The 110,166-nt window shown below is 60.7% G+C and carries 101 protein-coding genes, 1 tRNA gene and 1 pseudogene (1 of these 103 running past the window's edge); 50 read left to right on the plus strand and 53 right to left on the minus strand.

Annotated elements, in window-relative coordinates:
• The 9 genes from BM300_RS04980 to BM300_RS05020 all read left to right on the plus strand — a co-directional run.
• Nucleotides 1-401, plus strand: partial view of a glycosyltransferase family 2 protein gene (locus tag BM300_RS04980; protein WP_092348297.1) — the 3' end only. The gene continues 622 nt to the left of window position 1, outside the view; only the last 401 of its 1,023 coding nucleotides appear in the window; the start codon falls outside the window, past its left edge; its stop codon occupies nucleotides 399-401.
• Between the two features lie 92 nt (nucleotides 402-493).
• Nucleotides 494-1,180: a class I SAM-dependent methyltransferase gene (locus BM300_RS04985; protein WP_256575796.1), complete on the plus strand. Its 687-nt coding sequence runs from the start codon at nucleotides 494-496 to the stop codon at nucleotides 1,178-1,180.
• Entirely contained in the window at nucleotides 1,177-1,584 is a 408-nt protein-coding gene (locus tag BM300_RS04990) for a GtrA family protein (RefSeq protein WP_063320414.1), read from the plus strand. Before BM300_RS04985 ends, BM300_RS04990 begins: the two co-directional genes overlap by 4 nt.
• A 2-nt stretch (nucleotides 1,585-1,586) precedes the next feature.
• On the plus strand, nucleotides 1,587-2,867 hold the full coding sequence (locus BM300_RS04995) for an NAD-dependent epimerase/dehydratase family protein (RefSeq protein ID WP_092462198.1): 1,281 nt from the start codon (nucleotides 1,587-1,589) through the stop codon (nucleotides 2,865-2,867).
• Entirely contained in the window at nucleotides 2,857-4,443 is a 1,587-nt protein-coding gene (locus tag BM300_RS05000) for an FAD-dependent oxidoreductase (protein ID WP_092462200.1), read from the plus strand. The genes BM300_RS04995 and BM300_RS05000 overlap by 11 nt, the downstream gene beginning before the upstream one ends.
• Nucleotides 4,440-5,549: a non-hydrolyzing UDP-N-acetylglucosamine 2-epimerase gene (wecB, locus tag BM300_RS05005; RefSeq protein WP_092462202.1), complete on the plus strand. Its 1,110-nt coding sequence runs from the start codon at nucleotides 4,440-4,442 to the stop codon at nucleotides 5,547-5,549. The genes BM300_RS05000 and wecB overlap by 4 nt, the downstream gene beginning before the upstream one ends.
• Nucleotides 5,540-6,646: a glycosyltransferase family protein gene (locus BM300_RS05010; RefSeq protein WP_092462204.1), complete on the plus strand. Its 1,107-nt coding sequence runs from the start codon at nucleotides 5,540-5,542 to the stop codon at nucleotides 6,644-6,646. The genes wecB and BM300_RS05010 overlap by 10 nt, the downstream gene beginning before the upstream one ends.
• 60 nt (nucleotides 6,647-6,706) lie before the next feature.
• On the plus strand, nucleotides 6,707-6,970 hold the full coding sequence (locus tag BM300_RS05015; protein ID WP_003203536.1) for a hypothetical protein: 264 nt from the start codon (nucleotides 6,707-6,709) through the stop codon (nucleotides 6,968-6,970).
• A gap of 228 nt (nucleotides 6,971-7,198) precedes the next feature.
• Nucleotides 7,199-9,220 carry a DKNYY domain-containing protein gene (locus tag BM300_RS05020; RefSeq protein WP_092462206.1) on the plus strand — a complete coding sequence of 674 codons (2,022 nt, stop codon included), beginning with the start codon at nucleotides 7,199-7,201 and terminating at the stop codon, nucleotides 9,218-9,220.
• Here BM300_RS05020 and BM300_RS05025 read toward each other — a convergent pair.
• Nucleotides 9,217-10,257, minus strand: a complete 1,041-nt coding sequence (locus BM300_RS05025; protein WP_092462208.1) for a zinc-dependent alcohol dehydrogenase family protein — start codon at nucleotides 10,255-10,257, stop codon at nucleotides 9,217-9,219. The genes BM300_RS05020 and BM300_RS05025 overlap by 4 nt on opposite strands.
• Before the next feature lie 413 nt (nucleotides 10,258-10,670).
• On the opposite strand from BM300_RS05025, the gene BM300_RS05030 reads away from it, so the two are divergent.
• Nucleotides 10,671-12,110, plus strand: coding sequence for a lactate dehydrogenase (locus tag BM300_RS05030; RefSeq protein ID WP_092462210.1), 1,440 nt, complete (start codon nucleotides 10,671-10,673; stop codon nucleotides 12,108-12,110).
• A gap of 217 nt (nucleotides 12,111-12,327) precedes the next feature.
• Here the strand turns inward: BM300_RS05030 and BM300_RS05035 are convergent, their stop codons facing one another.
• The 9 genes from BM300_RS05035 to urtA form a co-directional block, all read right to left on the minus strand.
• On the minus strand, nucleotides 12,328-13,371 hold the full coding sequence (locus BM300_RS05035; RefSeq protein ID WP_092462212.1) for an AAA family ATPase: 1,044 nt from the start codon (nucleotides 13,369-13,371) through the stop codon (nucleotides 12,328-12,330).
• A gap of 3 nt (nucleotides 13,372-13,374) precedes the next feature.
• A complete protein-coding gene (locus BM300_RS05040; RefSeq protein ID WP_092144409.1) occupies nucleotides 13,375-14,418 on the minus strand; it encodes an aliphatic amidase in 1,044 nt (347 codons plus the stop codon).
• A gap of 14 nt (nucleotides 14,419-14,432) precedes the next feature.
• Entirely contained in the window at nucleotides 14,433-14,780 is a 348-nt protein-coding gene (locus tag BM300_RS05045; RefSeq protein ID WP_082534334.1) for an FmdB family zinc ribbon protein, read from the minus strand.
• Nucleotides 14,781-14,816: 36 nt separating this feature from the next.
• Nucleotides 14,817-16,046 carry a formamidase gene (gene fmdA / locus BM300_RS05050; RefSeq protein WP_003203578.1) on the minus strand — a complete coding sequence of 410 codons (1,230 nt, stop codon included), beginning with the start codon at nucleotides 16,044-16,046 and terminating at the stop codon, nucleotides 14,817-14,819.
• Nucleotides 16,047-16,178: 132 nt separating this feature from the next.
• Nucleotides 16,179-16,868: an urea ABC transporter ATP-binding subunit UrtE gene (urtE, locus tag BM300_RS05055; protein ID WP_063320404.1), complete on the minus strand. Its 690-nt coding sequence runs from the start codon at nucleotides 16,866-16,868 to the stop codon at nucleotides 16,179-16,181.
• 10 nt (nucleotides 16,869-16,878) lie between these two features.
• Nucleotides 16,879-17,637 (minus strand): urea ABC transporter ATP-binding protein UrtD, encoded by a 759-nt coding sequence (urtD, locus tag BM300_RS05060; protein ID WP_092462214.1) that lies wholly within the window; start codon nucleotides 17,635-17,637, stop codon nucleotides 16,879-16,881.
• Nucleotides 17,634-18,821, minus strand: coding sequence for an urea ABC transporter permease subunit UrtC (gene urtC, locus BM300_RS05065; RefSeq protein ID WP_092462216.1), 1,188 nt, complete (start codon nucleotides 18,819-18,821; stop codon nucleotides 17,634-17,636). The genes urtD and urtC overlap by 4 nt, the downstream gene beginning before the upstream one ends.
• Before the next feature lie 10 nt (nucleotides 18,822-18,831).
• Complete coding sequence (gene urtB, locus BM300_RS05070; protein WP_170862014.1) at nucleotides 18,832-19,749, minus strand: urea ABC transporter permease subunit UrtB; 918 nt, start codon at nucleotides 19,747-19,749, stop codon at nucleotides 18,832-18,834.
• 110 nt (nucleotides 19,750-19,859) lie between these two features.
• Nucleotides 19,860-21,104, minus strand: coding sequence for an urea ABC transporter substrate-binding protein (gene urtA, locus BM300_RS05075; RefSeq protein ID WP_058542510.1), 1,245 nt, complete (start codon nucleotides 21,102-21,104; stop codon nucleotides 19,860-19,862).
• 320 nt (nucleotides 21,105-21,424) lie between these two features.
• Between urtA and BM300_RS05080 the strand changes: the two genes are divergently transcribed.
• The 4 genes from BM300_RS05080 to BM300_RS05095 all read left to right on the plus strand — a co-directional run bounded on the left by BM300_RS05080 (nucleotide 21,425) and on the right by BM300_RS05095 (nucleotide 28,727).
• Complete coding sequence (locus BM300_RS05080) at nucleotides 21,425-24,817, plus strand: ATP-binding protein (RefSeq protein ID WP_092462218.1); 3,393 nt, start codon at nucleotides 21,425-21,427, stop codon at nucleotides 24,815-24,817.
• Entirely contained in the window at nucleotides 24,792-25,484 is a 693-nt protein-coding gene (locus BM300_RS05085) for a response regulator (protein WP_092144399.1), read from the plus strand. The genes BM300_RS05080 and BM300_RS05085 overlap by 26 nt, the downstream gene beginning before the upstream one ends.
• Before the next feature lie 760 nt (nucleotides 25,485-26,244).
• Entirely contained in the window at nucleotides 26,245-27,915 is a 1,671-nt protein-coding gene (locus BM300_RS05090; protein ID WP_092462220.1) for a hypothetical protein, read from the plus strand.
• A gap of 158 nt (nucleotides 27,916-28,073) precedes the next feature.
• Complete coding sequence (locus BM300_RS05095) at nucleotides 28,074-28,727, plus strand: GIY-YIG nuclease family protein (protein ID WP_024076463.1); 654 nt, start codon at nucleotides 28,074-28,076, stop codon at nucleotides 28,725-28,727.
• 241 nt (nucleotides 28,728-28,968) lie between these two features.
• On the opposite strand, the gene BM300_RS05100 is transcribed toward BM300_RS05095, so the two are convergent.
• Nucleotides 28,969-29,973, minus strand: a complete 1,005-nt coding sequence (locus tag BM300_RS05100; protein ID WP_092462222.1) for a hypothetical protein — start codon at nucleotides 29,971-29,973, stop codon at nucleotides 28,969-28,971.
• Between the two features lie 216 nt (nucleotides 29,974-30,189).
• Here BM300_RS05100 and BM300_RS05105 point away from each other — a divergent pair, with 216 nt between their 5' ends.
• Complete coding sequence (locus BM300_RS05105; protein ID WP_256575799.1) at nucleotides 30,190-30,390, plus strand: hypothetical protein; 201 nt, start codon at nucleotides 30,190-30,192, stop codon at nucleotides 30,388-30,390.
• Between the two features lie 77 nt (nucleotides 30,391-30,467).
• Nucleotides 30,468-30,809, plus strand: coding sequence for a hypothetical protein (locus BM300_RS05110; protein WP_092462224.1), 342 nt, complete (start codon nucleotides 30,468-30,470; stop codon nucleotides 30,807-30,809).
• Here BM300_RS05110 and BM300_RS29945 read toward each other — a convergent pair.
• The 3 genes from BM300_RS29945 to BM300_RS05115 all read right to left on the minus strand — a co-directional run bounded on the left by BM300_RS29945 (nucleotide 30,777) and on the right by BM300_RS05115 (nucleotide 32,339).
• A complete protein-coding gene (locus BM300_RS29945; RefSeq protein ID WP_139232333.1) occupies nucleotides 30,777-31,559 on the minus strand; it encodes a hypothetical protein in 783 nt (260 codons plus the stop codon). The two genes, BM300_RS05110 and BM300_RS29945, sit on opposite strands and share 33 nt — an antisense overlap.
• Nucleotides 31,560-31,645: 86 nt before the next feature.
• A complete protein-coding gene (locus BM300_RS29950; RefSeq protein WP_139232334.1) occupies nucleotides 31,646-31,861 on the minus strand; it encodes a hypothetical protein in 216 nt (71 codons plus the stop codon).
• A gap of 112 nt (nucleotides 31,862-31,973) precedes the next feature.
• Complete coding sequence (locus BM300_RS05115) at nucleotides 31,974-32,339, minus strand: hypothetical protein (RefSeq protein WP_092462226.1); 366 nt, start codon at nucleotides 32,337-32,339, stop codon at nucleotides 31,974-31,976.
• Nucleotides 32,340-32,464: 125 nt separating this feature from the next.
• Here BM300_RS05115 and BM300_RS05120 point away from each other — a divergent pair.
• Nucleotides 32,465-33,334: pseudogene (locus BM300_RS05120) on the plus strand (DNA cytosine methyltransferase); the annotation flags it as partial.
• 126 nt (nucleotides 33,335-33,460) lie between these two features.
• Here BM300_RS05120 and BM300_RS05125 read toward each other — a convergent pair.
• From BM300_RS05125 to thrS, 9 genes are all read right to left on the minus strand, one after another.
• A tRNA-Pro gene (locus tag BM300_RS05125) sits at nucleotides 33,461-33,537 on the minus strand.
• Between the two features lie 90 nt (nucleotides 33,538-33,627).
• Nucleotides 33,628-33,984: a MerR family transcriptional regulator gene (locus tag BM300_RS05130; protein ID WP_003179985.1), complete on the minus strand. Its 357-nt coding sequence runs from the start codon at nucleotides 33,982-33,984 to the stop codon at nucleotides 33,628-33,630.
• Nucleotides 33,965-34,267, minus strand: coding sequence for an integration host factor subunit alpha (gene ihfA, locus BM300_RS05135; protein ID WP_002553164.1), 303 nt, complete (start codon nucleotides 34,265-34,267; stop codon nucleotides 33,965-33,967). Before ihfA ends, BM300_RS05130 begins: the two co-directional genes overlap by 20 nt.
• A gap of 3 nt (nucleotides 34,268-34,270) precedes the next feature.
• Nucleotides 34,271-36,649: a phenylalanine--tRNA ligase subunit beta gene (pheT, locus tag BM300_RS05140; protein WP_092462228.1), complete on the minus strand. Its 2,379-nt coding sequence runs from the start codon at nucleotides 36,647-36,649 to the stop codon at nucleotides 34,271-34,273.
• A gap of 35 nt (nucleotides 36,650-36,684) precedes the next feature.
• Nucleotides 36,685-37,701: a phenylalanine--tRNA ligase subunit alpha gene (gene pheS / locus BM300_RS05145; RefSeq protein WP_063320398.1), complete on the minus strand. Its 1,017-nt coding sequence runs from the start codon at nucleotides 37,699-37,701 to the stop codon at nucleotides 36,685-36,687.
• A gap of 109 nt (nucleotides 37,702-37,810) precedes the next feature.
• Complete coding sequence (rplT, locus tag BM300_RS05150) at nucleotides 37,811-38,167, minus strand: 50S ribosomal protein L20 (RefSeq protein WP_002553161.1); 357 nt, start codon at nucleotides 38,165-38,167, stop codon at nucleotides 37,811-37,813.
• Nucleotides 38,168-38,197: 30 nt separating this feature from the next.
• Entirely contained in the window at nucleotides 38,198-38,392 is a 195-nt protein-coding gene (gene rpmI, locus BM300_RS05155; RefSeq protein ID WP_002553160.1) for a 50S ribosomal protein L35, read from the minus strand.
• Between the two features lie 60 nt (nucleotides 38,393-38,452).
• A complete protein-coding gene (infC, locus tag BM300_RS05160) occupies nucleotides 38,453-39,004 on the minus strand; it encodes a translation initiation factor IF-3 (RefSeq protein WP_169432615.1) in 552 nt (183 codons plus the stop codon).
• The gene (gene thrS, locus BM300_RS05165; protein WP_003203626.1) at nucleotides 39,004-40,926 is read right to left on the minus strand and encodes a threonine--tRNA ligase; all 1,923 of its coding nucleotides are present in this window, start codon (nucleotides 40,924-40,926) and stop codon (nucleotides 39,004-39,006) included. Before thrS ends, infC begins: the two co-directional genes overlap by 1 nt.
• Before the next feature lie 371 nt (nucleotides 40,927-41,297).
• Here thrS and BM300_RS05170 point away from each other — a divergent pair, with 371 nt between their 5' ends.
• Together BM300_RS05170 and BM300_RS05175 are read left to right on the plus strand one after the other, a co-directional pair.
• Nucleotides 41,298-41,600, plus strand: a complete 303-nt coding sequence (locus BM300_RS05170) for a hypothetical protein (RefSeq protein WP_063320397.1) — start codon at nucleotides 41,298-41,300, stop codon at nucleotides 41,598-41,600.
• A 289-nt stretch (nucleotides 41,601-41,889) separates the two neighbouring features.
• Nucleotides 41,890-42,102 carry a cold-shock protein gene (locus BM300_RS05175; RefSeq protein WP_003179963.1) on the plus strand — a complete coding sequence of 71 codons (213 nt, stop codon included), beginning with the start codon at nucleotides 41,890-41,892 and terminating at the stop codon, nucleotides 42,100-42,102.
• Nucleotides 42,103-42,169: 67 nt separating this feature from the next.
• On the opposite strand, the gene BM300_RS05180 is transcribed toward BM300_RS05175, so the two are convergent.
• Both BM300_RS05180 and BM300_RS05185 read right to left on the minus strand, forming a co-directional pair.
• Nucleotides 42,170-42,484 (minus strand): I78 family peptidase inhibitor, encoded by a 315-nt coding sequence (locus BM300_RS05180; RefSeq protein WP_014337548.1) that lies wholly within the window; start codon nucleotides 42,482-42,484, stop codon nucleotides 42,170-42,172.
• 162 nt (nucleotides 42,485-42,646) lie between these two features.
• A complete protein-coding gene (locus BM300_RS05185) occupies nucleotides 42,647-42,952 on the minus strand; it encodes a hypothetical protein (RefSeq protein ID WP_003203632.1) in 306 nt (101 codons plus the stop codon).
• Between the two features lie 128 nt (nucleotides 42,953-43,080).
• Here BM300_RS05185 and BM300_RS05190 point away from each other — a divergent pair, with 128 nt between their 5' ends.
• Complete coding sequence (locus BM300_RS05190) at nucleotides 43,081-43,278, plus strand: hypothetical protein (RefSeq protein ID WP_003203634.1); 198 nt, start codon at nucleotides 43,081-43,083, stop codon at nucleotides 43,276-43,278.
• A 48-nt stretch (nucleotides 43,279-43,326) separates the two neighbouring features.
• Here BM300_RS05190 and BM300_RS05195 read toward each other — a convergent pair whose 3' ends face one another.
• The 8 genes from BM300_RS05195 to BM300_RS05230 form a co-directional block, all read right to left on the minus strand.
• The gene (locus tag BM300_RS05195; protein ID WP_003203636.1) at nucleotides 43,327-44,355 is read right to left on the minus strand and encodes a nucleoside hydrolase; all 1,029 of its coding nucleotides are present in this window, start codon (nucleotides 44,353-44,355) and stop codon (nucleotides 43,327-43,329) included.
• A 30-nt stretch (nucleotides 44,356-44,385) separates the two neighbouring features.
• Entirely contained in the window at nucleotides 44,386-44,790 is a 405-nt protein-coding gene (gene rbsD / locus BM300_RS05200) for a D-ribose pyranase (RefSeq protein WP_092348268.1), read from the minus strand.
• Entirely contained in the window at nucleotides 44,787-45,701 is a 915-nt protein-coding gene (rbsK, locus tag BM300_RS05205; RefSeq protein ID WP_092462230.1) for a ribokinase, read from the minus strand. Before rbsK ends, rbsD begins: the two co-directional genes overlap by 4 nt.
• Nucleotides 45,702-45,724: 23 nt before the next feature.
• Nucleotides 45,725-46,744 (minus strand): LacI family DNA-binding transcriptional regulator, encoded by a 1,020-nt coding sequence (locus BM300_RS05210; RefSeq protein ID WP_092144384.1) that lies wholly within the window; start codon nucleotides 46,742-46,744, stop codon nucleotides 45,725-45,727.
• A gap of 3 nt (nucleotides 46,745-46,747) precedes the next feature.
• Entirely contained in the window at nucleotides 46,748-47,725 is a 978-nt protein-coding gene (locus BM300_RS05215; RefSeq protein WP_092144381.1) for an ABC transporter permease, read from the minus strand.
• Nucleotides 47,722-49,275 carry a sugar ABC transporter ATP-binding protein gene (locus BM300_RS05220; RefSeq protein ID WP_092462231.1) on the minus strand — a complete coding sequence of 518 codons (1,554 nt, stop codon included), beginning with the start codon at nucleotides 49,273-49,275 and terminating at the stop codon, nucleotides 47,722-47,724. The genes BM300_RS05215 and BM300_RS05220 overlap by 4 nt, the downstream gene beginning before the upstream one ends.
• Nucleotides 49,276-49,333: 58 nt before the next feature.
• Nucleotides 49,334-50,290, minus strand: a complete 957-nt coding sequence (locus BM300_RS05225) for a sugar ABC transporter substrate-binding protein (protein WP_092462233.1) — start codon at nucleotides 50,288-50,290, stop codon at nucleotides 49,334-49,336.
• Between the two features lie 133 nt (nucleotides 50,291-50,423).
• Nucleotides 50,424-50,870, minus strand: a complete 447-nt coding sequence (locus BM300_RS05230) for a hypothetical protein (protein ID WP_092144375.1) — start codon at nucleotides 50,868-50,870, stop codon at nucleotides 50,424-50,426.
• Between the two features lie 197 nt (nucleotides 50,871-51,067).
• Here BM300_RS05230 and BM300_RS05235 point away from each other — a divergent pair, with 197 nt between their 5' ends.
• Both BM300_RS05235 and BM300_RS05240 read left to right on the plus strand, forming a co-directional pair.
• Entirely contained in the window at nucleotides 51,068-51,367 is a 300-nt protein-coding gene (locus BM300_RS05235) for a DUF1654 domain-containing protein (protein ID WP_170862015.1), read from the plus strand.
• 5 nt (nucleotides 51,368-51,372) lie between these two features.
• Nucleotides 51,373-52,062: an endonuclease gene (locus BM300_RS05240; RefSeq protein ID WP_043042288.1), complete on the plus strand. Its 690-nt coding sequence runs from the start codon at nucleotides 51,373-51,375 to the stop codon at nucleotides 52,060-52,062.
• Between the two features lie 151 nt (nucleotides 52,063-52,213).
• Here the strand turns inward: BM300_RS05240 and BM300_RS05245 are convergent, their stop codons facing one another.
• A complete protein-coding gene (locus tag BM300_RS05245; RefSeq protein WP_092462235.1) occupies nucleotides 52,214-52,579 on the minus strand; it encodes a penicillin-binding protein activator LpoB in 366 nt (121 codons plus the stop codon).
• A 247-nt stretch (nucleotides 52,580-52,826) separates the two neighbouring features.
• On the opposite strand from BM300_RS05245, the gene csrA reads away from it, so the two are divergent.
• Nucleotides 52,827-53,021: a carbon storage regulator CsrA gene (gene csrA / locus BM300_RS05250; RefSeq protein WP_003179932.1), complete on the plus strand. Its 195-nt coding sequence runs from the start codon at nucleotides 52,827-52,829 to the stop codon at nucleotides 53,019-53,021.
• A 192-nt stretch (nucleotides 53,022-53,213) separates the two neighbouring features.
• On the opposite strand, the gene BM300_RS05255 is transcribed toward csrA, so the two are convergent.
• The 3 genes from BM300_RS05255 to BM300_RS05265 all read right to left on the minus strand — a co-directional run bounded on the left by BM300_RS05255 (nucleotide 53,214) and on the right by BM300_RS05265 (nucleotide 56,970).
• Nucleotides 53,214-53,669, minus strand: coding sequence for a DUF2214 family protein (locus tag BM300_RS05255; protein WP_092222641.1), 456 nt, complete (start codon nucleotides 53,667-53,669; stop codon nucleotides 53,214-53,216).
• A gap of 197 nt (nucleotides 53,670-53,866) precedes the next feature.
• Entirely contained in the window at nucleotides 53,867-55,249 is a 1,383-nt protein-coding gene (gene cysS, locus BM300_RS05260) for a cysteine--tRNA ligase (RefSeq protein ID WP_092144367.1), read from the minus strand.
• A gap of 20 nt (nucleotides 55,250-55,269) precedes the next feature.
• Nucleotides 55,270-56,970 (minus strand): glutamine--tRNA ligase/YqeY domain fusion protein, encoded by a 1,701-nt coding sequence (locus tag BM300_RS05265; protein ID WP_092144365.1) that lies wholly within the window; start codon nucleotides 56,968-56,970, stop codon nucleotides 55,270-55,272.
• Between the two features lie 249 nt (nucleotides 56,971-57,219).
• Here BM300_RS05265 and BM300_RS05270 point away from each other — a divergent pair, with 249 nt between their 5' ends.
• Both BM300_RS05270 and BM300_RS05275 read left to right on the plus strand, forming a co-directional pair.
• Nucleotides 57,220-57,723, plus strand: coding sequence for a peptidylprolyl isomerase (locus tag BM300_RS05270; protein WP_092222638.1), 504 nt, complete (start codon nucleotides 57,220-57,222; stop codon nucleotides 57,721-57,723).
• On the plus strand, nucleotides 57,720-58,475 hold the full coding sequence (locus tag BM300_RS05275; RefSeq protein ID WP_092144361.1) for a UDP-2,3-diacylglucosamine diphosphatase: 756 nt from the start codon (nucleotides 57,720-57,722) through the stop codon (nucleotides 58,473-58,475). The genes BM300_RS05270 and BM300_RS05275 overlap by 4 nt, the downstream gene beginning before the upstream one ends.
• A 156-nt stretch (nucleotides 58,476-58,631) precedes the next feature.
• Here the strand turns inward: BM300_RS05275 and BM300_RS05280 are convergent, their stop codons facing one another.
• From BM300_RS05280 to BM300_RS05310, 7 genes are all read right to left on the minus strand, one after another.
• The gene (locus BM300_RS05280) at nucleotides 58,632-60,161 is read right to left on the minus strand and encodes a DHA2 family efflux MFS transporter permease subunit (protein WP_092462237.1); all 1,530 of its coding nucleotides are present in this window, start codon (nucleotides 60,159-60,161) and stop codon (nucleotides 58,632-58,634) included.
• Between the two features lie 274 nt (nucleotides 60,162-60,435).
• Nucleotides 60,436-61,632 carry an HlyD/EmrA/EmrK family protein gene (locus tag BM300_RS05285; RefSeq protein WP_072339768.1) on the minus strand — a complete coding sequence of 399 codons (1,197 nt, stop codon included), beginning with the start codon at nucleotides 61,630-61,632 and terminating at the stop codon, nucleotides 60,436-60,438.
• 15 nt (nucleotides 61,633-61,647) lie between these two features.
• Nucleotides 61,648-63,117, minus strand: a complete 1,470-nt coding sequence (locus BM300_RS05290) for an efflux transporter outer membrane subunit (RefSeq protein WP_092462239.1) — start codon at nucleotides 63,115-63,117, stop codon at nucleotides 61,648-61,650.
• Nucleotides 63,114-63,587 carry a MarR family winged helix-turn-helix transcriptional regulator gene (locus tag BM300_RS05295; protein WP_058546840.1) on the minus strand — a complete coding sequence of 158 codons (474 nt, stop codon included), beginning with the start codon at nucleotides 63,585-63,587 and terminating at the stop codon, nucleotides 63,114-63,116. The genes BM300_RS05290 and BM300_RS05295 overlap by 4 nt, the downstream gene beginning before the upstream one ends.
• A 236-nt stretch (nucleotides 63,588-63,823) precedes the next feature.
• Nucleotides 63,824-67,510, minus strand: coding sequence for a translocation/assembly module TamB domain-containing protein (locus BM300_RS05300; RefSeq protein WP_092462241.1), 3,687 nt, complete (start codon nucleotides 67,508-67,510; stop codon nucleotides 63,824-63,826).
• Nucleotides 67,507-69,234, minus strand: coding sequence for an autotransporter assembly complex protein TamA (locus BM300_RS05305; RefSeq protein WP_092462243.1), 1,728 nt, complete (start codon nucleotides 69,232-69,234; stop codon nucleotides 67,507-67,509). The genes BM300_RS05300 and BM300_RS05305 overlap by 4 nt, the downstream gene beginning before the upstream one ends.
• 65 nt (nucleotides 69,235-69,299) lie before the next feature.
• Nucleotides 69,300-69,950 carry a GNAT family N-acetyltransferase gene (locus BM300_RS05310; protein ID WP_003203682.1) on the minus strand — a complete coding sequence of 217 codons (651 nt, stop codon included), beginning with the start codon at nucleotides 69,948-69,950 and terminating at the stop codon, nucleotides 69,300-69,302.
• Nucleotides 69,951-70,127: 177 nt separating this feature from the next.
• Between BM300_RS05310 and xthA the strand changes: the two genes are divergently transcribed.
• The gene (gene xthA / locus BM300_RS05315) at nucleotides 70,128-70,940 is read left to right on the plus strand and encodes an exodeoxyribonuclease III (protein WP_003203684.1); all 813 of its coding nucleotides are present in this window, start codon (nucleotides 70,128-70,130) and stop codon (nucleotides 70,938-70,940) included.
• 187 nt (nucleotides 70,941-71,127) lie between these two features.
• Nucleotides 71,128-72,462 (plus strand): substrate-binding domain-containing protein, encoded by a 1,335-nt coding sequence (locus BM300_RS05320; RefSeq protein ID WP_092144353.1) that lies wholly within the window; start codon nucleotides 71,128-71,130, stop codon nucleotides 72,460-72,462.
• A gap of 342 nt (nucleotides 72,463-72,804) precedes the next feature.
• Here BM300_RS05320 and BM300_RS05325 read toward each other — a convergent pair whose 3' ends face one another.
• Nucleotides 72,805-74,043: a M20/M25/M40 family metallo-hydrolase gene (locus tag BM300_RS05325; RefSeq protein WP_092144351.1), complete on the minus strand. Its 1,239-nt coding sequence runs from the start codon at nucleotides 74,041-74,043 to the stop codon at nucleotides 72,805-72,807.
• 85 nt (nucleotides 74,044-74,128) lie between these two features.
• The gene (locus BM300_RS05330) at nucleotides 74,129-75,214 is read right to left on the minus strand and encodes a diguanylate cyclase (protein WP_092222626.1); all 1,086 of its coding nucleotides are present in this window, start codon (nucleotides 75,212-75,214) and stop codon (nucleotides 74,129-74,131) included.
• Between the two features lie 301 nt (nucleotides 75,215-75,515).
• Here BM300_RS05330 and BM300_RS05335 point away from each other — a divergent pair, with 301 nt between their 5' ends.
• From BM300_RS05335 to BM300_RS05360, 6 genes are all read left to right on the plus strand, one after another.
• Nucleotides 75,516-76,445, plus strand: a complete 930-nt coding sequence (locus BM300_RS05335) for an alpha/beta fold hydrolase (protein WP_072339780.1) — start codon at nucleotides 75,516-75,518, stop codon at nucleotides 76,443-76,445.
• 148 nt (nucleotides 76,446-76,593) lie between these two features.
• Nucleotides 76,594-78,093, plus strand: a complete 1,500-nt coding sequence (gene glcD / locus BM300_RS05340) for a glycolate oxidase subunit GlcD (RefSeq protein WP_092462245.1) — start codon at nucleotides 76,594-76,596, stop codon at nucleotides 78,091-78,093.
• Nucleotides 78,093-79,151, plus strand: a complete 1,059-nt coding sequence (glcE, locus tag BM300_RS05345; protein WP_092144350.1) for a glycolate oxidase subunit GlcE — start codon at nucleotides 78,093-78,095, stop codon at nucleotides 79,149-79,151. Before glcD ends, glcE begins: the two co-directional genes overlap by 1 nt.
• Before the next feature lie 162 nt (nucleotides 79,152-79,313).
• Complete coding sequence (glcF, locus tag BM300_RS05350; RefSeq protein WP_092462246.1) at nucleotides 79,314-80,534, plus strand: glycolate oxidase subunit GlcF; 1,221 nt, start codon at nucleotides 79,314-79,316, stop codon at nucleotides 80,532-80,534.
• An 88-nt stretch (nucleotides 80,535-80,622) separates the two neighbouring features.
• Nucleotides 80,623-81,999, plus strand: a complete 1,377-nt coding sequence (locus tag BM300_RS05355; protein ID WP_092462248.1) for a 2-oxoadipate dioxygenase/decarboxylase HglS — start codon at nucleotides 80,623-80,625, stop codon at nucleotides 81,997-81,999.
• Between the two features lie 297 nt (nucleotides 82,000-82,296).
• Nucleotides 82,297-82,815, plus strand: a complete 519-nt coding sequence (locus BM300_RS05360) for an Hcp family type VI secretion system effector (protein WP_063320369.1) — start codon at nucleotides 82,297-82,299, stop codon at nucleotides 82,813-82,815.
• A 219-nt stretch (nucleotides 82,816-83,034) separates the two neighbouring features.
• Here the strand turns inward: BM300_RS05360 and BM300_RS30985 are convergent, their stop codons facing one another.
• The 6 genes from BM300_RS30985 to BM300_RS05390 form a co-directional block, all read right to left on the minus strand.
• On the minus strand, nucleotides 83,035-83,208 hold the full coding sequence (locus BM300_RS30985; RefSeq protein WP_170862016.1) for a hypothetical protein: 174 nt from the start codon (nucleotides 83,206-83,208) through the stop codon (nucleotides 83,035-83,037).
• Nucleotides 83,209-83,239: 31 nt separating this feature from the next.
• Nucleotides 83,240-83,482: a hypothetical protein gene (locus BM300_RS05365; protein WP_072339792.1), complete on the minus strand. Its 243-nt coding sequence runs from the start codon at nucleotides 83,480-83,482 to the stop codon at nucleotides 83,240-83,242.
• A gap of 65 nt (nucleotides 83,483-83,547) precedes the next feature.
• Nucleotides 83,548-84,621, minus strand: coding sequence for a lipocalin-like domain-containing protein (locus BM300_RS05370; RefSeq protein WP_092462249.1), 1,074 nt, complete (start codon nucleotides 84,619-84,621; stop codon nucleotides 83,548-83,550).
• Nucleotides 84,611-87,079, minus strand: coding sequence for an ABC transporter permease (locus BM300_RS05375; RefSeq protein ID WP_092348211.1), 2,469 nt, complete (start codon nucleotides 87,077-87,079; stop codon nucleotides 84,611-84,613). Before BM300_RS05375 ends, BM300_RS05370 begins: the two co-directional genes overlap by 11 nt.
• Nucleotides 87,079-87,747, minus strand: a complete 669-nt coding sequence (locus BM300_RS05380) for an ABC transporter ATP-binding protein (protein ID WP_092462251.1) — start codon at nucleotides 87,745-87,747, stop codon at nucleotides 87,079-87,081. Before BM300_RS05380 ends, BM300_RS05375 begins: the two co-directional genes overlap by 1 nt.
• A gap of 885 nt (nucleotides 87,748-88,632) precedes the next feature.
• A complete protein-coding gene (locus tag BM300_RS05390; protein ID WP_092144338.1) occupies nucleotides 88,633-90,330 on the minus strand; it encodes a sulfatase-like hydrolase/transferase in 1,698 nt (565 codons plus the stop codon).
• A 376-nt stretch (nucleotides 90,331-90,706) separates the two neighbouring features.
• Here BM300_RS05390 and BM300_RS05395 point away from each other — a divergent pair, with 376 nt between their 5' ends.
• From BM300_RS05395 to BM300_RS05475, 17 genes are all read left to right on the plus strand, one after another.
• Nucleotides 90,707-92,071 (plus strand): UDP-glucose dehydrogenase family protein, encoded by a 1,365-nt coding sequence (locus BM300_RS05395; RefSeq protein ID WP_063320363.1) that lies wholly within the window; start codon nucleotides 90,707-90,709, stop codon nucleotides 92,069-92,071.
• Nucleotides 92,068-93,147 (plus strand): NAD-dependent epimerase, encoded by a 1,080-nt coding sequence (locus BM300_RS05400; protein ID WP_092462252.1) that lies wholly within the window; start codon nucleotides 92,068-92,070, stop codon nucleotides 93,145-93,147. Before BM300_RS05395 ends, BM300_RS05400 begins: the two co-directional genes overlap by 4 nt.
• Nucleotides 93,134-93,880, plus strand: coding sequence for a sugar transferase (locus tag BM300_RS05405; RefSeq protein WP_092144334.1), 747 nt, complete (start codon nucleotides 93,134-93,136; stop codon nucleotides 93,878-93,880). The genes BM300_RS05400 and BM300_RS05405 overlap by 14 nt, the downstream gene beginning before the upstream one ends.
• A complete protein-coding gene (locus BM300_RS05410; protein ID WP_063320360.1) occupies nucleotides 93,881-94,525 on the plus strand; it encodes a CpsD/CapB family tyrosine-protein kinase in 645 nt (214 codons plus the stop codon).
• Nucleotides 94,526-94,545: 20 nt separating this feature from the next.
• Nucleotides 94,546-95,568: a polysaccharide biosynthesis/export family protein gene (locus BM300_RS05415; RefSeq protein WP_046063509.1), complete on the plus strand. Its 1,023-nt coding sequence runs from the start codon at nucleotides 94,546-94,548 to the stop codon at nucleotides 95,566-95,568.
• A 17-nt stretch (nucleotides 95,569-95,585) separates the two neighbouring features.
• Complete coding sequence (locus BM300_RS05420; RefSeq protein WP_092462253.1) at nucleotides 95,586-97,178, plus strand: GumC family protein; 1,593 nt, start codon at nucleotides 95,586-95,588, stop codon at nucleotides 97,176-97,178.
• Complete coding sequence (locus BM300_RS05425) at nucleotides 97,175-98,278, plus strand: glycosyltransferase family 4 protein (protein ID WP_092144330.1); 1,104 nt, start codon at nucleotides 97,175-97,177, stop codon at nucleotides 98,276-98,278. Before BM300_RS05420 ends, BM300_RS05425 begins: the two co-directional genes overlap by 4 nt.
• Nucleotides 98,275-99,645 carry an O-antigen ligase family protein gene (locus tag BM300_RS05430; RefSeq protein WP_092222614.1) on the plus strand — a complete coding sequence of 457 codons (1,371 nt, stop codon included), beginning with the start codon at nucleotides 98,275-98,277 and terminating at the stop codon, nucleotides 99,643-99,645. Before BM300_RS05425 ends, BM300_RS05430 begins: the two co-directional genes overlap by 4 nt.
• Nucleotides 99,642-100,601 (plus strand): glycosyltransferase, encoded by a 960-nt coding sequence (locus BM300_RS05435; protein WP_092222611.1) that lies wholly within the window; start codon nucleotides 99,642-99,644, stop codon nucleotides 100,599-100,601. The genes BM300_RS05430 and BM300_RS05435 overlap by 4 nt, the downstream gene beginning before the upstream one ends.
• On the plus strand, nucleotides 100,594-101,730 hold the full coding sequence (locus BM300_RS05440) for a glycosyltransferase family 2 protein (protein ID WP_092462255.1): 1,137 nt from the start codon (nucleotides 100,594-100,596) through the stop codon (nucleotides 101,728-101,730). Before BM300_RS05435 ends, BM300_RS05440 begins: the two co-directional genes overlap by 8 nt.
• Before the next feature lie 12 nt (nucleotides 101,731-101,742).
• Nucleotides 101,743-102,747, plus strand: a complete 1,005-nt coding sequence (locus BM300_RS05445) for a polysaccharide deacetylase family protein (protein WP_063320354.1) — start codon at nucleotides 101,743-101,745, stop codon at nucleotides 102,745-102,747.
• On the plus strand, nucleotides 102,744-104,048 hold the full coding sequence (locus tag BM300_RS05450; RefSeq protein ID WP_092144323.1) for a lipopolysaccharide biosynthesis protein: 1,305 nt from the start codon (nucleotides 102,744-102,746) through the stop codon (nucleotides 104,046-104,048). The genes BM300_RS05445 and BM300_RS05450 overlap by 4 nt, the downstream gene beginning before the upstream one ends.
• 122 nt (nucleotides 104,049-104,170) lie before the next feature.
• Nucleotides 104,171-106,066 carry a hypothetical protein gene (locus BM300_RS05455; RefSeq protein WP_170862019.1) on the plus strand — a complete coding sequence of 632 codons (1,896 nt, stop codon included), beginning with the start codon at nucleotides 104,171-104,173 and terminating at the stop codon, nucleotides 106,064-106,066.
• Nucleotides 106,063-106,752, plus strand: a complete 690-nt coding sequence (locus BM300_RS05460; protein ID WP_092462258.1) for a GNAT family N-acetyltransferase — start codon at nucleotides 106,063-106,065, stop codon at nucleotides 106,750-106,752. The genes BM300_RS05455 and BM300_RS05460 overlap by 4 nt, the downstream gene beginning before the upstream one ends.
• Nucleotides 106,753-106,757: 5 nt before the next feature.
• Complete coding sequence (locus BM300_RS05465; RefSeq protein ID WP_092462260.1) at nucleotides 106,758-107,933, plus strand: GNAT family N-acetyltransferase; 1,176 nt, start codon at nucleotides 106,758-106,760, stop codon at nucleotides 107,931-107,933.
• The gene (locus tag BM300_RS05470; protein WP_063320350.1) at nucleotides 107,905-108,699 is read left to right on the plus strand and encodes a ChbG/HpnK family deacetylase; all 795 of its coding nucleotides are present in this window, start codon (nucleotides 107,905-107,907) and stop codon (nucleotides 108,697-108,699) included. Before BM300_RS05465 ends, BM300_RS05470 begins: the two co-directional genes overlap by 29 nt.
• 125 nt (nucleotides 108,700-108,824) lie before the next feature.
• Nucleotides 108,825-109,763, plus strand: coding sequence for an alpha/beta hydrolase (locus tag BM300_RS05475; protein WP_170862017.1), 939 nt, complete (start codon nucleotides 108,825-108,827; stop codon nucleotides 109,761-109,763).
• 148 nt (nucleotides 109,764-109,911) lie between these two features.
• Here BM300_RS05475 and BM300_RS31305 read toward each other — a convergent pair.
• Nucleotides 109,912-110,166, minus strand: a 255-nt coding sequence (locus tag BM300_RS31305; protein ID WP_305883299.1) for a group II intron maturase-specific domain-containing protein, incomplete at its 5' end; no start/stop codon positions are given.

Below are 110,166 nucleotides of genomic sequence, written 5' to 3' on the forward strand. Positions count from 1 at the left end.
ATATTCCGATGGAAGCCCGATACGGTGATGAGGTCAGTCACCTCAATATCTCGAAAATCGTCGGTGAATTCCTGTTCAAACACCTGCGCAATTTCACCAAGCGTGTGCTCTACAACTATTATCTTCGCGACATGTCCCTGGCCTCGATCGAGCTGCCGATCGGGATTGTCATGTTCTTGTTCGGCGTATTCTTCGGCAGTTATCACTGGTATGAATCGGCGCAGAATGGCATCGCGACTCCCGCCGGCACGGTGATGCTCAGTGCACTGCCCATGCTCATGGGGTTGCAGCTGATCATGGCGTTCCTCGGTTACGACATCGCCTCGGTGCCCAGCCGGCCACGGCAATCCAGGCGTGTTAAAGCAACGTCATTGCGGGAAGAAAACTCATTAAAGCGCTGAGAGATTTTTTATCGGACCCGTCGCTCAAGGCATTGGATGTCGATGGCAGCGAACGCCTGGAACTTCACGGCAAAGTGCTTGAGCGCAAGCCGATGCTTCGGGAAGTCTTCGTGGAGTTCCACCACGCGTTTCATCGCCTGGCGGACCACTATTTCAAGGTCGAAGGTCTTGAGGTGGAGTTGGGGGCAGGCATCGCCCCCATGCGTCACTCATACCCTGAAGTATTGGCCACGGACATTATCGCCACCGAGCAACTGGACATGGCGCTCAATGCCGAGGCAATGAGCCTGGACGATCACTCGGTCAGGGCCTTTTACGCTCAGAACTGTTTTCACCACTTCCCTCATCCCGATCGCTTCTTCACGGAGCTGGAAAGAACCCTCAAGATCGGCGGCGGCGCCATTTTGATCGAACCCTTCCACGGCCCCTTTGCCGCTTTTCTCTATAAGCGCCTGTTCAAATCCGAAGGCTTCGACATGCACTTCCCATCTTGGGAAACCCCGTCGACCGGGCCCATGAACGGTGCCAACCAAGCCCTCAGCTACATCGTCTTCATTCGCGACAGGCAGGCGTTCGAGCGCAAGCACCCGGGCCTGGAAATCGTCCACCAGGAAATCTGCGGCAACTATCTGCGCTACCTGATTTCCGGCGGCTTGAACTTTCGCCAGTTGCTGCCCGACGCGCTGATCTCTGTGCTCAAGGTCGTTGAAAAACTGTTGTATCCGTTGAGACGGGTATTGGCGCTGCACCACATCGTGGTCATCCGGAGGAAGTCTTGACCTTTATCAGGTACGGCATCATCCAACTCGTGGCCTATGCGCTGGACATGGGGACTTTCTTGCTATTGATGGCCTTGTTCAACGATCAACCCGTCCTGGCCAACATCGCCGGTAAAGGCGTCGCCGGTGTGTTCGCGTTCTTTTTGCATCGGCACTTCACGTTCCAGTCGACCGGCGGCAGCAGCAAGGTTCAAGCGGTGCGCTATTTCTCGTTGCTTGCCATCAATATTCCGCTCGCTTCGGCGCTGTTCAGCGTGGGGCTGTACTTCGTCAACAGCCCTGCCCTGGTGAAATTTGTCTCCGATGTGGCCTGCGTGGTGCTGACTTACTGGATCAGCAAACTGTTCGTGTTCCATTGCGCTGCGCACCCGCCGGTTCCCACTGACCGCGCCGAAGGCGCATGACGATGAAGCTACTGATTACCGGCGCAACAGGCTACATCGGACAACGCTTGTCAGCCCTCGCGGCGGCCAGCGGACACGAGGTCATTTGCGCCACGCGCCAGCCATGTCCCGCCACCTATACCTGGCTCCCTTATGACCTGCAGGGCCCGGCGCCCGAGTGCCCGGCGGGCACTCAGGTGTTGATCCATTTGGCGGCCGACACATCGACATCCCCCACCAACACGGACGACGAAGTCAAGGCGGCCGAGGCACTGATCCGTTGTGCCCAACAAGGCTCGGCCAGGTTCATCTTCATCTCCAGTCAAACCGCCATGGCCACGGCCCCTGGCGCTTATGGCCGGACAAAGTGGCGTATCGAGCAGCACGTATTGGCCGCCGGGGGCACCGTGATCCGTCCTGGCCAAGTGTATGGTGGCCCCGAACGCGGGCTCTTTGGCTTGTTGTCAGGGTTGGTGCGCCGCAGCCCGTTCGTTCCGATCCTGATGCCGGCGCCTGGCGTGCAACCTATTCATGTCGACGACTTGGCAGCCTCGATCTTAGCGGTCGTCGAGCGGGATGACCTTGACGCCGTGATCCTCAATCTGGGCGCCGTGCAGCCGATTGCCTTTGGCAGCTTCCTGATGTCGATTGCCGCGCACCGGGTGCGTGCCGCTCGCCTGCCAGTCCCTCTGCCGGTGGCATTGCTCAGGCTATTGCGCCTGTCACTCGGACGCTCCTTGAGCGCGAAATGGGGCCTGGCGCGGATTTTTTCCCTCATCCACCTGCCGCCCATGGACAGCGCGCAGTCCCTGCAAAAACTCGGCATCCAGTTGCGCCCCCTTGCCCACGGCATGCATCGCTCCGGCCATGGGCAACGTCGCGGACTTCTGCAAGAAGCCGCAATCCTCCTGCACTACCTGCTCAAACGCCCGCCGCAAAAAAGCCTGGTCAGTCGTTACGCCAGGGCATTGCAACGTGCGGGTAAAACCCGACCCATCATTCATTCACCCTTGCTGATGCGCTGGCCGATACTCCTGGCGCTTCTGGACAATCCCGGTGTCCTGCACAAGCCCGGCGGCCAGGAACTGTCCTGGCGCCTGCAGGTTGCACTCGGTATAGCCGAAGCCTGCCCCCAGGGCGCGCAAGTGTTTCTCGGCGCCCAACAGCCCCGCAGCCTGGTCGCCACGCTGGTTGCGCTGGGACTCACCTCGGTCAAAGCGCTGGCGTGGAAGATAGCGGCGCTGTTAGGCCGCCCCTTTGCCCGCCAGCTGTTGCATGGAAGTGAAGCCCACCGTGAAGCCTGAATTTGATGTGATCATTGTCGGCAGCGGTCCGGCCGGGACTTCGGCAGCCTATCCGCTGGTCAAGGCGGGCCTGAAAGTCCTGATGGTCGATGCCCAGGCCGATACAGGCTCAGTGACAGCGCCGACGCGTCCATTTCTCAGCGCCAGGGCAAACGACGAGCATCAGTGGAAATGGATGATCGGCGAAAACTTCCACGCCTTGAGCCAACTGGACGCGGTATCGCCCAAGCTGAAGACGCCGACCCACGCCCATGTTTTCGAAGGGTTCAGCGCCCGCAATCGCATCGAGACCGACAACTTTATCGGCATCGGTTCACTGGCCACCGGAGGCCTGTCCAATGCCTGGGGCTGCGGCGTGGCAACGCTCGGGGCCAGCGACTTTGCCGGGCTGCCCATCGATTACTCCGAGATGCAGGCGTCCTATGAAACGGTAACTCGCCGGATCGGTATCAGTGGCCGGATCGACGATGATCTCTCAAGCTACTTCGGTCTCGATGAGTGGTCGCAACCGCCCCTGCCATTGGACACACTGCACCAGCGCCTGCTCGATCAATACACCCGGCGCCGATCGGCGTTTCCCGAACAGGGGTTTCGCCTTGGCCGCTCCAGGGTCGCCGTCTTGAGCCAGCCGCTGGACGAGCGCAGGGCCTGCGACCTGTCTGGAAACTGCTTGTGGGGCTGTCAGAACCAGGCCTTGTATAACGCCTCGCAAGAGCTGCAAAAACTCAAGCAATACCCTGGGTTCCAGCACGTCCAGGACTTTCTCGTGGAGGATCTGCAGAAACTGGACGGTGCATGGGCGATCACCGATCATCGCTGCGCCCGGCGCTTCTGCGGTACGCGCCTGCTGCTGGCAACGGGCACCCTGGCCACGACCCGGCTCGCCCTCAAGGGCCTGAACCATTCGTCCCCGATCCCGCTGCTGTCATCGCCGACGGCCGCCTTCCTGCTGTGGCTGCCAAAAATGCTCGGAACCCCAAGGGTGTCGACATTTGGCCTGGGCCAGCTATCGTTCGTCCTGGCGCTGACGGCCAGTACCACTGCTTTCGGTTCGACGTTCAGCACCACAGGCTTGCCGATGACCGAGTTTGTCAGCCGGATCCCCATGAGCAAACGCTACAGCATCGAACTGCTGAAAAACCTGCTCAGCGCCTGCGTCGTCGGGAATATCTTCCTGCCCGGGCACTTGTCTCACAACACGGCGGTCTTGCGCCCTGACGGTTCGTTGAGCATCAACGGCCACGAGCATCCGGAGCTTCCCGGCCTCATGAAGACCGCCGAGGCAAAGCTGCGGCGGATCTATTGGAAAATGGGCGCGCTATTGATGCCCATGAGCTTCACGGTCGGCAGGCCGGGGGCGGATATCCATTATGCGGGCACCCTGCCCATGCACTCGGCGCCCAGGATCGGGCAGACCGATCGCCTCGGCGAAATCGTGGGCCTTGGCGGCGTGCATATTGTCGACGGCGCCTGCCTGCCCAGCCTGACCGAGAAATCCCACACGCTGACTCTCATGGCCAACGCGGACCGGATAGCCCGTTCACTCGTAACAACGATAGGAAATCACAAGGCATGACACGCAAGGTACTCTGCATCGTCGGTACGCGTCCGGAGGCCATCAAAATGGCCCCTGTGATCAAGGCGCTCCAGGCCCAAGACAATATCGTTTGTCGGGTGCTCGCCACCGCCCAGCACCGAGGCTTGCTGGACCAGGTGCTTGAGGGCTTCGCAATCACCGCCGATCTGGACCTGGACCTCATGCGCCCCAACCAGTCATTGACGGCGCTGACCTCACGCTTGCTGCTTGAACTCGACGGGGTACTGCAAGCCGAGAAACCGGACGGCGTACTGGCTCAAGGCGACACGACCACGGTCATGTGCGCCGCACTGGCGTGTTTCCACCTGCGGATTCCCTTTGGCCATGTTGAAGCCGGCCTGCGTACCGGGGACCTAGGCAATCCGTTCCCCGAAGAAGCCAACCGGGTGATCGCCGGCAAACTGGCTCGCTGGCATTTCGCGCCGACCCAGCAGGCCGTGGACAACTTGCTGCGCGAGGGTGTCGCCGCCAGGGATATCACCCTGACTGGCAATACCGTGATCGATGCCTTGTTGATGACAGCCGCACAAGGCTCCGCCTTGACTATCCCACTGGACGCCAGCAAACGCCTGGTGCTGGTGACCGCCCATCGGCGGGAAAACTTCGGCGAACCGTTCCAGAATATCTGCCAGGCCCTCAAGGTCCTGGCCGAGCGCAACCCAGGCATCCAGATCCTCTACCCCGTCCATCCCAACCCGAACGTCAAGGATGTCGCCCACCGATTGCTCGGCCAGACGCCGAACATTCTCCTCTGCGCACCGCTGGATTACGCACCGTTTATCGCGGCAATGAAGCGTTCTTACCTGATCATCAGTGACTCCGGAGGCGTGCAGGAAGAAGCCCCGGCCCTGGGCAAACCCGTGCTGGTATTGCGGGAGGAAACCGAACGCCCGGAGGCCGTCGAGCTCGGCGTGGTCAAGCTGGTGGGCGCCAACCGGGACACCATCGTCGAACAGGCACAGCGCCTGCTCGATGACCCACAGGCTTACCAGCGCATGGCACGTGGGGTTTCCCCCTATGGTGACGGCAAGGCCGCCGCGCGCATCGTCGACGCTCTCAGGCAGTACTTCCAGTCATGCGCATGATCTACCTGTCCCCGGTGCCATGGGCCAGCTTCAGCCAGCGCGCCCATCACTTTGTCAACGGGTATCACCAGCAGACCGGGGCGCCGGTCTTCTGGATCGATCCGTACCCGACACGCTTACCGACGCTGACCGACCTCACGCGCAAGCTGCCTGTTGCCGATCAGCAAAGCGTCAGCGTTCCACCCTGGTTGCAGATCTGCAAACCCCGGAGCCTACCCATCGAGCCCATTCCGGGCTCAGCGTTGCTCCTCAAGCGACTGTGGCGCAACCTGTTCAAAGAGGCTGCGGCATTTTCCGCAAAAGGGCCCTGCATGATCTGTGTCGGAAAACCTTCCGAACTGGCCCTGCAACTGCTCGCCCTCATCCCTGGCAGCCGTGCCGTCTACGATGCCATGGATGATTTCCCGGCCTTTTATCAGGGCCTGTCACGCAGGTCCATGGAACGTCGCCAGGCGCAGCTCATTCGACAGGTGGGCACAGTACTGGCGTCCTCCAGCCCGCTTCGCGACAGACTCCTGGGCATGACCGACCAGGTAGAACTGGCCCTCAATGCCTGTGACATGCATGCACTGGCGCCGGTCGAAAGCCTGGACTTCGGTGTCAAACAGCAGGTACTCGGCTACGTTGGCACGCTGGGGCGTTGGTTCGATTGGGAGCTGGTCATCGCGCTGGCGCAGGCCAATCCTGGAAACCAGATCCGGCTGATCGGCCCCCTCTTCACACCACCGCCTTGCGTATTGCCCGCCAACATTGAGCTGCTCCCGGAGTGCTCCCATGCCGGTGCAATCGCAGCCATGACAACGTTTTCGGTGGGTTTGATCCCGTTCAAGCTCAACCGCCTGACCGCCTCGGTCGACCCGATCAAATACTACGAATACCGTGCCCTGGGCCTGCCCGTCATCTCCACTCGCTTCGGTGAAATGGCCCTGCGCGACCGAGAACCGGGGGTCTGGATCGTGGATGAAGGCACCGATCTGGGTAAAACCGCCACGGAAGCACTCGCCAGCCCAAGCGACCGCTCGACTGTTCATCAATTTCGTCAGGCGCACCGTTGGGCTCAGCGTTTTTCTGCGATCAATCTCAAAAACGGCCAATAACGGCCGATACCCAGGATAAGACCCCGCAACTGGGGCGCAGGACAGAACGGTAGGTCAGTCATGACAGAGATTTATTTGCTGATAGCGCACGGCACGGACCAGGGCGAAGCTTACGTTCTGGGCTGGTTCGATGACCGGAGCAAAGCCCGGGAAGTGGCCGAGCAGAAGGAATGGGAAGCGTACCGCGCCAGCCTGAAGGAGAAACACCCATGGTCCAGCCACAAGCCGCTGGCGCCGGACCAGACGGACTATCGCCGCTACTGGATCAAGACCATTTCCAAATTCGAGCATGTGCCGGTGCCAAGGTCCTTTGCGGTTCATTGATCACCACGCATGAATATTCAACGAAACGAGCGTTATCGGTGGCGGTCTAGACGAATAAGCCCATCCGATGAGAGCGTTCTTATGTTGAAATTCCTTGGCGGTACCGTAGGTATCATTTTCCTGATTGGCCTGATCGTGGTGATTGCGCTGTTCAAGTTCATTTTTTGAGCGTGGCGGCGGCGATCTTTGACTTGGTGTCCCACCTACCTGGAGAGCAGATCGCAATAAATGACAATCACAGGGACGGATAAGGCTGACTGGGAACCGCTGAACCTTGAATGGCATCAAGGCTTCGCTTTCATGGACGGTGTGCTGCTGGGCGACGGGCAAGTGCCTGATGTGTACATCATGCTCAACCCTCAAGGCGCACGACCCGGCGAGTTGGCACAATGGGCCAGCGCTGGGCACTATCCGCCCTCACCCTTGCTGGCCGGTCAGCCGGTTTGGCGGCATCGACGCAACCCTTGGGTCTTGCGCGGCGCCCTGCGTGATTACTACCTGCTTCCGGCCTACCGGGAGCGCCACGGCTACCACGCGCTGCAGCCCTTGCCGTTTCGGTTCGACAAGGGCCTGGAAAGCCTCGGCCACCAGTACTGGCGTGACGCAACCGGCGCCTATTGGTTCGGCGAGTACGCGATCACCCAAATCCACGAGGCGCGACCCGACAGGCTGGCCCTGCTGGCCTCGTCCCCAGCCACGGTGACTTCAGCGTCCGCCCTGTTCTGCGACGGTGCGCATCTCTTTTTGCAGGGGCACATTATCGCCAGCGCCACGGCGCGGGTGCGGTATTGCAACCACTCATCCTATCGAGTGATCGACGATCAAGTCTATAGGGGCTTCAAGCCACTGCACCAGAAGGACGGCACGCCGCTGCCGGTCGCCAACCCGGACAACTTCCAGATGCTCGCCCAACGCTGGGGCACCGATGGGCAGTCGATCATCGTGCAAGCGCAGCAAGGTTCGAGCATTTCCTATGAGTACTTCTACCGCATCGACAATGCCGACCTGGCGACCTTCACCGTGCTTAACGAACGCTACGCCAAGGACAAGCAACGCGCCTATTACCTGACCGGAAAAACCATTCGCTACGTGGGCGACTTCCACCTGCTCCAGTGCTGGCAGCCAGCGTTCGATGACGGCGGTCGCGTGGTCAGCGCCAGCGAATACGAGGATGAGTATTTTGCCGTGGACGACCAGTTCGTCTACGCCGCCGGGACCCGCCTGCGCGATGCCCATGGCCCGAGCTTTCGTCACTTGGGGTTCGATTATTACCGTGATCACCAACACGTCTACAGGCGCCAGCAACGCCTCGATGTCGACGTGGATAGCTTCGTCGTGACCCAGCTCTGTCGTAATGACCAGGATTACTCGCCCGTGCTGGTCGGTGACAAGCACGGCCCGCTGGGCTCTGGCGGCATCATCGATGCGGCCATGCAAGCGGCGTGGGCGCCTTACTTCGAAGCCCATCCGCAGTTGGAAGGTTATTGGTGGCACCGCTTGCAGGCACGGCCTGAAGCCGCACAAACGCACACGGAAACGCTGGCGCTACAGGCCATCGGTCTCGGTTTTGAGCTAGGCGACCAGGTGTATTTCCATGGACGCGTGATCAACGGGCTGGACGCAGCGAGTTTCAAATTGCTGGACACGCATCTGTGCGGCGATGCCAACGGCTTGTATCTGATCCCATTCCATAACGCCGACACGGAAGTACCCGAACGTTTTTCCCCGGAAGCAGCGGAACATTTTCGCTCACTCGGCCCACCCTACCTGACCGACGGCAAGACCGTGTTCTGCCACCGGATTTTTTACCATCCCCCGGAACCGATTCGTAAGGCACAAGCGGCCTCTTTCGAGTCCTGTGGGCATGGCTGGGCCAAGGATCAGGACACGGTGTATTACTACGGCGAGGCGAAAAAGCGGCTACATCCCTCGGACACCCGCATTCTCGGCACCTATGCCATCAGCCCTACCCTGATTCTCTCGGAAGGCAAGCCGCTGGATGTGGCATTCGACCCCAATGAAGTCCGCGTGCCACATCCCGACTTCCTGCAACTGGGCACGCGTAAGTTGTTCTGCCACCGACGCCCGCTGAGCGCCAAGCGGATCGACCTGGCCACCCTCGAATTTCTGAATGACCGCTACGCCCGTGACAGGCATCGGTTCTACCATTACGACGGTTATGCGACGCTGAGCGAGGTCGATGAAACGCAGTATCGGGAATCGCTCGGCCAGCCGGCGGCAAGCGTTTAGAACTGCGTCACAACCGTAACGCCTGCGGTGTCAAACCGGTCCATGTTCATGAGCGCATCAATCGATTGCTCAAGGCTGATGGTCTTGCCCACCAGTTTTTCAGGCGCCAGCTTGCCGGACGTAATCATGTCCATCATCGCGCCGTAACGGTGAGCCTGCATGCCATGGCTGCCACAGATCTCCAGCTCGTAGGCAATGACCTTGCTCATTGGGATCGAGGGGGTGCTGTGGTCCGCCAGCATCAAACCGACCTGGACATGCCTGCCGCGCCGTCTCAGATTATTGATGGAGTTGAAGCAGGTCGTTGGATGACCCAGGGCATCCAGCGAAACGTGAGCGCCGCCCTTCGTAATCTCGAGTACCGCCTCGGTGACATCCGCCACCCGGCTTGCGTTGACCGTCGCGACGGCACCAAGCGACTGGGCAAGCTTGAGCTTATCGTCGCAGATATCGATGGCGATGACGTTCGCCCCGATAGCGTGGGCGATCATCACCGCGGACAGCCCCACGCCACCACAGCCATGAACCGCCACCCACTGCCCCGCCGAGACCCTGCCTTGATCGACAACCGCGCGGAACGAGGTGACGAAACGACAGCCCAGGCTCGCCGCCGTGGCGAAGTCCATGTTTTCCGGCAACGCAACCAGGTTCAAATCCGCCTTGTGAATCCCCACATACTCGGCGAAAGAGCCCCAATGGGTGAAACCCGGCTGAAACTGGCTGTGGCACACCTGCTGGTTGCCGCTATTGCATTCCGGACACGCGCCGCAGCCGCCGACAAAAGGCACGGTGATGCGATCGCCCACCTTCCATCTTGTGACATCTTTACCGACCTCAGTCACGATCCCTGCCAATTCGTGACCGGGCACATGGGGCAGTCGAATGTCAGGGTCGTGACCTTTCCAACCATGCCAGTCGCTTCGGCAGACGCCCGTGCCAAGGACCTGAACCACCACACCGTGACGCTCGGGGGTCGGGTCTTCGACGGTCATCAAACGCGGAGGTTGGGAAAAGGCTTCGTAAACTACGGCTTTCATGAGGATCCCTCTACTTTAGAAAAGCGCTATACCTGAAACCGACAAACGGCCTGGGCTCAATTTACTATCAGATGGCTTGATCACGCAGCATTGAACCGTCCCTGCCTGACGCTCCCATGAAAAACCCAATCCGTTCAGATTGAGCTGTGTCGTTCCGGCATTCGCCGACGGATCATAGCTCTCTGCCACCTATTTCAACGTCCACGCTTTCAATCGGGTGGTGTATTCACTACATTGAGCGTAACTCTGCCCACTCGACACGGACTGTCATGACTACCCTATCCCCGATCAGCCCTGCCATTCCCATCCAGATCCCGACTCGCTCTGCCGTCGCGGCATCGCCTACAACAGTGATAGAGAGCGCTGATGTCTCGGCGGCTCGACCAGCGGCAATCGTCAGCCTGGGCAACCCCGTGGCCGATGTCGAATCACAGACCTATTCCCGACTCGGGCAATTGCCCGGCCAGGAGATTGTTCGTGTCTGGGAAAAGACCAGTCAGGATGCCGTCACTCGCGTCATGGGAACCAACCCCAGATCGCTGTCGATAGCCAACCGTTTCCACGGCCTGGGCGCAGCCTTGGTGGAGCAGTTCGCCAAGAGTGGTTCGAGCATTTCCCAGTCAGTGCTCCATACCACCACGGACGGGGCTCACAACGCCGCCGAGATAAAATCCGAACAGGCGCTGCTGCACAATAAAGCCGACAACCTGATCACCCTCAGCATCAAGACCGCCAGTGGCAAGACGGTTACCTTCAGCCTGACCAGCCAGGACGATGGACTTGGCGTTCAGGCTACGGTGGACGGCGACCCGCTGAGCGAGGACGAACTCAAGGCGATTGGCGTTCTGGGCAGCGCCTTTCAAGCGGCTGTCGACGGGCTGACCGCCGAGCCGCCCAAGCTCGACCTGAGCAAGCTGACGCAGTTCGACTCCAGCGTATTGGCATCCATTGACCTGAACGCCAAGCTCAAGGGCGTGGACGGTGAGGACCTGATCCTTGCCTACCGCGCCGACAGCCAGAGCCGCACCACGCAAATGAGTGGTCCAGATGGCGAATTGAACCTGAGCGTGGATCTGAAAAACAGCACAATCCTGGGTGATGCCAAGCAACAGGCCAGCGCCCTGAACAGCTACCTCGCCCAGTTTGACCGGGTGCAGAAGCGCGGCAGCGCCAAGGCCGCCCTGATGGAGATGTTCAAGGACGCCTTCAGCGCCATGAACAGCCACTATCCACAGGGCGTTACCCCGTCACAGCCACTGACCCGTAACGCGACGGACAAAGGCCTGCTGACTGGGCTGGCAGACTTCGAGGCGTCCATCAAACAAACCAACAACGCGTCCAACCCGATGCGCCCGTCCGAAGTCGATAGCTTTGCTTATACCCTGTCGCAAAAAACTGTCGTTGCAGGTTCCATAATGAGCAATCGCAGCGTTGATCAAGTCCAGCAATCGAGTTTATCGGCCAGTTACCACAAGAGTCTGAAGGGCGGGAAAGCCCCCGTGCTAGGCACAACGACCGATTCGCAGAACTATCTCTACGTACAAGTGCACGACGAGGCCCGCAGCTCGGCCAGCCTCGCCTACAAGGATGGCCGACTGAGCAAAGCCACCGTCACGCAAAGCGCCAGCCAGGACACACGGACACAGAAGTACGTCATCGGCAAAATGGTTGAAGAGACAGTGGTGCCGAAGGAACTTTCAACCAGCCGCAGCCACTTGGCATTGCTGGAATACGCCGCCAAGGAAAGCAACAAATCCAAGGACGCGCAGGAACAATCCTTATTGAAGGAAGCGCTCGCCACCCTCCACAGTTCGGTGATGTTGCAGGAAAATCCTTCGGCGCTGGCGCGTTGACACGCTGGGGAATGCGCATCATCACCCAGCGTAGTGCGACAGCGATTCCCTAGGCCATAGCGTCAGCTTGATGCGTTGTAGAACTACCAGAAGAAAACGGCCAAAAGTTTGCACCGGCTGAATCCTCGACTGCTGAACTCGGCAACGAGACACTGAATGCTGGTCAGGATCGCCGGTAAGCGGGGTATCACGGCGGACCTCAATCCGGTGTCGTCTCTTACGCCAATGGAACAACCGTGAGCCTGTTTGATTCGACCGTCGCAGCCATCTGCATTGCCTGCGGATAAGCCAGCAAACACTCAGCGATGGCAGGCTCCAGCTCAACCCGCACTCGCCTTGTCAGGGCCCGAGCACCGAAGCGTGGGTCATGCTTTTGGCACAGCCAGTCGCTTGCCGCAACGTCCAGGACCAGCGTACGGCGATGCTGACCGAGACGTTGGTTGAGTTTGTTCAGTTCGATCTGCAACAACGCTTCCAGCCATTGGGTTTCGATGCGTTGGAAAACCAGGATGCGATCAATACGGTTTAGAAACTCCGGTTCGAACCACGCGTGCAACGCCAGCTCCAACATAGCCTGCTCACCTTGTGGGGCGATGCCGAGCCAGCGCCGCCAACCGCGTGAAAAACGTTCCCTGTAGGTGGTCGCTTGCCGGGCTCCAATGTTGCTGGTCATGAAGATCAGGCTATTGCGAAAATCCAGTGTTCGGCTACCGCCCGCCAAGGTCAGTTGGCCGTTCTCAAGAATGCCCAGCAAACTGCGCACCACTTCCTTGCTGGCCTTTTCCAGCTCATCGAACAGCACGATGCCTGGGCGACTGTAGGTGCCTTGAATCAATTCGCTATTGAACAGACTGACGCCCTCTTTACTCCCCACATAACCAGGTGGCGCTCCGGTGAGCGCCGCCGAGTAATGCTCCTGGGCCAAGGTGTGCATGTCGATGCGACAAAAAGCATCGGCGCGACCGTGTATGGCCAGTGCCAGCAGACGTACGATTTCGGTCTTGCCGACACCGGTCGGCCCCATGAACAGGTTCACCGTCAACGGTCGCTCACGTTCACCAATATCGACCTTAACCACGTTTAGCAACGCCTCGACCGCGCGCATGACGTGTTCTTGGCCGACAATTCGACTGCGCAACAACGCCATGACTTGGGCGGGATTGAAGGCGAAGCGTGAGGTCAACAACTCTGCTGCCGGTGATGCGCTGGTCAGGCCAGGCTGGGGGTGGTTTGGGTCGATGCGATCATTCACCAAAGGCATGGTTTAGCCTGCGTGTTTTTCTTTACCGTCGTGGGGAAGCTCTCCCACCGGGCAATGAGCCACGCCGACGGTGCTACGGGTCAGTTTTTCGACGTTTTCCCGGGCTTTCTGCGCGTCCAGTACCCAGGTGCGGTAAAAGTCGAACGGGCAGTCAGCCACCCCCTTGTCGCCGTCCCCGGAGTGATAGACCCCGGTGTAACCGCGATGCAGCAGCTTGAACAAATGATTCTGTGATTGGTCGTTCGCTCGCGCATCGCGGATTTGCGAAACGGATAATTGTGCGTACTGAATGCCCATTTCCTCTTCACCGCATTCGCCCAGGGTGCGACCGTCGAAGCCAATAATCGCCGAGTGACCAAAGTAGGAATAAACCCCATCGAAGCCGGCCGCATTGGCCACTGCCACATAGCAATTATTGGCCCAGGCCATGCTTTTGGACATCATCACCTGCTGCTCTTTGGCCGGGTACATATAGCCCTGGCAACGGACGATCAACTCCGCTCCTTTCATTGCACAGTCGCGCCAGATCTCCGGGTAGTTGCCGTCATCACAAATGATCAAGCTGATTTGCAGGCCCTTGGGACCCTCGCAGACATAGGTCCGATCACCCGGATACCACCCTTCTATGGGGCACCAGGGAATGCACTTGCGGTACTTCTGGACGATTTCGCCCTGGTTATTGATCAACACCAACGTGTTGTACGGGGCTTTGTGGGGATGTTCCTCATGCCGCTCACCGGTCAGTGAAAACACCCCCCACGTGTCAGCCGCACGGCACGCGGCGGAAAAGATCGCAGTCTCTTCGCCTGGAATACTGGCGGCAGTCGCCATCATCTCATCGTGGTCGTACATGATGCCCATGGTGCTGTATTCAGGAAACACCACCAGGTCCATGCCGGGGAGACCGCTTTTCATCCCCGTGATGATGTCGGCAATCTTGCGGGCGTTTTCAATGACCTCGGCTTTTGTATGCAGCCGCGGCATTTTGTAATTGACGACCGCGACACCCACGGTGTCCGGGCTGCTGGAAATATCACCATGACGCATGAGATTTACCTCTGTTAATGACTGATCATCCAAGGTCTGGAGCCGGTTTTACGCTTGAGCCCCTGTGGATTTTCTTTGGTCGGGGCCAGCGGTTTGCTCGGTGCACAACAACTGCACCCACTGGGATGACGACGGTTCTGCTGGTACTCGCCAAGCGTCTGCGGCGCGTGGGCACTTCGCTCGTTGGTCGCCATGGCCTGGCGTTGACTGCTCGACAACGTCGTCAGTGCCGGCGCAGACAACAGCAACCGCCCTCCCGGGCCCGCGCAAGACGGGCACTGGCACGACTCGTGCCGTTGGGCCATGGGCCGCAACATTGTGAAAGAACCACAGGTTTGGCATTCGTACTCATAGGTCGGCATGGCGCTCTCCAGACATTGATCGAGCTCGGGCGTGTCTCACAGGTCCGGGGCAATCGGCAGATCGATACTGCCGTCGAGGTGTTTGATGGGACCGTTGGCGTTGGGGTTGATGTCGAACTCGAAGATTTCGGTGGGTAACCAGAGGGTCGCGCAGGCGTTGGGGATATCGACCACGCCGCTGATATGCCCTTGCACCGGCGCAGAACCCAACAGGGCATAGCCTTGGGCGGGGGAATAACCAAACTTGGTCAGGTAGTTGATCGCATTCAGGCAGGCCTGGCGATAGGCGATATTCACGTCCAGGTAGTGCTGTTTGCCGGCTTCATCCACCGAGATACCTTCGAAGATCAGGTAGTTCTGGTAGGTCGGGATGATCGGGCTGGGCTTGAACACTGGGTTCTTGATCCCGTACTTGGCCATGCCGCCCTTGATCAGCTCGACTTTCATATGAACCCAGCCGGCCATCTCGATAGCACCGCAAAAGGTGATCTCGCCGTCGCCCTGACTGAAGTGCAGATCCCCCACTGACAACCCGGCGCCTTTGACGTAGACCGGGAAGAAAATCTTCGAGCCCCGGGACAAGTCCTTGATATCGCAGTTACCACCATGTTCACGCGGTGGCACGGTGCGCGCGCCCGTGGCCGCGGCATCATCCCGGGCCTGGCCCTTGAGCTTGCCCATGTGTGCGGTGGCGGCCAGCGGCGCGTTGGCCAGGGGCGGCACGCGGGTCGGGTGGGTGTCGATCAGTTCCTGCTCACGGCGGTTCCAGTCGCCGAGCATTACCGGGTCGGGCAGGCAACCGATCAATCCGGGGTGGATCAGGCCGGCGAAGTTGACCCCGGGAATGTGCCGCGAACTGGTAAACATGCCTTTGAAATCCCAGATGGCTTTCTGTGCGCTGGGAAAGTGATCCGTGAGGAATCCGCCACCGTTCTGCCGCGAGAAGAAGCCGTTGAAGCCCCACATCGATTCGGCCTTGGCGCCGATGTCCAGCAGGTCGACCACCAGCAGATCTCCCGGCTCGGCGCCATGCACGCCCACTGGACCGGACAGGTAGTGCACGGTGGACAAGTCGACGTCACGCACATCCGAGGCGTCGTCGTTGTTCTTGATCGCGCCAGCGGTCCAGTCGTAGGTCTCAAGAATAAAGTCATCCCCCGGCTTGACCCAGCAGGCCATGGGAATGTCCGGATGCCAGCGGTTGTGGATCTGTTCGTTCTCGGTGGCGGGCTGGTTGAGGTCGACTTTGATCAAGGTATCGGTCATGGCGAAGCTCCTGAACATTAGGGATGTACCGCGTTGGAACCAGTCTCGAATGGCGGCACGAATCGGCCAATACGTTGGATGACGTACCCCTTTGAGCTGGCTTGCCAGCTGCTACAAGGGCGCCTATCGCGCCTACACGCAGAGGTAGCGACTGATGGTGGATTCGTCGACCTTGTCCCGGGTCTCCTCGATCACGAAGCGACCCTTCTCGATCACCAGGAAGCGGTCGGCGATTTCCAGGGTGAATGACAGCACCTGCTCGGAGACCACAATGGTCAGGTCGCGCAGGTGACGGATCTCTTTCAAAGTGCGGGCGATGTCCTTGATGATCGATGGCTGGATGCCCTCGGTGGGTTCATCGAGCAACAACACCTTGGGATTGGTCGCCAGTGCCCGGGCAATCGCCAGTTGTTGCTGCTGCCCGCCCGAAAGGTTGCCACCCTTGCGCGAGCGCATGTCGTGGAGCACCGGAAACAACGCATAGAGGTCTTCGGGCACCTGGCCCCGGGCCGATGCCGGCAGGCCGGTCTGTATGTTTTCCAACACCGTCATGCTAGGGAAAATCATCCGCCCCTGAGGCACATAGGCGATGCCGTGCTCCACCCGCTCGTGGGTTTCCAGGTTCGAGACTTCCTGACCATCGACGCTGACCTGCCCCCGCCACTGCGGAAGGATGCCCATCAAGCTCTTGAACAGCGTGGTCTTGCCCATGCCGTTGCGTCCCATCACGGCGACGATTTCGCGTTTGGCCACGGCCAGGTCGAGGTCGTGAAGGATCTGACTCTGGCCGTAACCACAGGACAGCTTGTCTACGTTGAACATGCCTGCTTCCTCAATGGCCTAAATAGACTTCGATGACTTTCGGGTTGCTCTGCACCGACTCCATGCTGCCCTCGGCCAGGACCTTGCCCTGATGCAGCACCGTGACCTTATGGGCGATGCTCTTGACGAATTCCATGTCGTGTTCGATCACCAGCACCGAGCGGCCCTGGCTGATGCGCTTGAGCAGTTCCGCAGTCTGTACGCGCTCGTTGACGCTCATCCCTGCGACCGGTTCATCGAGCATCAACAGGTCAGGGTCCTGCATCAGCAGCATGCCGATCTCCAGCCACTGCTTCTGGCCGTGGGACAGCAGGTCGGCCTGTTGCTGCAACAGCTCGCCGAGAAAGATCTCCCGCGCCACCTCTTCAACCCGGGCAATCACTGCGGCACTGCGTTTGAAGAACAACGCGCCAAACACCTTGCGCCCTGCCGGGTAGGACATCTCCAGGTTCTCGAACACCGTGAGGTTTTCGTAGATCGACGGGTTCTGGAATTTGCGCCCGACACCGGCACGGACGATGTTGTACTCGCGCATCTTGGTCAGTTCCTTTCCATCGAACTGGATGCTGCCGCTGGTGGCGCGGGTCTTGCCGCAGATCAGGTCGAGCACCGTGGTCTTGCCTGCGCCGTTGGGCCCGATCACCACCCGCACTTCATTGCGGTCGATGTACAGGTTGAGGTTGTCCACGGCCTTGAAACCGTCGAAGGACACCGTCAGCCCCTCGATAACCAGCACCGGCTTGTTCATCTGAAAACCTACGGCGGTCATGGTTGCGTCTCCAGCGAAGGGCGTTCAGAAGCAGGGGTCGGCGGTGCAGTGCGCGACGTCTCCGGCAGGGGCGCGGCAACGGCAGCTTGCTGCGGGGTACGCCGCAATAAACGGCCAAGGGTCTGGCGGCCATGGCTGTCCCAAAGTCCGGCCAAACCATTGGGGAAGTACATGACCACGGCAATGAACAGCCCGCCCATCAGGTACAGCCACAATTCGGGGAAGGACTCGGAGAAATAGGTCTTGCCGTAGTTCACCAGCAAGGCCCCATACACCGCGCCGAGCAGCGACATGCGCCCGCCGACAGCGGCAAAGATCACCATCTCGATGGATGGCACGATGCCGACGAACGAAGGCGACATGAAGCCCACCTGCAAGGCGAACATGGCGCCGCCTATGGCCGAGAAGGCAGCGGCGATGCAGAACACGAAAATCTTGAAACTGGCCACGTCATAACCGGAGAAGCGCACCCGCTCCTCTTTATCGCGCATCGCCATCAGCAGCCGCCCGAGCTTCGACGCAAGGACAAAACGGCCGATGAAAATGCAGCCGAACAACAAGGCCGCGCTGATGAAGTACAGCAGCAGCTTGGCGCTGTCACTGCGCAGGTCCCAGCCGAGCAGCGTCTTGAGATCGGTGATGCCGTTGACTCCGCCGGTCAGGCCCTGCTGGCCGACGATCAACACCGTGAGAATCAGCGCGATGGCCTGGCTGACGATAGAGAAATAAACATCCCCCACCCGCCGCTTGAACAGCGCCATGCCAATGATGAAGGCCAGCCCTACCGGCACCAGGATCACCGCCAACAGGGTGAAGCTGAAACTGTGGAACGGTACCCAGAGCCACGGCAGTTCGGTGATCTGGTTCCAGTCCATGAAATCCGGAATGCCCGGCGTCGACTGGATTTTGGTGCTCTGCGGGTCGGAGGCTTCGAGCTTGAGAAACATCGCCATGCAGTAGCCGCCGACGCCGAAGAACACCCCTTGCCCGAGGCTGAGAATGCCGCCATAGCCCCAACACAGCACCAGGCCGACAGCGACGAAGGCATAGGTCAGGTACTTGCCCACCATGTTCAGGCGAAAGGCATCCAGGGTCAGCGGGAAGACCACGAGAATCAGCAGCGCCAACAGGGCCACGCCCAACAGGTTCTGCTTGCCCGCCAGCATCTTGTCTAAAAGCTTCATTGGCTCGCCTCTACTTGCGCACTTTGATGGAGAACAACCCTTGAGGGCGCAACATCAGGATCAGAATCACCCCGGACAGGGTCAGCACCTTGGCCATCGAACCACTGAGGAAGAACTCCGAGATCGATTGGGTCTGGGCAATGACGAACGCCGACGCAATAGTGCCGAACAGGCTTTGTGCGCCGCCGAAGACCACCACCAGGAAGGTGTCGACTATGTACTGCGAGCCCGCGGTGGGCCCGGTGGAGCCAATGGTGGTAAAGGCCGCGCCGGCCACCCCCGCGACACCACAACCGAGGGCAAAGGTCATGCGGTCGACCTTGCGCGTGTTGATGCCCACGGCACGGCTCATCAGCCGGTTTTGCACCGTGGCCCGCACTTGCAGGCCCCAGCGTGAGCGGTAGAGCAAGAGAAAAATGGCCGCGGTGAGCAGCAGGGTCAGGGCCATCATGAACAGACCGTTGCGCGGGATCTCGATGGACTCGGTGAAGTTGAACGAGCCCATCAGCCACTCCGGCGGCGTGGCGCTGACTTCACGGGCGCCGAACATCGAACGGAAGGTCTGCTGCATCACTAGGGACAGCCCCCAGGTCGCCAGCAATGTGTCCAACGGACGCTTGTAGAGCCGACTGATCATCGCCCACTCCACCAGCCAGCCGATGGCCCCGGCCACCAGAAACGACAGGGCGATGGCGAGGAAAAAATAATAGGGTTGAAACCACGGAGCGAAATGACTGGTCAGGCTCGAACAAACATAGGTGGTGTAGGCGCCGATCGTGAGGAACTCGCCGTGGGCCATGTTGATGACCCCCATCTGGCCGAAAATGATCGCCAGCCCCAATGCCATCAACAGCAGCACACAGAACACGGACAAGCCGTTGAACCCCTGCATCGCCGCGATGGCACCAAATTCCGATAGCCATTCCATGATGATGGACTCCTGCTTGGAGGGAGGATGTGGAAAAACGTTGGAGCTCCATCGCCGGCAAGCCAGCTCCTACGGAGTGTTGGAGTCGGCTTGCCGTGATGGCCCAGACCTTACTGATAGCCTTTAGGGAACGGATTCGGCTCGATCAGATCGGACTCGTACACCACTTTGAACTGGCCATCGGGCTGCACTTCACCGATGCGGGTCTTGCTCCACAGGTGATGGTTTTCATGCACTTTGACGTAGCCTTCAGGCGCGGTTTTCAACTCGATGCCCGGCGAAGCTGCAACCACTTTGTCGACATCGAAGCTGCCGGCTTTTTCCACCGCGGCCTTCCACAACCATGGGCCCAGGTACGCGGCCTGGGTCACGTCGCCGATCACCGAATCCTTGCCGTACTTGGCCTTGAAAGCGTCGACGAAGGCTTTGTTGTTGGGGTTGTCCAGGCTCTGGAAGTACTTCATCGAGGCATAGAAACCGGCCATGTTCTCACCGCCGATGCCCAGCAACTCATCTTCGGTGACCGAGAGCGTGAGCAAGGTCTGCTTGGCCGAATTGACACCCGCCGCATTGAGTTGCTTGTAGAAGGCCACGTTGGAGCCACCCACCACTGCCGCGAACACCACGTCGGGCTTCTTCAACTTGACTTTGTTGATCAGCGAACCGAACTGGGTGTTGCCGAGCGGGTAATAGTCTTCGCCGACCACGGTGCCGTGCAGCACGTTTTCAATGTGCTTGCGGGCAATCTTCATCGAGGTGCGTGGCCAGATATAGTCCGATCCCACCAGATAGAAGGTTTTGGCGCCTTTGGTCTTGGCGATCCAGTCGAGGCTGGCGAGGATTTGCTGGGTGGCTTCCTGGCCCGTGTAGATCACGTTCTTCGACTGCTCCAGCCCCTCGTAGAAAGTCGGGTAGTAAAGCAGGCCGTTTTCTTTCTCGAAGATCGGCAGCACAGCCTTGCGCGACGCCGAGGTCCAGCAGCCGAACACCGTGGCCACCTTGTCGTTGACCAGAAGCTTCTTGGCCTTCTCGGCGAAGGTCGGCCAGTCGGAGGCGCCGTCTTCTTGGATCACCTTGATCTGCCGACCGAGGATGCCGCCTGAAGCGTTGATCTGCTCGATGGCCAGGCGTTCGGCCTGGATCGAACCGGTCTCCGAAATCGCCATGGTGCCGGTGGCCGAGTGCAACTGGCCCACCGTGACTTCAGTGGCGGTCACCGCCAGGCCGGTGCTATTGGCCTCGTCGGCCCATACACCCTGGCTGAACACACTGGCAGCCAATAGCGACAGGGCCGCCGCCCCCAGCGCCAGGCGGCGCGGCAACAGGCCTTTGGTCCGGATCAATCGTGGTTCCATGCTGCTACTCCTCTGCGGTGACGCTGACAGCTCGCCTTGGGGCGGCCGGCAACGGTGGTGGCATCAGCATGGCTGCGCGGATCGGCGACGGGTATACGCAGCCTGACGTAAGCGCATACGTCATTTGACGTAGGGAAAAATGCACCAAGGCGGCGCAGGCTATCGCTCCAGGCCCCGCCTGAACGGCACTGCGCGGACGCGCGCGCAGGCAACAGTTGGCGCGGCAAGACGGCGCGGTGCAGGGCATGAAAATTGCTCGGCTATCCGCCACGGGCACACCCGCCAGGCACGGAGCGCCTTGACCCCAGGAGTCTTTCGTCGTGCTTCCACCTGGCACCCAGCGCATCGCCAAGATCCGTCGCGACTACAACAGCTGGGTCGCCGACGAAACCATGGAAGACTACGCCCTGCGTTACACACCAAAGTCCTTTCGCAGGTGGTCGGAACTGCGCATCGCCAACACCGCCCTGGGCGCGGTGTCGTTCCTGGCTCTGGAGGCGATTGGCGGGGTGCTGGCCCTGAGCTACGGCTTCACCAACACCTTCTGGGCGATCCTCGCCGTGAGCCTGATCATCTTCCTCACCGGCCTGCCCGTCAGCTACTACGCCGCCCGCTACGGCGTCGATATGGACCTGTTGACCCGCGGTGCCGGCTTCGGCTACATCGGCTCGACCATCACCTCACTGATCTACGCCAGCTTCACCTTTCTGTTCTTCGCCCTGGAAGCAGCGATCATGGCCCTGGCCTTGGAGCTGTACTTCCATATCCCATTGGCCTTTGCCTATGTGATCTGCTCTGTGCTGGTGATCCCCCTGGTGGCCTATGGGGTGACCCTGATCAGCCGCCTGCAACTCTGGACCCAGCCGTTGTGGCTGGTGCTGCTGGTGCTGCCCTATCTGTTTGTGCTGCTGAAAAACCCCGAGGCCTTCAGCGACTGGACCAGTTTCCAGGGCCGTGATGCCAGCGGCGACTTCAATCTGCTGGCGTTTTGCGCGGCCTGTACCGTGGCCCTGTCCCTGGTGACGCAGATCGGCGAACAGGTCGACTACCTGCGCTTCCTGCCGGAAAAAACCGCGTCCAACCGCAAGCGCTGGTGGGCCGCCCTGCTCTGCGCCGGCCCCGGCTGGATCCTGCCCGGCGCCTTGAAAATGTTCGCTGGCGCCTTCCTGGCGTTTCTCGCCCTGCAACACGAGATCCCCATCGAGCGCGCTACAGAGCCGACCCAGATGTACCTGGTGGCCTTCAGTTATGTGTTCGCCTCGCCGGAATGGGCCCTGGCGGCCATGGTGCTGTTCGTCTTCGTCTCGCAGATGAAGATCAACCTGACCAACGCCTACGCCGGCTCCCTGGCCTGGTCGAACTTTTTCGCCCGGGTCACCCACAGTCACCCCGGCCGCGTAGTTTGGCTGGTGTTCAATGTGGCGATTGCCCTGATGCTGATGGAGCTGGGGGTATTCGACGTCATCGACCAGGTGCTCGGTCTCTACGCCAACATCGCCATCGCCTGGATCGGCTCGGTGGTCGCCGACCTGGTGATCAACAAACCCTTGGGGTTGTCACCGAAATACATCGAGTTCAAGCGCGCTCACCTCTACGACATCAACCCGGTGGGCGTCGGCTCCATGCTGATTGCCTCGCTGCTGTCGGTCCTCGCCCACTTCGGTCTATTTGGGGCGCTGGCCCAGGCCGCCCCGCCCTTCGTCGCCCTCGGCACCTCGCTGGTCATGACCCCGCTGCTGGCCTGGGCCACACGCAGCCGCTATTACATTGCCCGCACCCGCGATCCGCTACTGCTGCAACCGGTGGCACCGAGCACGCTGATCACCTGCGGCCTGTGCAGCAACCCGTTCGAAACCGCCGACATGGCTTTCTGTCCGGCCTACAGCACGCCCATCTGCTCACTTTGCTGTTCGCTGGACGCGCGTTGCGGCGATCGCTGCAAACCTCACGGGCGTCTGTCGGCGCAGTTCGAAGCGCTGTTGCATTGGTTGCTGCCCAATGCAACGGTGCCACGCCTGCACACCCGGCTAGTGCATTACCTGGGCCTGCTGCTCGCGCTGATCCTGATGCTCAGCGGCGCTCTGGCGCTGATCTATGGCCAGGCCTCCCAGGGACTGCCCCACTCGCCGCAAGCCCAGGCGACGCTGTACCAGGCATTTTTCCAGGCCTTCCTGACGCTCTCGGTACTGGCGGCCATCCTCGCCTGGTGGGTCGTTCTGACGCGGGAAAGCCGCCGCGTGGCCCAGGAAGAATCGGACCGCCAGACCCTGCTGCTGATGCAGGAAATCGAAGCCCACCGCTTGACCGACCAGGCCCTGCAAGATGCCAAGGAGGCTTCCGAGGCGGCCAACGCGGCCAAGAGTCGCTACGTCACCGGACTGTCCCACGAACTGCGTACACCGTTGAACAGCATCCTCGGTTTTACCCAGATCCTGCAGCGCGATGCGGCCATGCCGGAGCAGCATCAGGATGCCCTGGCGACCATCCTGCGCAGCGGCTCGCACCTGCTGTCGCTGATCGACGGCCTGCTCGATGTGGCCAAGATCGAGGCTGGCAAATTGCGCCTGGAACCGACGGAAATCCCCTTTCCGGAACTGATCCACGATCTGGAGCTGATGTTCACCCCACAAGCACGGGACAAAGGGTTGCGCTTTCGCCTGGAGCTGATCGGCAAGATGCCGGCGGTGGTGCGAGGCGACGAAAAGCGCGTCCGGCAGATCCTCATCAACCTGTTGGGCAATGCGGTCAATTTCACCGACAGCGGCGAAGTCTGCCTGCGGGTCAGTTACATGCGCGAGACGGCAACCTTCGACATCATCGACACAGGTATCGGCATCGACCCCGAGCACATCGAGCGAATCTTCCAGCCTTTCGAGCGCGGTGATCTGATGCGCCAGGACAAGGGCGTTGGCCTGGGCCTGACCATTACCCGCATGCTCACCTCGCTGATGGGCGGCGAGTTGCAGGTCAAGAGTCAGCAGGACAAGGGCACCTGTTTCCAGGTGCGCCTGTTTCTCTCGCAAGTACGGGTGCCGCAAGCGGTGATCCATGTCGAACACGACATCATCGGCTACCAGGGGCCGCGGCGTCTGGTGCTGGTAGTGGACGACCATGTGGACCATCGCAAGGTCCTCAGCGGCATGCTTACGCCCCTGGGCTTTGAAGTGGTCCAGGCCAGCAACGGCCAGGAAGCGATTCGCCAGGTCGCCCTGCTGGGGCCGGACCTGATTCTCATGGACCTGTCGATGCCGACGATGGATGGCTGGGAAACCAGCCGGCTGATCCGCCGCAATGCGTTGTCCACGGCACCGATCATCGTGATATCGGCCAATGCCTTTAACGACGAGCGCGAGCGCAGCCTGGCCAGTGTCTGCAACGACTACCTTGCCAAGCCGGTACACACCCCGGAGCTGCTCGAGCGGATCCAGAAACAACTCGACCTGCACTGGCTGCGCCGCGAAAAACCAGCCCCTGCGACATTCCCCGAACCGGGGATATTGCCCTCACAGCCTGACCTCATCGCCCTCGGCGAACTCAGCGCCATCGGCTACGTACGCGGTCTGCACGAAAAACTCGACGCCATCCAGGCCGAGACGCCAGCCACCGCCCCTTTCATCAGTTCGCTACGCAAGCTGCTGAAAAATTTTCGCCTGGACGAAATCAACCGCGCCCTCAAGGAGGCAGAAGATGAATGCACTGACCACAGTCGCTGAACCCGGTGTCGTGTTGATTGTGGACGACACCCCGGACAACCTCGCCATGCTCTCCGACGCCCTCAATGATGCCGGCTACATGGTGCTGGTGGCCCTCGACGGGCTCAGCGCCCTGAACCGCATCGAACGCCGGCGTCCAGACCTGATCCTGCTGGATGCGATGATGCCGGGCCTGGACGGCTTCGAGACCTGCCGGCGGATCAAGGAGCAACCGGCCAACGCCGATATTCCAGTGCTGTTCATGACCGCGCTGACGGAAAGCAGGCATGTGGTCCAGGGCTTTGAAGTGGGTGGCAGCGACTACGTGACCAAGCCGATCCAGACCGACGAAGTGCTGGCCCGGGTCGCCGCGCACTTGCGCACCTCGCGCATCCTGCTGTCGGCCCGAGCGGCGTCACAACCAGCCCCGCCGAGCCTGGACGACGAACCGGCGCACAGGGTGCTGTCGGCACGCTTTCAGCTCACCGGTCGGGAAGTCGAGGTTCTGCGCTGGGTGGCCTGCGGCAAGACCAACCGCGACATCGGCACCATTCTTGATCTGAGCCCACGCACCGTGAACAAACATCTGGAACATGTGTATGTGAAGTTAGGTGTAGAAACACGCACAGCAGCGACCTCCGTGGCCTTGTCGGCCATGACCGATTCTCGCAACAGTGCTTCAAGGTGAGCCACGATAACCGGACGTATTGTTGGATGAGCACTGGGGCCGTTTTCGTCCATGACAGAACCTGGAGGATGAAGCAGGAACGTTAGAAACGGCTCTGGATTTTCAGCCCAGCCACCCAGGCAATGCGGGGGTATTTTTTAGGCATGAAAAAGCCCAACCTTTTCAGATTGGGCTAAGTCATTGAAAAATATGGTCGGGACGGAGTGATTCGAACACTCTACCCCTAGCACCCCATCTCCTTTTTCATACTTCTTGAAAGCTTCCAAAGTTTTACTCTGGATTTTTCCAAGCGAGTATTTACTTGAGCTTCAGCGGTGTTCTGCTCTACGAAAGTCCAGTAACGTCCATCAAGAGCCGAGGTTTTTGTGAGGGGAAAAGTAGGGGGAGCACCAGCTCAAGCTATGATCCAACCGAGAATAACTGGCGGAGTGAATAGGGTTACCGATCGGTTATCCTTTCAAACACCCTGCCAAAAATCGAACCGCCAATACTGAATTTCATACAACTGGAATGCTTCTGATCGAAGGAAATGCACTTGTGGCAGGGTCTGCCTTGCGATTCAATTACGTTTCGCGATAAGCTCAGTCACCAGCGCCGCTCATGGTCGGCGCGCTGCCCACCCCAGGGGGCCCTAGAGGCCGCAGCTAAGTGGATATTCAACCATGTAATCTATAGAAGCCTCTGGCCGCTCCTGTTTCGGGCACCGGGGAATGTGGGTGGGCGTCTCCGGTGTAGCTCTTCGAGAGCAACGGAAATCACCATGGCATTGCTGAAAACCTCCTATCTTCGTGAAAACATCGTTCGTCAATCCAAACGTCTTAGCGAGAAACTTGCCGTCCCGCTAACTACCGCCAAAGAGATACTCGCTTCAGGGCCTTACGGTTGCGCGAGCTGGGCGGATTTAAACGCCCGACTGAAGTCACCTTCCCCACACGACGAATCATTGATCCTTGCGGCTTTACCGCACGTGGACGCGGCACAAGCTTATTTTGCCAACAACATACGTGAGCTGGCGAAGGCGCTCAGCCGCCGCATTTTGATAAACACCAATTTGGCCGGTTTGTACGAAATACTCAGGTACGTCTTTGTTATATCCCAAGTACCAGTATCGCTCAGTGATATTGCTACGAAGATAGAGGCCAGTGCCTGGCAGCCAAGTCACATCGGCCCCGATCCTGCCGCTGTTATTCATGCATATACGAGAATCAATGACACTTATATCAAACTCATTGCGACTCGCGTCTACCTTCCAGAATATTACGATCTCGGAGAGCACTACCAACCTCTCGCAAAAATAGCCGAGCCTTACAACGAGAACATCAAAATCATTTGGTCCGACCCGATGGGTTGGTACAAGGCAACCTGCGACTATCTGGAGGCCTTTGACCGTACAGCGGATGACGATGAATATGACGTCGAGCTGATATTGCCTGAGGAACATTTGGATGAGGCCATGCGCATTCACCAACGATGGTTCGACAATGCCTTGAACGTATGGCGTGACGAAAGCCGTTATGGTGAGAGTGACCAATATTTTGTGCCCTATGCTCTTCCACTAGGGTGTTACCTAGTGCTCGGCGTACCCTGTACCGCTCCTGCCAATCTCCCTGTGCTCAACAGTACTTCAGTCGCGTTTGACTCAGAGTGGGACAACGACACCACTCTGGTGACGCTCGGCAAGCAGCCTGTGTGTATTGAATGGATCACCATCAACAACCAGACACGGCAGCATGATGGTGAACACCATGAGCATTTCAAAAGTCTAATGGATGGCGTCTTTTCTCACTTGGATTGCGAACTTGATCAATTTCAATCCGAAGGCCGTTACCACAAGTTGTTCTACATCACGCCTGCCTCGAATTTTGCGATCGATAGTTATTTGAAGGTCGAACTCGAACCGTCTGGTGACGAAGAGTTCTTTGTGCTTCAAACCGACAATCCCTTCCTTGCATCGAAAATCGTGGATTACGCATCAACGCGACAACTCATGGGGTATCAATCGAAACTTGGGACCTCCAATTTCCTTATGAAAATTGAGGCTAAAGAGTCGCTCCTTGAAAAGGCTAACTTAGCCTTGATCGCGTATCGGGCGGGTAACAAAAAAAGCTATAACTTGATCACTCAATCCCTGCTAACCAGAAGGGCTGAAAACTCCACGGTGGTCGTGAATATCCAGGCCGCCCTGCTGTCACTTTGCGACCTGATTGACAAGCGGGTGCTCAAGGACGCTATTCATCATGGGATCGTGGTGTACTGCGATCCGGGGTTTCTCGATGATCTCGATGTACCGTCAAAGCGCAGTAAAGGCTTACAGGTCGCACCACAATCACTGATTGAAACGCTTGAGCAACCGTTCCAGGAAAAAGACTTTTCTCTCCACGATTTATTCTCAAACCTAACGCTGGCCCACTACACCCGACGAAATCACTAGCGCCAACATAACGAGAAATGCCCCTTGAGTTTTGCTCCGGGTCATTTTTATTTCACGTAGGCGTTGAGGTGGGTTGAGCACTCTGCCGTTCAAAAAAGCACACGCAGAGCGCGCCCATACAACGATTGATTCATTACGTAGCTCAAGGAACCCCAACAATGAGCGCAGGCTTTGTTTACTTGATCATCAATCCCAGCATGCCCGGACTGGTTAAAATCGGCCAGTCAACACGCTCATCCAAACAACGGGCGAGGGAGGGAAAAGGAACTTGGGTACCTGATAATTTTGAGGTCGTCTACGATGAACTTGTCACCGACTGCCGGCAGGTAGAAATCCTGATGAAGCAACGTTACCTGGACTACCAGTACAAACCCAACCGAGAGTTCTTCCAACTCCCCATTCGCGAGGCCATTCGAGGACTGATGGAGGAGGCACTGAACTTCCGCGTGCCTCAGGTGGGCTCTAACAGCGGCGTGGAAATTCTTCCGGACTTGAAGCGCAAGTACCCGACTTATCTGGATCCTGCTTTTCACTCGATCAAAATCGTCCACCGCGATAATATTGTTTATCTAGAGTCTGTAAGATTTCGCCACACCACTAGCCGGGACGAGATCGTCGAGCGCACCGATTTGGCGTTTATTTCCGATGGGGAAATAGATATGTTTATAGCCAATCGCAGCCCTGAGGATAACGCCCGACTTTTCGTGCATGAACTGGACGAGTATTCGATGATTCACTGCACTGATCTTTTCACTCAGCAAGCGTGCTCATACATCGCGGAAACACATGAGAAAAGTCGCTGCCTTTCTTAAACGCTTGTGCCAACCGGATCAAAGATGGCACCGCGCTCTTGACCAAAATAACTCAGCACTCCCCGCTCGCTACTTTGCTGGTAGCAGGCGGGACACTGCTGTGCGGTCACCGACCGTGGGTATGCGTTCCACGAAGTACACCTACCGCCAGGAGCGTTTCGTGTTTACCGTGACATCTCTGGTGCGCAGTTCCACGGCAACAACTCTTCATAGTCGGCCACCGACTGCGCATGCGATTCAGTTACACGGTTACGGCGAAACGCTGAGCATCAAGGGCGGCAACGGCCGAGAATCCAGCGCCCTTCTTGAAGCTCATGTTATGGACGAAATTCTTCATCGCATCAGACGGGTCGATGGTTTCGAGGTTAAGTCCGTCAACAGTTGGCCTAGAGAACGCAGCACTCAGAATTGGCTGCTCCTCCATATGACCTGTCGAGCTGTTGAGCACATTGTCCAGAGCGGTGACGATGACTAGGTCATCCGGCAGGATTGCCAACAACTCTCGACCTACTCGCAGAGCGCAGCTGCACACGTAGTCCTGGTGAAGCTCGTTGAACCGCCCAGCAGGCATAGCTTTAGTCGACAGCTTGCCGCTTTTGAGTAGAGATTTGATTTCAGTCGGAATCACGTCGGAGCCATGGATAGCGAGTCTGGCTTCTAGGACACCACCTTCATGAACAATCATCTGAATGGTTGAGCCGAGGTGCGAGATTTCTGCAAACGACTCGAAAGCTTCGATGGCATCGAGCTTGGCTTGACGGTCACCATCAAGGATACGGATCGCAATGTCCCGCTCCTCTGCCCACTCGGTATTGGCAGTCTTCCATTCATCAAGCTGAGCCTGATACTGCCTTTCATCTTCCGCCTGTGCGGTGCCAATCTTGCCGAGCAGGACTGCGCGTTGACGAGCCTCTAGCTTGAAGAGCCGAGCCCAGAAATTGGGGTGATATGTAGCGGCCGCATGCGTAGCTTCTTGCTCAAGAGTTCCGCTTTTGAGTGGCTGTCTAGGTTCGGGATTGGAGAGAAACCGCTTCCATTTCACAGGCTCGGCGCACTCCTTGTGCATCGAAAGGAGGATATCTATATGATTTTCGTACACCTCGACTTCATACGCTGCTTGCTCCAGCGCTTCCATTTTTGCGTACTCTTTCTGTCGCTTTTCAAGCTCACGCTGCCGGCGATGAGCGTTGCGCTCTGATCGCCGCGCAGATGCTTGCAGCGAACGTATAGTCCCTTTCCAGCCCATCACGATTCTCCATACCGTTCACGCGATGGCACATTGACATAGCTCGTAGCTTTGTCTGAATCACCTAAGAACCTGGAAACTGAAAATACCAGGTAAACCAGATGGAGCGCATTTGTACTCCACGCGTCCGCCAGCGCTCTCCCCCGCGCCCAACGGCAAATAGCCGGCAGCCAGAGTGCTGACGAATAAACGCAACCCCACACCGAGGGATAAGCCATGCACCCAGCAATGCAAGCCCGCGTCGAAGGCAATATCGCGCTTCAAATCCGGGCCACGGCGGCAACCGCCGAGTTCTACGCGATGATCGGCCGGCCCGTGCCAGTCAGCAAGATTCGCTACCAGGTCGTCACCAAGGGCAACACCTATCACATCGTTGAGCGCTCCACTGGCTTGACCAAGGGCTTCCGCTGGACCTAGACGGCTGCCATCAACTTCGCCCAGGTGCTGGAGGCTCGCGCCGATGGCATCAAAGTCTCGCTCTCGGGTGGCACGCAATGATCGGCGAATCCATGCCTAACCCGCGGGACGCAATCGTCCAGGACCTGAACCAGAAGCTCGATCAGTTCTTCGGCAGCGGGAAGACAATCCAGCAGATCGAAAGCGGTGTGAGCGCAGAGGCGCCCTTCTTCGGCACCACCGCTCACCACGCCAAGCTGCGGGCCCAGCAGGACAAGTTGGCGCCAGCAGTACGAGAGCAGGCCGAGGCCGGCAAGACAGTCAGCGAAGCGGCCAGAGCCTTGAAGATGCACATCAAGCGCGTTCAGCTCATCGCCAGCGAAAACGGATTCAAGTTCGTAGAGATGTCAGGTGGCGAACCCGGAACTGGAATTGTCTGATTCGGGAGAGAATAAATTCACCGCGATATCGTAGCCGTATGCTGTGTTACCTTGGTGGTGAACGCGCAAACCACCAGCATCATGTACCTGCAAAAACTCTTCGTTTCCTAAGAGGAAGTAACCCCCTATCTCCATTTCTATTTTCTGAACAGTTATGGACTCAGGGGGATCAATCTTAATCTGAAGCGCTATGTCATTTGGCGCACGGAATATAGTTATAGTGCGCCCGACAACCTCTACGTCCCAATTTTCATCACCGGCAGTCCATACATTATCTTCAATTTTTAAAGTTGTAGCTCCGGTGATATCAGAAAATAGACCGCTCAGAAGCATTGGTTGACCTGGCTCATCTGGCTTCCGAATGGACAAAACATCAATCCCAGCGATTCGAAGAACGACTCGACAATTAAAATATTTCGACCCAGCAAAATAAACTGTAATTCCGCCGGGACCAAAATCAAACAACTCGGAAGCAAAACCGTCTTGTTTGCATTTTGGGTTTTTGTTTGCCCGAGCAACGGTTTCAGCAGATAAAGTTTTTCTAGCACGCTTTTGGTTACACTGCATGCACAATAGCGTTATCCCATTCGGGTCATGCCTTAAAGCATCTTTGAAGTCCGGATCAAAATGCTCAAAATCATAATAAGCTAATCCGCATCTCACACAGCCAAAACCACATCGTTGACGAACCTCACGTTGAATTTCTTTAGGTACGTAGCGCGGTAAGCCGTGCCGATTCCGCTCTCCCATGTAATCGCCTCGATTCGTTATGTACCGGTTACCCGTAATATCCCAACCCAAACCAAATTGCCACCACCGGTCTCGGAGGGCGGCACCTACCTGGAAGAGCTTTCGAAGCTACCAGGTAAAAAAGGTGATCCGCCGCGACCCTTCTTTTTCTTGCGCTTTTTCACCGTCTTCGAACCTAGAGCTCTTTTCATCGCAGCCTTCACAGCTTCTTCCGGCGTCAGCTCTATGCCATCTGCCGCGGCTTGTGACTTCGCCGTATCGAGACCATTGATGAACCGTTGGGTTCGTTTATCGAATGCCATTTTCACCCCTAATCCGGCCCCATGCCGGGCCATAAACCAATAGCCCACAAACTCGAATCACGCCAACCGGCGAGGGGCTGATATTCTTTCTCTTGACTATCTGCACACAAGCCTATGCAAACCCATTCGTGGTATTTCCGTCGTCCTGCATTTCCTTTATGTGTATGTTTATTTGCTCCCAGTCATTACTAAGTTCGAAATCAAAAACATCTTTACTCGATAGCTTTCGAACCTCATCAAACTGAACATTCGCCGACAACAAACCGACACCAGCGTTGGTAAAAGTTGCAGAATTAGCAATATTTGACGCAACTATAAATCCGACAGATATGACCTCCACCCATAGAAAAGGAGCCTTGTAATATGGCTGTTCCCCGAAAGTCCTATTCGCAACCAAAGAGTCCATGAAATCATTGATATCAGCGCGCTTGGATTTTTTATTTTTTAATTTTACAAAATATATATGATAATGCGCCATTTTCGCACTCCTCCTTCCTTGCAATAAGCTCCATCGCGCCTCTGCAAAACCCTGGCTCAGAGAGGCACGTCGCGCATCACAAATACCCCACTTCTACGAATCACGCCAGCCGGCGAGGATCCCTCATGGAAATTACTTACGGTTCGGTGTGCTCCGGCATCGAGGCCTCGACCCAGGCTTGGCATCCGCTAGGCATGCGTGCCACCTGGTTCGCCGAGATCGAAGCCTTCCCCAGCGCCGTCCTGGCCCACCATTACCCGAACGTGCCGAACCTGGGTGACATGACCAAGCTCGGGGCCCTGGTGCTGGCCGGCAAGATCGCCGCGCCCGACGTGCTGGTCGGCGGAACACCATGCCAGGCCTTCAGCGTGGCGGGGATGCGCGAAGGCCTCACCGATTCCCGCGGCGCCCTCACCATCAAATACGTGGAGCTTGCAGATGCAGTTGACTATGTTCGCGCCGGCCAGCGAAAGCCCGCCAGCGTCATCGTCTGGGAGAACGTCCCCGGCGTCCTCAGTGACAAAGGGAACGCCTTCGGATGCTTTCTTGGCGCGCTTGCTGGGGAAGACTGCGAACTGCAGCCTTCAGGGAAGAAATGGCCGGACGCTGGTTGTGTGTATGGACCCAAAAGAACAATCACGTGGCGGGTCCTGGACGCCCAATATTTCGGCCTGGCCCAACGACGCCGCCGTGTGTTCGTTGTCGCAAGTGCTCGAGACGGATTCGATCCCGCCGAGGTACTTTTTGAGCGCGAAGGCGTGCGCCGGGCCGAGGCCAGGGGCAAGACGTTACCGGAACAGCTCCTTTCGGCCCTGCGCTCCAGTGCGGATGTGGCTACGTCTTCCCGAATCCCTAGGGCAATACGGCTGCCCGAACTGCGAGAGTGACGAAGAGCCGCGGTGGGCATTTTTGGCGGTATCCCGGCCTTCGGCGGCCGCAGCCCGGCCGGGTCGATTGAGCGAGCAGCAACACTCACAACCAAGGAAAGTCGGCTATCAGCAACCGACTCTAGGGGACCGGTACTGACAATCTTGAAGAGGACAACAGGATGAAGTCCCGGAAAACTCCCCACCAATGAAAAAGCCCAACTGGCTAGAGTTGGGCTAAGTCATTGAAAAATATGGTCGGGACGGAGTGATTCGAACACTCGACCCCTAGCACCCCATGCTAGTGCGCTACCGGACTGCGCTACGCCCCGACTAGGCGTGAATCTTGTTCCGCTTCTCAACGGAACGCTCAGGAATATATCGCAAGCTTTTGAAAACTGGAAGTATTTAAAAGCAGAAATTTATTTCTTGAGCACCACCAGCACATCTTCAAGCTCGGCGATCATCTGGCGGATCATCTGTTTGTACTGGGTTGTATCGTCTTTGGCCTCATCACCGGAGAGGCGCAGGCGTGCGCCGCCGATGGTGAACCCCTGATCGTACAGCAGCGCGCGGATCTGCCGGATCATCAGCACGTCTTGTCGCTGATAATACCGGCGGTTTCCGCGGCGCTTGACCGGGTTGAGTTGAGGAAACTCCTGCTCCCAATAGCGCAGCACGTGCGGCTTTACCGCACACAGCTCGCTGACTTCACCAATGGTGAAGTAGCGTTTGCCCGGGATGACGGGTAGTTCGTCGTTATGACTTGGTTCCAGCATAAGCCTCAACTCGGGCCTTCAACTTCTGCCCTGGACGAAAGGTGACCACACGGCGAGCCGTGATCGGGATTTCTTCTCCCGTTTTCGGATTGCGGCCAGGCCGCTGGCGTTTGTCCCGAAGGTCGAAATTGCCGAAACCGGACAACTTGACCTGCTCGTTGTCTTCCAGAGCGTGCCTGATTTCTTCGAAAAACAGTTCGACCAATTCTTTGGCCTCCCGTTTATTCAGGCCCAGCTCCTCATACAGACGTTCCGCCATCTCAGCTTTCGTCAGAGCCCCCATACGTCACTTCCTTAACGTGGCGTTCAACCTGTTTTCGAGCGAGGTGAGGATGTTCTGCGTTGCGGTATTCACCTCATCGTCATTAAGAGTGCGCGATGGATGCTGCCAGGTCAAGCCAACTGCAAGGCTTTTTCTATGCGGATCAATACCTTTACCCTGATACACGTCAAATAGCCTGAGGTCCGTCAGCCATTCGCCTGCATTTTCACGGATTACCTCCAGCACGGCGCTGGATGCAACGTCGCGATCGGCCAGCAACGCCAGGTCACGACGCACTTCAGGAAAGCGCGATAACTCCTGGAATTTCGGCATTTTCCCCTGGGCGACTTCAGCCAGAACCAGCTCGAAAACGAAGACCGGACGATCAAGGCCCAGGGTTTTCGACAGTTCCGGGTGAATGGCACCGACATAGCCGACTTCGCGCCCGTCTCGCTCGATGCGTGCGGTCTGTCCAGGATGCAGCGCTGGATGCTTGCCCGGCACGAAAGTGAACGCGTCGAGCGCACCGGCGAAGCCGAGCACCGCTTCCACGTCAGCCTTGACGTCAAAGAAATCGACGACATCGCGACCTTGCGCCCAGCCTTCCGGCAAGCGACTGCCGCAGACCACACCGGCCAGCATCGACTCTTGCTTCAAGCCGTCCAGTTGACCGACGAAGCGCAGGCCGCTTTCGAACAGACGCACGCGATCCTGCTGACGGTTCAGGTTGTGCTGCAGCGATTTGACCAAACCAGGCCACAGCGACGAGCGCATGGCGGCCATGTCGTTGGAGATCGGGTTGGCCAGCAACAGCGGCTCGACACCTGGATTGAACAGCTCGAACTGACGCGGATCGATGAAGCTGTAGGTGATCGCTTCCTGATAACCGCGGGCCACCAGCAGGCGGCGCAGTTCCGGCAGGTCGCTGCGAGCTTCAGCCTTGGCCTGTGGGGCCAGGCGTGCTTGCGGGTAGCGAACCGGCAGGCGGTTGTAGCCATACAAGCGGGCCAGTTCTTCGATCAGGTCGACTTCCAGGCTGATATCGAAGCGATGGCTTGGCACTTCGACGCGCCACTGCCCTGCCCCATCCGCACTGATACCCAGGCCAAGGGCACTGAGCAGGCGCTCGACTTCGGCAGCGTCCATTTCCATGCCCAGCATCTGGGTGATGCGTTGGGCACGCAGGGTGATCGGAGCGATCTTCGGCAGGTGCTGTTCGCTGACAGTTTCGATGATCGGGCCGGCTTCGCCACCGGTGATGTCCAGCAGCAGGCCAGTGGCGCGCTCCATGGCTTCACGGGCCAGTTGCCAGTCCACGCCACGCTCGTAACGGTGCGAGGCATCGGTGTGCAGCCCATAGGAGCGCGCCTTGCCAGCCACTGCGATCTGGTCGAAGAACGCGCTTTCAAGGAATACGTCACGGGTCGTGGTGGAAACACCGCTGTGCTCGCCCCCCATTACGCCGGCAATCGCCAAGGCGCGGGAATGGTCGGCAATCACCAGTGTATCGCTGCGCAAGGTCACTTCCTGGCCGTCGAGCAGGACCAGCTTCTCGCCCTCTTCGGCCATGCGCACGCGGATACCGCCGTTGATTTCGGCGAGATCGAACGCGTGCAGCGGTTGACCCAGCTCCAGCATCACGTAGTTGGTGATGTCGACGGCGGCGTCGATGCTGCGCACGTCGGCACGGCGCAGGCGCTCGACCATCCACAGCGGCGTCGGCTTCGACAGGTCGACGTTACGGATCACGCGGCCCAGGTAACGTGGGCACGCCGCTGGCGCGAGGACTTCAACCGAACGCACCTCATCATGCACCGCTGGCACGGCCGCGACCACAGGACGCGTCACGGGGACGGCATACAGCGCGCCGACTTCGCGGGCCAGGCCGGCCAGGGACAGGCAGTCGCCACGGTTCGGCGTCAGGTCGACCTCGATGCTCGCATCGTCCAGGCCCAGGTATTCACGAATATCCTGGCCCACCGGCGCATCCGCCGGCAGTTCCATCAGGCCATCGTTGCCTTCGCCAATCTGCAGCTCGGCCTGGGAGCACAACATGCCGTTGGACTCGACGCCGCGCAGCTTGGCTTTCTTGATCTTGAAGTCGCCCGGCAGTTCGGCACCGATCATGGCGAATGGGATCTTCAGGCCCGGGCGCACGTTAGGTGCGCCGCAGACCACCTGGAAGGTTTCCGCGCCATTGCTGACCTGGCAAACCCGCAATTTGTCAGCGTCCGGGTGTTGCTCGGTGCTCAACACCTCACCCACCACCACGCCGCTGAACTCACCGGCGGCCGGCGTGACGCTATCGACCTCAAGACCGGCCATCGACAGGCGAGCGACCAGCTCGTCCTGGCTTACCTGCGGGCTTACCCAGCCGCGCAGCCATTGTTCACTGAATTTCATCCTGCTCTCCCAAAAGATTCGTTACGGACTGCGGCCTAGCGAAATTGCGCAAGGAATCGCAAGTCGTTGTCGAAGAACAGGCGCAAGTCATTCACACCGTAACGCAGCATGGCCAGGCGCTCGGCGCCCATGCCGAAAGCAAAACCCGAGAATTCTTCCGGATCGATACCGGACATACGCAGCACGTTCGGGTGAACCATGCCGCAGCCCATGACTTCCAGCCAGCCAGTCTGTTTGCAGACGCGGCAGCCTTTGCCACTGCACATCACGCATTCCATGTCGACTTCAGCGGAAGGCTCGGTGAACGGGAAGTACGAAGGGCGGAAACGCACGGCCAGTTCTTTTTCGAAGAACACCCGCAGGAACTCTTCGATCGTGCCTTTGAGGTCGGCGAAATTGATGTCGCGATCAACCAGCAGGCCTTCGACCTGGTGGAACATCGGCGAGTGGGTGATATCGGAGTCGCTGCGGTACACACGGCCTGGGCAGACGATGCGGATCGGCGGCTGCTGCGATTCCATGGTGCGGACCTGTACCGGCGAGGTATGGGTGCGCAACAACATGTTCGCATTGAAATAGAAGGTGTCATGCATCGAACGGGCCGGGTGATGGCCTGGGATGTTGAGCGCTTCAAAGTTGTGGTAGTCGTCTTCGACCTCAGGGCCTTCGGCAATGCCGTAGCCGATGTGGGTGAAGAACTGCTCGATGCGTTCCAGCGTGCGGGTCACCGGATGCAGGCCGCCGGAAGTCTGGCCACGGCCAGGCAGGGTCACGTCGATGGACTCGGCGGCGAGCTTGGCAGCCAGATCCGCCTCCTCGAACAACGCCTTACGCGCGTTAAGGACCTCTGTGACACGTTCCTTGGCAACGTTGATCAGCGCACCGACCTGCGGACGCTCTTCGGCCGGCAGGTTCCCCAGGGTCTTCATCACCTGGGTCAACTCGCCCTTCTTGCCAAGGTACAGAACCCGGATTTGCTCCAGGGCATTGATATCTTCAGCGCTTTGCACAGCCTCTAGTGCTTGAGCGACCAGCGCATCCAGGTTTTCCATGTACAGACTCCAGATACAAAATAGGGGAAGAGCTTTAAGGCTCTTCCCCTATTTATGACGTTTAACACCCGAGCCCACAGAGGTGAGCCCTGGTGACTGTCGGGGGTACTTAAGCCAAGGTGGCTTTAGCTTTCTCGACAATCGCAGCAAACGCCGCTTTTTCGTTCACTGCCAGATCAGCCAGAACCTTACGGTCGATCTCGATGGACGCTTTTTTCAGGCCGGCAATGAAACGGCTGTAGGACAGACCGTTAACACGAGCACCAGCGTTGATACGAGCGATCCACAGAGCGCGGAACTGACGTTTTTTCTGACGACGGTCACGGTAGGCGTATTGGCCTGCCTTGATTACCGCTTGCTTGGCAACACGGAATACGCGGGAACGCGCGCCGTAGTAGCCTTTAGCAAGTTTCAGAATTTTTTTGTGACGCTTACGGGCAATGACGCCACGCTTTACACGAGCCATGAGTTACTTCCTCTATTCTTGATCCAAAAATTAACGAAGGCGCAGCATGCGCTCGACTTTTGCCACGTCAGACGGATGCAGCAAGCTGCTACCGCGCAGTTGACGCTTACGCTTGGTCGACATTTTGGTCAGGATGTGGCTCTTGAAAGCGTGCTTGTGCTTGATACCGTTAGCAGTTTTCAGAAACCGCTTAGCAGCACCACTTTTGGTTTTCATCTTTGGCATGTTCGGATACTCCGCATTCAGTTGATAAACATAATCGCAAGGCCTGCCGTGCCCTGGTGATTACTTCTTCTTTTTCGGGGCGATGACCATGATCAGCTGGCGTCCTTCCATCTTAGGATGCTGTTCGACCGAACCGTACTCGAGCAGGTCTTGTTCAACCCGCTTGAGGAGTTCCATCCCCAGCTCCTGGTGGGCCATCTCACGGCCGCGGAATCGCAAGGATACCTTGGCCCTGTCCCCGTCACTCAGGAAACGTACCAGGTTGCGCAGTTTTACCTGGTAATCCCCTTCCTCCGTCCCTGGACGAAACTTGATTTCTTTTACCTGAATCTGCTTCTGGTTTTTCTTCGCCGCGGCAATCTGCTTCTTCTTTTCGAAGATCGACTTGCCGTAGTCCATCACCCGGCAAACCGGTGGGACTGCGTCTGCGGAAATTTCTACCAGATCAAGCTTGGCTTCTTCAGCAATACGAAGCGCTTCATCAATCGAGACGATGCCAATCTGCTCGCCGTCAGCGCCAATTAACCGAACCTCGCGTGCCGAGATATTCTCGTTGATCGGGGCTTTCGGTGCAGCTCGTTTATCTTGTCTCATTTCACGCTTAATAATAATTACTCCAAATCTGGGCGACCACGCCGGGAAACCGCTTGCGCGAGGAACTCAGCGAATTCGGCGACGGGCATCGAGCCCAGGTCAGCACCTTCACGAGTACGCACAGCGACAGTCTGCATCTCGACCTCCCGATCTCCAATAACCAAGAGAAAGGGAACCTTGAGCAAAGTATGCTCGCGGATTTTAAAGCCGATCTTTTCATTTCTCAAGTCGGACTTGGCACGAAATCCGCTTTGGTTGAGAGTTTTTTCGACTTCGGCGGCAAAATCTGCCTGTTTATCAGTGATATTCATGATCACTGCCTGGGTCGGCGCCAGCCACGCGGGGAACGCACCCTCGTAGTGCTCGATCAGGATCCCGACGAAACGCTCGAAGGAACCGAGGATCGCGCGGTGAAGCATGACCGGGTGCTTGCGACTGTTGTCTTCGGACACGTATTCGGCGCCCAGACGGATCGGCAGGTTGAAATCGAGCTGCAAGGTACCACACTGCCACACGCGACCGAGGCAATCTTTCAGCGAGAATTCGATTTTCGGACCGTAGAAGGCCCCCTCACCCGGCTGCAGGTCGTACGCCAGGCCCGCGCTATCGAGGGCAGCCGCCAGGGCCGCTTCGGCGCGATCCCACAGTTCGTCGGAGCCAACGCGCTTTTCCGGACGAGTGGACAGTTTCATTTCGACTTCGGTGAAGCCGAAGTCGCGGTAGACGTCCATGGTCAGCTTGATGAAGGCGGCGGATTCGGCCTGCATCTGCTCTTCAGTGCAGAAAATGTGCGCATCGTCCTGGGTGAACGCACGCACGCGCATGATGCCGTGCAGCGCACCCGAAGGCTCATTACGGTGGCAGGCACCGAACTCGGCCAGGCGCATCGGCAACTCGCGGTAGCTTTTCAGGCCCTGGTTGAACACCTGCACGTGGCAAGGGCAGTTCATCGGCTTGATGGCGTAGTCGCGGTTTTCCGACTGGGTGGTGAACATGTTGTCGGCGTAGTTGGCCCAGTGCCCGGATTTCTCCCACAGGCTGCGGTCCACCACTTGCGGCGTCTTGATCTCGAGGTAGCCGTTTTCACGCTGGACCTGGCGCATGTACTGCTCGAGCACCTGGTACAGGGTCCAGCCGTTAGGGTGCCAGAACACCATGCCCGGGGATTCTTCCTGGGTGTGGAACAGGCCCAGGCGCTTGCCGATCTTGCGGTGATCGCGCTTCTCGGCTTCTTCGATACGCTGGATGTAGGCCGCCAGTTGCTTCTTGTCGGCCCAGGCAGTGCCATAGACGCGCTGCAACTGCTCGTTCTTCGCATCGCCACGCCAGTAGGCGCCGGACAGCTTGGTCAGCTTGAAGGATTTGAGGAAGCGCGTGTTCGGCACGTGCGGGCCACGGCACATGTCGACGTATTCTTCGTGGTAGTACAGGCCCATGGCCTGCTCGTCCGGCATGTCTTCCACCAGACGCAGCTTGTAGTCCTCGCCACGGGCCTTGAAGACTTCGATGACTTCGGCGCGCGGGGTGACTTTCTTGATGACGTCGTAATCCTTCTCGATCAGCTGCTGCATGCGCTGTTCGATGGCCGCCATGTCTTCCGGCGTGAAAGGACGCTCGAAGGCGATGTCGTAATAGAAGCCTTCGTCGATGACCGGCCCGATGACCATCTTCGCGCTCGGGTACAGCTGCTTGACCGCGTGGCCGACCAGGTGCGCGCAAGAGTGGCGAATGATCTCCAGCCCCTCTTCATCCTTTGGCGTGATGATTTGCAGCGTGGCGTCGCTGTCGATGACGTCACTGGCGTCGACCAGCTTGCCGTTGACCTTGCCGGCCAGGGTGGCCTTGGCCAGGCCCGCACCGATGGATGCGGCGACCTCGGCTACGGAAACCGGGTGATCGAATGAACGTTGACTGCCGTCGGGAAGAGTAATAGTTGGCATGGCGCCTCCTCTCCTAGTGGTGACCCCTACCAAAGGTCACGTGGGTTGGGATGAGCCAGTACAAGATCCAGTCCAGGCCATTCAATGACGAACGCCTGCCTTACAGCGGCAGGAGCCTTGCGGCCAACCGGGAAAACCGAACCAGAGTGACTGGGATTCAAATCAGGGTTATTTCGAACATTTGCCGCCGGGACGAGTTGTCATCCGCAGCCTGGAAATACCCGAGCCCGGCATGCTAGCACAGATGAACGGTCATCGCCGCGCTCGAATTGAAGCAGGCGTAAATCCACGGTTTTTATGCCAGAGTGCTGAACTGAACCGAGCGCAACGCCTCAGATATCAAGACATCGACCCGAAAGGAGCATCTTCGCATGCGTCTCAATACATTGTTTGCAGTAGTCGCCCCACTCGCCCTGCTGCTTCCACTGACCGCCCATGCCGACTGGCCCAAAGGCGAGCGCGAAAAATACATGGCCCAATGCACGGAGGCGGCAGCACCCCAGATCGGCCCGGCCGCTGCCAAGGCTCATTGCGCCTGTGGCGCCGATGCGATCAAGTCCTATCCAGCCTCGGACATCCAGGCCTTGATGGACAACAAGGCCACCCCGGATCTGCAGCAAAAGGCACTGGGCCAGATCGCAAAATGCAAGGCTGACAACAAGGCGAAAAAGTGAGAAAGCAGGCTTCCTGAACGAGCCCGGCAGGGTTGAAAAACACTGATTTCAGGCTTTTTTGAACGATTTATTCAGGTTTTACAGCTTTTTTTATCGTCTTTACTTTCGGCTGAAAGCCTTTAAAACCGGGCCTTTCAGCGGGTAAAGGCGGTAAAGTAAACACGACTGATTGGCAAACAGCGCGTCTGGGGGGGTCCCAAATCGAACATTTCGACTATGATACCCGGGTGTGCCCAGTTGGCCTGAGCAGCACAGTACACTGAAAATATATGTTTCTTGGAGATACACCATGTCTAATCGCCAAACCGGCACCGTTAAATGGTTCAACGATGAAAAAGGCTTCGGCTTCATCACTCCTCAAGGTGGCGGTGACGACCTGTTCGTACACTTCAAAGCTATCGAAAGCGACGGTTTCAAAAGCCTGAAAGAAGGCCAGACCGTTTCCTTCGTGGCTGAGAAAGGCCAAAAGGGTATGCAAGCTGCACAGGTTCGCCCAGAGTAATTTCTTGGCGCACTAAAAAACCCCGTCCATGTGACGGGGTTTTTTATGGGCGATTGAAAACCGCCGGTCAGCCGCAGTTCACCCGGTTGACCACCAGGTTGGCATCGGTATTGAGATTCAGGCGATCGGAGCGGTACTCAAGCGTCACCATGTCGTTGGGCTTGAGGATTCGGGCGATCTGCGCGCCGGCACGGGTACGAGCCTGCTCCAGCAATTGTGGCGAGGCCTGCTTCCCAATGGCGAACTCGGCGCCCTTCGCTTCGCAACGGCCGTGACCGGTCTCGGTCGCCACGGGTTCGGGAGTCGATTCCGAGGTGCTGCTGCAACCGCTCAAGACCACGGCGGCCAACAGAGTACTCAATGACGCGAGCTTCCAAGGCATGAAGCCTCCTTTTTTCGATAGATAAACAGAGAGCGTGCGACAACCCAAACGGCGCTTGGTTTCAACACCACAGCCGTCGGCCTGGCTCATCCGGAAAACCGGCAGTTTGCCTGAGCCGCCACGGCTATTCAGACATGAATCGTGACTGGATATGAACACCGCTCAATAAACGTCGATGTAATCGAACGGAGGATTGGGCCAGTTATCCTTCAGCGCATTGTAGATTTGCATGACCCAGACCTCGTCGCTGGCAGCAACCCGTCCGACGTACCCCGAGCCCTTCGCCCAGGTTTCGAGCCGAAACAGCAAACCATCGATGTCAGCGCCACCGACCACACCCGAGGACAAATAGGCGATACCGCCCTTGGTCACGCGCAGCTGGGTATGCTCGTCATCACTGGCCGAGGCCAGCAATTGACGAACCGCCTCGAGGGTCAGGCCATCCGGAGCGTTCAAATCGATCTGCACGGCGGGGCTCCTTTAAAAACAAAAAAAAGAGTGTCGCACAGCCCTTCTCCAATGCCTAAGTCGCAGTGCCAAACCGGGGGCAAAAATGCTTAACTCCACTTACAGCCCTCCAACTCGCGAGCCCTACCATGAGCACCGTCAGCATCGAAGCCACCATCAATGCCAAATGGTCGGAGGGCCATAGCTCCTATAGCCCGAGCAGTCCCGAGGAGTTGGCAATCATCGGCATAGAATTGCTGGTGAGGGAACTGGGGACGGAGGTCGCCCGCAACTTCATCCAGCAGGCATTCGAACGCTATCCGAGCGTTGTCGACGCCGTGGACTGATGCTCACGCACCCGCAGGCCCACCTGCGGGCGCATATAGCCAGGCAGGTTACTTGAGGCGCGCCAGGCGCTCGGTCAGCAGGTCGAAGAAGCCCTGGGCATCACCGTTTTCCACCCAGAACGCGTTCTTCGGCGCTTTCAGGCCATCGTACCAGTCGACGATGGTCTGCCCGAACGTCGGGCCCTCGCGACTGTCCACGACGACATTGACCGAACGACCAGTGAACAACTGTGGCTTGAGCAGATAGGCGATCACCGTCGCGTCATGCACCGGCCCGCCCGTCATGCCGTAGTGCTCCATGTCGCCCTTGACGTATTCGTTGAGGATATCGCCCACCAGCTTGCTGGCATTGTTGTTCAGCGCCGCGATCTGCTTCAGGCGCGCCTCGCTGGTGAGGATCTTGTGGGTCACATCCAACGGCAGGTAGGTCAGTTTCACACCGCTCTTGGCCACCACCTCGGCCGCCTGCGGATCGGCGAACAGATTGAACTCGGCCACCGGCGTGATATTGCCGCCGTTGAAGTGCGCACCGCCCATGATCACCACTTCCTTGATGCCCTGGACGATATCGGGCTCCTGCACCAGCGCCAGGGCCAGGTTGGTCTGCGGGCCAAGCATGGCAATGGTGATGCTGTGGGGCTTGGCCGCTTTCAACGTGTCGATCAGGTAGTTGACGGCATTGCCTTCGGCCAAGCCCTTCTTCGGCTCGTGCACCGTGACACCCGACAGGCCTTCCTTGCCATGGATGTTTTCCGCGTAGATCGGCGTGCGCATCAACGGTTTCGGCGCACCGGCATACACGGGCACGTCTTCGCGCCCCGCCCATTCCCGGGCCAGGCGAGCGTTGCGAGAGGTCTTGTCCAGGCGCACATTGCCGGCGACGGTGGTCAGCGCACGAATATGCAACTCCTCGGGCGACGCCAGGGCGAACAACAGCGCCACCACGTCATCGGCCCCTGGGTCGGTGTCGATGATCAGGTCGATTTTTTCCGCCGCCTGGGCGCTCGTAGCGGTGATCAATGACAAAAGCAGCAGACTCCGGATCAGTTGATGCATTTTCTGAGCATAGCGGTGCATGGCGCACTCCTTGTGCAGGGTTGAACAGGGTTAGAACGTCACTCCAGCGACCAGCACGATATTGCAGTACGGAGAGCACTCGCCTGTGCGAATGATCGCCCGCGCCTGCCGGCTGATGATCTTGAATTGTTCATGACTGACCAGCTCTCGCTCGCCCAACGCACCCTCGGCATGCAGTGCTTCCAGGGTCGTCAGCGCCGACGGTTGTTTGTCGAGGATCTCCTCGGCCAGGACATGGCTTTCCACCTGCATTTCGCTGAGCACCACCTTCAAGGTGCTGACAAAGTCAGGAATGCCATGGGTCAGGGCCAGGTCGATCAATTCGACCTGAGGCGGCACAGGCAGGCCGGCATCACCGATGACCACCTTGTCGCCATGGCCCAGGGAAGCGATCAGTCGTGACAGTGCCACATTCAACAACGGCGTCTTTTTCATGATTTGAAAGCCTGTACTTCCAACAACGTGGGGATTGAAGGCTGCGCGCCCGGGCGGGTGACCGACAGCGCGGCGGCGGCCTGGCCGAAACGAATCGCATCGACCTCGCTTTTGCCGCTCGCCAGGGCTGCCGCGAAGCCGCCGACAAAGGTGTCTCCGGCCGCCGTGGTGTCCACTGCCTTGACCCGCGGGGCCGGGAAGTGTTCGAAGCTGGCGCCGCTGGCGAACATCAGCCCCTGGGCCCCCAAGGTGACGATCACCTTGCCGGCACCGGCGGCGATCAAATGCGCGGCGGCGGCTTCGGCGGTTTCCAGGGAATCCACCGCCACCCCGCTCAGCACCGCTGCTTCGCTTTCATTGGGAACCAGGTAGTCGATGCAGGCGTACCAGTCGGCGGGCAACGTATGGGAAGCCGGCGCCGGGTTGAGGATGACGATTTTGCCCAGCTCACGTGCGCGCTTGAGGGCATGGCCCACGGTGGCATCCGGCACTTCGAGCTGGCAGATGACGACATCGGCGCTTTGCAGCACGTCATCGACACTGTCCAGGACCCCGGCGGTGAGCGCACCGTTGGCACCGGCAACGATAACGATCGCATTCTGGCTATTGTCGTCGACGACGATCAGCGCCACGCCGCTCGCCCCCTCCACCACGCTGACCGCCTGGCAGTCGATGCCCTCGGCCAACAGCCCGCCACGCAATTGTTCGCCGTAGGCATCATTGCCCACGCAACCGACCATCGATACCTCGGCGCCCAGGCGCGCGGCAGCCACCGCCTGGTTGGCACCCTTGCCGCCCGGGATGGTGGAGAAGGACTCGCCGATCAGTGTTTCACCACCACGCGGCAGACGCGGCGCCCGGGTCACCAGGTCCATGTTCAGGCTGCCTATTACCACTACTTTTGCTGGCATACATCACTACTCATCAATTCGGTTCAGCGGTATTGGGCGAATGTGCCGGACAGCGGCGCAGTCGACTCTCGCAGGACAATACTTGGCGTCACGATCCGCTGCTCGGTGGCAAGGCCCGGCGTCGCAATTCGTCGCAGCAGCACTTCGGCCGCCATCTCGCCGAGCTGCAGGATCGACTGCCCTACCGTGGTCAATGCCGGGTAGACATAACGGCTCATCTGGATGTCATCGAAACCGATGACCGACAGTTCGCTGGGCACGCGCACATTGCGTTCAGCCGCGGCGCGCAGCACACCGATACCGATCATGTCGTTGGCCGCAAAAATCGCGCTCGGTGGCTGCTGTTCAAGCAGCTGCGCAGCGGCGCGGTAGCCGCCGGTACTGGTGAAATCGCTCTCGAGCATACGCTCGACAGGCAGCTCGATCCCGGCCTCTTTCAGCGCACGGCAGTAACCGGCCAAGCGCATTTGCGCCACGCTGGTATTGGCCGGGCCACCGATGAAGGCGATATCGCGGTGACCCAGCTCAAGCAGGTGCCGGGTCGCCAGGTACGCACCGCATTCATGATCGATGCGCACCAGGTCTGCGTCGACACCCTCGAGCCCACGGTCGACGATCACCATGGGGGTGCGCACGTTGGACAGCCCCTCGGCCAGGCCGACATCACCGCCGGCGGACGCGAAAATCAGGCCGTCGATGCGTTTTTCCAGCAGCACCCGCAGGTAGCTGCGTTGCTTGTCCGGGTTGTCGTCGGAGTTGCACAGAATCACGCAATAGCCGTTGCGCTCACAGTAGTCCTCGATACCCCGGGCCAACTCGGCAAAGTAAGGATTGAGGCTGTTGGGCACCAACAGGCCGATGGTCGCCGTGGTCTTGGCCTTGAGCGACCGGGCCACGGCGCTTGGCACGTAGTCCAGGCGCTCGATGGCCGCCTCGACCTTGAGCCGCACTTCCTCGCTGACCGGCCGCGTCTTGTTCACCACGTGGGACACGGTGGTGTAGGAAATCCCGGCGAGCGCTGCTACATCCTTGATCGTCGCCATGGTTCAGCCCCGCCGACTGGCGCGCTGGCTGCGATAGGTATCGAGCACGACCGCCACCACGATCACCGCACCGGTAATGATGCGCTTGGTTGGCTCAGTGGCGCCGATCTGCGCCAGGCCCGCCGCCAGCACGGAGATGATCAGCACGCCAAAAAAGGTGCTGATGACCGAACCGCGGCCACCCATCAGGCTGGTACCACCGATGACCACGGCAGCGATGACTTGCAGCTCAAGCCCTGAACCGGCGTTCGGATCCGCCGCTTCCAGGCGCGAAATCTGGAACAGCGCGGCCACACCAGCCAGCAAGCCCATCAGGCTGAATACCAGGATCTTGTAGGGCTTTGGATTGATACCGGCCAGGCGCACGGCTTCTTCATTGGTGCCGATGCCGATCAGGTAGCGACCGAACACGGTTCGGGTCAGCACGGCCTGGGCAATGAAGATCACCAGCAAGGCGATGATGAATGAAGGTGAGATACCAAAGGCGATGGGATTGGACAGCCAGGCGAACGAGTCGCCGATGTAGGCAGTCCGGGAGCCGGTCATCTGGTACGCCAGGCCCCGGGCCATTTCCAGCACACCGAGGGAGACGATGAACGATGGGATCCGCCACGCCACGGTAATCGAACCGGTGACCGTACCCGCCAACGCCGCCACGGCCATGCCGAGCAAGGCCGATGGCCACACGCTCCAGCCCCAACCGAGCACGGCCACGCTGACCGTCGATGCCGCCAGCGCCAGCACCGACCCCACCGACAGGTCGATGCCACCGATGATCAGGATGAACGTCATGCCGACCGCCAGCACCATCAGGTCGGGAATCTGGTTGGCCAAGGTGCTGAAGGTGTCATAGGACAGGAAATGGCTGCTCAGCGCCGAGAACAGCGCGATCATGGCCAGCAGCGCGCCAGCCAGGCCCAGGTAGGTCCCGAGGCCATAGAAGTTGCCACTCGATTTGCCGACGGCAGGTGCGGTTTTCATGAAAGATCCCTAGGCGCTGCTTCGTTGAGCAACGCATCACGTTTCTGGTAGCCGGCGAATGCGGCGGCAAGCAAGTCATCCTGGGTCCAACTGTCGCGCTCGAAGGTGTCGATCAGGCGCCCGGCGGACAGCACGCCGATCCGGTCGCAGATCAACATCAGCTCCCGCAGGTCGCTGGACACCACGACCAGCGCCTTGCCCTGGCGAGTCAGCTCGCCGAGCAGCGCATAAATGTCGAATTTGGCGCCGACGTCGATGCCACGGGTCGGCTCATCGAACAACATGACCGCGCAATCGCGTTCGAGCCAACGCCCGATGACCACTTTCTGCTGGTTGCCGCCCGACAGCTCGGACACCAACTGGGTCGGGCTGGAACTGCGGATGCGCATGGCATCGACCTGCCGCTGTGCCAAGGCCAGTTCGGCATCGCCATTGACCAGGCCGGCGCTGGAAATCTCCGGCATGTTGCCCAAGGCAATGTTGGCGGCGATGGATTGGGTCAACAGCAGGCCTTCACCCTTGCGGTCTTCGGTGATCAACGCAATGCCATGGGCCACCGCATCGGCCGGGGAGCGAATGCTCACGACCTGGGCCGGCGAACCCAGCGCCACCGTGCCACGGTCAGCGGTATCGGCACCGAAGATCAGCCGCAACAGTTCGGTACGCCCTGCCCCGATCAGGCCGGAGATACCGAAGATCTCGCCACTGCGCACTTCGAAGGACACGTCGCGGACCTTGTCGGAGCGTGTCAGGCCTTTAACCGTCAGCGCCGGCGCGCCGATCTGGCGTGGACCCAGGTCGATATGCTCACCCAGCTCCCGGCCGACCATCAGGGTCACCAGTTGCTCGCTGTTGTAGTTGGCCATCGGCTCGACGCAGACCAGGTTGCCGTCACGCAGCACGGCAATGCGCTGGGCGACCCGCGCCAGTTCTTCGAGGCGATGGGAAATGTAGATGATCGATACGCCGCGAGCCTGCAGACGCGTGATCTGTTCAAAGAGCATCTCGACTTCGCGGGCCGTCAGCATGGCGGTCGGTTCATCGAGAATCAGCACATGGCAATCGCCAATCAGGTTGCGGGCGATCTCGACCATTTGCTGGTGACCGATCCCCAGTTCGCCGACCAACGTGTCAGGATCGATCGCATCGAGCCCCACCTGGGCCATGGCCTCAATGGCCGCCTTGCGCAATTGCTTGCGACTGATCCAGCCGCCGTGACTGGGCAGGTTGTCGAGGAACAGGTTCTCGGCCACGGACAGGGTCGGCAGCAGGTTGAGTTCCTGCATCACCATGCGCACGCCCAGCTCTTCAGCCTGGGTCCGGCTGCCAGGACGATAATCCTGCCCCTGAAATTGCATCTGCCCGGTCGTCGGCGTCACCAACCCGCCGATGATCTTGGACAAGGTGCTTTTGCCGGCGCCATTTTCGCCGGTCAGCGCCAGCACTTCACCGCGCATCAACGTCAGGTTGATATCGGTCAGTACCGGCTGGGCATAGGTCTTGCCGATACCGCTGACGCACAGGACAGCGTTCGGGTCGCGAACGGACATAACAAACTCTCCAATGCACTCGCCCGAATGGGCGAGCACCGTTGTGTCGCCAGGATAACTACTTGGTCACCAGCTCGACCGGAGTTTCGATAACGCCGTTGGTACCGCTGTCGACTTTTTCGCCCTTGAGGATCTTCAGCGCCGTCTCGATGCCGAACACGGCCTGCTTGGCGGCGAACTGGTCGGCCGTCGCCAGGACACGACCGTCCTTGAGCATTGGCTTGATGGCGTTGATGTTGTCGTAGCCGACCACCTGCACCTTGCCCGCCTTGCCCGCCGCGCGCACGGCCGATACAGCACCGACCGCCATGCTGTCGTTACCGGCCAGCAGTGCCTTGATGTTCGGGTATTCGCTGAGCATCGACGCGGCAACCTGGTTGCCCTTGTTGATTTCCCAGTCACCCGATTGCAGGGAAACGACCTTGACCTGCGCCGCTTCCATTGCATCCTTGAAGCCTGCGGTGCGTGCCTGGGCATTGGTCGTTGTGGACACGCCTTCGATGATGCCGACTTCGTCACCGGCCTTGAGCTGCTTGGCCAGGTACTCGCCCACCAGGCGCGCGCCTTTGCGGTTGTCCGGGCCTACGAACGGCACGTTGATGTTCTTGCTTTTGACCACGGCCGGATCGAGCTGGTTATCGATGTTGATCACCGTGATGCCAGCGTCCACGGCTTTCTTGATCACCGGCACCATGGCCTTGGAATCCGCTGGCGCGATGATCAGGGCATCGACCTTGGACACGATCATCTGCTCGACGATGCGGATCTGGTTGGCGGTGTCGGTTTCATCCTTGATCCCGTTGGAGATCAGGTCGAAATCGGCGGAGTGCTCCTTCTGATAAGCCTTGGCGCCGTCTTCCATGGTCAGGAAGAATTCATTGGCCAGGGATTTCATGACCAGGGCAACCTTGGGTTTTTCTGCGGTCTGGGCGAATGCCGAGGAGAGAGGCAGCGTGGCGGACGCGGCCGCGAGCATGGCAACAGCGAGAAGGCGTCCAGCGAATGGCAACTTCATGGGTTCACTCCGATCTTATGATTATTGTGAGCAAATCAATGCACGGAACGCCGCGCAAACGTTTGCGTGAAGTGAACTATGGTAAGGCTTCGCAGATTTGTCAACGTTGCGGTTTGATCCGCAACGTCGAGGCTCAGGCCGTTGTATTGACCACCGAACCCGAACCGCTACCCTTGGCCAGCTCCGTGACCAGATGACCAGTGACTTCCAGCAAAGCGCCACTGGTGTCGGCGATCTGTCCCTGGACGGCCATGACCGCCGAAGTCTTGGCTTCCTCCGTTGCATAGTCGCGCGCCTCTGCGGCGGCCAGTTGCTGTTGCTGCTCCCTGAGCTGCTGCTGAAGCTCTTGCATCCGCTTGAGCAGCACCTGCACCGCCACGCTCTGGGTGCTGCCGCCCTCCTGCGCCTGGTCGGTTGCTTCCGCGCCCGTACCCGTACGGACTTTGCCGGGCGTTTGCGTCTCGCCAAGGGCCTCATCGACGGCCTCGGCACTCGCCTCGTTCAAGGCCTTCAGGGTAGCGGTGGATTGACCGCCGATGGTCACGGCCGCCGCATTGGGAAAGCCGACTGAAAATGACATGACAAAACTCCATGGATGGGATTCCTACGCAGGACATCGCCCGCCGAAGCCATTTCTTTAGCGCTCGCGCAAAACCGTCACAGGCCAGAGCGGTTGATCCACCTGTTTATGCCAGCCAATAAAAAACTCCCTTCTCCTACACCAAAACGAAAAAAGTGCTGTCAGACGATTTTCTTGAATTTTAAGCAGTTGCGTAATTGCCTACGGTCAAATACTGTATGCACGTACAGCTTAATAAGGATAATTCTGTGGCCACGCCCTCCGCTGCAACTACCCCCTTAGATTCCTATACACGACTCGGCCTTCGGGTCTCGAAAATCATCAACGCCCCCACCGCGCAAAAAGCCAAGGCCGCCCTGATCTTCCGTCTGCCTGACGAGCCGGTGGATGAGTGGGAGCGCCTGTTGGAAGAAATCGACGAGAACGACAACGTGACCCTCGCCTATCGCGATGATGGCGGTGTGCAGGTTTTCTGGGTTGTGCCGAAGGAAGATTGAGCCTGATGAGTGTTCGCTGTTTAGCTTTTTTGCTTGTGTTTATCGCGATGGGCGCACAAGCCGGTGCGCCGCGCACCTTCAACGAAGCCAAGAAAGTCGCCTGGAAACTCTACGCACCACAATCCACCGAGTTTTACTGTGGCTGTAAATACACTGGCAATCGCGTGAACCTGGCCGCCTGCGGTTATGTACCGCGCAAGAATGCCAGCCGCGCCGCTCGCATCGAGTGGGAGCATATTGTCCCGGCCTGGCAGATCGGCCATCAGCGTCAATGCTGGCAACAAGGGGGTCGCAAGAACTGCACCCGCTATGACCCGGTCTATCAACGGGCCGAGGCCGACCTGCACAACCTGGTGCCCAGCATCGGGGAAGTGAATGGTGATCGCAGCAATTTCAGTTTCGGCTGGTTGCCTGTGCAGAAGGGCCAGTACGGCTCATGCCTGACCCAAGTGGACTTCAAGGCCAAGAAGGTCATGCCCCGCCCTTCTATCCGGGGCATGATCGCCCGGACCTATTTCTACATGAGCAAACAATACGGCCTGCGCCTCTCGAAACAGGACCGGCGCCTGTATGAAGCCTGGGACAAGACCTACCCGGTCGAAAGCTGGGAGCGTCAGCGCAACCAGAGCGTGGCGTGCGTCATGGGCCGTGGCAACGAGTTCGTGGGGCCGGTGGACATGAAGGCCTGCGGCTGACCTCGCACTCGTGAACAGCACAAAACCGACTGTGGGAGCTTGCTCGCGATAGCGGTGGATCAGCCAGCATTGATGTTGACTGACATACCCCTATCGCGAGCAAGCTCGCTCACAGGTTTTGTGGCTTGGCTGACTTTTTTGGGTTGCCCGATTATTGGGCCGTCGGGTAATCCACCACCAACGTCTCGATGTTGCGTTTTTTCGCCCGGACCAGGGCAGCCGTCACCTGTTCCTGCTTGGCTTCGGCCTCAGCCTTGGAACTGAAAGGACCGACCAGGACGCGCTCCTTGCCATTTTCACGCACCACGTTCGACATGAAGCTGTGTTCGATGAGCCAGCCGGTCAGGTCGCTGACAGCCTGCGGCGTCTGGCCACGAACCTCGACGGCCCACTGCGGCGCGGCAGCGGCGGCCGGTGCGGAGGTCTCTACGGGTTTGGGCTTCGGTGCTTCGACGTTACGCCCCTCACCGCATCCTGCCAGCACCAATACCGCAATAACCCAAGCCAATTTGCGCACAACGTTTCCCCCGGAAGACATGAGGCACGGATTTTAGCACCCGTGCCCTTCAAGATCGCCGCAAACAATGCTCAAAACACGAGAATCCTGCCCGGCGTCTCTGTATAGTCGCACCCTGGGAATTAATGCTGCGTCTGCACGTCAGAAAGAGGCACCCACATTGTGACACTTAGCACTAATCTATAAGCAGTACCGACATCTGCACTGTCTGAATCAGGTGCCCTATAAAGTAATCAAGGAGAACACCATGCTGATACTCACCCGCAAAGTCGGTGAAAGCATAAACATTGGTGACGACATCACGATCACCATTCTGGGCGTTAGCGGCCAACAAGTCCGGATCGGCATCAACGCCCCGAAAAACGTTGCGGTGCATCGTGAAGAGATTTATCAGCGTATTCAGGCAGGCCTTACCGCCCCTGACAAACCGCAAACTCCCTGAGCCTTGCTGCAGTCCGTAGCCAGCCCGTTTGCATCGTCGCAATGGCTGGCTAAAGATTCTGGTCGACCGTGCCTCACCCTGCCCCCATCTTTTTTTTCGTCCAGCCCGTTGAACCGATACTAATGACATGGCGCTTAGCATGGCTGTCAGACGTTTCGTTTTAATGATGACGAAGCAGGCGTTCGCGGCCGGTCAACCCAGGCTCACGCCGCGCGCCATGCCCGTGGCGGCGATCACCATCAGGATCAGCAACAAAGCTTCGATGTGACTGATCCGTGCAAACCGGCCGGCTTTCGAGGGATCGATCGCAGCCCCTTTGCCCAGCGCCATCCGCCATTTGATCAGGGCGATCATTGGCGCGATTTCAAGTAACAGGATCAGCAGGAACAAAGTCATCTTCAGGTGAAACAGCGGTTGGTGCAGGTAATAATCCGTGCCCTTTTCGTACCCCGCAAAAGCGCGCATCCCACCGGTCACCAGCAGCACCAGCGCCGACAGCCCCCACAGGTTGTCCGCCATCAGCACATTTCGAACCGCATCCACACCACCCGCCAGGCGTCGTAGCGCCGTGCCGCGCGTCAGCACCGCCCAGAACCCGAGGGCGAACGCCAAAAGATGTATTGCCGCCAGAGACCAATGAGCCAACATGGAAGAGCCCTGTCAGAGAACGTCGAATCGACCTGACAGTACTAGCTCATAAAGGAATGATTGCCAGGCTAAGCACAAAAAATTGTGGGAGCGAGCTTGCTCGCGATGGCAATCTTTCAGCCAACATGATTGTTGACTGATCCGACGCTATCGCGAGCAAGCTCGCTCCCACAGGGGTACGGCGAGCTTTAGAAGATCTAGTCCGCCAGGCGCCAGGTCGTCCCGCCCTTGCCGTCTTCCAGCACCACGCCCATGGCGGTGAGCTGGTCACGGATGCGGTCGGATTCGGCCCAATCCTTGTTGGCGCGTGCAGTCAGGCGCGCCTGGATCAACGTCTCGACTTCGGCGGCGTCCACGCGGCCTTCGGCACCGGCCTGCAGGAAGTCATCGGCTTCGAGCTGCAACACACCCAGTACACTGGCCAGTTCTTTCAGGCGAGCCGCCAGACCGGCCGCCGCATTGAGATCACTCTCACGCAGGCGATTGATCTCACGCACCATCTCGAACAGCACCGCGCACGCTTCCGGCGTGCCGAAGTCGTCGTTCATCACTTCGGTGAAACGCGCCACGAAGGCGTCGCCACCGGCGGCCGGCACGCTCGGCAGCCCCTTCAACGCGTGATAGAAACGCTCCAGGGCACCCTTGGCGTCCTTGAGGTTGTCTTCCGAGTAGTTGATGGCGCTGCGGTAGTGGCTCGACACCAACAGGTAACGCACGACTTCCGGGTGGTACTTGTCGAGCACGTCGCGGATGGTGAAGAAGTTGTTCAAGGACTTGGACATCTTCTCGCCGTTGATCCGGATCATGCCGCAATGCATCCACGCATTGGCGTAGGTCTTGCCGGTGGCCGCTTCGCTCTGGGCGATTTCGTTTTCGTGGTGCGGGAACTCCAGGTCGCTGCCGCCGCCATGAATGTCGAAGGTCTCGCCCAGGCAGCAGGTGGACATCACCGAGCATTCGATGTGCCAGCCCGGACGCCCGGCGCCCCACGGCGACTCCCAGCTCGGCTCACCCGGCTTGGCGCCCTTCCACAGCACGAAGTCCAGCGGGTCTTCTTTCGACTCGTCGACTTCGATACGCGCGCCGATGCGCAGGTCTTCGATCTTCTTGCGCGACAGCTTGCCGTAGCCCATGAACCTGGCGACGCGGTAGTACACGTCGCCATTGCCCGGTGCGTAGGCGTAGCCCTTGTCGATCAAGGTCTGGATCATGCTCAACATGCCAGGGATGTGGTCCGTGGCACGGGGCTCCAGGTCCGGCTTGAGGATATTGAGGCGCGCCTCATCCTCGTGCATGGCCTTGATCATGCGCTCGGTCAGCGCATCGTAAGGCTCGCCGTTTTCGCGGGCACGGTTGATGATCTTGTCTTCGATGTCGGTGATGTTGCGCACGTAGGTCAGGTCATAACCGCTGAACCGCAGCCAGCGGGTCACCAGGTCGAAGGCGACCATGCTGCGACCGTGACCAATGTGGCAGTAGTCGTACACGGTCATGCCGCAGACGTACATGCGGACCTTGTTGCCATCCAACGGCTTGAAGACTTCTTTGCTCTTGGTGAGCGTGTTGTAGATCGTAAGCACGGTGTTTCCTTAAGACTTGATCACTGGCCCCACGAATCACGCAGGGTCACGGTACGGTTGAATACCGGCTGACCTGGTTTCGAGTCCTTGATATCCGCGACGAAGTAGCCTTCGCGCTCGAACTGGAAACGGTCTTCCGGCTGTGCATTGCCCAACGAGGGTTCAGCACGACAACCGGTCAGCACTTGCAGTGAGTCAGGGTTGATGTTGTCCAGGAAACTCGCGCTGTCTTCGGCCTTCTCCGGGTTCGGAGAGCGGAACAGGCGATCGTACAGACGCACTTCGCACTCGACGCTGGCGGCGGCCGGCACCCAGTGGATCACGCCCTTGACCTTGCGACCTTCCGGGTTCTTGCCCAGGGTGTCGGGATCGTAGGAGCAACGCAGCTCGACGATGTTGCCGTCGGCGTCCTTGATCGCTTCGTCGGCGCGGATCACGTAGCTGCCGCGCAGACGCACTTCGCCGTTCGGCTCCAGGCGCTTGTAGCCTTTTGGCGGCTCTTCCATGAAGTCATCGTGGTCGATGTAGATTTCACGGGCGAACGGCAGTTTGCGCACGCCGAGTTCTTCTTTTTGCGGATGACGCGGCAGTTCGAGGTTTTCGACCTGGTCTTGCGGGTAGTTGGTGATCACGACCTTCAACGGACGCAACACGCACATGGCGCGCGGGGCATTCGCATCCAGATCCTGACGGATGCTGAACTCAAGCATGCCGAAATCGACCACACCGTCGGAACGGTTGGTGCCGATCATCTCGCAGAAGTTGCGGATCGACGCCGGCGTGTAGCCGCGACGACGGAAGCCCGACAGCGTCGACATGCGCGGGTCGTCCCAGCCGTTGACGTGCTTCTCGTCCACCAGTTGCTTGAGCTTGCGCTTGCTGGTGATGGTGTAGTTCAGGTTCAGGCGGCTGAATTCGTACTGGCGTGGGGTAGCCGGCACCGGCAGGTGCTTGAGGAACCACTCGTACAACGGACGATGGCTTTCGAACTCCAGGGTGCAGATTGAATGAGTGATGCCTTCGATGGCGTCCGACTGGCCGTGGGTGAAGTCATAGTTGGGGTAGATGCACCATTTGTCGCCAGTCTGGTGGTGATGGGCGTGGCGAATGCGGTACATGATCGGGTCGCGCAGGTTCATGTTCGGCGAAGCCATGTCGATCTTGGCGCGCAGCACCCGAGCGCCGTCCGGGAACTCGCCGGCGCGCATACGGGCGAACAGGTCGAGGTTCTCTTCCACGCTGCGATCACGGAACGGGCTGTTCTTGCCCGGCTCGGTCAGGCTGCCACGGTATTCCTTGGCCTGCTCGGGGGTCAGGTCGCACACATAGGCATTGCCGGCCTTGATCAGTTCCACGGCCCAGTCGTGCAACTGGTCGAAATATTGCGAGGCGTAGCGCACCTCACCGGACCATTGGAAACCCAGCCACTTGACGTCGCTTTCGATCGCGTCGATGTATTCCTGATCTTCCTTGGCCGGGTTGGTGTCGTCGAAACGCAGGTGCGTGACGCCGCCGAACTCCTGGGCCAGGCCGAAATTCACGCAGATCGACTTGGCATGGCCGATGTGCAGGTAGCCGTTGGGCTCTGGTGGGAAGCGAGTGACGATCTGTGTGTGCTTACCCGAGTCCAGGTCCGCCTGGATGATCGGGCGCAGGAAATTGACCGGCACGGCCGGGCCGGTCTTGGAATTCGAGGTAGGGTCGACAGTGGGCTTGCTCATAGGATCCTTGAACAGACAAGTGCGCGGCCGGGTGCGGCCTGATAAATCAAAGCCCGTATCATAGCCGATGCTGTCAAGCACCTGACAGGCCAGGCCGGCAAACGATTGAATTTAATCGACGGCCTGATGAAAAACAGCCTCGAAATTCGTGCCCGGCACGCTAAACTGCCCTGCCTGGCCGATTACAGCCAGACCGGTTGCGGGCAGTGACGCCCCGAAACCCACGAATTCCTTGAAAGAGTACCGACCATGAGCAAAGTCAAACTGACCACCAACCACGGTGACATCGTTCTGCAACTGAACGCCGAGAAGGCGCCGCTGACCGTGGCCAACTTCATCGAATACGTCAACGCCGGCCACTACGAAAACACCATATTCCACCGCGTCATCGGCAACTTCATGATCCAGGGCGGCGGTTTCGAGCCAGGCATGAAGGAAAAGAAAGACAAGCGCCCAAGCATCCAGAACGAAGCCGACAATGGCCTGCCGAACAAAAAGTACAGCGTTGCCATGGCCCGTACCATGGAGCCGCATTCGGCCTCCGCACAGTTCTTCATCAACGTGGCGGACAACAGCTTCCTGAACCACAGCAGCAAGACCACCCAGGGCTGGGGCTATGCAGTGTTCGGCGAAGTGATCGAAGGCACCGACGTGGTCGACAAGATCAAAGGCGTTTCCACCACGTCCAAGGCCGGCCACCAGGACGTCCCGGCAGAAGACGTGATCATCGAGAAAGCCGAGAAAATTGAGTGATATTGCTGATTTCAGACTTGCATCTGGAAGAGGAGCGCCCGGACATCACCCGGGCGTTTCTGGATTTACTCGCCACACGCGCCCGCTCGGCGCAAGCGTTGTACATCCTGGGCGACTTTTTCGAAGCCTGGATCGGCGACGATGCCATGACGCCGTTCCAGCGTTCCATCTGCCAGGCCCTGCGCGAATTGAGCGACAGTGGCACGGCCATCTTCCTGATGCACGGCAATCGCGACTTCATGCTGGGGCAGGCCTTTTGCAAAGCGGCCGGCTGCACCCTGCTCAAGGACCCGAGTGTCGTGCAGTTCAATGGCGAGCCGGTGCTGCTGATGCACGGCGACAGCCTCTGCACCCGCGACGAAGGCTACATGAAGCTGCGGCGCTGGCTGCGCAACCCGGTCACGCTGTTCGTCCTGCGGCACCTGCCCCTGGGCAGTCGCCAGAAACTGGCGCGCAAACTGCGCAGCGAAAGCCGCACGCAGACACGCATGAAAGCCAATGACATCGTCGACGTCACGCCCGAAGAGATCCCGCGGATCATGCAGCAATACGGCGTGAAGACCTTGATCCACGGCCACACCCACCGCCCCGCCATCCACAAGCTGCAACTGGGCGAACACGCCGCCCGGCGCATCGTGCTGGGGGATTGGGACAAGCAAGGCTGGGCGTTGCAGGTGGATGAACAAGGGTTTGCGTTGGCGCCGTTTGGATTTGCCCCGCCGCCGCTGCTGCCTGCGCCTCACCCAACCTGAATCCCCCCTGTGGCGAGGGAGCTTGCTCCCGCTTGAGTGCGAAGCACTCAAAAAAGGGACTGCTGCGCAGCCCAGCGGGAGCAAGCTCCCTCGCCACAGGGATTCGGGGGAATTTCAAGTGAACAGCATGCCCACACACTGCACTTCACTTCGTGATCAATGCCCCGCCGAAGCCGGCCCAGCCTTCGCCGCAAACGGCGGCTTCGCCAGCCACACCAGCACGATCAAGCCCATGAACGCCCAGCCCAACAGCGTGAAGTAATCCACGGTGGAAAGCATGTATGCCTGGCTGGTAAGGACCTGGTCAAGCCGGGCATAAGCCGGTGTGCTCGCGCCGCCAAGCTGGTTGAGTGCCTCGCGGGTGGCCGGCTCGAAGGTGCTGATGCTTTCGCTCAGGTAGGCATGGTGCAGGTCGGCCCGGCGGATCCAGATCCAGGTGGTCAAGGACGCGGCAAAGCTGCCGCCCAAGGTCCGCAAGAACGTCGCCAAGCCCGCGCCGTCGGCGATCTGGTGCGGCGGCAAGTCCGACATCAGGATGCTCAGGGTCGGCATGAAGAACAGTGCCACGCCGATGCCCATGAACAACTGCACCATCGCAATGTGCTGGAAATCCACCTCGTTGGTGAACCCGGCGCGCATGAAGCAGCTCAGGCCGATGGCCAGGAACGCCAGCCCGGCCAATACGCGCAGGTCGAACCGGTGGGCGTACTTGCCGACGAAGGGCGACATCAGCACCGGCAGGATGCCGATGGGGGCCACCGCCAGCCCGGCCCAGGTGGCGGTGTAGCCCATCTGGGTCTGCAACCACTGCGGCAGGATCAGGTTGATGCCGAAGAATCCGGCATACCCCCCCACCAGCACGATGGTGCCGATGCGAAAGTTGCGGTAGGCGAACAGGCGGAGATTGACCACCGGGTGGCGGTCGGTCATTTCCCAGATCACAAACACCGCCAGGGCAATGATCGAAATCAGCGCACCGATGATGATGAAGTTCGATTCGAACCAGTCCAGGTCATTGCCTTTGTCGAGAATCACCTGGAGCGCGCCGACGCCGATGATCAACGTGACCAAGCCCACGTAATCCATCGGTTGATGGCTGGTGACCACCGGTCGCGCCTTGAGCTGCTGTTGCACCACGAGCGCGGCGAAGACGCCGATGGGCACGTTGATGAAGAAGATCCACGGCCAGCTGTAGCTGTCGGTGATCCAACCGCCGAGGATCGGCCCGGCAATCGGCGCCACCACCGTGACCATCGCCAGCAACGCCAGGGCCATGCCGCGCCTGGCCGGCGGGTACACGGCAATCAGCAGGGTCTGGGTCATCGGGTACAACGGCCCGGCCACCAGCCCTTGAAGTACGCGAAAGCCAATCAGCTCCGGCATCGAGGTGGAAATACCACACAAGAACGACGCGAGCACGAACAGCATCGTCGCCCACAAAAACAGCTTCACCTCGCCAAACCGCCGGCTCAGCCAGCCAGTAAGCGGCAAGGCAATGGCGTTGCTCACCGCGAACGAGGTGATCACCCAGGTGCCCTGCTCCGAGCTGACGCCCAGGTTGCCGGAAATAGTCGGCAAGGCGACGTTGGCAATGGTGGTGTCGAGCACTTGCATGAACGTCGCCAGCGACAGCCCGATGGTGCTGAGCAACAGGCTGGGCGGCGTGAAAGACGCGTTATTGCTCATTGCGAAATCCTATGAAACGAAGGTGGCGAAATCGTTCGGGGCAAGGCACAGAACCTGTGGGAACACACTGCCGTTCATCAAGGTCGCTTGAACCACCGTGGCGAGGGAGCTTGCTCCCGTTGGCTGCGCAGCAGCCCTTTTTGTGAGCGCTTCGCACTCAAGCGGGAGCAAGCTCCCTCGCCACAGATTCAGTGGTTCCCTTGAATGAACTGTGGTGGTGTGGGAGCGAGCCGCCCGGAGCAAGCTCGCTCCCACAGGTTCATGCCATGACTGGCTAGCGCTGCGCGGTCTTGCTCGCAGCCGCACTGTTGTCGTGGATCAGGCGCGCGATCATCGCGTCGGCATCGGTCAGTTGCTGATCGTAGACCTGGGTGCTGAACGAGGCTTTCTGCGGTGGTTGTTGGGCCAGTACCGGGCCGCTCTGGTCGTGCAGGTCGACGTTGACCAGGGTCGACAGGCCAATGCGCAGCGGATGCTTGGCCAGTTCCTGGGCATTGATGTGAATGCGCACCGGCACCCGCTGGACGATCTTGATCCAGTTACCGGTGGCGTTCTGCGCCGGTAGCAAGGCAAACGCGCTGCCGGTCCCGGCGCCAAGGCTGTCGATGGTGCCGCTGTACTTCACATCGCTGCCGTACAGGTCGGCTTCGATCTCCACCGGCTGGCCGATGCGCATGTCGCGCAGTTGGGTTTCCTTGAAGTTGGCGTCGATCCACAGCTGATCCAGCGGGATCACCGCCATCAACGCCGTGCCCGGCTGCACCCGTTGGCCGAGTTGCACGGTGCGCTTGGCGACGTAACCGGTGACGGGTGCGATCAAAGTACTGCGGGCGTTGGCCAGGAAGGCCTGGCGCAACTGCGCGGCGGCGGACTGCACGTCGGGATGGGACGACACCACGGTATCGTCCACCAAGGCGCTGGTGGTCTTGAGCTGTTGCCGGGCATTGGCCAAGGCGTTCTGCGCCGAGGTCAGGTCATCCCGGGCGTGAGACAGTTCCTCCTTGGAAATCGCCCCGCCGGCCGCCAGGTTCTTGCGTCGGCTGTAGTTTTCCTGGGCCTTCTGCACTTCGGCCTCTTGCGCATTGACCTGCGCCCGCATGCCATCGACGTTGCTGTACAAGCCACGCACCTGGCGCACGGTCCGCGCCAGGTTGGCCTGGGCACTTTGCAGCCCGACTTCGGCGTCGTTCGGGTCGAACTGCACCAGCACCTGGCCCTCACGCACCAGGTCGCCGTCGTCGGCCCCGATGCTCACCACGGTGCCGGTGACCAGCGGCGTGATTTCCACCACGTTGCCGTTCACATAGGCATCGTCAGTGCTTTCGCTCCAGCGACCATACAGTTCGTGCCAGGCCCAGACGCCCAGGCCCGAAAGAATGACCAGCAGCGTCAGTGTCAGCAGCATGACCTTGCGCTTGCGTGGATTGCCGTCTTGCGCATGTTCGGATTGAGTCGTTTCGGCAGTCGCCATGACAAGTACCTCGAATCAGTTATTTGGCGTGGTAGCGGCCGGGGTGGCCGCCGCCAGGGTCTGGGCCTCGAAACCGCCGCCCAGGGCCTGCATCAGTTGGATCGACAAATCGATCTGCTCGGCATTCAGGTTCGCCAGTTGGCGCTGGGCCTGGAGCAATTGCTGCTCGATGCTCAGCACGTCCAGGTAATTCCCGATGCCCGAGCCGTAGCGCTGGACCACCGTGTCGTAGGAGCTCTGTGCGATATCGGTGGCATGTTGCTGGGCACCGATCTGGCGAGCGATGTCACGCAATTGGTTGATGGTGTCGCTGACATCCCCAAGGGCCGTGACCAGGCTCTTGTTGTACTGCGCCACCGCCAGGTCGTAATCGGCGTCCCGGGCATCCAGGTCCGCCCGCAAGCGGCCGCCATCAAAGATCGGCAGCGACACCGTCGGCCCCACATTGAAGAAGCGGCTGGCCGAACCGAACATCGCATCGCCCAGCAACGACCGGGTTCCGGCGGCTGCGCTCAAGTTGAGATTGGGGTAGAAGTTGGTCTTGCCGGCCTCGATGTTCTTGCTCGCCGCCTCTACCCGCCAGCGTGCCGCGACCAGGTCCGGACGACGCCCCAGCAACTCGGCCGGCAGGTTCGACGGCAAGGCGACCGCGCTGGCTTGCAGCACGTTGGGCCGGGGGATTTCATGGCCGCGGTCCGGACCTTTGCCCAGCAACACCGCCAGGGCGATCTTGGCGCTTTGCAGGCGTTTCTCTGCGTCGATCAGGGTGGCGTCGGCGCTGGCTTCCAGGCTTTCGGTCTGTTGGAACTGATATTCGCTGTCGATCCCGGCAGTGAGGCGGCGCTTGCCCAGGTCGAGCATCTGCCGGGTGCGCTTGAGGTCCTCGGAGGCCAGGTCATAAATAATGTGGGCCTGGCCCAGGTCGCTGTAGGCCCGGGCCACGTCGGCGGCCAGGGTCAGTTGCGCGGCCTGGCGATCGATCTCGGCAGCGCGGGCCTGGCCGAGGGCGGCTTCCCAGGCGGCACGCTGGCCACCCCAGAGGTCGAAGTTGTAATTGAAGTCCACACCTAACGTGCGCAGGGTGCTGTACGCCCCGCCCTGCCCTTGCGGGTCCTGGTCACGGGACAGGCGCGAACGGCTGGCGCCGCCGCTGGCATCGAGAGTCGGCAGGCGCGCCGCGTTGGCAGCATAGGCAGCGGCACTGGCCTGATGCACCCGGGCGCTGGCGATCTGCATGTCCGGGCTATCGCGCAGGGCTTCACGGATCAGGCCGTCGAGTTGCGGGTCGCCGAGGCTCTTCCACCAATCGTTTTTTGGCCACGCGGCCTGCGACAGCGTGACGCCGTTCAGGGATTGCCCGGCCTTGAGGCTCTGGGCCTCCAGGCTGACGCCTTCGGTCTTCAGGCCGCTGTAGCTGGCACAGCCCGCCAGGCTCATGGCCAAGACCACCAGGCTTAATCGGGTACGCAAGGTTTTACACTTCATTTTTCCCCCATTCGCGACACGGTGATGGGGTCACCGGCGGCGAGCAGAATTTTCTTGAGGATCTGTTCGAGGGTTTGCAGCTCCTCGGGGCTGATGGCGCTGGCCAACTGGTTCATGGCCTCGGCACCGATAAACGGCAGGCGATCGGCAAGGGCCTGGCCGGCTTCGGTCAGCACCAGGCGCACTTGCCGGCGGTCCTGGGCGGAGCGTTCACGGGCCAGGAAACCTTTCTGTTCCAGGCGATCGAGCATCCGCGTCATCGAGCCGCTGTCCAGGGACAGGTAGCGACACAGCTCGGCCGGCGTCTCGATGCCGTACTGGGCCATGATGATCAACACCTTGAACTGCGCGGCGGTGATGCCGACGGGTTCCATATGAGTGTCGATGATCCGGTCCTTGAGCAGCGCGGTACGGCCGAGCAGCATGCCGAGATGGCAATTGTGAAAGTTGTCTGGGGTGAAATGCTTCATCTGACCACCGTTTGCTGCCTAGGCAGTGAATGTATGTCGAGATATTACTGCTTAGGCAGCGAATGTCAAACAAATAGTTAGCTTGCTACGCACTAACAGCCAAAACGCAGATGAACCTGTGGGAAGACAAATGTGGGAGCAGCTTGCTCGCGATAGTGGTGTGTCAATCAACGAAGGTGTTGAATGTCATACCGCTATCGCGAGCAAGCTCGCTCCCACAGGGGGTTGGGGAAAGGTTAGAAATCGCGCTTGTAGAAGATGTCCAGCGAGCTGGCGACGCCGCTAGCGGCTTCGAGGTAGACCTTCTTGCTGAGCTTGTAGCGCAGGGCGATGGTGTTGGCCGGTTCGAACACGCCAACGCCGTAGCGCAGGCTGAGTTTTTCCGACAGGTTGCCGCTGGCGACCACGCTGGTGGCATTGCCGCTGCCCTGGGTGTCGAGCTGGAAATCCTCGATCCCCAGGTTATTGGCCAGGCTGGTGGTCACGCCCGAGCTGCCCATCAACCCCAGGCCCAACGCCGCCTGGGCGAGCATGTTGTTGTCCTCGCCGGTAGTGCTCAGTGGCCGGCCCAGCACCAAGTAGGACAATGCCTGCTCCTGGCTCATGGCCGGTTCCGAGAAGATTTGCGTGGTCGGTTGCTCGGCGCTGCCGCTCAAGCGGATGCCGGCGATCACGTCGTCGGTCTGGCGAATCGCTTCGATGTCCAGGTAGGGCTGGTCGATGGGCCCGGCGAACAGCAACCGCGCCCGTCGCACCGTCAGCCGTTGCCCGTAGGCCCGATAACGACCGTCGTTGAGCCAGAGCTCACCGCGGGTGTCCATGTTGTCGCCAATGTGAACCTGGCCCTGCACGTTGGCGGTCAGGCCGAATCCCGAGAACGCGAGTTTGTCCTGGCCGACGATCACGTCGATGTCCATCGCCATGGCCAGCGGTGCCTTGCCCTCTTCGATCTGGTGACCGACGATCACCGTGTCATCCGACACCTTGACGGTGGACGGCGGCAGTTCGCGAATGGTGATCTCGCCTTTGGGCACCAGGACCTTACCGACAATGGCAAGCTGCTCACCGTGCAGGGTGATGTTGAGGTCGGGCGCCACGTCGAGCACCGCATAAGGCTCGACGGTGACCGGCAGTTGCGAGCCCTTGAGGGCCAGGTTCATGGTCAGGGCGTCGCCCCAGCCGATGTTGCCGTTCAGGCTGCCCTGCCCGCTCTTGCCGCTTTTCCAATTGCCATTGAGCTGCACCGCTTCGCCGGTAATCGTTGCCCGCATCTGCAAGGCTTCGAGGCTGACCGGCAGTTCCGGGCCAGACACTTCGCCGTCGCTGAGCACCAGGTTGCCGTTGACCTGGGGCGCGAGCAAACCACCGGACAAGGTCCCGCTGCCGTTCAGGTGACCGGTGAGGGTTTCCACCATCGGCACGAATGGCCGGGCCACGGACAGGTCCAGGCCGGTCAGGCGGAACGAGCCGCTGATGGGTTTGCTGGCGAGCATGGGGTTGATTTGTGCCTGGAGCATCAGTTCGCCGAGCCTGGCGCCGGCGAAATTCAGGTCGGTGTCGATGCGCTTGGGGGTCAGGCGGCTGTTGAGCGTGAGGGTCTGGTACGGGAAGTCCAGCCATTGCGCCTTATCGCCCTCCTTGTCCCGAATCCGTAAAGTACCGCCGCTGGCGTCCACCAGGACCCGGCCGTTCGGGCCGCTGGCCGGCAGGTCCAATTGCAGGTCCGCGTTGAGCCGGCCCTGCCAGGCAAAATCCTTGGGCATCCACTGGGCCAGGCTTTCGATGGGGAATTGCTTGAGGTGATAGCGCAGCTTCGGCTCCGGCATCAGCCGCTGGTCTTCACCGCACAGGCTGGCATCAAAGGAACGCCAGCAATGAGCGCCGACGTTGAGCGTGCCATCGGCCAGGCGCTCCAGTTTCGCCGGAGCTTGCAGGCGCCAGGCTTGGCCGCCGGCCTGCACGTCGCCGCTGGCCAGGCGCCCGCGCCAGTTGCCCTGGTCGAGCGCGCCATCGAGGGCCAGGGTCGTGTCGAGCTGCGGCCCTTGCAGGTCCAGGTTGAGCTTCTGTTGTTTGATATCGCCCTGGCCGCTGACCGTCAGCACGCCCAGCGACGTTTCGCCGACGCGGATGCCGCTGGCCTTGAGGTCGAGCTTGCCACGCTGGGCGCTGTCGAGGGTCGCGTCCAGGTTCAGGCTTTGCAGGCGGTTGTCCTGGAAGGCCAGTTGCGTGCCTTGCAGGCCGAGCTTGCCTTGGGGGGCCTTGAGCGTGCCGGCCACGTCGACACGGCCAACGACTTGACCGCGCAATTGCGGCCAGAGTTGAGCCAGGCGTGCGAGCTTGATGTCGATCTGGCCGGTCAGTTTCTCTTGCAGGCTGGCACTGCCATTGATGCGGTTATCCCCCAGGCGAATGTCCAGCGCGCTGAGCGTCCACTGCTCGCCAGCGCCGCTGGCCTTGGCCTGGAGCACCGCTGGCTGGCCGCGCAGTTTGCCCTTGAGGTCCAGGTCCGCGTCGAGATCGAGGCGGTCGTTCTTCATCGTCCCTTTGCTGCGCAATGGCCCGGCTAGGGTCCCGGGCAGTTCGCCAAGCCAATACGCCGGGTTGATGGCCGACAGTTGCAGCGCCGTGTCCCAGGCAATGCCATCGGCAAATTGCAGGCTCAGGTGCCCTTCGGCCTTGCCCTGCCCCGCCGCGAGCTTGAGCTGCGGCAAATGGATTTGCGTCAGGTCACCGCTGAACGGGCTGCCCAGGCTGAAGGCCCCGGCGGGTCCGTCCAACGCGGCCTGGAAGTTGCCCAGGTATTGGCCATCGGTGTAAGAGACTTCGCCGTCAAAGCTGCGCAACGTCACCTGTGGCTCATCGATCAGCGGATAGAGGCGATGCCAGGGAAAATCCAGCCAGGCAACCTTCGCTTCGGCGCGCAGACCTTCGCGCCAGTCCAGTTGGCCGCTGAGTTTCAGGCTTTGCTGAGCGCCGGCATCCAGATCCAGGCCGGCGATCTGCGCGCCATTGGCGTCCACCGTGCCTTGCAGCAACAACGCCACCGACCCTTTTTCGGCGGGCAGCGTCGCTTTGCCGAGCAGTTGATAGCCGTTTTTCAGATCGCCTTCGCCGGTCAATTCCAGCTGATTGAGCACCAACGTGTCCGGCAGATCGGCACTGGCCTTGAAGCCGTCGGCGCTGATGCGCACCTTGGCGGGCAGGTTGTCCGCCAGCGGTTGCAGTTCACCGCTCAACTGGCCTTGCAGGTAACCGCTGCTGTCGGCCTTGAGGTTGAGGGTCTTGAGCAGGTTGCCGTCGACTTTCAGGTCCAGCGCCCAGGGCATGGTGCCCGGCGCCGGCAAGGTCAACCGGCCCTCGGCGCTCAACGGCCAGTCGCCTCCCGGTTTCAGCAGGCCGGAGAGTTTCAGGCTCAGTTCATCGCGCTGCAATTGCACCGAATCGATCTGCATGCCCTCGGCGGTCCAATGGGCAACCAATTGCAGCCCTTTGAGCTGCTCGCTGCCGTTGAACGACAGGCTGCCGACCTGCACATCGCCCAGTTCGATGGCGAGCGGCAAATCCAGGTCCGGCAAGCTGATCGGGCCGCTGCTCGGTTCATCGGCAGAGGCAGGCAATTGCAAGGCGACCTGGTCGGCCTTGAGCTGTTCGATGCACAGGGTCATGCGCGCCAGGCACAGCGGCGACCAGGCGAATATCAGCCGATCCACCTCCACCCGACTGACGTCCTGCTGCCACAGCACATGATCGGCGCTCCACTGCCCGCCCAGCCGGCCCTGGAAGTTCTCCACGGTCAGCCCCGGCACCAGGCCAAGGGCCCAACGGCTGCCGAATGCGGTGCCCAGCACAACGCTCAAGGCCAGCACGACCGCCACCAGCACCCCGGCGAGCGCCAGCAGCGTTATCTTCAAACCACGCGTCACAGCTCAGGCCCCATGGAAAAGTGCAAGCGGATGCCGCCGTCGTCGTCCATCGCATGGGCCAGGTCGAGGCGGATCGGCCCCACCGGCGAAACCCAGCGCACGCCGACGCCCACGCCGGTCTTGAGGCTTGGCAGTTCCAGGCTGTTAAAAGAGTTGCCCTGGTCGATGAACGTCGCCACTCGCCATTTTTCCGCGATGGAATATTGATACTCGAGGCTGCCGGCGACCATGTAGCGACCACCGATACGGTCGCCTTCGGAGTTTTCCGGCGACAGGCTCTGGTAGTCGTAACCCCGTACGCTCTGGTCGCCACCGGCAAAAAAGCGCAGGGATGGCGGGATGGATTTGTAGCCATTGGTGGCGCTGCCGCCGATCTGCGCCCGCGCCAGCAAGCGATGCTTGTCGAATACCGTGGTCAGGCCCTTGACCATGGCGGTGCCATATAAAAGATTGTTGTCCGAGCCGAGCCCTTCCTTGGCGACCTTGGTGTCGAACTGCAAGCGGTAACCGTTATGTGGATCGATGCGGTTGTCGCTGCGCAGGTAGGAATAGCTGAGGCCCGGCATCAGCAATGTGCTCAGGCCCGCATCGTCGCCGAGGCGATATTCCTCGCGCTGCCACTTGAGCGACACCACCCGCTGCCAGCCGCTGGGCAACTTGCTGTGCCATTCCGGGCCCACGGTGAGCAGTTTGCTGAGGCTGTCGGTGCCGGCCAGTTCTTCATATTGATAACCGCCGGCGTAACGTATCTTGTCAGTCAGCGGCGGATCCAGCGGCACGTCGTACCACAAGCCGACGTTCTGCCGGGGCGCCGACACTTCCGCTTCCCAGCCATAACTGTGGCCCTGGGGGTTGACCCAGTGGCGCGTCCAGTTGGCTTTGACCCGTGGGCCGACATCGGTGGAAAACCCCAGGCCCAGGCCCATGGTGCGCGGCTTGCGCGTATCAAGCTTGACCGCCACCGGGATCACGTTGTCGGTGGCCGCCGTCGGTGCGGCATCCACCCGGACGCCTTCGAAATAACCGCTCGATTGCAGGGCCTGGTTGAGCTCTGCAATGAGTTCGGAGTCGTACGCCGTGCCGGCCTTGAACGGCACCATGCGCTGCAGCAGGTCTTCGTCGAACGGCGTGTCGCCCTCAAAACTCACCGGGCCCAAGGCATAGCGCGGGCCGCTGTCGTAAATCAGTTCGATGTCGGCGATGCCCGCCTGGGGGTCAACCAACAGCTTCTGCCGAGTGAAGCGCCCACTGAAAAAACCATAACGCGAAGCCTGGTTCTGGATGATTCGCTTGGCGTCTTCGTAGCGGCCATGGTTGAGCACCGAGCCGGGCTTGAGGGCGGCGTTGCTGGGTACGCGAAAGGCTTTGAGCGATGCCGCCGGGCCATCAATGCGCACGGTGACGTTGCGCAAATGCACAGGCTCGCCGGGGTCGATGGTCAGCACCAGGCGTGGGTCCTTGCCGCCCTTGACCTCACTGTCGATCTGCGGCTGGTAGTAGCCCAGCGCCTGGGCGGCCTTGCGCGCCTGCTCCTCGGCACCACGGCTGAAGCGCAGCAAGGCCTCCTCGTCACGATCACCCACACCGCCGATGTAACCTTCTACGTTGGCCTTGAGTTCATCATTGGACGGCTTGACCCGTACTTCCAATTCACTGTTTGCCAGCGCCACGCAGCTGAGGGACAGCAAGAGCGCGCCACTGGTCATTCTTCCTGGGAGGTTCATGGCGCGGATGCTATCACGAGCGTAGGTGCTTGATAGAGCCGGACATTTCGCAAAAGTTCGGCCGACTATGCCGTTGCGCTTTGCAGAACCTGCGGGTTGGCGTGGAAGAACACATGCTCGCGAATCGGTCCTACCGCCACTTCGCCGATTTCCTCATAACCCTGGCGTTTATAAAACTCAAGGTAACGTGGGTTGCCGGTGTCCAGCACCACGCCCTGGGAATGCTCGTCCACCGCACACCAGTTATGCACCGCCTCGAGCAACTGTTCACCGAAATGCTTGCCCTGGAACTGGGGATGCACACCTAGCAGAGGCAATACATGGACCGCATCCGACGGCAGGCAGGCCAGCACCGCCGCGTGGTATTCCAGGTAGCGCCGCGTGCAGCGAAAACCAGTACTCAGGACCATGCGCAGGCGCCAGGCCCAGCTTTCGGTGATGCCCAGGCGCCGCTGCGGCGGAGCGATCAGGGCGATGCCAATCAGGCGGTCGTTGACCAGCAAGCCGATGGCCGGCAAATCCTGAAGAAAATGCTGCTTGACCAGCTCACGCACCGTGGCCCGTACCCGCTGTTCATAACCGGGACGCTCGGATTCGAACAGGTAGCTGAAGGTCGGCTCGTGGCGATAGGCCTGATATAGCAACGAACGGGCTTCACGGGAATAACCACTGTCGAGCATATGGATGTCGGCGATGGCGGTGGCGGTTTCGGGCATGGCGTTGGATCTCCTGGGGCGAGGCTCGGTGAGGCCCTGCTCTTATTGAGTACGAACCCGATAGGGTCGTGATCGTTCCTACATGCAAAGGACATTAGCAGCGCATTTGTCCTACTGCCACGCTGGCTCCCTTCCCACATGTCAGCTAGCATCGCAGTTTTGCCAGGACAGCCGACCATGAAGATCGTCTCCTTCAACATCAACGGGCTGCGCGCCCGTCCCCATCAGTTGGCGGCGCTGATCGAGAAGCACCAGCCGGACGTGATCGGGCTGCAGGAAACCAAGGTCCACGACGAACAATTTCCCCTGGCCGAGGTGCAGGCCCTGGGCTACCACGTGCATTACCACGGGCAAAAGGGTCATTACGGCGTCGCCCTGCTCTCCCGCCAGGCACCACTGAGCCTGTACAAGGGCTTCGAGGGCGACGACGAGGACGCCCAGCGACGCTTCATCTGGGGCACCTTCGCCGATGCCAACGGCGTGCCGGTGACCATCATGAACGGTTATTTCCCACAAGGTGAAAGCCGCGACCACCCGACCAAATTCCCGGCCAAGGAACGTTTCTACAGCGATTTGCAGCAACTGCTGGAAAGCCGCTTCAGCAACGATCAGCCGGTGGTGGTGATGGGTGACGTGAACATTTCCCCGGAAGACTGCGACATCGGCATCGGCCCGGACAACATGAAGCGCTGGCTGAAAACCGGCAAATGCAGCTTCCTGCCGGAAGAACGTGAATGGATGGCGCGCCTGAAGAACTGGGGCCTGGTGGACAGCTTCCGCCACCTGAACCCGGACGTCACCGACCGCTTCAGCTGGTTCGACTACCGCAGCCGCGGTTTCGAGGACGAGCCCAAGCGCGGCCTGCGCATCGACCTGATCCTCACCTCCCACGGCCTGCTGCCACGGGTCAAGGATGCCGGCGTGGACTACGAACTGCGGGGCATGGAAAAACCGTCGGACCATGCGCCGATCTGGTTGCAGTTGAGCTAATCGAGTCCCCTGTGGAGCTTGCTCGCGATAGCGGTCCAGCCGTCACATTGGTCTTGAATGTGCCGCCGTCATCGCGAGCAAGCTCGCTCCCACATTGTATTTGGGTACTCCGTCGCACCCCTGTCACCTTTCAGTAACCTGACTGACTTAATCTTCCGGCACTTCCTCAGGTTCAGAAGGTGCCGGCATGCGGCTGTGTGTTGTGGTTTTCATGGGCCTCTGGCTGCCGTTCTTGGCATGGGCCGGCCATTTGCCCATTCCCGAACAGGGCCCAGCCTTGCGCCTCCAAGGCTCCAATACCATCGGCGCGGCGCTGGGGCCGGCTTTGGTCAGAGGTTTGATGGAAGATCAGGGCCTGCTCAGGGTCAGCAGCGAAATCACCGGGCGCGACAACGAGCAGCGCATCGTCGGCCTGAGCGCCGATGGCCGACGGGTGGAAGTCGACATCGCGGCCCATGGTTCGAGCACCGGTTTCGCCGCCCTCAAGCAGGCCAGCGCCGACCTGGCGGCCTCTTCCCGGCCGATCAAGGACAGCGAACGGAAGGAATTATCGTCCCTCGGCGATCTGAAAAGTCCCACGGCCGAGCAGGTCATCGCCATCGATGGACTGGCGATTATCCTTCATCCGCAAAACCCGTTGCGTCAGCTCGACACCGTGCAACTGGCACGAATATTCAGCGGCGAGGCGAAGATCTGGGAAGCGGTGGGCGGCGTTGGCGGGCCGATTCATCTGTATGCCCGGGATGAACAATCTGGCACCTACGATACCTTCAAGGAATTGGTGCTTGGCCGACACGGTAAGCGGCTGGATCCCACAGCGCGACGCTTCGAATCCAGCGAACAATTGTCCGACGCCGTCAGCCAAGACCCGCAAGGCATCGGTTTCATCGGTTTGCCTTACGTACGCCAGGCCAAAGCCTTGGCGATTGCCGACGGTGATTCCCAACCCATGTTGCCGTTGAACAACCTGATCGCCACCGAGGACTACCCCCTGTCCCGCCGGCTGTTCTTCTATTTACCTCCCCGGGAAACCAACCCCTGGGCCACGGCACTGGTCGAGTTCACCCAAAGTGACAAAGGCCAGGCCATCGTCGCGGCCAACGGGTTCATCGCCCAAACCGTCCAGGCCATGGCCGTCACACCCAATGCATTGATGCCCGAGGGTTACCAGGCCCTGAGCCGCCATGCCCAGCGCCTGACGGTGAATTTCCGCTTTGAAGAAGGCAGCGCCAGCCTGGACAACAAGGCCCACCAGGACCTGGGCCGGGTGCTCGACTACATCCAGAAACACGGCAAGACCGAGCGCCGCGTGACGCTGGTGGGTTTCGGCGACGCCAAGGACGACCCGGCGCGGGCGGATCTTCTGTCCAAACTGCGGGCCATGGCGGTTCGACGTGAACTGGTCAAGTACGGCGTGACCTTGCGGGAAGTGCGCGGCTTCGGCGCGCTGATGCCGGTGGCGGCCAATAGTGAAGATGAAGGAAGGATCAGGAATCGGCGGGTGGAGGTTTGGGTTTACTAGGGTCCAAAGGCCGGACACCTCTCCCACGGCAAACCTCATTCCCGTGGCGAGGGAGCTTGCTCCCGCTGGGTGGCGAAGCCGCCCCAGAATGGACTGACGCGGTCTTTCCGGTGGACCGCATCAGCCGTTTTTACGACTGCTTCGCAGCCGAGCGGGAGCAAGCTCCCTCGCCACAAGAGCCGTGTGTTTATCCCGCTGATTTCGATGTAGGACCAAGCTCCGTCGCTTTGCGCCATTACCTACAACTACGCCAGAATCCGCCGGCTTGTACGCCTTAGGGTCGGGCACAACGTCGAAGCGCGCTAGCCGCTGCAGCTCGCTCCCACAGGACGACATAGCGCGTTATCGCCCCGCCAACTCCATGATCATCCGCGACAACAGATAAATCCTTGGCACCACACTCTCGACTTCGGCGTATTCCTCCGGCGTATGGATGTTGCCACCGACGATGCCAAAACCGTCCAGCGTCGGCGTGCCAACCCCGGCCGACAGACTGGCATCCGCCGCTCCACCGCTACCTTCTTCAGTCAGTTTGCGCCCGAGTTCACCATAGATGCCTTGGGCCATGGCCATCAACCGGTCCGACTCCGCCGTCTGCGGCATCGGTGGCAGGCCGCGCTTGAGGCTGGTGGTGACTTCGGTGTCGGCGATCAATTTGTCCTGCGACACCCGGGCCAAGTCTTTTTCGATGCGGTCGAACTCTTCCGGCACCGCCGCCCGCACATCCGCCTTGGCGCTCGCCTGGTCGGGGATCACGTTGGTCCGGTCGCCGGCCTTGATCACCGTGAAGTTGATGGTGGTTTTCTTTTCCGCGTCGCCAAGCTTGCCCAGTTGCAAGATCTGGTGCGCGGCTTCCATCGCCGCATTGCGCCCCAGTTCCGGTGCGACACCGGCGTGGGACGCCTTGCCCTTGACCTCCACCAGCGCCGTGGCACTGCCCTTGCGCCACACCACCAAGCCATCGGCCGGGCGCCCCGGTTCAAGGTTGAGGGTCACGTCATGGGCCTTGGCGGTTTTCTTGATCAGGTCGGTGGCGGCGTCCGAGCCGGTTTCTTCGCTGGCGTCGAGCAGGAAAGTAATCTGTGCGTAGTTCTTGAAGTCCAGGTTCTTGAGCACCTTCAAGGCGTAGATCCCGGCGACGATGCCGCCCTTGTCATCCATCACCCCCGGCCCATAGGCCCGGCCATCCTTGATGTGGAAGGGACGCTCGGCGGCCGAGCCTTCCTTGAACACCGTGTCCATGTGGGCCATCAGCAGGATTTTTGCCTTGCCGGTGCCCTTGAGGGTCGCCAGGATGTGCTGGGTACCGTCCGAGTTAGGCACCTTTTCGATGGTGGCGCCCAACTTCGTCAATTCATCGATCGCAATATCACCGACCTGGGTCAACCCCGGCACATAGCCTGAGCCAGAGTCGATGTTCACCAACCGCTCAAGCAGTTTCAGGGCCTCGCCCTTGTACTGTTCGGCGTCGCTCAGGACTTGTTGATGGGGCTGTGCGAAAGCACCGGGGGCGAAGGCGCCGAGGGCCAGGCTCAGGCCAAGACTGACGGCCAGACGGGAGCGAAGAGCGGTCATCATCATGATTTCATCCTTGTTCCGTATCGAAAGAGTGCCATAGGCACCCTACCCGACAATGGGTCAAGGCTCTAGACCGCAGGTGGCCACCTCAGGGAGACATGACCGATTCTTCCAACACCTGCCGATGCCGAAAACAAGTGACTCGGTTGCGCCCGCCGGTCTTGGCCTCGTAAAGCGCCTGGTCGGCATCATTGAGCCAATGGGTGGCATCGCCATAAGCCGGGTTGAAGGCTGCCAGGCCAATACTCAGGCTCACCTTCAGCGCCGGGTTCTGTTCATAGCTGAGCGTCGCGAAGCGCTCGCGCAACCCGTCCATGGCCTGCACGGCGTTGTGGAGCGTCAGGTCCGGCAGGATCACACAGAACTCGTCCCCCCCATAACGCCCGACCACATCGGCGGCGCGCAGGTTTTGCTTGAGCATCTTGCCAAGCTGGCGCAGCACGACGTCGCCGGCGACATGGCCATAGGTGTCATTGATGGCCTTGAAGTGATCGATGTCGATCAGCGCAATCGCGCCGCGCCCTGCCCCGTCATTCGAGTGACGCTGGCAGCGCTGGAACTCCTCGTTGAGACGATCTTTCCAGGCGCCATGGTTAAGCAAGCCGGTCAGGCTGTCGGTGCGACTCAGGGCCAGCAATTCGCGCTTTTGCCGGCCCAGCGTGTAGGCCTGGCGATAGCAGAACCAACCCAGTGCCATCGGATACAGGCACAGCAACGGCAAACACGCATATATCTGCGCCGGGCTGGTCATGGGCACGCTGGTCAGCGGGAAGATCAGCACGCCCACGACAATGCCGGCCACTTGGGCCAAGGCCCCAATGAGCAGGAAACGCAGGCCACCAATGGCGACATTGTTCATCGCCATCATCGCCAGCGTGACGGCCGCGGGCAACGGGTTGAACTGCATTGCCGCGACCCAGAAGCCACCAAGCACCGCATCGATCAATAAATTGAGGTGTTCGGCGTGGTAAGGCATCGAGCAACGTCGGGCCCACCAGTAGGACAAGTGTGGCCAAAGCAGGCCATTGAACAGCATGAAACCCCAGACCCACGACGCCGGTTCGAGAGGAAAGATGGCAGCACTCACCAACAGCAACCCCAGCGTCAGGCCCAGAATGCGCGATATATAAAGCCTCCTGGCCAGCGTCCGTCCCTTTTTTCCCGTGTTTTGCATAGGAACCTCTGCACCGCGGGTTTCCCAAGTCATTGGGACGGGGGGGGGGTAGCTTGGAGTCTATCAGGGCGGCATCAAATAGCCACCACTGAATGAAGGGGTATTTATTCTCCTTCAAATGTCGGGCTTTGCCGCGGATTTTGGCTATACATGAGTCATCCAGCGGTTGTCATAGCAAGTAGCAAAGCAAATGCGTCACGTCATCGCGATGTCCTCGGGTTTCAGCTTCACTTAGAGAGTATCTGACCCGTCGGCTCAGACTGGCCGATCACATTCTGTCCTGATCCATGGAGGGCAAAACATGCTGGTGTTGTGGGTAGTCCTTGCCGTGTTTATCGCCTGGAGCTGGTTGACGTATCCAGGCATCGGCCATGTGCTGTACGACATGGGCATGGCGCTGGAGGCACGTCTCTACCGGTTGCACAAGATCACCGTCCCCATCAGCGAGATGACCGTCTCGACCTGGCAAGGCGGGCCCTATGAAGCATCCGGCAGCATCCTGATGCTGCATGGCTACAGCGCCGACAAGAATCTCTGGCTACGCTTCGCCCGGCATTTTGTCGGCGACTACCGGGTGGTGGTGCCCGACCTGGCCGGCCATGGCGAAACCGGCTTCAAGGCCGGCGGTGGCTATGACATCCCGACCCAGGCCCGGCGGGTCATCGAGTTGCTCGACGCCTGCGGCCTGGACAAGGTCCATGTGATCGGCAATTCCATGGGCGGTTACCTCGCCGCATGGCTGGCGGCCACGTCGCCCGAGCGCGTGCTCACCCTGGCGCTGATCGATCCGGCCGGTGTCACCGCCCCCCAGGCCAGCGACATGGAACGCCACCTGGCCGCCGGGCATAACCCGTTCCTCGTCGACTCGCGGGACGATTTCGCGCCGTTCTACGCAATGACCATGGCCTCCCCGCCCTGGGTGCCCAGCGTGGTACTGGCGGCAATGGCCGAACGTTACGAACAGCGCCGCGATGAACTGGCGGAGATCTTCGTCGATTTTCGCGCCAGCCCGCCGATGGAACCGCACCTGGCCGACATCCGCGCCCCGTCGCTGCTACTCTGGGGGCGCAAGGATCGCCTGATCGACGTCAGCAGCGTGCCGGTGTGGAGCAAGGGCATCGCCGATTTGCGGGTGGAAATCTGGGACGGTATCGGCCACATGCCCATGGTCGAACGACCGGGGAAAACCGCGGCGCTGTATCGGGAATTTCTCAAGGGGTTGGGGCAGTGACGGCAATGTATAAAACAAAATGAACGCCCTGTGGGAGCGAGCTTGCTCGCGATAGCGGTGACACATTCAACGGGGGATGCAAGCTGCCCCACCGCCATCGCAAGCAAGCTCCCACAGGGATTCCAGCCGACCCAGAGGTATCGACTTCATGAACATCCTCTACGACGAACACCTCGACGGCCCCTTGCCCAAGGTGGACAAACAGGCCCTGCTTCAAGCCTTGCAGGCACAGATTCCGGACCTGGACATCCTGCACCAGGAGGAAGACCTCAAGCCCTATGAATGCGATGGCTTGTCGGCCTACCGCACCACGCCCCTGCTGGTGGCATTGCCCAGGCGCGTCGAGCAGGTGCAAGCGCTGCTCAAGCTCTGCCATGGGCTGGATGTACCCGTGGTCGCCAGGGGTGCCGGGACCGGTCTGTCCGGTGGCGCCCTGCCCCTGGAAAGCGGCGTATTGCTGGTGATGGCGCGGTTCAACCAGATCCTGCACATCGACCCCGACGCCCGCACCGCGCGGCTTCAACCCGGTGTGCGCAACCTGGCGATCTCCCAGGCGGCGGCACCGTTCGGGCTGTATTACGCACCGGATCCCTCATCGCAAATCGCCTGTTCCATCGGCGGCAATGTCGCGGAAAACGCCGGTGGCGTGCACTGCCTCAAGTACGGCCTGACGGTGCACAACCTGTTGAAACTGGAAATCCTCACCATCGAAGGCGAACGCCTGACCCTCGGCAGCGAAGCCCTGGACTCGCCGGGCCTGGACTTGCTGGCGCTGTTCACCGGTTCCGAAGGTTTGCTGGGGGTGATCACCGAAGTGACGGTCAAATTGCTGCCCCGGCCCCAGGTCGCCAAGGTGCTGCTGGCCAGTTTCGATTCGGTGGACAAGGCCGGGCGAGCGGTGGCCGACATCATCGCCGCCGGGATCATTCCCGGCGGCCTGGAAATGATGGACAACCTGGCGATCCGCGCCGCCGAGGACTTCATCCACGCCGGCTATCCGGTAGAGGCCGAAGCGATCCTGCTGTGTGAACTGGATGGGGTCGAGGCCGATGTCCATGACGATTGTGAACGGGTCCGCCAAGTGTTGGAGCAGGCCGGTGCCACCGAAGTGCGCCAGGCGCGGGACGAGGCCGAACGGCTGCGGTTCTGGGCCGGGCGCAAGAACGCCTTCCCGGCGGTGGGTCGCCTGGCGCCGGATTATTACTGCATGGACGGCACGATCCCGCGACGCGCCTTGCCCGAGGTACTGCAGCGCATCGCCAGCCTCGGTGCCGAGCATGGCCTGCGCGTCGCCAACGTCTTTCACGCCGGCGACGGCAACATGCACCCGCTGATCCTGTTCGATGCCAACCAGCCCGGCGAACTGGAGCGCGCCGAAACCCTGGGCGGGAAAATCCTCGAACTGTGTGTCCAGGTGGGCGGCAGCATCACCGGCGAGCACGGTGTGGGCCGGGAAAAAATCAATCAGATGTGCACGCAATTCAACGGCGACGAACTGAACCTGTTCCACGCGGTAAAAGCAGCGTTCGATCCCCAAGGCCTGCTCAACCCCGGCAAGAACATCCCCACCCTGCACCGCTGCGCCGAATTCGGTGCCATGCACATCCATGGCGGGCAACTGCCGTTTCCTGAACTGGAGCGTTTCTGATGAGCCGCGAAGCCGACCAGGACGCCAGCGACCTGCTGCTCGAACAGGTCAATCGCGCCCGGGCCAACGCCACGCCGCTGCGAATCCAGGGGTCGAACAGCAAGGCCTTCCTGGGGCGCGAAGTGGCTGGCGAAGTGCTGGACACCCGCGTGCATCGTGGCATCGTCCACTACGACCCCACCGAACTGGTCATCACGGCCCGGGCCGGCACCCCGCTGCGGGAACTGCTTGCCGCCCTCGACGCCGCCGGGCAACGGCTGCCCTGCGAACCGCCAGCATTTGGCGATGACGCCACGGTCGGCGGCATGGTCGCCGCCGGGCTATCGGGGCCGCGTCGCCCATGGGCCGGTTCGGTGCGCGACTTCGTCCTGGGCACGCGCCTGATCAGTGGCCACGGCACGCTGTTGCGTTTCGGCGGCGAGGTGATGAAAAACGTCGCCGGCTACGATCTGTCGCGCCTGTTGGCCGGCAGTTTCGGTTGCCTGGGGGTCATCACCGAAGTTTCCTTGAAGGTCCTGCCCAAACCCCGTCACAGCCTGAGTATCCGCCTGGAACTGGACAGCACCGAGGCCCTGGGGAAACTCGCCGAATGGGGCCGTCAGCCCCTGCCCGTCAGCGCCGCCAGCCATGACGGCGACTGTCTGCAGCTGCGCCTGGAGGGTGGCGAAGGCTCGGTCAGCGCCGCTCATCAGCGTTTTGGTGGCGAGGTGATCGACGATCAATACTGGACGGCACTCAATGAACATCAGTTGGCCTTCTTCGATGAAGGCGTGCCGCTGTGGCGCCTGTCGCTGCCCAACCATACCGGGCCGCTCACCCTGCCGGGCGCGCAACTGATCGACTGGGCCGGTGCCCAACGCTGGGTGAAAACCGAGGCCGACACGGTGCAAGCCCTGGCCCATGAAGTCGGCGGCCATGCCACCTGCTATCGTCAGGGTGCCAGCGACACACCGTTCCAGCCACTGGCCCCGGCGCTGCTGCGCTATCACCGGCAACTCAAGGCCCAGCTCGATCCCCTGGGACTGTTCAACCCTGGTCGGATGTACCCGGAGCTTTAGTGCGCTGTGTCGCAAATGCGCTCCTTTTTTGACGAGTGGCTGTTGTCGTCAGGCAAGGCGCCGCGACGCGTCATAGCTCGCGATGGCGAGGAGCGGCAACGCAGCATGACGACAACAGACGCCGTCAAAAAGGAACAGCATTTGTGATACAGGACACTAGCTATGCAGACTCGCTTCAGTGAGGAAAGCAAAAACCTGCCCCGCGCCGAAGAAGCCGAACGGATCCTGCGCAGTTGCGTGCATTGCGGTTTCTGCAACGCCACCTGCCCCACTTACCAATTGCTCGGCGATGAACTGGACGGCCCGCGCGGACGCATCTACCTGATCAAGCAAGTGCTCGAAGGCCAGCCGGCGACAGCCAGCACCCAGTTGCACCTGGATCGCTGCCTGTCGTGTCGCAACTGCGAAACCACCTGCCCGTCCGGTGTGGATTACCACAACCTGCTGGACATCGGCCGGGCGGTGGTCGACCAAGCCGTACCGCGCCCCGCCGACCAACGTGCGCTGCGCCTGGGGCTGCGAAGCCTGGCCGCCAGCCCCGAGCGGTTCAAGGCCCTGCTGCGTCTTGGCGCGGTCTTCCGTCCGTTGCTGCCGGCGAACCTGACCGCCAAGTTGCCCCGCCCTTCCCCGTCTCACGGCGAACGCCCGCCTCTGCGGCATCGGCGTACGGTGTTGATGCTCGAAGGTTGCGTGCAACCGGGCCTGTCGCCCAACACCAATGCCTCGGCAGCACGGGTGCTGGATCGACTCGGCATCAGCGTGATCCCCTGTGCGCAGGCCGGCTGCTGCGGTGCGCTGGAGTATCACCTCGATGCCCAGGCTACAGGACTGGACCGCGCCCGACAGAACATCGACGCCTGGTGGCCGCACCTGGAAAACGGTGCTGAAGCCATCGTCCAGACCGCCAGCGGCTGCGGCGCATTCATCAAGGACTACGGGCACCTGCTGGAGCACGACCCTGCCTATGCCGCCAAGGCCAAGCAGGTGAGTGAACGGGCCCAGGACCTGGTGCAAGTGCTCGGCAAGGAACCGCTGGAACAGATCTGCGCGGCCAGGAACCAGCGCATTGCCGTGCATTGCCCCTGCACCTTGCAGCACGCGCAGAAACTCGGCGGCAGCATCGAGGCACTGCTGACGCGGCTGGGTTTCAACCTCACCGAGGTGCCCGACGGCCATTTGTGTTGCGGCTCGGCCGGCACCTATTCGCTGACCCAGCCCGCCCTGGCGCGGCAATTGCGCGACAACCGCCTCAATGCGCTGGAAAGTGGCCAGCCGGAGCTGATCGTCACCGCCAACGTCGGCTGCCAGAACCACCTCGACGGCGCCGGTCGCACGCCCGTGCGGCACTGGATCGATCTGGTGGATCAGTCCCTGGCAGAATGAAGTCCTGAAGATTCTTCGTTTGCCGGGGCCGGCGAAGGCTGCGATCTTTCGTCCAACTTTCCCACAGCCCTCGCCAGGAATTCTTACGATGAGCTTCGTCAGCCCCGACCTGATCCGCCAACGCTTCTCTAGAGCGATGTCTGACATGTACCGCGACGAGGTGCCGCTGTATGGCGCCCTGATGAAGCTGGTGGAGCACACCAACGCCCAGGTGCTGGCCGAAGACCCGATCCTGGCCGCACACCTGCGCAGCACCGGCGAACTCGAACGCCTGGACCTGGAACGCCACGGCGCGATCCGCGTCGGCACCGCCGCCGAGCTGGCGACCCTGGGGCGTCTGTTCGCGGTCATGGGCATGCAGCCGGTGGGCTACTACGACCTCACGCCTGCCGGGGTGCCGGTGCATTCCACCGCCTTCCGCGCCGTGCACGAAAGCGCGTTGCAGATCAGCCCGTTCCGGGTGTTTACCTCGCTGCTGCGCCTGGAACTGATCGAGCACGCCGAGCTTCGGGCCTTTGCCGAATCGGTGTTGGATAAACGGCAGATCTTCACCCCCAGGGCCCTTGAGCTCATCGAACAGGCCGAATACCAGGGTGGCCTGAGCGAGTCCCAGGCTGAGGACTTCGTCCTACAAGCCCTGGAAACCTTTCGCTGGCACCACAGCGCCACGGTCACCGCCGAACAGTACCGGCAACTGAGCGCCCAGCATCGGTTGATCGCCGATGTGGTGGCGTTCAAGGGCCCACACATCAATCACCTGACACCGCGCACCCTGGACATCGACATCGTCCAGGCCCGGATGCCCGTGCACGGCATCACGCCCAAAGCCGTGATCGAAGGCCCGCCTCGCCGCCAATGCCCGATCCTGCTGCGCCAGACCAGCTTCAAGGCCCTCGATGAGCCGGTCAGCTTCACCGATCAATCACAATCCCAAGGCAGCCACAGCGCTCGCTTTGGCGAAATCGAGCAACGCGGCGCCGCCCTCACGCCCAAGGGTCGTGCGCTCTACGATCGATTGCTCAACGCTGCGCGGGATGCGTTGGGGGATTTCCCCAACGAGGCCAACGCCGAACACTACAACACGCTGATGAGCGAGCACTTTGCCCAATTCCCCGACAACCACGATGAGCTGCGTCGAGAAGCACTGGCGTACTTCCGTTATTTCGTGACGCCCAAGGGCCTCGCCGCCAAGGGCAGCGTCGAGCGCACGGCCTCGCTGGAACGCCTGTTGGAGCAGCAATACCTGCGTGCCGAACCCTTGGTGTATGAAGACTTCCTGCCGGTCAGCGCCGCCGGCATTTTCCAGTCGAACCTTGGCGATGCTGCCCAGAGCCACTACGCCGGGCAGTCCAATCGCCACGCCTTTGAAGCAGCGCTGGGGCGGGCGACCATCGATGAGTTGCAGCTGTACGCCCAGACGCAACAGCGATCCATCGATGAGTGCAGGGCTGCATTGGGCGTGTAGGAATAAGCCGAAGGACAAAACGGCAAAAAACTGCCTGAGAGGCATGCACGCGGCGCGCCTTTCTTGGCCTGCCGACCCGGGCATCGCGGTGCCTGGTGGAACCGCGAGGCACTGCAATGGGCCGGGCAAGTCTTTGAGCGCTTTCTGGTCTGTTTGGAGGAAGGATCAGCCCGATACAAAATCAACTTATTGATATTTAAAGTTTTTTTTAAAATGGCATAGCTCTTGATAATCGTCAGGCCACCTCGGGCGAATCCAGTCCCAGGCCCCATCGTTATCCAGGAAGGAGAGCATCCATTGGCTACCCCCGCGTACATGACCATTACAGACAACAGTCAAATATTACTGACCGAGAAGGCGTTTACCGCCGACTCGGTGGGTAACATTTATCAGGAAGGTCATAAAGACGAAATCATGGTGCAAGGTTTCCAGCATCAGGTGACCATTCCACGAGACCCCCAGTCCGGTCAGCCAACTGGTCAACGCATACACCAACCCTTGGTCATCACTAAAGTCTTTGACAGAACCTCACCGATGCTGCAGGAAGTCCTCTGCCGCGGCGAAACCCTGGCCAAAGTTGAAATCAAGTGGTACCGCACTTCAGCCTCCGGAACCCAAGAGCATTACTACACCACTACGCTGGAGGACGCGATTATCGTCGAAATCAAGGACTACATGCTCAACTGCCAAGACCCGGCAAATTCACATTTCACTCACTTGCAAGATGTGCACTTCTCGTACCGCAAGATCACCTGGAATCACATAGCCTGCAGCACGCTGGGCGTCGATGACTGGCGTGCACCGGCCGCCGGTTAAGTCCGCGCACTCGTCAATGCACCGGCCAGTCCTGCTGGCCGATGTGCATTGAAGTAAACAGGGATATTTTCCCTCAGAGGTGTTCGCCCAGTGCGACGGCCTCGGCAATCCATGCACTGGTAAAGAGCCTGACACTGGGCGAACGGCACAATATTAGTGGAACTTGCAGGATATTTCCGCGAGTCCATTTAAATAATTATTCATCCTTGATGCGCCACCTCAACCACGCCGGCCAGTTTTCTGCGCATCGGTCTCTCCCGCTTCCGCATCCCCCTGCTGCTGTTTGCGCTTGGCGGGATCGTTGGGGCGCAAGGCGTCGTTGTCGCGTTCCACTTCGCCAGGCATCGCCGGCTCGTCAGGGTTGTGCGGCGTTTGATCGGAACGGTGGTTCATGACGAACTCCTTGGTTGTTCAAGCCTGGCAATCAGGCATCAGGGTCAGCGACTTCTTCAGCGACGTTGGCATCGGGGGAGCGCTGGTGCAGTTGCTCAGCCTTGGTCTTCAGCGCCTGCCACTGCGCCAGGTCGATAGCTCCCTGGCCAAACAGATCATCGGCCACCCGCATCAGCTCGGTGAAATGAACGTCGGGTGATTGTTGCCAATAGGCCTTGTCGTCGAACAGCCGCTGCCAATCAGCCAGCGACGGAGGTTTGAGGTCATCGCTCATGACGGGCTCCTGCGAGGCATTCATAAGGTATGAGGGCTGAGATTCGTGGGGAGTTCCGGCGATTCTCAGTAGCCGGTCATTTCCAGGTAGCCGTTGCCGACGTGGCTACCGTTCAATCGCACCGGCCCTTCCCAATAAGGAATCTGCAAGTTCATCCAGGCGTTGGGGTTCAAGGGTTGGGTCGTCACGTCGAGCTGCCTGGCAGGGATCTTGATCGACCAGCGCACCGGCATCGACCGCCCGGCGACCTTGGCGCTTTCCAGTGGCGCCAGGCTGATCTGCCCGGCGTGCAGGGTTTGCGCTTGGCCCTGGGCGTCGATCCAGGTGCCCGTGAGATACGGCGCGCCGTCCTTGTGGCGCATGCGGTAGAGCATCAGGTGCTCGCCGTTGTCCAAGTGCAGGGAAAACCAGTCCCAGCCAGTCTGGTTTGCACTCAGGGGCTGGCTGCTCCATTCTCGGTCGAGCCAGGCCGGGCCGCTGACCGCGTAACGCTGGCCATCGATTTCCAATTCACCGCTGGCCTGGAAGAACGGCTGGCTGTAGTAGTACGACGCCTGCTCCTGTTCGGATTTCTGGCTGAAACCTTGATCGCCCTGCAACACCAGCGGCCGGCTCGACGTCAGCCGCAATGCATAGCTGAAGCGCGGGTCCCGGGCCTGCAATTGCATATCCGCCAGCGGGTCGACGCCCGTCGTTCGAGTGCCGAAGCGCCAGTCGTCGATCCAGGCCTCGAAGGGTGTCGTCCGTACCCCGGCCTGCCCCACCCCGCCTCGTGCATAACGTTCGGCGGCATGGTGCACGGTGGCGGATGTGACCGCCGCGTGGCCGAGCCAGATCGTCTGGTTGCGCCAGCCGCCGGCCTGGGGCGCGGCATTCAAGGCGCTGCGAAACAACGTCCATTGCACGCCGAACTCATGCCCCTGGGCATCCTTGAGATTGGCGGTGACGTACCACCACTCGATACGAAAACCTTCATGAGTCCCGTGGTCGGCGGGGAAACTGAATACCCGCCCAGGCACCACCGGAGTGAAGGCCACAGCCTGGTCGCCGAGGCCGGCAAAGCCCTTTTGCGCTGGCGCGGAGTCATCACAACCGCTGAGCAACGCCAGCAGCAACAACACGCCGACTCTAATCTTCATGGGCAAAGGTCCTCAGCAAATCCGCCGGCTGCGTGCGGTACAACGCATACAGCGGCCAGGCCGATGCCAGCAGCGTGGCGAGCATCGCCAGGGCCAGCAATTGCACCAATTGCAACGGGAACACCCGCAATGGCAGGCGCCAACCGAAAGCCTGCACGTTGATCACCGTGTCCAGGCACCAGGCCAGGGCGATGCCCAGCGGCAACGCCAGGACCAAGGTCAGCAGCGCCAGCAGCCAGGTCTGGCCGAGGTTGAGCAGCATCAACTGCCGACGCGTCACCCCCAGCGCCCACAGCGGCGCCAACTGAGCGAGGCGACTCTGGCTCTGGGTCAGCAGACTGATGAACAACGCCACCCCGGCCACCGCCAGGGTCAGGCTGTTGAGGGCAGCGGTGGCGGCGAAGGTTCGCTCGAACACCTGGGTCGACCAGCCCTTGAGCCGGGCCTGGTCGACGATGCGGCTGTCATCCAGGCTGAACCGGTCTTGCAACGCTGTCAGTAGCGCCGGGATCGCGGACGGTTCGATGCGCAGGTTAAAACGGTTCGGCGTCAGGTTCGGCCAGTGCGCCAGCAAGTGATCGACGTTGACCAGCACATGGCCCTTGGGATTGCCGTAGTCGGCGTAGATGCCAACGATGCGCAGTGCCCATGGCCCCTGGGGTGTCGGCAGGGTCAACTGATCGCCGGTACTCACCTTGAGACGCCGTGCCAGTTGTTCGCTGAGCATGAGGGTGTCGGCGGCGGCCAGTTGCTCCCACGGCTTGTCGCCGGCCGATTCCAGCAGCGGCCAATGCTGTCGATAGTGGGGGTGATCGATGATGCCGTGGATATCCGTCGGCCAGCCCTGCAACGGGACCGAGACTTGCCAGAGGGGAACGACGGCAGTGATCGCCGGTTGTTGCTTGAGCCAAGCGTGCAGTTCGTCCGCCTGGGCCGGGGTCTGCGGGTTGATATACAACTCGGCGGTCAACCGTTGTTCGAGCCAGTTGCTGAAGGTCTGGCGAAAGCCGGCGGTCATGCTGCCGGCGCCGATATTGGCCGCGAGCGCCAGCAACAATGCCATCAGCGCCAGGCTCAATGTCGGCAATTGCTGGCGGCAATCGGCAAGAAACCACTGCCCGAGCACCGAGCGGCTGCGCCTCGACAACCGCTTCAGCGCGCTGTTGAGCAACACCGGCAAGGCCAGCGCCGCGCCCAGCAACAAGGCGGTCATCAGGACAAAACCACTGGCCAGGCTGTCGCCCCAGATCAACGCCGATGCGGCAATCAATGCCGCCACCGTCGCCACCCAACCCTGGCGTCGCAGCCATCGGGCATGGGCCTGATGCCAGGCCTGGGGGTTGGCCAGCGCCAGCAAGGGCAGGCGCGCCGCCCGCAAAAGACTGTCAGCCCCGGCCAGCAGCGCACCGAGCAGACTCAAGCCGACACCGCTGAACCACCACCATGGGCTGAGGTTCAAGTGCCCGGCCACTTCGGCGCCATACAAACCTCGCAGGCTCGCCGCGACATCGGGCAACAACAGGCTCGCCAGCCAATAGCCGCTGAGCACCCCGGCGATCCCGCCCAGCAAGGCCAACGCGCCCAGTTCGATGGTCAGGCTGGTGACCAGCACCCGCGCACTGACACCACAGGCGCGCAGGGTCCGCAACAGACTGCGGCGTTGCTCCAGGGCCAGGCCGATGGCCGCGTGAACGATGAACAGTCCCACCACGAAGGATAAAAACCCCAAGGCATCAAGGTTCAGGTGAAAACTTTCGGTCAGGCGCGACAGGTTGTTTTCTTCATCGGCGTGCTTGAGTTGCAGGCGACCGGTGAACGCTTCCGGTAATGCGGCACTGAACGTGGCGGGCAACAACAGTCGCGACAGTTGCTCCGGCAACCCGAGTACCTGTTGGGCAAAACCGATGTCCATCAACAGCACGCCCGGCGCCATGTCCTCCTGGGCATGCAACGGCGGCAGGGTTTGCCCATCGACACTCCGGGGTCGGTCGCCCTCGGTCAGCCCCAGGGCTTGCAAGGTTTGCGGGGCGATCCAGGTGCGGCCGGGGTCGGTAAAGAACGCCACCACCTCAGTCATCTCCCGCGCCTGCCCCGCCAGCGCGGCACCGGGCGGCAGCGACACCGGGTCGATGCCGGTCAGTTGCAGGCGCTGATCCTCGTGGTCCTTGAGCAGCACCCGAGCCTGCAACACTGGCGACACCGGCCAGCCCTGACGCCGCAGCTCGACAAACCATTGCTGGGGGAAGGTGCCACCACCGGGTGCACTGAGGCTGGCCTGGGGTTCGCCGCCGATCAATTGGCTGGCCCGAGCGTAGCTGTCCCGGGCCTGACTGTTCAGCGCTTGCACGCCAGTGAGCAGGCTGGTTGCCAGCCACAGGCCGGTCAGCACGCTGAAGAATTGCACCGGGTGTTGGCGCCAATGGCTGAGCAGGGCCTTGAGGGTCTGGCGAAAAATCATCACCCCTGGGTCACCTGCGCCAACTGCCCGCCGTGCAATACCACGCGCTGGGCCAGGCGAGCTGCCACCCGTGGACTGTGGGTCACCATCAGCAGGCTGGTGGGGCTGCCCTCCAGCAGTTCCAGTAGCAGTTGCAGGACTTCGTCGCTGGTGGCTTCGTCGAGGCTGCCGGTGGGTTCATCGGCCAGCAACAAGGGCGGTCGCGAAGCCAATGCCCGCCCCAGCGCTACCCGCTGTTGCTGGCCGCCGGACAGTTGCTCGGGATAACGCCGCAACAGCCCTGAAAGCCCGAGCCGCTGTACCAGATGGGCTTGCCACGCTGCGTCATGACGGCCGCACAGACGCGCCTGGAACGCCAGGTTGTCCTCCACCGACAAGCTGCTGATGAGGTTGAACTGCTGGAATACCAGGCCGATTTCCGTGCGTCGCCAATTCGCCAATTGGCTTTCGCTCATGCCGTCGAGCCGATGTTCGCCACTGCGGATGCTGCCGCGATCGACCTTGTCCAGCCCAGCGACCAGGTGCAGCAGGGTGCTCTTGCCACTGCCCGACTCCCCCATCAGCGCCAGACTGCTGCCGGGCATCAGTGTCAGATCGATGCCTTGCAGCACTGGCAATGGGCCCTGAGGCGTGGGATAGCTTTTGTGCACTTGGCGGACTTCAAGCATGGAAAGGCTCGACGGGTGGACTTGAGGTTCAGGATAGCGGAGTTGAGTGATGGGCCCCATCGGCCAATACAGCTGTGCGTCCCCATTTCGCTGGTGAACCTTGGTATTTGCTTGTCGGATGGGGGTGTATATCCGTTGCTGCGGTAACGGCGACTTAGGGTTCCGCCCTGACGGCGGGTCACTTTCGAAAAGCGCGAAAGTAACCAAAGCGCCTCTGCCCCACCACTCGGCACCTCGCCTAGGCTCGGTGTGCCCTCACTCCGGCATTGCTCCGTGGGCCCGCCGCGAAGGGCCATCCATGGCCCAGCGCGGCTAACCCGGCATACATGCCGGGATGCCCACTCCACAATACCTGCGTTCGGCCAGCGTGGTTAACGGGGCGCCGAGATCAACGTCCATCGCGAGGCGGCCTGATAGCCGACCTGGTTCTTGGTGGGACCGCGTTTCTCCTGTGGGAGCGGGCTTGCTCGCGATAGCGGTGGCTCAGCCACATAGATGCCGGCATTTTCCTCGCTGTTGCTGTTGCTGTTGCTGTTGCTGTTGCTGTTGCTGTTGCTGTTGCTGTTGCTGTTGCTGTTGCTTTGGATTTTGATCTCGGCGCCCCGTTAACCACGATGGCCGAACGCAGGCATTGCGCAGTGGGCATCCCGGCATGGATGCCGGGATAGCCGCGCTGGGCCATGGATGGCCCTTCGCGGCGGCCCACGGAGCAATGCCGGAGTGAGGGCACACCGAGCCTAGGCGAGGTGCCGAGTGGCGGGGCAAGCCTTTTTTGCTTACTTTTTTTGGCGTTTGAAAAAAAGTGAGTCGCCGTCAGGGCGAAACCCTAAGTGGCCGTTACCGCAGCAATGGATATGTACTCAATCAACAAGAACTCAGCTCCAGTCAACGCCCCACCGCCATCTCAACCTGGCCGGACTGCGGTGTCACGATGTCGCCCAAGTCGATGTGTTTCCAAGCCGGCTTGGCCCCCAACCGTGCATTAAAGCGATAGTTGAAAGTGAAATCATCATCGGTTGGTTGGCTCAGGGATTTCCCATAGGCCGATTCAACCCCGGCCGGGTCGTAACCCATCAACTGCAACAGCGTCGGGAAGATGTTGTAGTGGCTCGAACGGTCCTTGTTCCGGGCCCAGGCATCACGCCAATCAAGGGTGTGCAATTGGCTGCCCTGGATCACTACCAACGGCACCAACCCCTCCTCCGCCACCGGGTCACCGCCGCAATGGGTGTTGAGCCCGGGGTTGCCACGCTCGTGCAGGTCCTGGCCGTGGTCGGAGGTGTAGATCAGCACGGCATGGCTCAAATCGGCCTGCTGGAAGATTCGCTTGAAGAACTCGCCGACGTTCCACAGCAAGGTGTTCTGGTAAGCATTGCGATACAGCAACCAGTCATCTTTCTGGCCGTTGAAGCCATCGCGGCTAGCGGTGTCGGCCACCTCCTGGAACTGCCCTCGCGGCAAGGCCGGGCGGTAGTTCATGAAGTCGTCGGGGTATTTGTCGTGTACCGGGAAATGCGCCCCCACCTTGTTGATCACCACCAGTTCGGCCTGGTTGTCGCCCAGCAGTTCGATCAACTTCGCCGCAGCCGCCATGTCACGGTCGCGCACGCTGGCCTGGTCGAATTGGACGAATTCGTCGATGTCCTGTTTTTCCAGCTCGGTCATCAGGTTTTGCAGGTAGCCACCAGTGCGCTGGGCGTCGATGTAGACGGTACGCAAACCCGCCTTTTTGGCATATTGCCAAATCGACGGCCGGGTGCTGTTGATGCGTATGTAGTCGGCGCGCGTGCCGCCATAGCGCAGGGTGACGTTGGTGTCGGCACTGCAATTGGCGATGGAGGCCGCATAACCGAAATTGAAGATGTCCACGCCCTCCGGCGGCGTCTTCAGCCCGGTGTGCACGCCGAATGGCGCGTTGATATCCAGGTAATTGCCGCCAATGCTCTCATCGATGATCAGCACGATATCCTGCTCGATCAAAGACGACCGTCGCACCAGGGTGACCGGCTCCCGGGGACCGATGGTGCTGTGCAAGGACTCGTAGGCAAACAGATTCAAATAGGCCAACGGCGTGTACATCACCGGCAGGCCGCGCGCGCCCTCGCCCGCCCGCACGAACAACACGCCACTGAGCAACAACATGCCCAGCACCGGCGCCGCTATCGGCAAATAACCGGGCAACCGCACCGACCGCCGAGGCTTGAGCGCGATGCCGAATAACAGCAGCAAGCCGCTGATCACCGCGCGGATAATCACGTCGCGGTACTGATAAGCCGCCTCCTGGATAAATCCCCCCGAGTACACCAGCGAAACGAACTGGCTATAGGTCAGGTAACTGTCCGTGACCCGGGTGTACACCTCGAAAAACACCGCTGAAACAAACATCGCCAAGGCAAACACATGCCTCACCAGGGTCTGGCGTATGTAGGCACTCATCCACAGCGCCAGCACCAGCACCGTGAACATGGCGCCGAACAGCAACGTTGCGAACCCCAGGCCCAACGCGGTGAGACGGTCGAGGTAATAGTCGTATCCCTTGAGCAGGTACAGAACCAGCAGCAGTTCCTTGAGGTAACGGGCCATGTTTTCCTCGACCAGATCGCCGTATCCAAAGCACTTCGTTCCTGCACGTTAGCAGCCGATTTTCAAAGCGCAAGAAATGCTTCATCCGAAGCACGCGTCAAAAAAAAGTTACCCCAAAAATGACACGAAAATACGTCACAGAATGTAAAAATCTATGGATTACTACCGTTTATCGCTTTGTCAAATCCCCGTAAAGCCCAATAAAACAGCCACTTTACTAAGACAGTCAAGGACTTGATATCAAAAGGCCCGACTTCACTTGAATTGCCAACACTGACAACTGTCATTTTGCTGACACGCTTTTCTGAAGCTGCGCTATACCCCTCTAAACAGTTTCATCCGAGTTACATCATTCGGTTTGCGAGGCGCGCCAAAAATGGACGTGAGTGTATTTGGTACGGGGTATGTCGGGCTGATCCAGGCCGCCGCCATGGCCGACGTCGGACATCGCGTTTTGTGCATCGATATCGACCCGAACAAAATCCGGCAACTGCAACAGGCCGTACCGACCATCAGCGAGCCGGGGCTGTCCAGCTTGCTCGAAGACAACATCAAGGAAGGACGCTTGTCGTTCAGCTCCCAGGCCAGCGACGCAGTCAATCATGGCGAGCTGATTTTCATCGCCGTCGGCACCCCCGCCGATGAAGACGGCTCGGCAGACCTGAGCCATGTGCTGGCCGTCACCCGGCAAATCGCCGACTTCATGGACAGCGACCGCACCCTGGTCATCAAATCCACGGTGCCGGTGGGCACGGCCGACAAGGTGGCCGAATGCGCCCGCCAGGCGCTGGCGCAGCGGGGCCTGAAACAGTTGAACGTACGCGTGGTGTCCAATCCCGAGTTCCTCAAGGAAGGCAGTGCGCTGGCCGATTGCATGCGCCCCGACCGGATCATCATCGGCACCGCCGACCCGCTGGCCCGCGACCAGATGACGGAGCTCTACGCGCCCTTTTGCCGCAACCACGAAAAACTGATGTTCATGGACAACCGCAGCGCCGAACTGACCAAGTACGCCGCCAATGCCATGCTCGCCACCCGCATCAGCTTCATGAACGAACTGGCCAACCTCACCGAACGGCTGGGCGCCGACATCGAAGCCGTGCGCAAAGGCATCGGCTCGGACCCACGCATCGGTTACCACTTCATCTACCCCGGCTGCGGTTTTGGCGGCTCATGCTTTCCCAAAGACCTGCGGGCCTTGCTACACACCGCCGAACAGAGCGGCATGCCACTGCGCTTGTTGCGCAGCGTCACCGACGTCAACGACAGCCAGCGGCACATCCTTTTCGAGAAACTGGCAACGCAATTCCAGGAGGGCCTGGCCGGCAAATCGATTGCCATCTGGGGCCTGGCATTCAAGCCCAACACCGATGACATGCGCGAAGCCCCCAGCCGCTACCTGATGGAAGCGCTGTGGCGCGAAGGCGCCCGCGTCCACGCCTATGACCCGGAAGCCATGTCCGAATGCCGGCGCCTCTACGGCTATCGCAAGGACCTGAACCTCTGCGCCACCCGCGACGACACCCTGGAAGACGCCGACGCCCTGGTGATCTGCACCGAGTGGAAGAATTTTCGCGTGGTGGACTTCGACCTGTTGGCCAGCAAGTTGCGCGCCCGGGTGATCATCGATGGCCGCAACCTGTACAACCCCGAACACCTGGCCGCCGCCGGACTGCTGTATCGCGGTATCGGGCTGCGGCACACCGTGCCGGGCACCCCGCTACCCGGACCGCAAGCATGAACATCCTGGTCACCGGCGCGGCCGGTTTCATCGGCGCCCACGTCGTGCTGCGACTGCTGCGCGACGGCCATCGGGTGTGCGGGCTGGACAATTTCAACGACTACTACGACCCGCAGCTCAAGCACGACCGCGTGACCTGGGTGAACGAGCAGGCCGGCGAATTTCCCCTGGCGCGGATCGATCTGGTCGACGCGCCGGCCATCGATGAACTGTTCCAGGCCCGGCGCCCGGACGTAGTGATTCACCTTGCCGCCCAAGCGGGCGTGCGCTACTCGCTGGAAAAACCACAGGCCTATGTCGACAGCAACATCACCGGGTTCCTCAATATTCTGGAAAACTGCCGCCGCTATCCGGTCAAGCACCTGATCTACGCCTCCTCAAGCTCGGTATACGGCGCCAATTCGCGCACGCCTTATTCGGTGCAGGACAACGTCGACCATCCGCTGTCGCTGTACGCGGCCAGCAAAAAAGCCAACGAACTGATGGCCCACAGCTACAGCCACCTGTTCGGCATTCCCTGCACCGGCCTGCGCTTCTTCACGGTGTACGGCCCTTGGGGCCGGCCAGACATGTCGCCGATCCAGTTTGCCCGCGCCATCGTCGAAGACCGTGTGCTGCAGCTGTTCAATCACGGCGAGCACCAACGCGATTTCACCTACATCGACGACATCGTCGAAAGCATCGCCCGCCTGCTCGACCGTGCGCCCCAGGTCACGCCCCTGTTGGATCACGAACAACCGGACCCGGCCACCAGCCGTGCGCCCTGGCGGATCTACAACATCGGCGGGCAGCACCCGGTGGCGCTGCGCACCTATGTCGCACTGCTGGAAAAGCACCTGGGACAAACCGCCCGCATCGAACTGCTCCCCCTGCAAGCAGGAGATGTGCTCAACACCTGCGCCGATGCCAGCGACCTGACACAGGCCACCGGTTTCAAGCCGTGTATCGAACTGGACGACGGCCTGGGCCGCTTCATCCGGTGGTTCCTCGATTACTACGCACAGCCTGCCCACGCACCGCTCGCAACTGAACGCTTGCGGCCCAACCTCAGCGGAGGAATCCATGACCCGACATGAGCAAGTCATCGAGATCAACGCCCCTGGACGCGACAAGCGTGTCGATCCCGACCACCGCAGGCGCCTGGACGCGGCCATCCACCGCCAGGGTCGAGGTTGGTTGACCGGTCGCGACGGCGGCCGGCCCTGGACGGTCTCGCGCACCAATCGCGTGGTGGCCTGCCTCGGCGCGCTGGCGATCCTGCTGCTGTTATGCCCGCTGCTGCTGGGCCTGGCGCTGCTGGTCAAGTTCTCCAGCCCCGGTCCCGTGCTGTTCGTGCAAAAGCGCACCGGGTATCGCGGCCGAGTCTTCGGCATGTACAAGTTCCGCACCATGGTGGCCGATGCCGAGGCGCTCAAGGAGTCGCTGCGCCACCTCAACAAACACGGCGCCGATGCCATCGACTTCAAGATCGACAACGATCCGCGCATCACGCCCATCGGCCGGTTCCTGCGACGCAGCAGCCTCGACGAACTACCGAACCTGATCAATGTAGTGACCGGCGACATGCGCCTGGTGGGCCCCCGGCCGACCTCGTTCAACGCCTATCGCTACAAGGACAACCATCTTGTGCGCCTGAGCATCTACCCCGGCATGACCGGCCTTTGGCAGATCTCCGGGCGCAGCAATATCGACTTCGACCAGCGTGTGGAATTGGACCTCAGCTATATCGCTGAACAAAGCCTGTGGCTGGATTTGAAGATCCTGATGATTACCCCCTTCAAAGTGTTCAGCGGCCACGGAGCGAGTTAAATGGACGGTTCAACCAATATCCTGACCATAGCCAGCCCGAGCGAGACCAACCTGACCTCGACCGTGCTCGACCCTTCCCTGCGGATCCTGCTCTTGACGTCCGCCAACACCGGCACCGGAACCAGCACCAGCGCGATGGCGCTGGCCGCTCAACTGGCGCAGATGAGCAACGGTCGCGTACTGCTGGTGGATGCCAGCCAGTCACCGCGCAACCTCAGCCAGCAACTGTCGTTGCACAAGGAGCGCGGTTTTACCGATCTGTTGTTCAACAGCCTCGCCCCGCCCTTGCTGCAGGACTGCGTGGTGCAGGCGTCCAGCCTGCCCTTCGACGTGTTGCCCCACGGGCGCCTGGGCCGCAATGCCGAACGCTTGAGCCCCGAACGACTGCGCCCACTGTTCAGGCAACTGGCGGCGCAATACCGCTTTGTGGTGATCGACGCCGACGCGGTGTATTCGGCCAGCGACACACTGGTGCTCAGCACCCAGGTCGACGGCGTGGTGCTGGTGGTGCGTGGTGAAGACACCCGCTGGGAAGTGGCCCAGGCCGCCCGCCAGCGCCTGTCCCAGGCCGGCGCGAAAGTGGTGGGCAGCGTGTTCAATCGCCGCAAGTACTACATGCCCAAGTGGCTCTACAACAACCTGTAAGCCTGCAAAAGGATGACGAGATGAACGCCAGAATGCTTGTCCTGCTGTTGCTGCCGCTTGCCGGTTGCTCCAGTACCAGCGATACCCGCTCGATGCCGGTGCAGATCCTCACGGCTGCGCCGGCCAATGCCCAGGCCACCGACATGCCGAAGGTCGAACAGACCTTGCGGCCCCAGGATGTGCTGGATGTGATATTCCACATCGGCACGACCTCCTCCCAGGCGTATCGAGTGCAACCGGGCGACCAGGTTGCCCTGAACTTCACCGCCGCCAGCCAGCTCAATGGCACGCAACAAGTGATGCCCGACGGCACCATCGAACTGCCGGGCGCCAACACTTCGGTGAAAGTCGCCGGATTGACCACCGACGAGGCGCGCCTGGCGGTGCAGCGTGCCTATGACCAGAAGATGCTGTTCCAACCCAATCGCAACCAATTGACCGTCCTGGTGACCAGCCCGCTCTCCGGCGAGGCGAACCTGCGCAACACCCTGACCCACCCGGCCACGGGCATGAGTCGGGAAATCATCGTGGGCCGGGATGGCTACGCCAGCTTCCCGGAAATTGGCTCGGTGCCGTTGCAAGGCATGACCGTCACCCAGCTGGAGACCTTCCTCAACGAGCGCTACGCCCAACTGCCCGGCCACATGACCGTGGATGTGCTGCTCAAGTCCACCGCCGGCAACGAGATCTATGTACTCGGTGAAGTGGCCCAACCCGGCGCCTATGCGATCCGCCGGCCGATCTCGGTTCTCGAAGCCCTGACCCTGGCCCGTGGCACGAACGTCAAGGCCCGGCTCGACTCGGTGATGATCATGCGCCGCAACGGCAACCAGGTCGAAGCCCGTCACTACGACGTGGAAAAGGCCTTGAGCGGCGACGCCTCGCAGATCGCCTACCTGCAGCCGGAGGACATGTTGTACGTGCCCAAGACCGGACTGGCCAAAGCCGGCGAAACGGCCAGGCAACTGGCCGACGTAGTGCTGTTCCAGGGCGTGGGGTTCGGCTTCGGCTACCGCGTCGACAACAAAGGCAGCGACAACTGAAACTCAGGTGACCGATCATGAACCCCAAGGAAAACTATCTGCACGAGTTCTTCAGGATCTTCTTCGCCAACAAGCAGTGGGTGAAGCGTATCTTCCTGATTTTCGCCGTGATCGCCCTGGTGCTGCCGTTGATGCTCAAGCAGAGCTTCGATATCACCGCCCAGGTGATCGTCCAGTCGAAAAAACTCTCCCAGGGCGACGCCACCACGTCGCTGAACCAGGAAAACGCGACCTTCATCCCGCCGTCCCTGGCGGACATGGAAACCGAAAGCAATATCCTGCGCTCGCCAGCGTTGATCCGGCAGACCATCAGCACCCTGCGCGACCAGGGCGAATACACCCCCAGCCCGGGCATCCTCAACAAATGGGTGAGCGAGCCGCTCAAGCGCTACATCACCCAGCCACTGCGCGAGTACGTCATCAACCCCCTGCGCGATGGTCTGGGGCTGGAAGTCGATCCGGTGCGCGACACCGTGCTCGATACGCTGACCGACGAGGCCATCGAAAACCTGAAGATCGAGACCCTGCCCGGCTCCAACGTCATCTCCATCGTCTACAGTTTCGGCGACCCGGCCCAGGGCACCCGGTTCGTGGCGCAACTGCTGCAGAACTACCTCAGCAGCCGCCAGGACCTGCAATCGATCGAACTGCCGCAGACGTTCTATGAGCAGAAGAAAGCCCAGTACCAGACCCGTCTCGACGGCCTGGAAAGCAACCGGCTCGGGCTGCTTGAAAACATCGGATCGTCCGATCCCAAGGAAGAAGTCACCTTCCGCCTGAACGCCATCAATACCGAAGAGCAGGCCCTGAACCTGTACCAGGATCGCCTGCTGCAAAGCCAACGCTGGCTCGATTACCTCAAGACCAGTCTCGCGGCGGCGAACAGCTCGCGGTTCAACGACTACACCTTCCCGTTCACCTTCACCACCACCGTGGACAACATTGCCTTCGAAGACCGGGAAATCAGACAGCTGGGCGAGCAACTGACCAGCCAGGTCAGCCGCTACATGAATGACCTGGCGATCTTCCAGCCCAGCAGCGAACCGATGCTGCTGGCCCGGGAACAGATCGTCCGCACGCGCCAGCAGTTCCTGAAGGTGGTGAACAACCGCATTCAGGAACGCACCACCGATCTGGCGGTGGTCAGTTCGGTGATCAATCAGAAGATCGAACGCATCGCCGCCTTCAAGCAGCGCATCCATCAATTGCAGGAAACCCAGAGCAAGCTGCGGCAGATGGACACCGAGATCAACGCCCTGCATGCGGCCTTCTCCACCTACGCCCAACGGTTCGCCGAAGCCAGCACCGCGCGTTCGCTGGACAACGACCTGTCCAACGCCCGGGTCCTGAGCCCGCCGTTCGAACCAACCGCTGCGGCCTTTCCCAAGCCGATGCTGATCATTGTCTTCGGCATGTTCAGCGGCCTGCTGCTGGCGATTGCCCTGGTCTATGTGCGTGAGTTCTTCGACCATCGCTTCAAGCATCCAGCGCAAATCACCCAGCAACTGGATGTGCCGGTGCTGTTGGTCATCAACGAGCAGTCCCCCGACAAGGTCAACCCGCACCGCAACTGGAGCCTGCCCAGCCTTGTCCATTGGGTGCGAAATTGAACGCGCCGTTCGGCCCGACCCGCCACAGCAGTCCCCTGTCGATCATTCATCTGCTCGACAGCGGCGGCTTCTATGGGGCCGAGCGGATGCTGCTCGATCATTGCCTGGCGACGCCTGGGCAGCACCAGGTGCTGTTCCTGGCGGCGCCCCCCACCTTGATCAAGCGTTTTCGCCAGGCCGGGGTCGATTGCCGTCATTGCGCCAGTTGGGCCGAGTTGTTGCAGCACTTGCGCCAGCGCCGGGACGAGCGGCCGCTGATCAACACCCACAACTTCAAGGGGCTGTTGTTCGGCTGGTCCGCCGCCACGCTGCTGGGCCTGCCGCTGGTGATTACCCAGCATGGCTTCACCCCACGAAGCCCCAAGCAGCGCTTCTATACCTGGCTGAGCCTGCAACTGTGCCGCACCGCCTCGGTCAAGCGGGTCGTCTGCGTGGCCGAGAGCATCGCCACGCTGCATCGCCGAGCCAGCGTGCAGGCGGAAAAACTCGACGTCATTCCCAACGGCCTGCCAGCGGCCAGCACGCCGCTGGCCCATCGCGCCGACAAGCAACGCTGGCGGGTCGGCTACGTCGGCCGCTTGAGCAGCGAGAAAGGTCCTGACCTGTTTCTCGACGCCATGATTCCGCTGTGCCAGAAGCATGCATCGCTGCACGCGGTGATGCTCGGCGACGGCCCTGAGCGCCAGGCGCTGCTCAAGCGCATCACCGACGCCGGACTGCCCACGCGTATCGAATTGCCAGGCTACCAGACCGACATGAACGCCTGGTGGAGTCGCCTCGACGCCCTGGTGATCAGTTCGCGCACCGAAGGCACCCCGATGATTCTGCTCGAAGCCATGCAGGCCGGCGTGCCGGTGGTGGCGTTCGGCGTCGGCGGCATTCCCGACGTATTGCAGGACCGTCATAACGGCCTGCTCGCGGCACCGGCCAACAGCGCGGAACTGGCAGCGCAGATCGAAACACTGTTCAGCGAACCGCCCCTGGCGCGGATCCTGGCCGATAACGCACGCCGTACCCAACGGGACCGCTACGACCTGCGCACGCTGGCCGAATGCTGGTCGCAGCTTTACATCCGCACGGCACGGGAGGCTCGCTCATGATTGTCCCGCTCTCGATCGTCAGCCTGCTGGGCCTTGTGTGCCTGGCGTTGCTGGCCAGCCCTTATCCGTTCCTGGCACCGGGCGCGGTGCTCGGCCTGGTCGGCGTCGCCCTGCTGTACCGCAAGCCCGGCTGGGGTTTGCTGGGCATTGCCGCGCTGGTGCCATTCGAAGGCCTGTTCAAGGACAGCGCGTTTTCCGGCAGCAAGTTCCTTGGCCTGGCGCTGATCCTGATCTTGATGCTGCAACTGGCGGTGCACCAGATTCCTGCGACACGCTTGCGCAGCAATATCTGGAAGCCGCTGATCGGCTTCATGGTGCTCTATGGCCTGAGTCTGTTGCTCTCGGAAAACATGGACCTGTCCCTGACCCACCTGCGAGAGCTGACGGTGGGGCTGATTCTCTTCGTGATCACCCTGCTGATCGGTCGCGAACTGAACCTGGACCTGTTCGCCCGCCTGATGACGGTGAGCGTCTCCACCACGTGCGTGCTCGCCATGTTCTCGGCCCAATATCAGGATCAGGGCCGCGCTTCCGGCCTGCTGGAAGACCCCAACGTCTTTGCCCTGTTGATTGCGTTCACCGTACCGCTGGCCTTGTGGCTGGTGCTGCGCAGTCCGAACCTGTTGCACCGATTGTTCTGGAGCGCAGGGTTCATCCTGTTGCTCGGTGGCATGACCAAGACCGAGTCGCGCTCCGGACTGGTGGTGCTGTTGCTCAGCCTGATGATCGGGCTGTATCACTACCGCGCGCAGTTGCCGCGTATCCGCCCACGGCACCTGGGTTTCGCCATGCTCGGGCTGGCGATCATCATTCCCCTGGCAATCGCCGTGATGCCGGCCGGCTACGTCGCCCGCATCCAGTCATTGAGCATCCTCAGTGCCGGCGCCAGCGCCCACAAGGACGAGTCCCTGGGCCGCCGCGCCTCGTACATCCTGGTCGGCAGCCAGATGATCCGCGAGAACCCGATACTCGGGTCAGGGCCCGGAACCTTTCCCCTGCACTACGCGCCCACCGGCTATGCCAAGGCGTTCTCGGCCAACCGCAAGCTGGGGGATCTGTATCGCCGGGCCCATAACACCTACCTGGAAATCTTCAGCGAAATCGGCGTGCCGGGCGGGCTGATGTTCGTCGGCATGATTGGCCTTGGCCTGTACAACCTGCTGCATGCCCGACGCCTCTGGCTGCAACGCCGGGACTGGGCGCAAGCCGACCTGCTGACGCACCTGGGCATGAGTTTCCTTTCGCTGGCGTTGTTCCTGATGTTTCTCAGTGCGCCGAACCACAAGTTGCTGTGGATCATGCTCGCCCTCACCAGCGTGTTGCGCTACGACGCCGAACGGGCCGCGCCACTGGAGGCTCGCCCATGAGCCGGGTCAGCATTGTGATCCCGATGTACAACGAGGCGCGTCACATCGGCCGCACGCTGTTGGCTGCGCAGGAAGCCGCGCGCCAGGCGCAGCTGGAGTGCGAATTGATCGTGGTGGACAACGGTTCCGACGACGCTGGCCCGCGCATCGCCAATGAGTTGGGCGCGCGGGTGCTGATCGTACCCGGCGTGCACATCGGCGCCCTGCGCAACCGCGGTGCCGCCGTCGCCAGCGGCGACTGGCTGGCGTTCATCGACGCCGACATCGAAATGCCGGCCGACTGGCTCAAGCTGTTGCTGGAGCTCGAAGGCCACCAGGGCGATGTGCTGGGCCTGGACCTGGACACGCCCCGGCAGGCACCGTGGTTCGCCGAAGCCTGGCAGCGCCGCAGCCAACGCCCGGCATCACGTCTCCTGCATCGGGTGCAGTGGCTGCCCAGCGCCAACCTGTTGATGCGCCGCCGTTGGTTCGAACGGGTCGGCGGCTTCGACGAGAGCCTGCGCACCGGTGAAGACAAGGACTTCTCCTGGCGCCTGCGCCAGGCCGGAGCGCAGCTGTTGCTGGTCAATGAAAGCGTGGCCTTGCATTGGGGCTACGAAGGCAGTTGGCGCGAGTGGATGAGCAAAGAGCTGTGGCGCCAGGGCAGTCATTTGCAGCTGCTGCGCAGCCATGGTCCGAGCCTGCGCCTGCTGCGCTTCCCGGCGCTGTCCATTGGCGCCTGGGGCTTGGATTTGCTGACGTTGGTGGCGCTGCTGCAGGGGCAGCTGCGTCTGGCGCTGATGCTGTTGCTGATCACCTCGCTGCCGGCCTTGTTCCTCAGCCTGCGCCAGAGTCGGCGCGACCTGCGCCTGACGCTTCAACTGTGGGCCTTGCATGGGGTGCGCCTGCACCTGACCGGTGCCGCACTGCTGCTCAATCTGTGTCATTGGAATGCCAGGAGACCTGCCCGTGGCTGAATTCATTTACTGGTCGTGCCTGTTGCTGCCGGTGTACGCCTACCTCGGTTATCCCTTGATGTTGAGCCTGCTGGCGCCGCTGTTTCCGGTGCGGCGCTACGGCAAGGCGCTTCCGATGGACGTGAGCATCGTCATTGCCGCCCACAACGAGGCGCGGCACATCGAGGACAAGTTGCGCACCTTGCTGGCCCAGGACTATCGGGCCCATTCATTGCGAATCATCCTCGCCAGCGACGGCTCCACCGACAACACAGTGGCCTGCGCACGCAAGGTGATCGACCCGCGCATCACCGTGCTCGACCTGCCGCGCCAAGGCAAGGCTGCCGCCCTCAATACCGGTGTCGCCCACAGCCACGGCGAGATCCTGGTGTTCACCGACGCCGATAACCAATGGGCCAACGACACCCTCAGCCATCTGCTGGCGCCCTTGGGCGATCCAGAAGTCGGCGCTTGCGCCGGGCACATGGAAATCCCGGTGCCGGGCAAGGGCCTGAGCCTGGGCGACAGCCTGTATCGCCATTACGAAGGCTGGTTGCGTCGGGTGGAGAGTCGCACCGGTTGCATGGTCTCGGCCGACGGCGCGCTGTTGGCCCTGCGCCGGGTGCTGTTCCAACCGATACCGGCCCAGGTCAACGATGACTTTTTCCTCAGCACCTGCGCGCCAGCTGCCGGCAAGTCCATCGTCTATGCCCCCATGGCCCGGGTGACCGACCAGGGCGTGGACGAAGCCGACAAGCAATTTCGCCGACGCCAGCGGGTCACCGTTGGCGGGTTGCAGAGCCTGGCTCAGCGCCGGGAACTGCTCAACCCACTGCGCCATGGGCTCTACGCCATCGGCTTGATCAGCCACAAGTTGATCCGCCGCCTGGCGCCGGTGTTGCTGCTGCCGCTCTTGCTGAGCAATGCCTGGCTGTGGAACGACCATCCGTTCTATCGCCTGAGCCTGGTGGCGCAACTGCTCGGTTACGCCATGGCGCTGATCGGGTTGATGGACGCGCGCCACCGCCTGCCCCGGCCCTTTCGCCTGGCCGCATTCGTGCTGGTGACGCTGGCGGGCATGAGCATCGGGCTCTGGCAGTTCCTGCGGGGCCAGCGCTACAGCCAGTGGAACCCCGAACAGAACCGCTGAGGAGGACGGCCCATGTCAATCAAACAAGTCTTCAAGCGCACCGGCGGCTGGCTGTACCTGAACACGTCCCTGGGCCGCCACCCCCTGCGTGGCGCCGGCGTGATCCTGATGCTCCATCGTGTACTGAACAACGACCGCGCCGCCGAACTGCCCCACCGCAACGAACTGTGCGTGGGGCCCGAAGCGTTTGAACATTTGCTGATCTGGCTGCTACGGCATTTCGAGTGCGTGCCGCTGATGACCTTGTTGCTGGCCGATCCCGAAACCGTTCCGAACCGTCCGCGAGTGGCCCTGACCTTCGACGACGGTTGGCGCGACAACGCCATGAATGCCTTTCCGTTGCTGCGCCAATACCAGGTGCCGGCGAGTATTTTCCTCTCCACCGATTTCATCGGCAGTCGCCAGCACTTCTGGTGGGAAAGCATCGGCGAAACCCTCTGGGGCAGCCATGGCCAGGTGGCACGGCGCTCATTGATCGAGCACTTGCAGCACGTCGGTCGACCGTTGCCGGTGCTGCTCGATGACATCGACGACGAGCGCCGCAGCCTGGCGCTGCTGCATTACCTGCAAAGCCTCAAGAGTCTCGATACCCACACGCTGAGCGACCTCACCGACGCCTGCCCCCAGGGTTCCCAGCCCCAGGCCCTGGACTGGCCCCAGGTGCGCATGCTCGAAGATTCCGGGCTGATCCGCTTCGGTCCCCATGGCGCCAGCCACGCGATCCTGACCGGGCTGGATGACCAGCGCCTGCACGAAGAACTGACGCGCAGCTGGATCGCCCTGGAAAACGGCTGTGCCCATCCGTTGCCGGTGTATTGCTACCCCAACGGCGATCACGATGCCCGGGTGCGCCAACAGGTGGCGGCCCATGGGTTTGCCTTCGCCCTCGGCACCGAGGCGGGGCTGTATCGCAACGACGGTGACCCGCTGAACCTGCCGCGCTTCGGCGTCAGTCAGAGCAATGCCCATCACCCTGAATTGCTGGCCTGGCGCATTCGCCGCGGGACACGCCCATGAGCCGCGCTCATTACCTCAAGCACTTGGCACTGAGCATGGGCACGCGCCTGGCGATGATCGGCCTGCGCCTGGTGCGCAATGTGCTGCTGGCGCGGATTCTCGGGCCCAGCGAACGCGGGCTGTTTGCCTTGCTCAGCACCCTGCCGGACCTGATCAGCGCCGCCACCAGCGGTGGGCTGAATGGCGCCGTGGGTTATCAGGCGGCGCAGCAGCGCTCGATGGGGTTGTTGCTCAGCCAGGTGCTGGTCTTCGGCTGCCTGTTGGCCGGCTTGCTGACCTTGCTGGTGGTGGCGTTGGTACGCGAGTTCGGCGGCGAGCTGGACATCACCACGCAATTGGGATTGCTCGCCTGGCTGCTGTTGCTGGCCGTGCCGTTGACCGTGCTCAAGAGCGGTCTGCTGACGCTGCACAACGCCTCCGGCGGCGTGGGTGCCTTCAATGCCTTGCGCCTGATGGAATCCCTGGCGCCACTGGTGCTGTTCCTGGTGTTGTTCTGGATGTGGAAAGATGCGGCCCTGGAAGCGGCGCTGATCAGTTGGCTGGCGGGCCTGAGTCTGGTGGTACTGGCCGGCTGGATGTGGTTGCGTCGCGATCATGTGGTGACCCTGCGCTGGGATCGCACCCATCAGAACGAACTGCTGCGCTACGGCGCCCGCAGCCATCCGGACCTGCTGTTCCAGCAAGTGCTGCTGCGCTCGGACTTCCTGTTCATCGGTGCCCTGCTGGGCAGCACGGCCCTGGGTCACTACGCCATGGCCAGCGCCGCCGCCGAATTGCTGCTGATCGTGCCAGAAGCCGTCACCACGCCGCTGATGAAACGCCTGTTGCAGCAGGACCGCGACATGCAGCGCCTGACGCCCCTGGCCTTGCGCCTGACCGCCACGGTGATGCTCGGCGCCTGCCTGAGCATGGCGCTGATCGGCCAATGGCTGATCGTCACCCTGTTCGGCGCCGCCTACCAGCCGGCTTATCCCGCCTTGCTGGCGCTGCTGCCGGGGCTGTTCGGGCTGTGCTACGCGAGCATCCTGCGCCTGGACCTGCTGGGCAAGGACCGCCCCGGCACGGTTTCGCTGCTGATGGGCGTGGGCGCGCTGCTGAACCTGGCGCTGAACCTGATCCTGATTCCCCGCTACGGCATCGTCGGGGCCGCCGCCGCGTCTTCAATCGCCTACCTGGGCGTGACCGTGGCGCTGCTGGCCATGTACTGCCGCCTCAGCGGCGTGGCGCTGTGGCAGACACTGATCATCCTGCCCAGCGACTTGCTGCCGATGCGCCAGATGCTGTTGGGGAAATCGACATGAGTGTGGTTGCCTGCCAAACCGCCATTGCGAATAAGCTCGCGATCGGGCCAGTGCAGCATTGGTGGAAAGTGGCTGCAGGCCTGTGCCTTTGGAGCCTGGCCTTTTTGGCCCAGGGCGCGGTGATGCAATGGACCGGCATCCGCGACGGCAGCCTGTACCTGCAGACCGACCGCCCGGATTACGTGACTGTGCGCTGGGTACCAGCCTGGCAGGCCAACGCCAATAGTGAGCACCTGTACCTGCTCAACGGCCAGGGGCGACTGGTGGGTACGCGCTTGATCAAGGCCGCCCAGGAACGTGGCGAGCAGCAGTGGCCCTTGCTGCCGGGGGCCGCCAGCTATCGACTGGAAATTCCCGGCTACAGTTTCCGTCGCTACACCGTCGAGCACGACGCCCATACCCAAGCGATGTTCGCTCCGGCCAAGGTGCATTTCAGCGCTGAAACCCATGACGGCGATGAGTTGTACTTCAAGGTCGCCCCCGGTGAGCAAGCCATGCTCGCGGGCAAGTTCCACGGCGGTATGCGCAGCCTGCAAGCCCGTCGCGTCGCCGATGGCAAACAGCTGCAATTGAACCTCAAGCCATACCCGGCCTATTGGCAGTTCGACCAGGTCGCCCTGCCCGTTGCCAACGTCGAGCAAACCTGGCGCTTGCAGTTGCAGGGCAACGGCAAGGCGGCGTTCTGGCTGGACGGCACGGCGAACCTGTTCGCCCAGACCGCCGAGCATCTGCACCCGCTGCGCCAGGACCCGGGGCAAGCGCACCTGAAACTCTATGGCGATGTCCTGGGAACAACTCCGAAACTGGGTATGTCCCTGCCCTACGCCATGCCCCCGCCCTCCGCTTATCCGGTAATCGATGCCCTCAAGCCCCAGGCCGCCACTTATTACAGTTTTGTCGACGTTACCGCTGCCAAGCCGGACCATGAAGATGGGTTCCGGCGCCTGTACCAGGACCGCTTCGGCATCACCCGGGACATCACCCTGCTGGCCGGTAGCGCACGCAAGGCCGACCTGCAGGCCGACCGCGTCAGCAACAGCGGCTTGCAGGCCTGGCTCAAGTCGACCCGCGCCATGGGCGGCAAAGGTATCCACTACCTCAGTTTCGCCGATGAGCCGAACCTCAACTACCCGGATTTCGCCAGTTTCAAGCAGGTGTTCGAGAGCATGGCCAGTCAGGTTCGCGCCGTCCCCGCCAACGCCCGCGCCGGGGTGCGCATTGCCATACCGGCCAGCTCCCGGTTCACCAATGGTCCCCTGGCGGAAAACGCCGCTGACCGGCGCGGGATCGACTGGGCGCGACGCTTGCTGGCCGAATCCAGTGACCAGATCGACGCCTTGGCCTGGCATGAATGGATGATCCGCGACCTGCTGGCGACCCGGGTCTATCGCAACAGCGTGCGCCGCGCCGCGGATCTGGTGGGCCTGGACAGCAAGGGCCGGCCGAACAAGGCCTTGCTGCTGGACCAGACCAACATGTCCAGCGGCTCGAGCCTGAGCCCCTACGACCAGGAAACCCACTACGCCGCCCTGTGGTGGACGTCCGTGGTGATCAACGCCTCGGCGGACGGTTGGCTGGACATGCTCAACTGGTTCCAGTCCGCCGACGAACCGGAGTACCCAAAAGGCATGGTGCGAGTGCTGGACAACCAGCGCTTGGAACTCAAGCCGGTGGGCCTGGCCCAGCAATTCATCCAAGCGCATTGGCTCGAACAGGTGTTGCGCCTGGATAACGACGCCTTCGAAGTCGACGTACTGGCCATGGCCACCGACGCAAGACGCAGCCTGCTGGGCGTAAACAAAAGCACGCGCCTGCAACAGGTCAGCCTGGACGGCGTGCCCTGCCCCCAGGCGAAAGCCGAGTTGGCGTATTTCGGCCCCGACAACCATAGCCGCAGCGCCCCGTTCAATTGCGAGGCCGGGCAAATCCACTTTCTCCTGCCAGGAGAAACCCTGTTTGCCCTGAGCTGGACCGCTTCCGTTTCCCCCCACCCCGCCACCCGTCAGGAGGCACCATGAACGTTCTGCAGAAATTGCGTGATCGCATCCAGAAAAAAGGCCTGCGCGCCGTCCTCAAACAGCTGTTCAGACGCTACGTGTTTCTCCACTCGCAACTGGTATGGCTGGAGCACGATGTGCGGACCCCACTGCCCCCGCATAATCTCAAGGCCTACCCGCCGATGCGCCTGGAGTTCATCACAGTCAACAATGCCGACGCTTTTGCCCGGTATTTCGGCGACCGCGTCAAAACCATGCACGAGCTGGCCGCCGAAGGCTACACAGGCTTGATGTACCTGGACGGTCAAGGCGACACCGTGGGGTTCGCCTGGGGCAGCACGCGAGACTATTTCGACCGTCATTTCTATCGCTGCAACTTCCCGATCAACCCCGGCGAATACTTTCAGTTCGGCGGCGAGATGACCCGCGCCTACTGGGGCTCCGGGATGTCGGCGGACATGCAGCTGGAGATGTGGAAAGTCATGGCGGACAAAGGCTGCGACACCATGGTCGATGTCTGTGACATAGAGAACATCCCAGCGATCAAGATGCATATACGCATGGGCTTCCAGGAACGCGGCAAGATCACCCATATGTATCGCCTGTTCGGCCGCTGGAGGTTCTTCCGCGACACGTTTTACAACGGCTCGGCACTGGACGCCTTCCGTAAACCGGCCCAGCCGGTTGCATCGACTGCAGCGGCCTGACGCCCATGGCGATCCGGTTCCAATGGTGTCGCTCCCTGGGCGCCGAGGACTTTCCCATAACGGCCTATGACCAGCTGCGAACCCAGGTGCCCGACGCTACGCCCTTCAACACCCTGGCCTGGTTGCAAGCGGCGGAGTTCGCCCTGCTGCCGGAGCAGCAGTTACAGGTGTTGCTGGGCTGGGAAGACCAGGCGCTGTGCCTGTGCCTGCCCCTGGTATCGGGGCGTGAGCGTATCGGCGGGCTGCGGTTCCGGGTGTTGCATCACTTGGGTTATCCATTGGCCGACCGCATCGCCTTGATGATGCGCCTGGACGCCGAAGGCATGGGACAGGCGCTGATGCAGATCCGTCAGCACTTGCCCCACGCGCTGCTGCAATTGAACGAGGTGGTCGAGCCGGTCGGTGAGCAAAGCGTCCTCAGTGCCTGGATGACACTGAGTTCCACCGGAGAACGACGCCTGAGTTGCCGGGTGCCGGTGCATTTGATCAGCGACAGCGACCATCAGGAAATCTCTGGCGACCCACGCTACAAATTGCGCCGCGCACGCAAGCGAATCGCCGCCTGTGGCGCCGAGATCCGCCGGGTGAAACCGGATGCCATCAGCATGGGGCAGTTGTTGCGCAACCTAGCCGAGGTCGAGGCGGCCAGTTGGAAAGGCGAGGAAGGCGTCGGCATCTTCGCCGACCCCAGGCGCCGGCAATGGATGAACCACGCCTTCACCGCCCTCGCCGCCCAAGGCCTGGTGCGGGTGGTGATGCTGGAGCTGAACGGCGAATGCATCAGCTATCGCCTCGGTTTACTGGATCAGGGACGGCTGTATGACTACAACCTGGCGTTCCTGCCGCAGCATGCCGACCTAGGCAGCGGCCGGGTATTGCTCGAAGAGTGGATTCGCTGGGGGCTGGACGAGAACTGGCACTGGATCGATGCCTCGCGCGTCAGCCTGGAGAACTCCAGCCATCAGCTACACGAACGCATGACTGGCCAACTGGAACACTGGCGCTGGAGTTTTTACTCCTGGCAGCCCGGTGGCTTGCTGCTGGGGTTTGCCTTGCGGCTATGGAAAAGCTTGAAGCCATGGTTCGGCAAACGCCGGAGCAAACCGACCGCGACGACGGCATCGTCCCCTCCAAAGAACCAGGAGAAGACGGATGCCGCGCCAAGTGATCGTCAACGCTGACGACTTCGGCCTCAGCCTCAGCGAAAACGCGCTGATCCTGCGGGCCTTCGAGACCGGAGTGATCAGTTCTACCACGGCCATGGCCAACATGCCGGGTTTCGATCAGGCGTGTGAAATGGCCCGGCAACCGTTGCTCAACGGCCACGTTGGCCTGCATTTCAACCTCAGCTACGGCCCGCCGCTGGGCCAGGCGATCACCTCACGAGCGGTTTTTTGCGACGCCAGTGGCCAGTTCGACCTGAATCTGTCGCGTTATTGCCTGCGCCTGGGCTCAAAGGATCTGGCGGCAGTGGAAGATGAACTGCAAGCGCAATGGCAACACTGCCTGGACCACGGCCTGCGACCCAGCCATCTCGATTCCCATCAACATGTGCACAACATCTGGCCCATCGGCGAACTGGTGGCCCGCTTCGCCGCCAGGCAAGGCGTGCCCATACGCCTGGCGCGCAACCTGGGGGCAAACTTGAACCTGCCCAAACGCATCTTCAAGACCCTGCTCAACCGGCGCATGCGCAGCCTGTGCGGCGCGACAGCGGACTACGTCTGCACCCCAGCCGACCTGGACCACGCCGCGCCACCGGCATATGGCTCGCTTGAGGTCATCGTGCATCCGATGCAATTGGACGGGGATTTTGGCGATGCCAGCTTGAGGCCAGGCGAGTCGTTGACCCAAGTACTGCACAAGCGCCTGGCGGGCGTGCCCAAGGTCGCATACGGCCGGAACGCACGGGTGTTGACGGTGGTTGAGTACGGGGATGTGCACTGACAGGAACGCGGTGTTTACCTGTGGCGAGGGCGTTTGCTACCTCGCCACGGTCGTCCGAAATCCCGGCGCCGCTTGCGGAAAATCTGCTACAAGGCATCTTCTGTTTCGAGCTGCGAATTGCGTCGATGCCTTTACCTTTATTCTCTCGCCTTCGGCGGCGCTGGCTGGCCTTCCTTGTCATGAGCGCAATGGTGGTCGGGCTGCCGGTGGGCTGTGCAGTGCTGCAACATAAGGAACGCGAGCTGGTCTTTCGCATCGAGCCGGGGACAGCGAGCTGGTTCAGTGGGCTTCCCAGTGGCGTGCAGGAATTCGATCTCAAGCCCAAGAGTTTCAAGGCCGGGGAAAATATCCACGGCTGGTGGTGGCCGGCCGAACGCAAGAACGCACCGGCGATCCTGTACTTGCACGGTGTGCGTTGGAATTTGACCGGCCAGTTGTTTCGTATCCAGCAACTGAGGGCCCTGGGTTATTCGGTGCTGGCTATCGATTATCGTGGCTTTGGCAAAAGCCATGGGGATCTGCCGTCGGAAGCCAGCGTCTATGAGGATGCACGCATCGCTTGGGAACGCCTCAAGGTACTGCAACCGGACCCGGCCCTGCGGCTGATCTACGGTCATTCTCTGGGCGGTGCCGTCGCGGTGGACCTCGCTGCGCAGTTGGGCCAGGAGGCCGCGAAGAATGGCGCTGCCCAGGTCCGAGGCCTGATCATCGAATCCACGTTCACCTCCTTGGGCGATGTCGCCACCGCAATGGCAAATACGTCCCTGCCGGTGCGCTGGTTGTTGTCGCAGAAATTCGACTCCATCGACAAAATCGGCGAGATCAACATGCCGCTGCTGGTGGTCCATGGTTCTGCCGATCGTTACGTCCCGCCGCGCTTCAGCGAGCAACTGTTCAACGCCGCCCGGGAGCCCAAGCGCCTGCTGCTGGTGCCGGGGGCGACGCATAACAACAGCATGAGCCTGGCGGGCAAAAACTACGGGCAGGCATTGAATGCCCTGATGAAAAGCCCACCATCGCCCGTGGCCGGAAACGCCTTGGCCAGCCCGGCCAAAGCGGGTTGATCACTCGCCCTTCAGATCACCACAATCCCCAGTGGGAGCCGAGCTTGCTCGCGATAGCGGTGCAAGCGCACGATCGAGTAGGAGGCGGATTTGCATCCGCCGTCCTCTCACACCACCGTACGTACGGTTCCGTATACGGCGGTTCAGGTTATGCAGATAAGCCGTTGATCGTGTCCAGTATCGAGACCAGTCCGAGTTGGTTCCACAGTTTCTTCGGCAGCGCCTGATTCATATGCGACGCCCCCGAGTTCCACCATGGGCCGCGGCCATTCGACGTTGACTTGCAGGCACGAGCTTCGCCAAGCCCCAAGCGCATTAAGTTGCGCGCCCTCGTCGAGGGCTGCTTCCATTGGCGCCAGATGGCACACCGAAGCTTACGTCGCACCCATCCGTCCAACTCCTC

Source organism: Pseudomonas sp. NFACC46-3 (assembly GCF_900114515.1).
GTDB classification, from domain to species: domain Bacteria; phylum Pseudomonadota; class Gammaproteobacteria; order Pseudomonadales; family Pseudomonadaceae; genus Aquipseudomonas; species Aquipseudomonas fluorescens_Q.

What these genes read in the sequence shown, in the direction of transcription:
- BM300_RS05375 (WP_092348211.1), bottom strand. Translation starts at nt 87,079, where the DNA reads ATGATTTTTCGCCAGACCCTCAAGGCCCTGCTCAGCCATTGGCGCCAA.
- pheS (WP_063320398.1), bottom strand. Translation starts at nt 37,701, where the DNA reads ATGGAAAACCTGGATGCGCTGGTCGCTCAAGCACTAGAGGCTGTGCAA.
- urtA (WP_058542510.1), bottom strand. Translation starts at nt 21,104, where the DNA reads ATGGAACCACGATTGATCCGGACCAAAGGCCTGTTGCCGCGCCGCCTG.
- BM300_RS05265 (WP_092144365.1), bottom strand. Translation starts at nt 56,970, where the DNA reads ATGAGCAAGCCCACTGTCGACCCTACCTCGAATTCCAAGACCGGCCCG.
- BM300_RS05415 (WP_046063509.1), top strand. Translation starts at nt 94,546, where the DNA reads ATGAACGCCAGAATGCTTGTCCTGCTGTTGCTGCCGCTTGCCGGTTGC.
- glcD (WP_092462245.1), top strand. Translation starts at nt 76,594, where the DNA reads ATGAACATCCTCTACGACGAACACCTCGACGGCCCCTTGCCCAAGGTG.
- BM300_RS05230 (WP_092144375.1), bottom strand. Translation starts at nt 50,870, where the DNA reads ATGTCATTTTCAGTCGGCTTTCCCAATGCGGCGGCCGTGACCATCGGC.
- BM300_RS05410 (WP_063320360.1), top strand. Translation starts at nt 93,881, where the DNA reads ATGGACGGTTCAACCAATATCCTGACCATAGCCAGCCCGAGCGAGACC.
- BM300_RS04985 (WP_256575796.1), top strand. Translation starts at nt 494, where the DNA reads ATGCTTCGGGAAGTCTTCGTGGAGTTCCACCACGCGTTTCATCGCCTG.
- BM300_RS05365 (WP_072339792.1), bottom strand. Translation starts at nt 83,482, where the DNA reads ATGAGCGATGACCTCAAACCTCCGTCGCTGGCTGATTGGCAGCGGCTG.
- BM300_RS05025 (WP_092462208.1), bottom strand. Translation starts at nt 10,257, where the DNA reads ATGAAAGCCGTAGTTTACGAAGCCTTTTCCCAACCTCCGCGTTTGATG.
- BM300_RS05460 (WP_092462258.1), top strand. Translation starts at nt 106,063, where the DNA reads ATGAACGTTCTGCAGAAATTGCGTGATCGCATCCAGAAAAAAGGCCTG.
- BM300_RS05180 (WP_014337548.1), bottom strand. Translation starts at nt 42,484, where the DNA reads ATGCCTTGGAAGCTCGCGTCATTGAGTACTCTGTTGGCCGCCGTGGTC.
- BM300_RS05435 (WP_092222611.1), top strand. Translation starts at nt 99,642, where the DNA reads ATGAGCCGGGTCAGCATTGTGATCCCGATGTACAACGAGGCGCGTCAC.
- rbsK (WP_092462230.1), bottom strand. Translation starts at nt 45,701, where the DNA reads ATGCCAGCAAAAGTAGTGGTAATAGGCAGCCTGAACATGGACCTGGTG.
- thrS (WP_003203626.1), bottom strand. Translation starts at nt 40,926, where the DNA reads ATGCCAACTATTACTCTTCCCGACGGCAGTCAACGTTCATTCGATCAC.
- fmdA (WP_003203578.1), bottom strand. Translation starts at nt 16,046, where the DNA reads ATGACCGATACCTTGATCAAAGTCGACCTCAACCAGCCCGCCACCGAG.
- BM300_RS05290 (WP_092462239.1), bottom strand. Translation starts at nt 63,117, where the DNA reads ATGAAGTGTAAAACCTTGCGTACCCGATTAAGCCTGGTGGTCTTGGCC.
- BM300_RS05195 (WP_003203636.1), bottom strand. Translation starts at nt 44,355, where the DNA reads ATGCACCGCTATGCTCAGAAAATGCATCAACTGATCCGGAGTCTGCTG.
- BM300_RS05370 (WP_092462249.1), bottom strand. Translation starts at nt 84,621, where the DNA reads ATGAAGATTAGAGTCGGCGTGTTGTTGCTGCTGGCGTTGCTCAGCGGT.
- BM300_RS05020 (WP_092462206.1), top strand. Translation starts at nt 7,199, where the DNA reads ATGACAATCACAGGGACGGATAAGGCTGACTGGGAACCGCTGAACCTT.
- BM300_RS04995 (WP_092462198.1), top strand. Translation starts at nt 1,587, where the DNA reads ATGAAGCTACTGATTACCGGCGCAACAGGCTACATCGGACAACGCTTG.
- BM300_RS05475 (WP_170862017.1), top strand. Translation starts at nt 108,825, where the DNA reads ATGCCTTTACCTTTATTCTCTCGCCTTCGGCGGCGCTGGCTGGCCTTC.
- rpmI (WP_002553160.1), bottom strand. Translation starts at nt 38,392, where the DNA reads ATGCCAAAGATGAAAACCAAAAGTGGTGCTGCTAAGCGGTTTCTGAAA.
- pheT (WP_092462228.1), bottom strand. Translation starts at nt 36,649, where the DNA reads ATGAAATTCAGTGAACAATGGCTGCGCGGCTGGGTAAGCCCGCAGGTA.
- BM300_RS29950 (WP_139232334.1), bottom strand. Translation starts at nt 31,861, where the DNA reads ATGGCATTCGATAAACGAACCCAACGGTTCATCAATGGTCTCGATACG.
- BM300_RS05320 (WP_092144353.1), top strand. Translation starts at nt 71,128, where the DNA reads ATGCGGCTGTGTGTTGTGGTTTTCATGGGCCTCTGGCTGCCGTTCTTG.
- BM300_RS05400 (WP_092462252.1), top strand. Translation starts at nt 92,068, where the DNA reads ATGAACATCCTGGTCACCGGCGCGGCCGGTTTCATCGGCGCCCACGTC.
- BM300_RS05225 (WP_092462233.1), bottom strand. Translation starts at nt 50,290, where the DNA reads ATGAAGTTGCCATTCGCTGGACGCCTTCTCGCTGTTGCCATGCTCGCG.
- BM300_RS05095 (WP_024076463.1), top strand. Translation starts at nt 28,074, where the DNA reads ATGAGCGCAGGCTTTGTTTACTTGATCATCAATCCCAGCATGCCCGGA.
- BM300_RS05210 (WP_092144384.1), bottom strand. Translation starts at nt 46,744, where the DNA reads ATGGCGACGATCAAGGATGTAGCAGCGCTCGCCGGGATTTCCTACACC.
- BM300_RS05420 (WP_092462253.1), top strand. Translation starts at nt 95,586, where the DNA reads ATGAACCCCAAGGAAAACTATCTGCACGAGTTCTTCAGGATCTTCTTC.
- BM300_RS05445 (WP_063320354.1), top strand. Translation starts at nt 101,743, where the DNA reads ATGTCAATCAAACAAGTCTTCAAGCGCACCGGCGGCTGGCTGTACCTG.
- BM300_RS05220 (WP_092462231.1), bottom strand. Translation starts at nt 49,275, where the DNA reads ATGTCCGTTCGCGACCCGAACGCTGTCCTGTGCGTCAGCGGTATCGGC.
- csrA (WP_003179932.1), top strand. Translation starts at nt 52,827, where the DNA reads ATGCTGATACTCACCCGCAAAGTCGGTGAAAGCATAAACATTGGTGAC.
- BM300_RS05335 (WP_072339780.1), top strand. Translation starts at nt 75,516, where the DNA reads ATGCTGGTGTTGTGGGTAGTCCTTGCCGTGTTTATCGCCTGGAGCTGG.
- BM300_RS05465 (WP_092462260.1), top strand. Translation starts at nt 106,758, where the DNA reads ATGGCGATCCGGTTCCAATGGTGTCGCTCCCTGGGCGCCGAGGACTTT.
- BM300_RS05240 (WP_043042288.1), top strand. Translation starts at nt 51,373, where the DNA reads ATGAGTGTTCGCTGTTTAGCTTTTTTGCTTGTGTTTATCGCGATGGGC.
- urtD (WP_092462214.1), bottom strand. Translation starts at nt 17,637, where the DNA reads ATGACCGCCGTAGGTTTTCAGATGAACAAGCCGGTGCTGGTTATCGAG.
- BM300_RS05085 (WP_092144399.1), top strand. Translation starts at nt 24,792, where the DNA reads ATGAATGCACTGACCACAGTCGCTGAACCCGGTGTCGTGTTGATTGTG.
- BM300_RS30985 (WP_170862016.1), bottom strand. Translation starts at nt 83,208, where the DNA reads ATGAACCACCGTTCCGATCAAACGCCGCACAACCCTGACGAGCCGGCG.
- BM300_RS05105 (WP_256575799.1), top strand. Translation starts at nt 30,190, where the DNA reads ATGCACCCAGCAATGCAAGCCCGCGTCGAAGGCAATATCGCGCTTCAA.
- BM300_RS05455 (WP_170862019.1), top strand. Translation starts at nt 104,171, where the DNA reads ATGCAATGGACCGGCATCCGCGACGGCAGCCTGTACCTGCAGACCGAC.
- BM300_RS05190 (WP_003203634.1), top strand. Translation starts at nt 43,081, where the DNA reads ATGAGCACCGTCAGCATCGAAGCCACCATCAATGCCAAATGGTCGGAG.
- BM300_RS05130 (WP_003179985.1), bottom strand. Translation starts at nt 33,984, where the DNA reads ATGCTGGAACCAAGTCATAACGACGAACTACCCGTCATCCCGGGCAAA.
- BM300_RS05310 (WP_003203682.1), bottom strand. Translation starts at nt 69,950, where the DNA reads ATGCCCGAAACCGCCACCGCCATCGCCGACATCCATATGCTCGACAGT.
- rbsD (WP_092348268.1), bottom strand. Translation starts at nt 44,790, where the DNA reads ATGAAAAAGACGCCGTTGTTGAATGTGGCACTGTCACGACTGATCGCT.
- urtE (WP_063320404.1), bottom strand. Translation starts at nt 16,868, where the DNA reads ATGTTCAACGTAGACAAGCTGTCCTGTGGTTACGGCCAGAGTCAGATC.
- BM300_RS05035 (WP_092462212.1), bottom strand. Translation starts at nt 13,371, where the DNA reads ATGCCTTTGGTGAATGATCGCATCGACCCAAACCACCCCCAGCCTGGC.
- glcE (WP_092144350.1), top strand. Translation starts at nt 78,093, where the DNA reads ATGAGCCGCGAAGCCGACCAGGACGCCAGCGACCTGCTGCTCGAACAG.
- BM300_RS05325 (WP_092144351.1), bottom strand. Translation starts at nt 74,043, where the DNA reads ATGATGATGACCGCTCTTCGCTCCCGTCTGGCCGTCAGTCTTGGCCTG.
- BM300_RS05390 (WP_092144338.1), bottom strand. Translation starts at nt 90,330, where the DNA reads ATGGCCCGTTACCTCAAGGAACTGCTGCTGGTTCTGTACCTGCTCAAG.
- BM300_RS05430 (WP_092222614.1), top strand. Translation starts at nt 98,275, where the DNA reads ATGATTGTCCCGCTCTCGATCGTCAGCCTGCTGGGCCTTGTGTGCCTG.
- urtB (WP_170862014.1), bottom strand. Translation starts at nt 19,749, where the DNA reads ATGGAATGGCTATCGGAATTTGGTGCCATCGCGGCGATGCAGGGGTTC.
- ihfA (WP_002553164.1), bottom strand. Translation starts at nt 34,267, where the DNA reads ATGGGGGCTCTGACGAAAGCTGAGATGGCGGAACGTCTGTATGAGGAG.
- BM300_RS05045 (WP_082534334.1), bottom strand. Translation starts at nt 14,780, where the DNA reads ATGCCGACCTATGAGTACGAATGCCAAACCTGTGGTTCTTTCACAATG.
- BM300_RS05015 (WP_003203536.1), top strand. Translation starts at nt 6,707, where the DNA reads ATGACAGAGATTTATTTGCTGATAGCGCACGGCACGGACCAGGGCGAA.
- wecB (WP_092462202.1), top strand. Translation starts at nt 4,440, where the DNA reads ATGACACGCAAGGTACTCTGCATCGTCGGTACGCGTCCGGAGGCCATC.
- BM300_RS05355 (WP_092462248.1), top strand. Translation starts at nt 80,623, where the DNA reads ATGAGCTTCGTCAGCCCCGACCTGATCCGCCAACGCTTCTCTAGAGCG.
- BM300_RS05280 (WP_092462237.1), bottom strand. Translation starts at nt 60,161, where the DNA reads ATGAGCAATAACGCGTCTTTCACGCCGCCCAGCCTGTTGCTCAGCACC.
- BM300_RS05255 (WP_092222641.1), bottom strand. Translation starts at nt 53,669, where the DNA reads ATGTTGGCTCATTGGTCTCTGGCGGCAATACATCTTTTGGCGTTCGCC.
- BM300_RS05110 (WP_092462224.1), top strand. Translation starts at nt 30,468, where the DNA reads ATGATCGGCGAATCCATGCCTAACCCGCGGGACGCAATCGTCCAGGAC.
- BM300_RS05305 (WP_092462243.1), bottom strand. Translation starts at nt 69,234, where the DNA reads ATGAACCTCCCAGGAAGAATGACCAGTGGCGCGCTCTTGCTGTCCCTC.
- BM300_RS05170 (WP_063320397.1), top strand. Translation starts at nt 41,298, where the DNA reads ATGCGTCTCAATACATTGTTTGCAGTAGTCGCCCCACTCGCCCTGCTG.
- BM300_RS05175 (WP_003179963.1), top strand. Translation starts at nt 41,890, where the DNA reads ATGTCTAATCGCCAAACCGGCACCGTTAAATGGTTCAACGATGAAAAA.
- BM300_RS05090 (WP_092462220.1), top strand. Translation starts at nt 26,245, where the DNA reads ATGGCATTGCTGAAAACCTCCTATCTTCGTGAAAACATCGTTCGTCAA.
- BM300_RS05285 (WP_072339768.1), bottom strand. Translation starts at nt 61,632, where the DNA reads ATGGCGACTGCCGAAACGACTCAATCCGAACATGCGCAAGACGGCAAT.
- glcF (WP_092462246.1), top strand. Translation starts at nt 79,314, where the DNA reads ATGCAGACTCGCTTCAGTGAGGAAAGCAAAAACCTGCCCCGCGCCGAA.
- xthA (WP_003203684.1), top strand. Translation starts at nt 70,128, where the DNA reads ATGAAGATCGTCTCCTTCAACATCAACGGGCTGCGCGCCCGTCCCCAT.
- BM300_RS05100 (WP_092462222.1), bottom strand. Translation starts at nt 29,973, where the DNA reads ATGGGCTGGAAAGGGACTATACGTTCGCTGCAAGCATCTGCGCGGCGA.
- BM300_RS05380 (WP_092462251.1), bottom strand. Translation starts at nt 87,747, where the DNA reads ATGCTTGAAGTCCGCCAAGTGCACAAAAGCTATCCCACGCCTCAGGGC.
- BM300_RS05450 (WP_092144323.1), top strand. Translation starts at nt 102,744, where the DNA reads ATGAGCCGCGCTCATTACCTCAAGCACTTGGCACTGAGCATGGGCACG.
- BM300_RS05270 (WP_092222638.1), top strand. Translation starts at nt 57,220, where the DNA reads ATGAGCAAAGTCAAACTGACCACCAACCACGGTGACATCGTTCTGCAA.
- BM300_RS29945 (WP_139232333.1), bottom strand. Translation starts at nt 31,559, where the DNA reads ATGGGAGAGCGGAATCGGCACGGCTTACCGCGCTACGTACCTAAAGAA.
- rplT (WP_002553161.1), bottom strand. Translation starts at nt 38,167, where the DNA reads ATGGCTCGTGTAAAGCGTGGCGTCATTGCCCGTAAGCGTCACAAAAAA.
- BM300_RS05295 (WP_058546840.1), bottom strand. Translation starts at nt 63,587, where the DNA reads ATGAAGCATTTCACCCCAGACAACTTTCACAATTGCCATCTCGGCATG.
- BM300_RS05395 (WP_063320363.1), top strand. Translation starts at nt 90,707, where the DNA reads ATGGACGTGAGTGTATTTGGTACGGGGTATGTCGGGCTGATCCAGGCC.
- BM300_RS05405 (WP_092144334.1), top strand. Translation starts at nt 93,134, where the DNA reads ATGACCCGACATGAGCAAGTCATCGAGATCAACGCCCCTGGACGCGAC.
- BM300_RS05115 (WP_092462226.1), bottom strand. Translation starts at nt 32,339, where the DNA reads ATGGCGCATTATCATATATATTTTGTAAAATTAAAAAATAAAAAATCC.
- BM300_RS05470 (WP_063320350.1), top strand. Translation starts at nt 107,905, where the DNA reads ATGCCGCGCCAAGTGATCGTCAACGCTGACGACTTCGGCCTCAGCCTC.
- BM300_RS05215 (WP_092144381.1), bottom strand. Translation starts at nt 47,725, where the DNA reads ATGAAAACCGCACCTGCCGTCGGCAAATCGAGTGGCAACTTCTATGGC.
- urtC (WP_092462216.1), bottom strand. Translation starts at nt 18,821, where the DNA reads ATGAAGCTTTTAGACAAGATGCTGGCGGGCAAGCAGAACCTGTTGGGC.
- BM300_RS05010 (WP_092462204.1), top strand. Translation starts at nt 5,540, where the DNA reads ATGCGCATGATCTACCTGTCCCCGGTGCCATGGGCCAGCTTCAGCCAG.
- BM300_RS05040 (WP_092144409.1), bottom strand. Translation starts at nt 14,418, where the DNA reads ATGCGTCATGGTGATATTTCCAGCAGCCCGGACACCGTGGGTGTCGCG.
- BM300_RS05330 (WP_092222626.1), bottom strand. Translation starts at nt 75,214, where the DNA reads ATGCAAAACACGGGAAAAAAGGGACGGACGCTGGCCAGGAGGCTTTAT.